Annotated in this window: 100 protein-coding genes, 1 tRNA gene and 1 pseudogene (1 of these 102 only partly in view); 42 read left to right on the top strand and 60 right to left on the bottom strand. The window is 65.0% G+C overall.

What is annotated here, in order from left to right; genetic code table 11:
- Positions 1-10 precede the first annotated feature (10 nt).
- From SAMIE_RS19275 to SAMIE_RS19265, 3 genes are read left to right on the top strand one after another with little or no spacing between them, the layout of a single operon-like run.
- Entirely contained in the window at positions 11-433 is a 423-nt protein-coding gene (locus tag SAMIE_RS19275) for a DUF350 domain-containing protein (RefSeq protein ID WP_066696265.1), read from the top strand.
- Positions 434-437: 4 nt separating this feature from the next.
- Positions 438-1268 carry a S1 family peptidase gene (locus SAMIE_RS19270; protein WP_066696263.1) on the top strand — a complete coding sequence of 277 codons (831 nt, stop codon included), beginning with the start codon at positions 438-440 and terminating at the stop codon, positions 1266-1268.
- Positions 1269-1302: 34 nt separating this feature from the next.
- Positions 1303-1578 (top strand): DUF3297 family protein, encoded by a 276-nt coding sequence (locus SAMIE_RS19265; protein ID WP_066696260.1) that lies wholly within the window; start codon positions 1303-1305, stop codon positions 1576-1578.
- Positions 1579-1590: 12 nt separating this feature from the next.
- Here the strand turns inward: SAMIE_RS19265 and SAMIE_RS19260 are convergent, their stop codons facing one another.
- The 4 genes from SAMIE_RS19260 to SAMIE_RS19245 all read right to left on the bottom strand — a co-directional run bounded on the left by SAMIE_RS19260 (position 1591) and on the right by SAMIE_RS19245 (position 4610).
- Positions 1591-2304 carry a CHAP domain-containing protein gene (locus SAMIE_RS19260; RefSeq protein WP_066696799.1) on the bottom strand — a complete coding sequence of 238 codons (714 nt, stop codon included), beginning with the start codon at positions 2302-2304 and terminating at the stop codon, positions 1591-1593.
- A gap of 80 nt (positions 2305-2384) precedes the next feature.
- Positions 2385-2906 (bottom strand): CHAP domain-containing protein, encoded by a 522-nt coding sequence (locus SAMIE_RS19255; protein WP_066696257.1) that lies wholly within the window; start codon positions 2904-2906, stop codon positions 2385-2387.
- Between the two features lie 110 nt (positions 2907-3016).
- Positions 3017-4087 (bottom strand): DNA replication/repair protein RecF, encoded by a 1071-nt coding sequence (recF, locus tag SAMIE_RS19250; RefSeq protein ID WP_066696798.1) that lies wholly within the window; start codon positions 4085-4087, stop codon positions 3017-3019.
- Between the two features lie 52 nt (positions 4088-4139).
- The gene (locus SAMIE_RS19245; RefSeq protein ID WP_066696797.1) at positions 4140-4610 is read right to left on the bottom strand and encodes a hypothetical protein; all 471 of its coding nucleotides are present in this window, start codon (positions 4608-4610) and stop codon (positions 4140-4142) included.
- Positions 4611-4718: 108 nt separating this feature from the next.
- Here SAMIE_RS19245 and SAMIE_RS19240 point away from each other — a divergent pair, with 108 nt between their 5' ends.
- Positions 4719-5255: a peroxiredoxin gene (locus tag SAMIE_RS19240; RefSeq protein WP_066696254.1), complete on the top strand. Its 537-nt coding sequence runs from the start codon at positions 4719-4721 to the stop codon at positions 5253-5255.
- 6 nt (positions 5256-5261) lie between these two features.
- On the opposite strand, the gene SAMIE_RS19235 is transcribed toward SAMIE_RS19240, so the two are convergent.
- Positions 5262-6146: a dienelactone hydrolase family protein gene (locus SAMIE_RS19235; protein WP_066696251.1), complete on the bottom strand. Its 885-nt coding sequence runs from the start codon at positions 6144-6146 to the stop codon at positions 5262-5264.
- Positions 6147-6184: 38 nt separating this feature from the next.
- Positions 6185-6586: a gamma-glutamylcyclotransferase family protein gene (locus tag SAMIE_RS19230; RefSeq protein WP_066696248.1), complete on the bottom strand. Its 402-nt coding sequence runs from the start codon at positions 6584-6586 to the stop codon at positions 6185-6187.
- A gap of 327 nt (positions 6587-6913) precedes the next feature.
- Here SAMIE_RS19230 and SAMIE_RS19225 point away from each other — a divergent pair, with 327 nt between their 5' ends.
- Complete coding sequence (locus tag SAMIE_RS19225; protein WP_066696237.1) at positions 6914-7099, top strand: PspC domain-containing protein; 186 nt, start codon at positions 6914-6916, stop codon at positions 7097-7099.
- Positions 7100-7431: 332 nt separating this feature from the next.
- Here the strand turns inward: SAMIE_RS19225 and SAMIE_RS19220 are convergent, their stop codons facing one another.
- Positions 7432-8172, bottom strand: a complete 741-nt coding sequence (locus SAMIE_RS19220) for a DUF72 domain-containing protein (RefSeq protein ID WP_066696235.1) — start codon at positions 8170-8172, stop codon at positions 7432-7434.
- A 111-nt stretch (positions 8173-8283) separates the two neighbouring features.
- Here SAMIE_RS19220 and SAMIE_RS19215 point away from each other — a divergent pair, with 111 nt between their 5' ends.
- Positions 8284-8517, top strand: coding sequence for a DUF2061 domain-containing protein (locus SAMIE_RS19215; protein ID WP_066696233.1), 234 nt, complete (start codon positions 8284-8286; stop codon positions 8515-8517).
- Positions 8518-8532: 15 nt separating this feature from the next.
- Here SAMIE_RS19215 and SAMIE_RS19210 read toward each other — a convergent pair whose 3' ends face one another.
- The 9 genes from SAMIE_RS19210 to SAMIE_RS19170 form a co-directional block, all read right to left on the bottom strand.
- Entirely contained in the window at positions 8533-9195 is a 663-nt protein-coding gene (locus SAMIE_RS19210; RefSeq protein ID WP_066696231.1) for a peptidylprolyl isomerase, read from the bottom strand.
- 79 nt (positions 9196-9274) lie between these two features.
- Positions 9275-9550: an HU family DNA-binding protein gene (locus tag SAMIE_RS19205; RefSeq protein ID WP_066696228.1), complete on the bottom strand. Its 276-nt coding sequence runs from the start codon at positions 9548-9550 to the stop codon at positions 9275-9277.
- Positions 9551-9667: 117 nt separating this feature from the next.
- Positions 9668-10600: a diguanylate cyclase gene (locus tag SAMIE_RS19200; protein WP_232037310.1), complete on the bottom strand. Its 933-nt coding sequence runs from the start codon at positions 10598-10600 to the stop codon at positions 9668-9670.
- Positions 10597-13392: a hybrid sensor histidine kinase/response regulator gene (locus SAMIE_RS19195; RefSeq protein WP_066696224.1), complete on the bottom strand. Its 2796-nt coding sequence runs from the start codon at positions 13390-13392 to the stop codon at positions 10597-10599. The genes SAMIE_RS19200 and SAMIE_RS19195 overlap by 4 nt, the downstream gene beginning before the upstream one ends.
- Positions 13389-13778 (bottom strand): hypothetical protein, encoded by a 390-nt coding sequence (locus SAMIE_RS19190; RefSeq protein ID WP_066696222.1) that lies wholly within the window; start codon positions 13776-13778, stop codon positions 13389-13391. The genes SAMIE_RS19195 and SAMIE_RS19190 overlap by 4 nt, the downstream gene beginning before the upstream one ends.
- A gap of 108 nt (positions 13779-13886) precedes the next feature.
- A complete protein-coding gene (locus SAMIE_RS19185; RefSeq protein ID WP_066696219.1) occupies positions 13887-15428 on the bottom strand; it encodes a right-handed parallel beta-helix repeat-containing protein in 1542 nt (513 codons plus the stop codon).
- Between the two features lie 8 nt (positions 15429-15436).
- Positions 15437-16003, bottom strand: a complete 567-nt coding sequence (locus tag SAMIE_RS19180; RefSeq protein ID WP_066696216.1) for an LptA/OstA family protein — start codon at positions 16001-16003, stop codon at positions 15437-15439.
- Complete coding sequence (gene lptC / locus SAMIE_RS19175; RefSeq protein WP_066696213.1) at positions 16003-16650, bottom strand: LPS export ABC transporter periplasmic protein LptC; 648 nt, start codon at positions 16648-16650, stop codon at positions 16003-16005. Before lptC ends, SAMIE_RS19180 begins: the two co-directional genes overlap by 1 nt.
- 18 nt (positions 16651-16668) lie before the next feature.
- Positions 16669-17286 carry a ribonuclease D gene (locus tag SAMIE_RS19170; RefSeq protein ID WP_066696210.1) on the bottom strand — a complete coding sequence of 206 codons (618 nt, stop codon included), beginning with the start codon at positions 17284-17286 and terminating at the stop codon, positions 16669-16671.
- 274 nt (positions 17287-17560) lie between these two features.
- Here SAMIE_RS19170 and SAMIE_RS24005 point away from each other — a divergent pair, with 274 nt between their 5' ends.
- Positions 17561-18397 (top strand): cold-shock protein, encoded by an 837-nt coding sequence (locus SAMIE_RS24005; protein ID WP_066696208.1) that lies wholly within the window; start codon positions 17561-17563, stop codon positions 18395-18397.
- A gap of 159 nt (positions 18398-18556) precedes the next feature.
- Here SAMIE_RS24005 and SAMIE_RS23835 read toward each other — a convergent pair whose 3' ends face one another.
- Complete coding sequence (locus tag SAMIE_RS23835; protein WP_232037309.1) at positions 18557-18856, bottom strand: hypothetical protein; 300 nt, start codon at positions 18854-18856, stop codon at positions 18557-18559.
- 20 nt (positions 18857-18876) lie between these two features.
- On the opposite strand from SAMIE_RS23835, the pseudogene SAMIE_RS23830 reads away from it, so the two are divergent.
- Positions 18877-19089, top strand: a pseudogene (locus SAMIE_RS23830) (GNAT family N-acetyltransferase); the annotation flags it as partial.
- Positions 19090-19159: 70 nt separating this feature from the next.
- Here SAMIE_RS23830 and SAMIE_RS19155 read toward each other — a convergent pair.
- Complete coding sequence (locus SAMIE_RS19155) at positions 19160-19882, bottom strand: DMP19 family protein (protein WP_066696206.1); 723 nt, start codon at positions 19880-19882, stop codon at positions 19160-19162.
- A 665-nt stretch (positions 19883-20547) separates the two neighbouring features.
- On the opposite strand from SAMIE_RS19155, the gene SAMIE_RS19150 reads away from it, so the two are divergent.
- Together SAMIE_RS19150 and SAMIE_RS19145 are read left to right on the top strand one after the other, a co-directional pair.
- Positions 20548-21789, top strand: coding sequence for an MFS transporter (locus SAMIE_RS19150; RefSeq protein ID WP_066696200.1), 1242 nt, complete (start codon positions 20548-20550; stop codon positions 21787-21789).
- Positions 21786-23417, top strand: a complete 1632-nt coding sequence (locus tag SAMIE_RS19145) for a glycoside hydrolase family 43 protein (protein WP_066696198.1) — start codon at positions 21786-21788, stop codon at positions 23415-23417. Before SAMIE_RS19150 ends, SAMIE_RS19145 begins: the two co-directional genes overlap by 4 nt.
- Here SAMIE_RS19145 and SAMIE_RS19140 read toward each other — a convergent pair.
- Both SAMIE_RS19140 and SAMIE_RS19135 read right to left on the bottom strand, forming a co-directional pair.
- Positions 23381-24424 carry a LacI family DNA-binding transcriptional regulator gene (locus SAMIE_RS19140; RefSeq protein ID WP_066696195.1) on the bottom strand — a complete coding sequence of 348 codons (1044 nt, stop codon included), beginning with the start codon at positions 24422-24424 and terminating at the stop codon, positions 23381-23383. The genes SAMIE_RS19145 and SAMIE_RS19140 overlap by 37 nt on opposite strands.
- Before the next feature lie 75 nt (positions 24425-24499).
- A complete protein-coding gene (locus SAMIE_RS19135; RefSeq protein WP_066696192.1) occupies positions 24500-25384 on the bottom strand; it encodes an alpha/beta hydrolase in 885 nt (294 codons plus the stop codon).
- 234 nt (positions 25385-25618) lie between these two features.
- Here SAMIE_RS19135 and SAMIE_RS19130 point away from each other — a divergent pair, with 234 nt between their 5' ends.
- The 6 genes from SAMIE_RS19130 to SAMIE_RS19105 all read left to right on the top strand — a co-directional run bounded on the left by SAMIE_RS19130 (position 25619) and on the right by SAMIE_RS19105 (position 36498).
- Positions 25619-26632 carry a glycoside hydrolase family 43 protein gene (locus SAMIE_RS19130; RefSeq protein ID WP_066696794.1) on the top strand — a complete coding sequence of 338 codons (1014 nt, stop codon included), beginning with the start codon at positions 25619-25621 and terminating at the stop codon, positions 26630-26632.
- A gap of 93 nt (positions 26633-26725) precedes the next feature.
- Positions 26726-28378 carry a glycoside hydrolase family 43 protein gene (locus SAMIE_RS19125; protein WP_066696190.1) on the top strand — a complete coding sequence of 551 codons (1653 nt, stop codon included), beginning with the start codon at positions 26726-26728 and terminating at the stop codon, positions 28376-28378.
- Positions 28378-29937 (top strand): glycoside hydrolase family 43 protein, encoded by a 1560-nt coding sequence (locus tag SAMIE_RS19120; protein WP_066696188.1) that lies wholly within the window; start codon positions 28378-28380, stop codon positions 29935-29937. The genes SAMIE_RS19125 and SAMIE_RS19120 overlap by 1 nt, the downstream gene beginning before the upstream one ends.
- Positions 29934-32267: a glycoside hydrolase family 95 protein gene (locus SAMIE_RS19115; protein ID WP_066696186.1), complete on the top strand. Its 2334-nt coding sequence runs from the start codon at positions 29934-29936 to the stop codon at positions 32265-32267. The genes SAMIE_RS19120 and SAMIE_RS19115 overlap by 4 nt, the downstream gene beginning before the upstream one ends.
- A complete protein-coding gene (locus tag SAMIE_RS19110; RefSeq protein WP_066696183.1) occupies positions 32264-34171 on the top strand; it encodes an NPCBM/NEW2 domain-containing protein in 1908 nt (635 codons plus the stop codon). The genes SAMIE_RS19115 and SAMIE_RS19110 overlap by 4 nt, the downstream gene beginning before the upstream one ends.
- Positions 34172-34179: 8 nt before the next feature.
- Positions 34180-36498 carry a glycoside hydrolase family 127 protein gene (locus tag SAMIE_RS19105; protein WP_083952353.1) on the top strand — a complete coding sequence of 773 codons (2319 nt, stop codon included), beginning with the start codon at positions 34180-34182 and terminating at the stop codon, positions 36496-36498.
- Between the two features lie 26 nt (positions 36499-36524).
- On the opposite strand, the gene SAMIE_RS19100 is transcribed toward SAMIE_RS19105, so the two are convergent.
- The 5 genes from SAMIE_RS19100 to SAMIE_RS19080 all read right to left on the bottom strand — a co-directional run bounded on the left by SAMIE_RS19100 (position 36525) and on the right by SAMIE_RS19080 (position 43626).
- A complete protein-coding gene (locus tag SAMIE_RS19100) occupies positions 36525-38624 on the bottom strand; it encodes an alpha-L-arabinofuranosidase C-terminal domain-containing protein (protein ID WP_232037307.1) in 2100 nt (699 codons plus the stop codon).
- A 106-nt stretch (positions 38625-38730) separates the two neighbouring features.
- Positions 38731-40692 carry a sialate O-acetylesterase gene (locus SAMIE_RS19095; RefSeq protein WP_066696174.1) on the bottom strand — a complete coding sequence of 654 codons (1962 nt, stop codon included), beginning with the start codon at positions 40690-40692 and terminating at the stop codon, positions 38731-38733.
- Between the two features lie 139 nt (positions 40693-40831).
- Positions 40832-41902: an alpha/beta hydrolase gene (locus SAMIE_RS19090; RefSeq protein ID WP_332003615.1), complete on the bottom strand. Its 1071-nt coding sequence runs from the start codon at positions 41900-41902 to the stop codon at positions 40832-40834.
- A gap of 22 nt (positions 41903-41924) precedes the next feature.
- Positions 41925-42971 (bottom strand): cupin-like domain-containing protein, encoded by a 1047-nt coding sequence (locus SAMIE_RS19085; protein ID WP_232037306.1) that lies wholly within the window; start codon positions 42969-42971, stop codon positions 41925-41927.
- Positions 42946-43626: a SapC family protein gene (locus tag SAMIE_RS19080; RefSeq protein WP_066696169.1), complete on the bottom strand. Its 681-nt coding sequence runs from the start codon at positions 43624-43626 to the stop codon at positions 42946-42948. Before SAMIE_RS19080 ends, SAMIE_RS19085 begins: the two co-directional genes overlap by 26 nt.
- A gap of 255 nt (positions 43627-43881) precedes the next feature.
- Between SAMIE_RS19080 and SAMIE_RS19075 the strand changes: the two genes are divergently transcribed.
- Both SAMIE_RS19075 and SAMIE_RS19070 read left to right on the top strand, forming a co-directional pair.
- Positions 43882-46788, top strand: coding sequence for a TonB-dependent receptor (locus tag SAMIE_RS19075; protein WP_066696167.1), 2907 nt, complete (start codon positions 43882-43884; stop codon positions 46786-46788).
- Positions 46789-46851: 63 nt separating this feature from the next.
- Entirely contained in the window at positions 46852-48390 is a 1539-nt protein-coding gene (locus SAMIE_RS19070; RefSeq protein WP_066696164.1) for a tryptophan halogenase family protein, read from the top strand.
- Positions 48391-48409: 19 nt separating this feature from the next.
- Here the strand turns inward: SAMIE_RS19070 and SAMIE_RS19065 are convergent, their stop codons facing one another.
- Positions 48410-50926, bottom strand: coding sequence for a glycoside hydrolase family 9 protein (locus SAMIE_RS19065; RefSeq protein WP_232037305.1), 2517 nt, complete (start codon positions 50924-50926; stop codon positions 48410-48412).
- Positions 50927-51076: 150 nt separating this feature from the next.
- On the opposite strand from SAMIE_RS19065, the gene SAMIE_RS19060 reads away from it, so the two are divergent.
- The 3 genes from SAMIE_RS19060 to SAMIE_RS19050 all read left to right on the top strand — a co-directional run bounded on the left by SAMIE_RS19060 (position 51077) and on the right by SAMIE_RS19050 (position 55950).
- Positions 51077-52213, top strand: a complete 1137-nt coding sequence (locus SAMIE_RS19060) for a glycoside hydrolase family 43 protein (RefSeq protein ID WP_066696161.1) — start codon at positions 51077-51079, stop codon at positions 52211-52213.
- A gap of 156 nt (positions 52214-52369) precedes the next feature.
- Complete coding sequence (locus tag SAMIE_RS19055) at positions 52370-54973, top strand: glycoside hydrolase family 3 C-terminal domain-containing protein (RefSeq protein ID WP_066696783.1); 2604 nt, start codon at positions 52370-52372, stop codon at positions 54971-54973.
- A gap of 17 nt (positions 54974-54990) precedes the next feature.
- A complete protein-coding gene (locus SAMIE_RS19050; protein ID WP_066696158.1) occupies positions 54991-55950 on the top strand; it encodes an alpha/beta hydrolase in 960 nt (319 codons plus the stop codon).
- 65 nt (positions 55951-56015) lie between these two features.
- On the opposite strand, the gene SAMIE_RS19045 is transcribed toward SAMIE_RS19050, so the two are convergent.
- The 3 genes from SAMIE_RS19045 to SAMIE_RS19035 all read right to left on the bottom strand — a co-directional run bounded on the left by SAMIE_RS19045 (position 56016) and on the right by SAMIE_RS19035 (position 57289).
- On the bottom strand, positions 56016-56564 hold the full coding sequence (locus SAMIE_RS19045) for a hypothetical protein (protein ID WP_066696155.1): 549 nt from the start codon (positions 56562-56564) through the stop codon (positions 56016-56018).
- Between the two features lie 200 nt (positions 56565-56764).
- A complete protein-coding gene (locus SAMIE_RS19040) occupies positions 56765-57019 on the bottom strand; it encodes a hypothetical protein (RefSeq protein ID WP_066696152.1) in 255 nt (84 codons plus the stop codon).
- A gap of 72 nt (positions 57020-57091) precedes the next feature.
- Entirely contained in the window at positions 57092-57289 is a 198-nt protein-coding gene (locus tag SAMIE_RS19035; RefSeq protein ID WP_126516905.1) for a hypothetical protein, read from the bottom strand.
- A 150-nt stretch (positions 57290-57439) separates the two neighbouring features.
- On the opposite strand from SAMIE_RS19035, the gene SAMIE_RS19030 reads away from it, so the two are divergent.
- Both SAMIE_RS19030 and SAMIE_RS19025 read left to right on the top strand, forming a co-directional pair.
- Entirely contained in the window at positions 57440-58549 is a 1110-nt protein-coding gene (locus SAMIE_RS19030; protein WP_066696150.1) for a sensor histidine kinase, read from the top strand.
- A gap of 6 nt (positions 58550-58555) precedes the next feature.
- A complete protein-coding gene (locus SAMIE_RS19025; RefSeq protein WP_066696143.1) occupies positions 58556-59302 on the top strand; it encodes a LytR/AlgR family response regulator transcription factor in 747 nt (248 codons plus the stop codon).
- A gap of 53 nt (positions 59303-59355) precedes the next feature.
- Here SAMIE_RS19025 and SAMIE_RS19020 read toward each other — a convergent pair whose 3' ends face one another.
- From SAMIE_RS19020 to SAMIE_RS18995, 6 genes are all read right to left on the bottom strand, one after another.
- Positions 59356-60723, bottom strand: a complete 1368-nt coding sequence (locus SAMIE_RS19020; RefSeq protein WP_083952335.1) for a sensor histidine kinase — start codon at positions 60721-60723, stop codon at positions 59356-59358.
- A complete protein-coding gene (locus SAMIE_RS19015) occupies positions 60720-61439 on the bottom strand; it encodes a response regulator (protein WP_066696778.1) in 720 nt (239 codons plus the stop codon). The genes SAMIE_RS19020 and SAMIE_RS19015 overlap by 4 nt, the downstream gene beginning before the upstream one ends.
- Positions 61440-61551: 112 nt before the next feature.
- Positions 61552-62163, bottom strand: a complete 612-nt coding sequence (locus SAMIE_RS19010; RefSeq protein ID WP_066696137.1) for an EF-hand domain-containing protein — start codon at positions 62161-62163, stop codon at positions 61552-61554.
- Positions 62164-62287: 124 nt separating this feature from the next.
- Positions 62288-63505 carry an argininosuccinate synthase gene (locus SAMIE_RS19005; RefSeq protein ID WP_066696775.1) on the bottom strand — a complete coding sequence of 406 codons (1218 nt, stop codon included), beginning with the start codon at positions 63503-63505 and terminating at the stop codon, positions 62288-62290.
- A 135-nt stretch (positions 63506-63640) separates the two neighbouring features.
- On the bottom strand, positions 63641-64579 hold the full coding sequence (locus SAMIE_RS19000; protein WP_232037304.1) for a hypothetical protein: 939 nt from the start codon (positions 64577-64579) through the stop codon (positions 63641-63643).
- Between the two features lie 146 nt (positions 64580-64725).
- Complete coding sequence (locus SAMIE_RS18995) at positions 64726-64926, bottom strand: DUF4169 family protein (RefSeq protein WP_066696132.1); 201 nt, start codon at positions 64924-64926, stop codon at positions 64726-64728.
- A gap of 87 nt (positions 64927-65013) precedes the next feature.
- Between SAMIE_RS18995 and SAMIE_RS18990 the strand changes: the two genes are divergently transcribed.
- A complete protein-coding gene (locus SAMIE_RS18990) occupies positions 65014-66003 on the top strand; it encodes a LacI family DNA-binding transcriptional regulator (RefSeq protein ID WP_066696130.1) in 990 nt (329 codons plus the stop codon).
- Here the strand turns inward: SAMIE_RS18990 and SAMIE_RS18985 are convergent.
- From SAMIE_RS18985 to SAMIE_RS18940, 10 genes are all read right to left on the bottom strand, one after another.
- Positions 66000-66917, bottom strand: a complete 918-nt coding sequence (locus SAMIE_RS18985) for a LysR family transcriptional regulator (protein WP_066696128.1) — start codon at positions 66915-66917, stop codon at positions 66000-66002. The two genes, SAMIE_RS18990 and SAMIE_RS18985, sit on opposite strands and share 4 nt — an antisense overlap.
- A gap of 129 nt (positions 66918-67046) precedes the next feature.
- Entirely contained in the window at positions 67047-67640 is a 594-nt protein-coding gene (locus SAMIE_RS18980; RefSeq protein WP_066696772.1) for a malonic semialdehyde reductase, read from the bottom strand.
- A 20-nt stretch (positions 67641-67660) separates the two neighbouring features.
- A complete protein-coding gene (locus tag SAMIE_RS18975; RefSeq protein WP_066696126.1) occupies positions 67661-68821 on the bottom strand; it encodes an acyl-CoA dehydrogenase family protein in 1161 nt (386 codons plus the stop codon).
- Positions 68818-69618, bottom strand: a complete 801-nt coding sequence (locus tag SAMIE_RS18970) for a citryl-CoA lyase (RefSeq protein ID WP_066696125.1) — start codon at positions 69616-69618, stop codon at positions 68818-68820. Before SAMIE_RS18970 ends, SAMIE_RS18975 begins: the two co-directional genes overlap by 4 nt.
- Positions 69611-70753, bottom strand: a complete 1143-nt coding sequence (locus SAMIE_RS18965) for an acyl-CoA dehydrogenase family protein (protein ID WP_066696122.1) — start codon at positions 70751-70753, stop codon at positions 69611-69613. The genes SAMIE_RS18970 and SAMIE_RS18965 overlap by 8 nt, the downstream gene beginning before the upstream one ends.
- Positions 70754-70764: 11 nt before the next feature.
- The gene (locus tag SAMIE_RS18960; RefSeq protein ID WP_066696119.1) at positions 70765-71190 is read right to left on the bottom strand and encodes a PaaI family thioesterase; all 426 of its coding nucleotides are present in this window, start codon (positions 71188-71190) and stop codon (positions 70765-70767) included.
- Positions 71187-71654: a MaoC/PaaZ C-terminal domain-containing protein gene (locus tag SAMIE_RS18955; protein ID WP_066696115.1), complete on the bottom strand. Its 468-nt coding sequence runs from the start codon at positions 71652-71654 to the stop codon at positions 71187-71189. Before SAMIE_RS18955 ends, SAMIE_RS18960 begins: the two co-directional genes overlap by 4 nt.
- Entirely contained in the window at positions 71641-73389 is a 1749-nt protein-coding gene (locus tag SAMIE_RS18950; protein WP_066696112.1) for an AMP-binding protein, read from the bottom strand. Before SAMIE_RS18950 ends, SAMIE_RS18955 begins: the two co-directional genes overlap by 14 nt.
- Positions 73370-74830: an aldehyde dehydrogenase family protein gene (locus SAMIE_RS18945; RefSeq protein ID WP_083952333.1), complete on the bottom strand. Its 1461-nt coding sequence runs from the start codon at positions 74828-74830 to the stop codon at positions 73370-73372. Before SAMIE_RS18945 ends, SAMIE_RS18950 begins: the two co-directional genes overlap by 20 nt.
- A 4-nt stretch (positions 74831-74834) precedes the next feature.
- The gene (locus SAMIE_RS18940; RefSeq protein WP_066696110.1) at positions 74835-75956 is read right to left on the bottom strand and encodes an iron-containing alcohol dehydrogenase; all 1122 of its coding nucleotides are present in this window, start codon (positions 75954-75956) and stop codon (positions 74835-74837) included.
- 166 nt (positions 75957-76122) lie between these two features.
- Between SAMIE_RS18940 and SAMIE_RS18935 the strand changes: the two genes are divergently transcribed.
- Positions 76123-76824: a dienelactone hydrolase family protein gene (locus SAMIE_RS18935; RefSeq protein WP_162849098.1), complete on the top strand. Its 702-nt coding sequence runs from the start codon at positions 76123-76125 to the stop codon at positions 76822-76824.
- On the opposite strand, the gene SAMIE_RS18930 is transcribed toward SAMIE_RS18935, so the two are convergent.
- The 6 genes from SAMIE_RS18930 to SAMIE_RS18905 all read right to left on the bottom strand — a co-directional run bounded on the left by SAMIE_RS18930 (position 76821) and on the right by SAMIE_RS18905 (position 85579).
- Positions 76821-78065 (bottom strand): MFS transporter, encoded by a 1245-nt coding sequence (locus tag SAMIE_RS18930; RefSeq protein ID WP_066696104.1) that lies wholly within the window; start codon positions 78063-78065, stop codon positions 76821-76823. The two genes, SAMIE_RS18935 and SAMIE_RS18930, sit on opposite strands and share 4 nt — an antisense overlap.
- A gap of 95 nt (positions 78066-78160) precedes the next feature.
- The gene (locus tag SAMIE_RS18925) at positions 78161-80392 is read right to left on the bottom strand and encodes a TonB-dependent receptor (protein WP_083952330.1); all 2232 of its coding nucleotides are present in this window, start codon (positions 80390-80392) and stop codon (positions 78161-78163) included.
- 63 nt (positions 80393-80455) lie between these two features.
- On the bottom strand, positions 80456-81592 hold the full coding sequence (locus SAMIE_RS18920) for a CaiB/BaiF CoA transferase family protein (protein WP_197724648.1): 1137 nt from the start codon (positions 81590-81592) through the stop codon (positions 80456-80458).
- A 347-nt stretch (positions 81593-81939) separates the two neighbouring features.
- Positions 81940-83499, bottom strand: coding sequence for a long-chain-fatty-acid--CoA ligase (locus SAMIE_RS18915; RefSeq protein ID WP_066696097.1), 1560 nt, complete (start codon positions 83497-83499; stop codon positions 81940-81942).
- A gap of 9 nt (positions 83500-83508) precedes the next feature.
- The gene (locus SAMIE_RS18910) at positions 83509-84777 is read right to left on the bottom strand and encodes an MFS transporter (RefSeq protein WP_066696095.1); all 1269 of its coding nucleotides are present in this window, start codon (positions 84775-84777) and stop codon (positions 83509-83511) included.
- Between the two features lie 37 nt (positions 84778-84814).
- Entirely contained in the window at positions 84815-85579 is a 765-nt protein-coding gene (locus SAMIE_RS18905) for an SDR family NAD(P)-dependent oxidoreductase (protein ID WP_066696093.1), read from the bottom strand.
- Positions 85580-85739: 160 nt separating this feature from the next.
- On the opposite strand from SAMIE_RS18905, the gene SAMIE_RS18900 reads away from it, so the two are divergent.
- On the top strand, positions 85740-86729 hold the full coding sequence (locus SAMIE_RS18900) for a LysR family transcriptional regulator (protein WP_066696091.1): 990 nt from the start codon (positions 85740-85742) through the stop codon (positions 86727-86729).
- Here SAMIE_RS18900 and SAMIE_RS18895 read toward each other — a convergent pair.
- The gene (locus tag SAMIE_RS18895; protein ID WP_066696089.1) at positions 86726-87640 is read right to left on the bottom strand and encodes a LysR substrate-binding domain-containing protein; all 915 of its coding nucleotides are present in this window, start codon (positions 87638-87640) and stop codon (positions 86726-86728) included. The two genes, SAMIE_RS18900 and SAMIE_RS18895, sit on opposite strands and share 4 nt — an antisense overlap.
- 91 nt (positions 87641-87731) lie before the next feature.
- Between SAMIE_RS18895 and SAMIE_RS18890 the strand changes: the two genes are divergently transcribed.
- The 9 genes from SAMIE_RS18890 (at position 87732) to SAMIE_RS18850 (ending at position 96942) form a co-directional block, all read left to right on the top strand.
- Positions 87732-88292 (top strand): carboxymuconolactone decarboxylase family protein, encoded by a 561-nt coding sequence (locus SAMIE_RS18890; RefSeq protein WP_066696083.1) that lies wholly within the window; start codon positions 87732-87734, stop codon positions 88290-88292.
- Positions 88289-89281 (top strand): ornithine cyclodeaminase family protein, encoded by a 993-nt coding sequence (locus SAMIE_RS18885; RefSeq protein ID WP_066696080.1) that lies wholly within the window; start codon positions 88289-88291, stop codon positions 89279-89281. The genes SAMIE_RS18890 and SAMIE_RS18885 overlap by 4 nt, the downstream gene beginning before the upstream one ends.
- A 16-nt stretch (positions 89282-89297) precedes the next feature.
- Positions 89298-90392, top strand: a complete 1095-nt coding sequence (locus SAMIE_RS18880; RefSeq protein WP_066696767.1) for a cupin domain-containing protein — start codon at positions 89298-89300, stop codon at positions 90390-90392.
- A gap of 11 nt (positions 90393-90403) precedes the next feature.
- A complete protein-coding gene (gene hpaH / locus SAMIE_RS18875; RefSeq protein WP_066696078.1) occupies positions 90404-91207 on the top strand; it encodes a 2-oxo-hept-4-ene-1,7-dioate hydratase in 804 nt (267 codons plus the stop codon).
- 19 nt (positions 91208-91226) lie between these two features.
- On the top strand, positions 91227-92027 hold the full coding sequence (hpaI, locus tag SAMIE_RS18870) for a 4-hydroxy-2-oxoheptanedioate aldolase (RefSeq protein WP_066696075.1): 801 nt from the start codon (positions 91227-91229) through the stop codon (positions 92025-92027).
- Position 92028: 1 nt separating this feature from the next.
- A complete protein-coding gene (locus SAMIE_RS18865) occupies positions 92029-93441 on the top strand; it encodes an aldehyde dehydrogenase family protein (RefSeq protein ID WP_066696072.1) in 1413 nt (470 codons plus the stop codon).
- A 49-nt stretch (positions 93442-93490) separates the two neighbouring features.
- Positions 93491-95128: a long-chain-fatty-acid--CoA ligase gene (locus SAMIE_RS18860; RefSeq protein WP_066696069.1), complete on the top strand. Its 1638-nt coding sequence runs from the start codon at positions 93491-93493 to the stop codon at positions 95126-95128.
- A 147-nt stretch (positions 95129-95275) separates the two neighbouring features.
- Positions 95276-95656 (top strand): nuclear transport factor 2 family protein, encoded by a 381-nt coding sequence (locus tag SAMIE_RS18855; protein WP_066696066.1) that lies wholly within the window; start codon positions 95276-95278, stop codon positions 95654-95656.
- Positions 95657-95709: 53 nt separating this feature from the next.
- Positions 95710-96942, top strand: a complete 1233-nt coding sequence (locus tag SAMIE_RS18850; RefSeq protein WP_162849097.1) for an LLM class flavin-dependent oxidoreductase — start codon at positions 95710-95712, stop codon at positions 96940-96942.
- 39 nt (positions 96943-96981) lie between these two features.
- Here the strand turns inward: SAMIE_RS18850 and SAMIE_RS18845 are convergent, their stop codons facing one another.
- From SAMIE_RS18845 to SAMIE_RS18830, 4 genes are all read right to left on the bottom strand, one after another.
- Positions 96982-97974 carry a metal-dependent hydrolase gene (locus tag SAMIE_RS18845; RefSeq protein ID WP_066696062.1) on the bottom strand — a complete coding sequence of 331 codons (993 nt, stop codon included), beginning with the start codon at positions 97972-97974 and terminating at the stop codon, positions 96982-96984.
- A 105-nt stretch (positions 97975-98079) separates the two neighbouring features.
- Entirely contained in the window at positions 98080-100350 is a 2271-nt protein-coding gene (locus SAMIE_RS18840; RefSeq protein ID WP_066696060.1) for a TonB-dependent receptor, read from the bottom strand.
- 80 nt (positions 100351-100430) lie between these two features.
- Positions 100431-102218: an N-acyl-D-amino-acid deacylase family protein gene (locus SAMIE_RS18835; RefSeq protein WP_066696058.1), complete on the bottom strand. Its 1788-nt coding sequence runs from the start codon at positions 102216-102218 to the stop codon at positions 100431-100433.
- A 2-nt stretch (positions 102219-102220) separates the two neighbouring features.
- A complete protein-coding gene (locus SAMIE_RS18830) occupies positions 102221-103093 on the bottom strand; it encodes an SDR family NAD(P)-dependent oxidoreductase (RefSeq protein WP_066696056.1) in 873 nt (290 codons plus the stop codon).
- A 115-nt stretch (positions 103094-103208) separates the two neighbouring features.
- Between SAMIE_RS18830 and SAMIE_RS18825 the strand changes: the two genes are divergently transcribed.
- Positions 103209-103724: a MarR family winged helix-turn-helix transcriptional regulator gene (locus SAMIE_RS18825; protein ID WP_066696054.1), complete on the top strand. Its 516-nt coding sequence runs from the start codon at positions 103209-103211 to the stop codon at positions 103722-103724.
- 67 nt (positions 103725-103791) lie between these two features.
- On the opposite strand, the gene SAMIE_RS18820 is transcribed toward SAMIE_RS18825, so the two are convergent.
- The 3 genes from SAMIE_RS18820 to SAMIE_RS18810 all read right to left on the bottom strand — a co-directional run bounded on the left by SAMIE_RS18820 (position 103792) and on the right by SAMIE_RS18810 (position 107270).
- Positions 103792-105309 (bottom strand): aldehyde dehydrogenase family protein, encoded by a 1518-nt coding sequence (locus SAMIE_RS18820; protein ID WP_269472496.1) that lies wholly within the window; start codon positions 105307-105309, stop codon positions 103792-103794.
- 322 nt (positions 105310-105631) lie between these two features.
- Entirely contained in the window at positions 105632-106615 is a 984-nt protein-coding gene (locus SAMIE_RS18815) for an MBL fold metallo-hydrolase (RefSeq protein WP_066696049.1), read from the bottom strand.
- A 1-nt stretch (position 106616) separates the two neighbouring features.
- Complete coding sequence (locus SAMIE_RS18810; protein ID WP_066696766.1) at positions 106617-107270, bottom strand: TetR family transcriptional regulator; 654 nt, start codon at positions 107268-107270, stop codon at positions 106617-106619.
- A gap of 114 nt (positions 107271-107384) precedes the next feature.
- Between SAMIE_RS18810 and SAMIE_RS18805 the strand changes: the two genes are divergently transcribed.
- From SAMIE_RS18805 to SAMIE_RS18785, 5 genes are all read left to right on the top strand, one after another.
- Positions 107385-108362, top strand: coding sequence for an NAD-dependent epimerase/dehydratase family protein (locus tag SAMIE_RS18805; RefSeq protein WP_197724647.1), 978 nt, complete (start codon positions 107385-107387; stop codon positions 108360-108362).
- 139 nt (positions 108363-108501) lie between these two features.
- A tRNA-Gly gene (locus SAMIE_RS18800) sits at positions 108502-108575 on the top strand.
- A gap of 299 nt (positions 108576-108874) precedes the next feature.
- Complete coding sequence (locus tag SAMIE_RS18795; protein WP_066696040.1) at positions 108875-110998, top strand: TonB-dependent receptor; 2124 nt, start codon at positions 108875-108877, stop codon at positions 110996-110998.
- 84 nt (positions 110999-111082) lie between these two features.
- Positions 111083-112198 (top strand): DUF47 family protein, encoded by a 1116-nt coding sequence (locus tag SAMIE_RS18790; protein WP_066696038.1) that lies wholly within the window; start codon positions 111083-111085, stop codon positions 112196-112198.
- Positions 112199-112210: 12 nt separating this feature from the next.
- Positions 112211-113209: an inorganic phosphate transporter gene (locus SAMIE_RS18785; RefSeq protein WP_066696036.1), complete on the top strand. Its 999-nt coding sequence runs from the start codon at positions 112211-112213 to the stop codon at positions 113207-113209.
- Positions 113210-113254: 45 nt separating this feature from the next.
- Here SAMIE_RS18785 and SAMIE_RS23485 read toward each other — a convergent pair whose 3' ends face one another.
- Positions 113255-113428 carry a hypothetical protein gene (locus SAMIE_RS23485; RefSeq protein WP_162849096.1) on the bottom strand — a complete coding sequence of 58 codons (174 nt, stop codon included), beginning with the start codon at positions 113426-113428 and terminating at the stop codon, positions 113255-113257.
- Between the two features lie 136 nt (positions 113429-113564).
- Between SAMIE_RS23485 and SAMIE_RS18780 the strand changes: the two genes are divergently transcribed.
- Positions 113565-113566, top strand: a 2-nt sliver of a protein-coding gene (locus SAMIE_RS18780; protein WP_066696034.1) for a helix-turn-helix domain-containing protein. Its footprint extends 1408 nt past the window's final position; only 2 of the gene's 1410 nt are visible here; the start codon is cut by the window's right edge — 2 of its three bases fall inside, at positions 113565-113566; the stop codon falls past the right edge of the window.

Raw genomic sequence — 113566 nt, 5'->3', positions numbered from 1 at the left:
TGGACGGCGCATGACCGATCCCATGCCTGTCATCCACAGCCTGTTGTCGGGCCTCCCAATCCTCCTGCTGCATCTGGGCAGCGCGACTGTCGTGTGGCTCGCGGCGCTCGCCATCTATCTGTGGATCACGCCGCATGACGAGTTTCGGCTGATCCGCGCGGGCAACGAAGCCGCCGCCATCTCGCTCGGCGGCGCCGCCATCGGCCTTGCCCTGCCGCTTGCCTTCTGCCTCGCCGGGTCGATCAACGTCTGGGACATCGTCATCTGGGGCAGCGTCACGCTGGTGTTGCAGCTCATCGCCTTCCGCATGGTCGATTTCGTGCTCGGCACACTGTCCGCCCGGATCGAGGCGGACGAGCGGTCGGCGGCGATCTTTCTGGCGATGATGAAGGGGGCGATCGCCTGCCTCACCGCCGCCGCCATCGCGGGCTGAGTCCATGGCGCGCGGCGGATGCGGCTGCCTCCCCTTTGCGCTCGGCGGCCTGCTGCTTCTGGCATGGTTCGGGCAGGAAGCTGCGCCCCCGCCGCCCAGGGTGGAGGATTACGACCCCCGCTCCCCCCGCCGCCCGATGCCGCAAACGGGTGACGAGCAGTTCGTGATCGACGATCCCGGCGCGCCCGCCGACTCGATGGGCACCGCCTTCGCAATCGACCGCGACGGCGCATGGCTGACGGCGGAGCATGTGACCCATGGATGCAGCCGCGTCGGTCTGGAGGAAGGACGCTTCGCCCGCCCCGTCGCCCGCATCATCGAAAGCCGGGAGGCCGACGCCTCCTTGCTGCCCGCCGCACTCCCCAGCCCGCAGGCGCTTCCCTTCTCGCCCACCGCGCCGCAGCCCGGCACACCCGGCTTCCACATGGGCTTCCCGGCAGGCGAACCGACGCTGGTCATGTCCGAACTCATCGGGTCGGCCAACGCCCGGCGCGGGCGCAGCGACGTCACGCAGCCGGTGCTCGCCTGGGCCGAACAGGGCCGCCTGCCGGAAGGCGACGGCCCCCTCTCGGGCATCAGCGGCGGCCCCGTTCTGGCGGAGGACGGCCATGTCGTCGGCATCAACAGCGCCTCGACCGAACGGCGCGGGCGCATCCTCACCGTTGCGCCCGACGCCATCGCCCGCATGACCGCCGCGTCGAAAGCCGTGGACGACCGTCCAGTCGCCTACCCCTTCACCGGCCTTGCCGATGCGCAGAGCCGGTTCGAAGGCTGGCTTTCGTCCGGCGCGATCCGCCGCATCTTTTGCGATGTCGATGAAGGGCGCGGCGGTTGACGCCTGCACCTGCGGGACGCTAGGGGCGTTCCCCATGAGCGACACGCCCCCCGACCATCTTTCGACCAACCCCAAAAGCCCCCATTTCGATATGGATGTGCTTCAGCGCGGCATCGGCATCCGCTTCAAGGGGCGGGAGCGCAAGGATGTGGAGGAATATTGCATTTCGGAAGGCTGGATTCGCGTCGCCGCGGGCAAGACCCGCGACCGCCACGGCAATCCGCTGACGATCAAGCTGACCGGCGAGGTCGAGGCCTGGTATGAAAACCCGGCAGAGGGCAGCGAAGACAAGCCCGCCGACGCGGAGTGAGACGAAGGGGCGCTACGAAGCGCCCCTTTTCATTTCCCGCGCCGCCTCGCGCTTCACTTCCGCGATGATGACGGACAGCGTGCGCTGCACTGGCGCTGCTTCGGCGAAGGTCATGACCGACATGTCGGTATTCAGCCTCGGCGCGACCTTTCGTTTCGGTTTTGTCGCCTGCTCGTCGCGCATCACGGCGGGCGTGACCTTCCACGCGGCGTCGTCGGCCTTCGCCATCCGCACATAATCGCCCAGCGCCGGATCGGGCGTGAAGTCGTGCAGCTTCGGCTTGGCCGGATAGATGAAGCCGAAGGTCGGGTTGGTCCGCGCGCCCATCTGCCCGGTCGGGCTGTGCCACACGCGCACCGCGCTCCAGTCGCCCTCGTCCGACACGTCGAGCGCCAGCACATCCTCCTCGATCGCGCCGGGCGCGGACCAGTTCGCATGGCGGATCAGCACGCGGCGCTCGTCCAGCACCCGGCTCACCACCGCGACATGGCCCAGCGCCATCGGCCCATAGGGCTTGAACGCCAGCACCGCGCCCTTACGGGGCGTGTGCCCACGTTTGTAGAGGCCGTCCGCCTGATCCCACCATGTCAGCGCGTCGCCGCGTATCGCGACGCCCGACACCGCGCGCGCGTAAGGCACGCACTGGAGCGCGGCGGCGAACGCCGGCACCGTCATGAAGCCCGACAGCAGCACCCCCGCCGCCATCGTGCGCAATTTCCCCATCATCATGCGATCCCGCGAAAGTCCAAGAATCGCCCCACCGGGAGCGACCCTAGACCGCGGACGGTTTGGGAATGGTTAAATGCTCAGAAAGCAGCGCGAAGCGCAGGACCGCTGGTGTCGGCGGCGGCGATCAGCACCGGCGCGGCCTTGGGCGCATGGGCGTAAATGAAGCCGTTGGCGCGGTTGGACCGCAGGCCAAGGTCACCGGTCGGGCCATACCACACCCGCACATCGGTCCAGTCATTGTTCGGCGACACGTCGACGGCGCGGACATTGCGCTCGATACCGCCGCGATAGGACCAGTTGGCGTGGGTCAGCAGCACTTCGCGCGCATTGACGACCTTGCTCACCATGGCGACATGGCCGACCGGCATGGAGCGGCTGGAAGCGAAGGAAAGCACCGCGCCGACCTGCGGCTCATGACCCCGGTCGTAACGCCCTTCGGCCTGACCCCACCAGCTATTCGCATTACCATGCAGGTCGATGCCCGACTGCTGGCGGGCGAAGGGCGCGCACTGGAGCGTGCCGGCGACGGCGGGAACGGATGCCAATGTCGAGAGCGCAACAAGGACCGCCGCGAAAAACGCGCGAAAACCGACTGACATGAGCGAATGCGACCCCGACTTATCTTTGGATGTTCAACCCCGATGCCGGTCTTAGGGCAGATGGCTGGCGGATGAACAAGCGCCGGGCGACGAATCGTTTCGTCGATGCGTTATGCTGCGGAACGGAAAATCTTCCCTGCCGTTACCGACAGCCGCGTCGCGTCCTTCAAATCGCTAAAAAGGCCGGGTTCCGTGCCCGTCATCCACACCTGCCCGCCGCTCGCCCGCAGCCGGTCGAACAGCGCAGCGCGGCGCGACGGGTCGAGATGCGCCGCCACTTCGTCGAGCAGCAGGACGGGCGGCTGCCCCCGCTCTCCCGCCACCAGCGCCGCGTGCGCCAGCAGGATCGACAGCAGCAGCGCCTTCTGTTCTCCGGTCGAACAGAGCGCGGCGGACTGGTCCTTCGCCACATGCGTGACGGCCAGATCGTCGCGATGCGGACCGCTCAGCGTCCGCCCCGCCGCCGCATCGCGCCGTCGCTCCCGCGCCAGCTTCGCCCCCAGCGGCTCACCGCTCTCCCCGTCCCCGCCCAGCGCGATCAGCGGCCGGGCGAAGGGCGCATCGGGCTGACGCGCCAGTTCGGCATTCAGCCGCGCGACGAGGTCCGCGCGCGCCGCCGCCAGCGCCGCGCCATGCTCTCCCATCTGCGCCTCCAGCGCATCGAGCCACAAGGGATCGGCGCTCCGCAGGTCCGCGATCAGCCGGTTGCGCGCCCGCATCGCCGCTTCATAGCGCGCACTATGCACCGCATGGGCCGGATGCAGCGCCAGCGTCAGCCGGTCGAGGAACCGCCGCCGACCGCCCGGACTGTCGAGGAACAGCCGGTCCATCGCGGGCGTCAGCCACACGATCGACAGATGATCCGCCAGCGCATTGGCCGAAGACGCGACACCGCCGATCCGCACCTGCCGCCGCTCGGGCGCGGCGGGCGTGACGCCGGTGCCCAGCACCACCCCGTCGACCTCCGCCGCGATCCCGAACCCGCCCGGCCCGTCCTGCCGCGCCATTGCCGACAGCGCCGCGCCGCGCAGTCCCCGCCCCGGCGCCAGCAGCGACACCGCTTCCAATATGTTGGTCTTGCCCGCGCCATTGTCGCCGGTCAGCAGCACGAACGCCGCGTCGGGCACGATCAGCGCATCCGCATGGTTGCGAAAATCGCTTAAGGTCAGGCGGCCGATCATCGCGCGGCTGTAGCGGCCCGCGCGCACGTAAGGAAGGGGAGCCGCGCCGCGCTCAACAGCGTTTGCGCACCGTCGCTGTTCCGTCATTGACGATGGTCAGCGTCGCGCCATCGGCGGCGGGCCTCAGCGTCAGTGTCCGGGTCCAGCTTTCGCCCTCGCCCGTGAACGCCGCCGTCACCCGCATATCGCCGTCCTCGCCGCGCTTGACCGCTTCCACCTGCCCGACGCTTTCGTGGAAGATCAGGCTGTCCGGCCCGATATTCAGTTCCAGCGCCGCCGCCCGGTCGCCACACGCATCCGGAAGGCCGGTCCAGCGCCCCTGCAACGCCGCCGGGATGCTGTCGGCGGCAGGCTGCGCTTGCGCCTCCGCCCGATTCTCCGGCTGCCTTGCTTCACCGGCCTCGGGCACGGCGTCCTCGACGATGTTGGAGACGATCTCAGGCTGGCCATCGTCCTTCCCGGCCGGTTCTCGCCCGCACGCCGCCAGAGCCGCAAGAGCGCAGAGAGCGAACGCGCGCATCATGCCGGGCCAACCCCTGCGCCTCGTTTCCGGTTCCCTTTCTGACCGCTTGCGCGCCGCGTCATTAAGGATCATCACAGCCCCCTGTTGCTTTCTCCATGGAGACGCCCGATGCCGATCAAGCGCCTGTCCCTCACCCTTGCCGCCGCCGCCCTGCTCGCCGCGCCCAACGCCATGGCGGCGCTGGCGGTGGGAGCGAAAGCGCCCGACTTCACCACGCGCGGCGCGCAGGCGGGCAAGACCTTCACCCTCACCCTCTCGCACCAGTTGAAGCGCGGGCCGGTCGTCCTCTATTTCTTCCCCAAGGCCTTCACCCCCGGCTGCTCCGCCGAAGCGCGCGAGTTCGCCGAGAATATCGACAAGTTCAAGGCAGCGGGCGCGACCGTCATCGGCATGTCGGCCGATCCGGTCGACGATCTCGTCGCCTTTTCGACCAAGGAATGCGCGGGCAAGTTCGCCGTCGCCTCCGCCGGTCCCAACATCGTCTCCGGCTATGACGTCGCGCTCAAGATGCGGCCGGGCATGACCGACCGCACCTCCTACGTCATCGCGCCTTCGGGCCGCATCGCCTTCGTCCTCAGCGAGATGAGCTATGCCGGCCATGTGAAGAGCACGCTCGCCGCGGTCGAGGCGATGAAGAGCAGATAAGCCACTTCACCGCTTCACATAGGTGCCGAACCAGGCGAGCGTTGCGGCCCACGCCTGTTTCGCCGCCGCTTCGTTATAGCTTGGGCGGTAATCGGCCATGAAGCCATGGTCCGCGCCCTCATAAACCGTGATCGCGTCGGGCGGCGACTTGCCCGCTTTGTTGAGCGCCGCCCGCATCGCCTCCACGTCGGACAGGGGAATCCCCTTGTCGAGCGCGCCATATTGGCCGAGCACCGGGACTTTCAGCTTGCCCACTTCCTCGATGGCGCTCAGCGGCTGGAGCGCCGTCTTCTCGCTCACCAGCCTACCGTAGAAGGCGACCCCGGCTTTCAGCGCGGCGCTGTGCGCGGCATAGAGCCACACGACGCGCCCGCCCCAGCAAAATCCGGCGATGCCGCGCTTCTTCGCGTCGCCGCCATGGCTCCCCGCCCACGCATAGGTCGTGTCGATGTCGCCCAGCACCTGCGCGTCGGGCGCCTTGGACACGATGGTGCCGACAAGCTGCTTGAAATCGGCGATCTTCGTCGCGTCGCCATGGCGGGCGAAGAGATCGGGCGCGATGGCATAATAGCCCGCCTGCGCGAAGCGGCGGCACATGTCGCGAATCCATTCATGCACGCCGAAAATCTCGTGCACCACGACGATCACCGGCGCGGGCTTGCCCGATGCCGGACGCGCGACGAAGGCAGGCATGGCAAAGCCGTCGCTCGCCCGGATCGACACCGTTTCTTCCTTGAGGCCATCGCCCGGCGTCTGCACCGCGCTGCTGGCGATGGGGCGGCAGGCGGCGGCAAATCCGGCGGCGAACGCGCCTCCGGTCAGCACATGGCGGCGGGCCAGTCCCGTGCTGCCGATCCAGTTCTCATCATCGGGCAATCGGTCGGTCGTCATCGCGGCGCTCCTTGTTCCAACGCCCCCTTCGCTGCACACTAGCCCCCGCCGGGCCGCGCGCAAGCCAGGAAGTCGCCGCCAGCGACCCGCTCCAGCCCGTCCGTGGGAAAGGCGTAGACATAGGTCCACGCCATCGCCGGACCGTCCTTCCCCACTATCTGCACCGCCTCGCGCCGATATTCGTGCGGCAACGGATCATGCGCCGCGCATTCCTCATAAGCATCGAGCCAGTCGAGCGTGGCGGCGTCGCGCAGCGCGAACAGGTCGCCGACGACATCCTCCGCGCCGCCCGGCACGAAGCCGGGATAGTCGGCCACCATGATCAAAGTGCCTGCCGTCCGGGCCATTCCCAGATGCTCCGCTTCCGCCTTCAACCGCCGCGCCATCGGCCCGTCGAACGCCGGCCTCAGCGTGCCATAGACGAAAAGCGTCATCGCCATGCGAAACAATCCCCAACCTTCGGCACAATTTCCCAACCACATGGAAGATTCACAAGGCGACTTCCGCCCGTCCTGCGCAAAAATGGCCCATTTCCGCAGAAAACCGCAATTGGCACAGCCTCTGCAATATCGCCTTGCATCAGGGCCGGACGATCCGGCCCGCACATCAGGGAGTATCCATCATGTCCATCGTCAAGATCCACAACGCCGCCTTCGCTCTGCTGGGCGCGGTCATTTTCGCCGGCCTGTTCGTCAGCGCAGCCGTCCCCGTGGTGCCGATCGCCTGATCGGTTCCCCGTCATTCCTCCATCGAAAGGCCAGATTTCCATGAACAACAGTTTCACCCTCGACCGCCGCCAGGGCAAGATCATGGGCGTGTGCGCCGGGCTTGCCAACCGCACCCATATCGACGTGACGCTGATCCGCATCGCGGTCGTCCTGCTGACGCTCTGCGCGCTGGGTCCGGTCGGGGTTGTGGCCTATCTTCTGGCAGGCTGGCTGGCGGAGGGATGATCGCGCCCGCCGCGCGAAGCTGTCGGGTCAATAGTTACCAATAAGTAAAAAGGCCGCTCTGGTTAATCCAGAAGCGGCCTTTTCGCATCCCGTTGCTGCGGGATCATGATCGTGGGCAATCCACGATCAGGCATAGAGCACCGAATAGAAGGTCAGCAACTGCGTGCCGACAGCGGCGGCGAGAACCGCACCCTGAAACATCTGACGCATGGATGGTCTCCATCATGACGAATATGCCGCTCCACTTGAGCGGTAGCGCGCCCCTACGCCCGTCATACTGATGTAACAATCGCAAAGTCCGCCGGACCGATTGCATTAAATGCAACAGGGCGTCACTTTAAATGTGTCATCAGCATCTGCGCCGCGGCCGGATTGCGCTCCTTGGCGCCGCTGATGAAAAAGCCGTAGACATCGCCCCGTTCCGCCAGCACCCGCGCCCGATCCGCCCAGCGCGCGATGGCATCGGGCGCGTAGCCGGTCGGCTCGTCGGCCTGCCCCCGCATCAGCCGCATGTAGGAAAAACCGACATCCTCGCCCTCGATGGCCGGATATGCCTCATGATCGGCATAGACGATCGCCGCGCCCGCCTGCTTCGCCATGGTGATGAAGGCCGGGTCGGCGAAACTCTCATGCCGCACCTCCAGCGCATGACGCAGCGGCACCCCCGCGACGCTTGCCGGCAGCAACGCCAGAAACGCCTCGAAATCATCGGGATCGAACCGCTTGGTCGGCATGAACTGCCACAGGATCGGCCCCAGCCGGTCGCCCAGCTCCGCTATTCCCTGTCCGGTGAACTTCGCGACCGATTCGCCCGCTTCGGCCAGCAGCCTGCGGTTGGTGCAGTATCGCGATGCCTTGACCGCGAACTGGAAGCCGTCCGGCACCGCCTTCGCCCAGCCTGCGAAGGTCGCGGGCTTCTGGCTGCTATAATAGGTCGCGTTGATCTCGGTCGCGGTCAGATGCGCGCCGACATAGGCCAGCTCATCCTTCTGGCGCAGCCCCTGCGGATAGAAGCTGCCCCGCCACGGCTCGTAGACCCATCCGCCAATGCCGATCCTGATCCGTCCCGCCATGCCGTCCTCCTTTTCCTCTTCTGTGATCGCCCGATCCGATCAGAGCCAGCGGAAAACTCATGTTGCGATTATTGAGAATGATTATTAATTACATGTCGAAGGAGACCCGCCATGCCCCTCGATCTCGTCAAGACGCTGACCTACCTCGCCATCCACCTGACCGTCGGCTTTTCGGTCGCCTATGTGCTGACCGGATCGGTCGCCGTCGCGGGCGGCATTGCGCTGGTCGAACCTGTCATCAACGCCGTCGCCTTCTTCTTCCACGAACAGGCGTGGAAACGCTTCCTCAACCGCCCGGCGGGCCGCACCCGGCGCGAGCGGCGGCACGAACCGGCCTTCGCGTAAAACCCGTGTAGCTGTCTACTTCGCTGTCTTCTTATGGAGGCCGATCAGCCAGGGCTTCACCCCCGGCGAAGGGTGCGGCGTCCCGTCCAGACGCCGCGCGCGGAGGATGCGGACGGGCCTGACGATCATCTGCCCCCGCATCGGTCCCGATCCGCAGCAGGTGGGCACCGCCAATATCCGGCGCACCACGTCCATCCCGCCGACTACATGGCCGAAGGCGGCATAGCCGATATAGCTGCCCCGCGCGTCCATATTGGGTGTCGCGCCGATCGTGATGAAGAAATTGCCCATCGCCGAATCGGGCCGGTTGGGCCGCGCCATCGACAGCGTGGCGTCGAGGTGGCGGATGCCCGTCCGGCTGGTCGGCTCGTGCGGAATGGGCGGCAGCGACCGGCGCGCATCGGTGTCGATGCCGCCCTGGATCAGGCCGTAATGCGGATCGCTCTTGCGCCGCGCCGCGCGATAGAAGGTCACGCCGTCGAACCGGCCATCGTCGACATAGGTCAGGAAGTTGGCGGACGTCCGCGGCGCGCGCCTGTTGTCGACCGCGACGGTGATGGTGCCGACCGATGTTTCGATGGCGACGCGGGTATATCCGGGCGTCGGGCGGTTGGCGGGCAGGGCCAGCGCCGCCACCGGCAGCAGGCCCAAAAGAAAAGGCAGCAGGCGAAGGATCATCGCCCGCTGCCTAAACCATATCCGGCGTCGCGCAAGCGGGCGGCATCGCGCCGCCGCGCCTCGCGCTCCGTCCGGGGGATCAGCCGTTCAGCCGATCCTTGACCGCCTTGGCGGGCGTGAAGGTCAGCTTCTTGGACGCGGCGATCTCGATGGTCGCGCCGGTCGAAGGATTGCGGCCCTGACGTGCGGGGCTGTCCTTCACCTTGAACTTGCCGAACCCGCTGAGCGACACTTCGTCGCCCTTGGCGGCTGCGTCGGCGATGGCGCCGATCACGGCATCGACCAGCTTGCGCGCGTCGGCCTTGCTGAGGTCATGCGCGGAGGCGACGGCTTCGGCGAGATCGCTGTTGTTCATAAGATGATTCACTCCTGGCTTATGGATGACCTGACCTAACCGCCAGACATGCCGCCGTCTATGCCTAGGTGAGGGCGAAATCGCATCAAAAGGTGGTAAATGGGCGGAAAAATCGCCTCAGGCGCGGCAACGCCGCTCCTCGACCGCGAATTCACCGCCCGAAATACGGTCCCGGCCCCGCTGCTTGCTGCGGTAAAGCTGCCGGTCCGCCTCCGCGATCCAGCGCTCGCCGGGCAGGTCGGGGCGGCAGCGGGCGGACGCGATGCCGATGCTGACGGTGATATAGGGGCTGACCTGCGATCCTTCGTGCGGGATGTTGAGCGACTGGATCTGAAGCCGGATTTCCTGCGCGACCAGTTCCGCGCCTGCCGCATCGGTGCCGGGCAGGATGCAGGCGAACTCCTCGCCGCCATAGCGGGCGGGCAGGTCCGTCGCCCGCTTCACCGCCCGCCCCAGCGCCGCCGCCACCATCATGATGCACCGGTCGCCCGCCGGATGGCCGTAGGTGTCGTTGAACTGCTTGAAGAAGTCGATGTCGAGCATGATGACCGACAGCCAGTCGCCGATGCGCCCCAGCCGCGCCGTTTCGCTTTCCAGCGACCGCTCCAGATGCCGCCGGTTGCTGAGGCCCGTCAGTGCATCGGTCACGGCCATCGTCGCCAGCCGGTCGCGCAGCCGCTTCAGCTCGACATGATTGCTCACCCGCGCGCGCAGGATGGCGGGCTGAACCGGCTTGGTCACATAGTCGATCGCGCCCAGCGCCAGCCCGCGCATCTCGTCCTCCGTGTCGCCGAGGCCCGTCGTGAAGATCACCGGCATGTCGGCCAGCAGCGGATCGGCCTTGAGCTGGCGGCACACCTCGAACCCGTCGATGCCCGGCATCAGCACGTCGAGCAGGATGAGATCGGGCTGCGCCGTGCGCGCCACGTCCAGCGCCTGCCACCCCGAAGTGGCGAAGCAGACTTCATAATCCTCCTCCAGCACGGCGTTCATGATCTCGATATTGGCGATGTCGTCATCGACGATCAGGATGGTGGCCTTGCCCATCATCGCACTCCCGCGCCCTGCGCCTGGGCGTCGATCCACGCCAGCGCGGCGTCATAGTCCAGCCGCTCCAGCGCCTGATGCAGGGGATGCGCCGCCCGCTGCACGGGGGTGAGTCCCGCCGCGTCGGCATAGCGGCGGAAGCCTGCCCGCGCGCCGAGGCTCCGCCGCGACAGCATATCGCGCAGCGCATCCCGCGCCGCCTCGACCCGCGCGGGATCGGCGGCGGAGGCCGACACAGGCGCCGCGCCGACCGGATCGCCTGTCAGCGTCCGCGCCGCCGCGATGGCGGGCGCGATGGCATCTTCCAGATCGACGATGGCGAGCCGCGCCTGCTCCATATCCTCCTGCGCCACCATGCGTTCGATGTCGGCGGCGATCCGCTGCACCGCCGCCAGCTCCAGCGATCCCGCAACGCCTTTCAGACTGTGCGCCAGCCGCCGTGCGTCAGGCAGCAATCCGGTCGACAGATAGACGCGCAGGTCGCGCGCCACCTCGCCATAGGTGGACCCGAAGCTCAGGATCAGCCTGCGCAGCAGCGCCGCCTTGCCGTTCACCCGGCGCAGCGCTGCGGAAATGTCGAACGGCGGCAGGCTGTCGGGCAACAGCGGCTCCAGTTCCTTACCCCCCTCTGCCGCATCGGGCGCGGTGGCCTCGCCGCGCGGCTTCAGCCAGCGGTTGAGCGTCGCCACCAGCGCGGCGGGATCGACGGGCTTGGCGACATGATCGTCCATCCCCGCCTCACGGCCGCGCTCCTTCTCCTCCTCATAGGCGTGCGCGGTCATGGCGATGATCGGCAGCCGCCCGGCGGGCCAGGTCCGGCGGATGATGCGCGTCGCGGCGATACCGTCCATCTCGGGCATCTGCACGTCCATCAGGATCGCCGCATAGTCGCCGCCCTGCGCCTCCATCTTCTCGCAGGCGATGCGGCCATTCTCCGCCACGTCGACCAGCAGTCCGGCATCGGCCAGCAGTTCGACCGCGATTTCCTGATTGATCTCATTATCCTCCACCAGCAGCAGTTTCAGCCCCCGCAGCCGCGCTTCGACCTGCGGCAGCGCGATTGCAGGCCGGAACGGCGCGCCTCCGGCGAACAGTTGCCCGACGGTGTCCATCAGCGTGCGCGGCGCAATCGGCTTGGTGAGGAACCCCGCCACATCGGCATCGTGCAGGTCGCCGCGCAGATCCTCCGCGCCATAGGCGGTGACGATCACCATGCGTGGCGGCTGGTGGCGCAGCGCCATGGCGCGGACTTCCCGGATCGCGCTCATCCCGTCCATGCCCGGCATCTTCCAGTCGAGCAGCAGCAGGTCATAGGGCCGCCCGCTCCGGTCCGCCGCTTCCACCGCCGCCACCGCCTCGTCCCCCGACGCGACCAGATCGACCGCCATGCCCCAGCCGGCGAACATGTCCTGCATGATCTGGCGCGAAGCGGGATTGTCGTCCGCCGCCAGCACGCGCAGCGAGCGCACATGATCGGGCGCGATCGCTTCGCGCGCGCCGCCATCCTCCTCGCGCGCCATCCGCATCCGGCAGGTGAAGCAGCTCCCTTCCCCCGGCGCGCTCTCGACGCGGATCTCGCCGTCCATCTGCCCGACGATCTGGCGGCAGATGGCAAGGCCAAGGCCGGTGCCGCCGAAGCGCCGCGTCGTCGAACTGTCCGCCTGCGTGAAGCTGCTGAACAGGCTTTCCTGCTGCTCCGCGCTCATGCCGATGCCGGTGTCGCGGACGGACAGTTGCACCAGCGGCGCGCCGTCCCCGTCCGGGGCCATCGAGAGGCGAACCGTCACCCTGCCCCGCTCGGAAAATTTGACCGCGTTGCTCAGCAGGTTGAGCGCCACCTGTCCGAACCGTATCTCGTCGCCGACCAGCCGTTCGGGCACGTCCTTGGCGATATGCGATTCGATCGTCACCTGCTTCGCCGCCGCCGCTTCCGCGACGAGGTTGATCTGGTTCTCGATCGCCCGGCGCAGGCTGAACGGATGCCGCTCCAGCGTCAGCTTGCCCGCCTCATTCTTCGAATAGTCGAGAATGTCGTTGATGAGCCGCAGCAGCGACGATCCCGCCTGCGCGATCTTGCCCAGATAATCCTGCTGCCGGGGGTCCGCCGCGCCACGCTGCGCCAGATGGCAGAAGCCCAGAATCGCATTCATCGGCGTGCGGATCTCGTGGCTCATATTGGCGAGGAACAGGCTCTTGGCGCGGCTCGCCTCCTCCGCCTCGCGCGTGCGTTCTTCCAGCGCGGCGTTCTTGGCCCATATCTCCTCGCCCATCTGCTGATTGCGCGCGAAGCTCTCGACCAGCTTGTCGCTCAGCCACATGAGGACGGTCGTCTGAAACGCGACGATCCCGGCATGGAGCAGCACACGCTCGACATTGCCCTCGCCCGGAAACACGGCAATCGGCAGCAGGTAGAGCAGCAGCAGGTGATGCAGCGCCGTCGCCGCCGCCGCCGCGAGGATCGCGCGCTTGTCGCACCATGCGATAGTCAGCGCCAGCATCGCGAAGAAATACATGTGCATGTCCATCTGCCACGCATGGCCGCGCAGCAGGAACAGCAGGATGGCAGGCTCCCCCATCAGGGCGATGGCCGACAGATATCGGGTCGCGGGCGCGCTCCCTTCCCGCCACCATGTCAGGTGATAGGCTCCGGCGAGCAGCGCGCCCGCCACCGCCGCGCCTGCGGGCGAATGGCCGGTCATCAGAGCCACCGCCGCCAGCAGCGGCACATGCCCCCAGAAGAGCGGCAGCAGAAACCGCCCGAACTGGCGGCGCAGCATATCGAGTTCGACGATCATGACGGCGTCCTCTCCAGAAGCGGCGCGAGGCATCCGCCCTGCCCCGTTGCGTCGATGACGGCCCAGGCGCCCGCGCGGCGCAACGCCTGCGCGAAGTCGGGCCGGGCGGAACGGGCGATGGCGATGTTGGCAAAGCGCCCCGGCCGCACCAGCCGCCCGTCGGCGGCGCGGATGATCTCCACGGCATCGGCCAGCCGCGATCCCGGCGGCGCGACCACGGCATAGGTGCCCGGCCCCCTCACACCCGTTAGCGACGCGGCGACCAGCGCGCAGAGACCCGCCAGCAGCAGCAGCGCGGCGGGAAGGACGGTGCGCAACCGCGCGCGCCTCGCCGCCGAACCGGCAGCGATGACGGATATGCAGGATGAAGCCAAAGCCTTGTTCATGCAGTAAATTTCACTGCATGGTGATTGCCTTTTCCTTAATCCGCACGCACCCGCGGGCCGCAATCCGGTCCGGATTGCGCGGCACTTCTTAACGCTTTGGCGACCCGTTCAGCGCGCCCGCCGCCGCGCCTCGAACATCGAAACGGCACGCGCCTGCTGCAATCGCACCGGGCGTCCCAGTTCGCGCTGCAGCATCCCCATCATCCAGCCGCGATGCCGCCCCAGAAATTCGGCGAAACCTTCGGGCTTGGCGGGATCGAAGACAGGCACCGCCCAGTCGGCGGGCGCCGCGACATAGGATGCCTGATATGTCCCGTCCTTGTCCTGCGGCACGTCGATATGCCGCCCGAGGAAGCTGTTGCCTTCGAAACGGATATAATCGGCGGGCGCGAGGCCCGGTCCGATCAGATAGTCCGGCCCGTTGCGCCCGACTTCATGGCCGTAGCGCGCCGTGCCCGCCACCCTGAAGACATTATCCTCGAACCGCACGTCCCGCGCCCATCCGTCCCACTGAGTCGCGGCGATCATCTGCACGTCGACGCCCGGACCCACATGCACGACATTGCCCTCGATCACCGCCCCGGTGACATTGCCCGCCAACTGGAAGATACGGCTCCGGTCGTTGCGGCTGACATTGAAGCGCGCGACGCTGTCACGGTTGCCCAGATTGTCCGGCTCGCTCAGCTTGGGGGAGCAGATCAGCAGGAACCCGCCCTGATTGTCGTGGCTGTAATTGTAGAGCAGGGTCGTGCGCCGCGAATTGAAGTCGCTGTCGAACCCCTGCCCGTCATAGCGCGTCGCGGTAAAGGCCGCCTCGTTGAGCTGGATGAGGCTGCTGTCCGTGCTCCATTGCCAGATGCCGGCATTGTAACCGGGCGCGCGCGACCCGGCATAACGCACGATGTTATGTTCGATCAGCGCGCCGTCCGTGCCGCGCGGCACGATCCCGTCGCCGCCCACATCCTCGACCAGATTGTCGCGGATCACGACTTCCTCGCTCGGAAACCAGTTCGTCCGGCTTACCTGATCGCTGATGCCCGCAATGCCCGAACGGTCGACACGCCAGACGATATTGCGTTCGATCGCGATGTCCTGAAACCGCGTCGCCCGCTTCGGCCCCAGCGCCTGAAACACGATGCCGCCATTATCCTTGCGCGCGTTGGTGCCGCGCACGTCATGCACATACATGTCGCTGACGCGGATGCCGCGCGTCACGCCCCGGTCCTGCGCCGACACGAGCACGCCGTAACGCGACTCCGCGCCGGGCGCGCGGTCGGCGCTGTCGTTGGTGACTTCCAGACCGCTGATCCGCACATATTCGGCGTTGAGCACCGCGACGCCATGCGGCGAAACCCCGCCCGCCTCGATCCGGGGCCGTGCGCCCTGCCCGGTCGCGCCCACCATGATCGGCGCGGACGCCCGGCCCGAACGGGTGATCGTCAGCGGCTCCTTCCACACCGATCCACCGGTCAGCAGCACGGTGTCGCCGGGTTGAAGGGGAAAGGCGTTGACCCGCGCCAGCGTCCGCCACGCCTGTTCGGGCGCAAGGCCGCTCGCCCGGTCATCGCCGGTCAGCGCGTTGACATGATAGGTTTCCGCCATCACCGGCATCGCCGACGCCAGCAGCAGGATCGCGGCGACTCTCAACAAGACAGGCGTCAGTTCGTCCGCTGCGGCACCGTGAAGGTGCCCGACACGCGCCCGCTCGGACTGGTCGCCGCGCCCGGCACGCCGCCGCCGGTCGACCGGCCGTCGACCGTGGTGCGTCCGCTGTTGAGATCCATCACCAGCCGCCCGCCGGTCAGGCGATTGACCCCCTGCGTCAGCGTGACGTTGCCCAGCATCGTGATGAGCTTGGCGTTGAGGTCATAGATGGCGACATTGCCGCGCGCGGTCTGGTCCGCCTTGTTGATGACGACATTGCCCGACGCGTCGATCCGGTCGATCTCGATCCCGCCCATGTTGCCCGTCGTGCTGCCGCCCGGCGGGTTGTGATAGGCGACCGTCATGCGCGCGGCATTGAGCGTCATGCCCGCCTGCGTCACTTCGACATTGCCCGTCACCACGACCCGGTCGGCGCGGTCCTGCACCTCGATCCGGTCGGCATTGAAGTTGACCGGCGCGTTGCTGTCGTGATTTCTGAAAACCTGCGCGTCCGCGCTGGCGAAAAGGGCCGCGCCCGTGCCGATGAAGCCGAGGGACATGAGGATCAGCGTGCGATTCATCACTTCCGCCCTTTGAGGCCATTTTGATCTATGCGCAAGCGGGCGCGGCCCTGCAAAGTCACCGTGCGCGCCACCATGTCCGCTTCCAGATGGTCGGCGCTGAACACGCCGATCGGCATCCGCCCGTCGACCCGCCCCGCGCTCTTCATCCGCCGCGTCTTGAGGTCGACGCCCACGTCGCGCGTGGTGAGCCGGTATCCGCCCGCCGCCTCGAACTGCACCGGCCCGTCGATCCCGACGCGCTCGGTCTCCATGTCGTATCGGCCCTTCTGCGCGGTGATGACCGCCGGACCGTCCTCCAGCAGGATGCGCGCCGACAGGCTGCTCAAGTCCACGATCGGCTCGCGCGAGCTTTTCTGCACCGCGCTGCCCGCCCGCAGGGAAAAAGGCTGCCCCTTGCTGTCCTCGCCGCGATAGAGCGCTTCGGTCAGGCGCATCCGGTCCTTCGCCACCTCGACCTTGTTCTTGTCCAGCACGAAGCTGACGCCGTCGCGCCCGGTGAAAGGCGCGGTCGCCAGCAGCGCGGCCAGCACGCCCACGGCGACAGGCAGCCAGTTCTTGAGCAGCCCGACCATCCGGTCATGGCTGCCGCCCGGCCGCGCCCACTGGCGGCGCACGTCGCGTTGCTGATCGGCCTGGACGGACACGAAGCGCTCGCAGCTCCCTTACATATGCGCGAAGATGTCGATCTCCGGCCATCCAGCCAGATCGAGCGCGGCGCGATGCGGCAGGAAATCGAAACAGGCCTGCGCCAGTTCCATCCGCCCTTCGCGCACCAGCCTCTTGTCCAGTTCGGCTCGGAGCTGGTGCAGGTAACGCACGTCGGACGCGGCATAATCCTTCTGCGCGTCGGACAGAACCGGCCCGCCCCAGTCGCTCGACTGCTGCTGCTTGCTGATGTCCTGCCCCAGCAGTTCGCGCACCAGTTCTTTGAGGCCATGGCGGTCGGTATAGGTGCGGATGAGGCGCGACGCGATCTTGGTGCAGTAAGCGGGTGCGGCGACGACGCCCAGATAATGCTGGATCGCCGCGATGTCGAACCGCCCGAAATGGTAGAGTTTGAGCCGCGCCGGGTCGGCCAGCACGGCTTTCAGGTTCGGCGCGGCATAGTCGCTGTTCGGGCCGAAGCGGATCAGATGCTCGTCGCCCTTCCCGTCGCTGATCTGGACCACGCACAGCCGGTCGCGCGGCGTGATGAGGCCCATCGTTTCGGTATCGACGGCGACCGGCCCTTGCGCCAGCACGCCTTCGGGCAGGTCTTCTTCATGGAAATAGACGGTCATGGCTTCCCCTTATGGTGAAACCGCCCGCGCCGCAATCGACCCGTTGCCGATGGACGCGCAGTCCCGATCTTCCGAAAGCGCGCAATTAACATGGATTGCCGGCAAGGACGCTGCGGAACGGAACAGGATCGCGCTACAGTGAAAATCATTCGCGCTCCCCTGAAAACTTGTTATAGTGATTCCCAAACCCGCCTTTGCGGTGGATTCTGCATGTCATTCGCCCGACATGTTTGTCCGATTGGTCTTGGGGCGAAGCGAAAGTGACTAACAGGGCATGAGTTTTGACAGAGGTCGCCGCGGCGGGCGCGGCAAGGACAAGCGCGACGGTTTCGGCGACGATAATTTTTACGGCGGTGGCGACCGCGGCGGTTTCGGTGGTGATCGCGGCGGCTTCGGTGGCGGTGGCTTCGGCGGCGACCGGGGCGGCTTCGGCGGCGGCGGTGGCGGCTTCGGTGGTGATCGCGGCGGCTTCGGCGGCGGTGGTGGCGGCTTTGGCGGCGGCAACCGGGGCGGCGGCTTCGGTGGCGGCGGCGGCGGTGGTCGCGGTATGCCCGCGCAGGTCGTTGGCGAAGGCAAAGGCGTCGTCAAATTCTTCAATGGGCAGAAGGGCTTCGGCTTCATCGTCCGTGACGATGGCGGCGAAGACGTGTTCGTCCACATCAGCGCTGTCGAGCAGGCGGGCCTCACCGGCCTCGCCGAAGGCCAGCCGCTCGGCTTCACCCTCGTCGATCGCGGCGGCAAGGTGTCGGCCACCGATCTGGTGATCGACGGCGAACCGCTCCCCGTCGAGGAACGCGCGCCGCGTGAACCGCGTGCGGGCGGCTTTGGCGATCGTCCCGATCGCGGCGGCTTCGGCGGCGGCGACCGCGGTGGCCCGCAGCGCCAGCTCACCGGCGAACGCGCCAGCGGCACGGTCAAGTTCTTCAACGCCATGAAGGGCTTCGGCTTCATCCAGCGCGACGACGGCCAACCGGACGCTTTCGTCCACATCAGCGCCGTCGAACGCGCGGGCATGGCCGCCCTCAACGAAGGCGACCGCCTCGACTTCGAACTCGAAGTCGACCGTCGCGGCAAATATGCGGCAGTAAACCTTCAGTCGAAGGCCGAATAAACTCGCTACATCCCTGTCAAAAGGGAGAGGATGCAAAGGGAGGCGCCCCACCGGGCCGCCTCCCTTTTTCTTTAGGGGTGGTGGGAATTGCGAGACCTGCTGGGGCGACGGTTCGGAGGGCAGATCTTCCAGATGCCCACAACCGGAGGAGCTTCAAGATCAATGAAGAGAGATTTCCGACCGTCCGCTGGCGACCAATTCTTGCCGTCGGCCGACATAAAGTGCATCGCAAATCCTGCCGTTCAAAAGTCTGGGTTTCGAAGCAATGCCATTCTCTGTCCGCGAGGCCGTAGTCTCGACGAGCAGCAGGTCGTTGACCTTTGGGAAACCTGCAATCTCACCGTGAGCTACAACGACCCTCGTACGGACTATCGCTTCGCCCTGAGTGGAAATACGTCCACGGTGCTCGTAGCGGAGAATGATGTTCGCAAAATCATTGGCAGTGTCATGGTCGGACATGATGGGCTCGAGGCTGGCTTTACTACCTCGCCGCTGCTCCCGAGGCACGCGGTACGGGCATCGGCCGATTAATGGTTACGGCGGGCGAGAATTGGCTGAAGCAACGACAGGTGCGCAAGGTGCAACTAATGGTTCGCCCAACAAACACCGCCGTCGTCTCGTTTTACGACCACCTCGGTTACGAGGATATGCCCCGTGTTTTGATGAGCAAGTGGTTGGATAAACCGGACTAGCGGCGATCGACCCACTACCGGATGCTCCACTCCAGTTTCGTGGGATCAACACCGGTCGTTTGGCTCTCAACTAGTTGGTCCGGTGAAGCTCATCACGATGCTGCCGGATATAGCTAAGGACGTAACGCGCTGAGTCCGCCTTGGTCTCCGTAGTATAAAACCAATTGTCGAAACTCTTGGCTTCAACGCTTGGCGGGTGCACGAACTCGAAATAGCGCTCGCCCCCGGCGGCAAGTTCTCCGTTGGAGACGGCCATTATATACTTCATTTGCAGCTGCCATTCGTTGTTAAAGGCTTCAATGACGGCCATGCGTCTAGCGCTTGTCGGCTGCCACCAACGTTTCCCGCGTCTGGCAAGAAGACGAATCACTCGCGTACGGCTTGCCGCCCACTCTTTGGGATCGGAGGCTAAGGGAACCGGCTGTTGCCTCACGGGCGCCGCTGCATCGCTCGCTTGTTCCGCCATTGCGGCACAGAAACGTTTATTCAACTCCGGCCATTGCAGTGCTCTTACTGCATCAACCGCTAAATGAAGGAAATCCGCATAGTTGTCGCAGAACTGAATGAAGCCGCCGTTTTGTACTTGGCCCACGATGTCCGACCACATCATGAGTGTACGCTGCGCCGGCGTCAGTAGCATATGACCAGAATGACCGTAAGAGTTCCAACCCTCGATGCTCATGACGGATGTCACATGGATCAAGGTTTCGCCCGTCATCCACCAGTTGGCGTGTGTCTCAGTAGAGGCTTGATTGAACTCAATGTCTGTCATGATTGGGCGGGTATCGATCATATTCACTCCGGTTGCCCGGCTCCCGCAAAGTATCGCAGCCGGTTTGTGAAGTCTGCGGCTGCTGCATTCAAATCAATGAGACTGCTCACTACATGCCAAGGGCCGTATGTTTTCCCTGAAGCCTGAGAAGCTGCCGCAGGCACACTCGCCAACAAAAGACCAAGGCTCAGCAATGTCCGCATCTGCGGAAGTTGCATCAAAAGCCGACGTTCCGCAATCACCCGTCCTCATCGTTTCGGCACCGGCAAAATTTGCGCCGCCCCTCCTGCTTTCCTACCTCCCCCTTCCCTGCTGCTCTGGCGCGATGCGCTTCCTGCCTCCGCCCCGCCCGTCCCGCTCACACCCCGCCCCGCGCCGCCCACCATAGCGGCGCGCCGCTGTCGCCTTGGTGTCGCGCGGGCGGCGCGTGGCTGTCGCTTCGGCGGGGCTTCGCGGGCGCGTGGACGGCGCGTCGCGGCGGTGCGCGTGGCGCAAATAGCGCGGAAATCCGCGGCTTCCGTTTCGCCTGCAACGGTGTGAACTTCGGCCCCCTTCCCCGCTGTCGCGTCACTGTCGCGTCACTGTCGCGTCGCCTCGCACCGGCGCGCCCTGTCCGGACGCCAGCCGGACCCGCCTACGACCATCCGCCTATCGACGCGCCCGACTGATAACGTTAACGACAGCCGATGCGTCTGATCGGCAAATTTCGCTGGACCATCATCGGCCTGTTCGTGGGCGCGATGGTCATCAACTATCTGGCGCGCTCGATCATGGGGGTCGCAGCGCCCGTCATCCTGACCGAACAGGCGATCAGCAACGTCGAATATGGCTGGATCACGGGCGCGTTCCAGTTGGGTGTCATGCTGCAACCCGCGGCGGGCTATTTCCTCGACAGCGTGGGGCTGCGCATCGGCTTCACCCTCGCCGTCGCGGCATGGTCGCTGGTGACGATGGCCCATGCCTTCGTGAACGGCTGGTTCGGCTTTGCCGCGCTCCGCGCCCTGCTCGGTCTTGCCGAAGGATCGGCGCAGCCCGCCGGGCAGAAGCTGGTCGCGGAATGGTTCCCGGCAAAGGAACGCGGCCTTGCCGGCGGCATCTACAATATCGGCGCGTCCTTCGGCGCGGTCTTCGCACCGCCGCTCGTCGCCTGGGCGGTGATAATGCATAGCTGGCGGCTGGCCTTCGTCATAGCTGGCGGCATCGGCCTTATCTGGGCGCTGCTCTGGTTCTTCACCTACGACACCCCCGCCCGCCACCGCAGGCTGGGCGCGGCGGAGCGCGAGCATATCCTGTCGGGTCAGGAGGCGCGCCTCGCCGCCCGCGCCTCCCGCCCCTCGATCCTCGCGCTCGCCCGCCGCCGCGACCTCTGGGGCATCGCCCTGCCGCGCCTGCTCGCCGATCCGGTGTGGGGCATGCTCTCCTTCTGGATGCCGCTCTACCTTGCAAGGGTGCGCGGGTTCGATCTGACGCAGATCGCCCTCTTCGCCTGGCTCCCCTTCCTCGCCGCCGATCTCGGCTGCCTCTTCGGCCCCGCGGTGGTCGCCTTTCTCCAGCGGCGCGGCATCGAACTCATCGACGCGCGCCGCGCCGCCTTCACGCTGGGCGCGGTGCTGATGACCGGCATGGCGTTCGTCGGCCTCGCGACCAATCCCTATGCCGCCATCGCCCTGCTGTGCCTCGGCGGTTTCGCCCACCAGACGCTGTCCGTCACCGTCATCACCATGGCGTCGGACCTGTTCAGCCGCAGCGAAGTCGCCACCGCCGCCGGGCTTGCGGGGCTTGCGGGCAACCTTGGCGTGCTCGTCTTCTCGCTGGTGCTCGGCCAGATGGTCGACCGGGTCGGCTACGAACCCTTCTTCATCCTCCTGGGCGTGCTCGACCTCGTCGGCGCGGCCCTCTTGTGGACATTGGTGCGCAAGCCTGCATGACACGCATAGCCAATCCGGTCCTTCCCGGCTTCAACCCCGATCCGTCGATCCTGCGCGTGGGCGACGATTTCTACATCGCCACCTCGACCTTCGAATGGTTTCCCGGCGTCCAGATCCACCATAGCCGAGATCTCGTCCACTGGCGGCTGGCGTCGCGCCCGCTCGTCCGCGCGGCCCAGCTCGACATGCGCGGCGATCCCGACGGTTGCGGCGTGTGGGCGCCGGACCTCAGCTATGCCGACGGGCGCTTCTGGCTGATCTACACCGATGTGAAGCGCTACGGCACCACCACCGTCAACGGGGCGAAGGGCGTGTCGCTGCGCGACTTCCCCAATTTCGTCGTGACCTGCGAAACAATCGACGGCGAATGGTCCGACGCCGTTCACCTCAACAGCAGCGGCTTCGACCCCGCCCTCTTCCACGACGATGACGGGCGAAGCTGGATGCTGAACATGCTGTGGGATCACCGCCCCGGCCGCGGGCGCTTCGCGGGCATTCAGGCGCAGGAGCTGGACGGCGCCGCGATGCGCCTGATCGGCGAACCGCATCTGATCTTCAGGGGCACGGACTTGGGCTTCACCGAAGGCCCGCACCTCTACAAACGCGATGGCTTCTATCACCTGCTCGTCGCCGAAGGCGGCACCGGCTGGAATCATGCCGTGGTCATGGCCCGCTCGCGCAGCCTGCTCGGCCCTTACGAAGTGCACCCCGACCGCGCCGTGCTGACAGCGGCGGGCAGCACCGACGCGCCGCTGACCCGCACCGGCCATGGCGACCTTGTCGAACTGGCGGACGGCACACCATGGCTCGCCTATCTCTGCGGCCGCCCCGTCCCTGGACGCGCCCGCTGCATCCGGGGCCGTGAAACCGCGATCCAGCCGATGCGCTGGGACGCCGATGGCTGGCTGCGCACGCTCGAGGGCGACGCACGCCCGATGCCGACGCCCTCCGCACCCGACCTGCCGCCCTGCCCCTGGCCCAATGCCGGATGGGACGGCAAGTTCGACAGCGCCACCCTGCCGCCCGAATTCCAGTGGCTGCGCTCCCCCGAGCCGGATCGGCTGTTCAGCCTCACCGCCCGGCCCGACGCCCTGCGCCTGCATGGCCGCGAAACGATCGGCAGCCTGTTCGAACAGAGCCTCGTCGCCCGCCGCGTCGAACATGCCCGCTTCACCGCCACGACCACGCTCGACTTCACGCCCCGCAGCTTTCAGCAGGCCGCCGGCCTCGTCCTCTATTATAACAGCACCAAATTCCACTATCTCGCCATCAGCACCGACGCAGGCGGCCGCGAGCTTCAGCTCATGACTGCCTCCCCCGAACGGGAGGAGTGCGTGACGCTCGAAACGCTTTGCCCCCTGCCCGAAGGCGTGATCGACCTGCGCGCGGAGGTGGATGGCGACGCCCTCCGCTTCGCATGGCGCAGCGCGGGTGCGGGGGCATGGACGCATGTCGGCGGCACGCTCGACGCCACCATCCTGTCGGACGAAGTGACCGTGCCCGGCCTGCCCAATTTCACCGGCACCTTCGTCGGCATGGCCTGTCAGGATGCGTCGGGCGCGGGCATGCCTGCCGACTTCCTCTCCTTCCGTTACGAAGGGTCGGCGGAAAGCGGCGCGGTCGACTGACGCTCGACGATGCCGTGGTCGAGGATGCTCTCGCGCGGCACCCGCGACTTCCCGCCCCGCACCGCGATCTCCGCGATCAGCAATCCCAGCGCCTCCGCCGCCAGCGCCCGCACCGGCTGATGCACGGTGGTGAGCGGCGGCCAGAGCGTGATCGCGGCGGTCGTATCGTCGAAACCCGCCACCGCCAGCTCGCCCGGCACGTCCAGGTGCCGCCGGTGGGCGACCGACACCACCGCCGCCGCCATATCGTCATTGCTGGCGAAGATCGCGGTCGGGCGACTGGCCGACGACAGCAGTTGCTCCGCCGCCGCGAGGCCCGACACATAGGTGAAGTCGCCCTGCGCCACCTGCACGTCGACCCCGCCCGTCTCCCGCACGGCGGCGTAGAATCCCGCCATGCGCTCCGCGCTCGCCGCCTGATCCGGGTTGCCGAGAACAAAGCCCAGCCGCCGGTGCCCCAGCTCCAGCAGGTGCCGCGTCATCTGATAAGCGGCGGCGCGGTCGTCGATCCGCACGCAGATCGTCTCGGGCGACTGGTAGGCACCCACCGCCGCGCGGATGCATCCTGCCTCCCGCAGCACGCGCTGCACCTCCGGCGCTTCGCCCAGCGGCGGGGCGAGCAGCACACCGCTGATGCCGGACGCCGCCATCTCCTCGATAGCAGCGGCGGGCGGCGGGCGCCCGCCCTCCCCCTTGAGCAGGCTGAGCCGCGCGCCGCGCGCCGACGCTTCCTCGAACACGCCGGTCAGGAACTCGCTCATGAAGGCGTTGCTGGCGTTGGAATAAATCACGCCGATGCGCAGTTCGGTCGAGGTGACGAGGCTGCGCGCCGCGACATTGGGCGTATAGGCCAGTTCCCTGATCGCTTCCTCGACCGCATCCCGCGTCGCCGCGCTGACGCCCGACCGCCCGTTGATGACGCGCGACACGGTCATGGACGACACGCCCGCGCGCGCCGCCACATCGACGATGGTCGCGCCCCGCGGCGGCTGGTTCGGTCTTGCCATCTACCCTTAGCCTTCCCCTGATCGCCCAGACCTAGGCCAAGGCACGCTCGCCGGAAAGCGCAAATCGGGGGGCCGTCACCGCAACTTCCGGCTTTCAATCGTCAGACGCGGGTCGCGGCAATAGCCACAGTCCGGGCCAACGAAGCGGGCCGCCGCGCGCCTGTCGCCCTTGAGTTGCCAGTCGAGCCACGCCGTCACGACCTCCGCCCCCAGCCCGCCATGCGGCTGCATATAGGTGCCGCCGTGGCCCACCGGGATGTTGACGAGAGCGGAAGGGATATGGCCGATGCGCGCATAATCGTCCGTGCCGTTGGCCCAGGCAATGTCCTCCTTGCCACCCAGCACATAGAGCGTCGGGCCGTGCAGGCCGCCAAGCAGTTTCTTGTCGGACACCACCCCCGCAATCGGATTGCCGCCATCGTTGAAAAAGCCGCTATTCATGATAATGGCGGTCCGCACACGCGGCTGCTGCGCCACCGACAGCGCCTGCAGCCCGCCGCAACTCCATCCGGAAACCGCGATAGCGGCGGGGTCGACGCGATGGAAAAAGGGGCTGCCACGCCGTTCCGCCTCACGCTGCGCCCAGTCGATAGCCGCGCTCAGCGCCTCGGTGCGGGTCTGCGCGGCGAGCGGCCCGCCCGGCGCTTCCCTGCCGCCTTCCTCCCCCGCCGGAATATGTCCCGGCGCTATCACCAGATAGCCGTGGGAGGCGATTTCGAGCAGATGGTTGCGCGACGATGTGCCATCGGCGCTGCATCCCCCATTGCCAAAGACATATATGCCCATCTTCGCGCCATGCAGACCGGCGAGATCGCGCGGCCGATAGACGACATGATCGGGCAGGTCGCCAAGCGCTTCGAAAATGGCGGGATAAGGACCGCTGCCCCGTTCGACGGCAGGCGGCGCCTTCGCCCCCGCCGACACCGCAAGCGCCACCATGATCGTCACCCATCCGCGCATCGGCCTCTCCTATTTTGTCAGCGTTATATCCCGGCCAGCCGGATCGAGAAGGCGATAAGCACGGCGGTCTTATAGGCAATTTTGGCGCAATCGCAGCCATGATGCAAATTTATTTGTGGGAGTTATTGACCCAATCTCCATATTCCCTACCATGCCCGCATCACCATGAAGCCGGCCAGACCGCTCATGGTGCCACAATGGACAAAGCAAGGATGCAGGATGCCCGGACCGGCCATGTTCCCTTCACGCGCACGCCCTCTTCCGCGATGGGTCGGCAGCATCGCGGCCGGCATCCTTATCGCGACCGCCTTTGCCCCGGCAGCGGCACAGGACGCAGCGCCCGGCGCCAATCCCATCATCCGCGACAAATTCACCGCCGATCCCGCCCCTATGGTCGATGGCGACCGCCTCTACCTCTATGTCGGCCATGACGAGGCGCAGCGGGACGAGATGTTCAACATGAAGGAATGGCTGGTCTATTCCACCACCGACATGCGCCACTGGACCGACCACGGCCCGATCATGAACGTCAGCGACTTCAAATGGGCGAAGAAGGACGCATGGGCGTCCCAGACCATCAGGAAGAACGGCAGATACTGGTTCTACGCCGCCGTCGAGCATGACAATACGCATCCGGGCAAGGCGATCGCCGTCGCGGTTTCCGACACCCCGACCGGCCCCTTCAAGGATGCGAAGGGTTCCGCCCTCATCACCAACCAGATGACGCCCAAGGGCCCGCATAGCTGGGAGGATATCGACCCCACCGTCTTTACTGACGACGATGGCACGACCTGGATCGCCTGGGGCAATCGCCAGGCCTATATCGCGAAATTGAATCCCAACATGATCGAACTGGACGGTCCGATCCGCGAAATCACCCCGCCCCATTTTGAGGAAGGGCCGTGGCTGCACAAGCGCGGCAAGCTCTATTATCTGACCTACGCCTCGCTGGACCGCGCCACCCATCGCGACGAGCGCGTGTCCTACGCCACCGCCACGTCGCTCGACGGCCCCTGGACCTATCGCGGCGAACTCACCGGCTCGGGCAAATACAGCTTCACCATCCATCCCGGCATCGCGCAGTTCAAAGGCCAGTGGTATATCTTCCTGCACAATGCCGCCCTCACCATCGGCGATCTGAACGGCGCGATCGGCCGACGCGCCGTTACCGTGGAGCGGCTGGACTATAATCCCGATGGCACGATGAAGCCCGTCATCCAGACCGACGCAGGCGTCACCGCCCCCTGAAGAGGCGCGGCGGGGATACTCGACAGCGGAATATGTTAGCGTTATCAGATTTCACCGGCAGGCAAGCCGGATGTGCGACAGGGAGAGACGATCATGCGCTACGGGACTGTTCTTTTCACCATTGCGCTGCTGTCCACATCGCTGTCCGCCAACGCCGCCCCCGCGCGCTTCGACGATTTCCGCTATCAGGGTCAGTCGATTGAGAAAGTGACGGTAAAGCCCGGCGAATATCGCAACCCGATCCTGACGGGCTATTATCCCGACCCCTCCGTCCTGCGCGTGGGCGACGACTATTATCTCGTCAATTCCTCCTTCGCCCATTATCCCGGCCTGCCGATCTTCAGGTCCAAGGATCTGGTCAACTGGACCCAGATCGGCAACGCCATCGACCGGCCCGAACAGCTCGATTTCACCGGCCGCCGCATCTCGCAGGCGGTGTTCGCCCCGGCGATCAGCTATCACGACGGCACCTTCTACATCGTCAACACCTGCGTGGAGTGTAAGGGCAACTTCATCATCACGGCGAAGAACCCTGCCGGCCCCTGGTCCAACCCCATCTGGCTTCCCTTCGAAGGGATCGACCCTTCCATCTACTGGGAAGGGGACAAGGCCTATATCGTCAACAACCGCGCCCCCGACGAACCGCCCCGCTATGACGGCCACCGCGCCATCTGGATTCAGGAATATGACTGGCGCGCGGGCAAGATGGTGGGCGAAAGCACCCAGCTCATCAACGGCGGCGTCGACATCAGCAAAAAGCCCGTCTGGATCGAAGGGCCGCATATTTTCAAAAAGGACGGTTATTATTATCTGACCGCGGCCGAAGGCGGCACCAGCGTCAACCATTCGCAGGTCGTCTTCCGCTCGAAGGAACTGCGCGGCCCCTTCATCCCTTATGAAGGCAACCCCATCCTCACCCAACGCGATCTCGACCCCGCGCGGCCCGACTTCATCGGATCGGCGGGCCACGCCCAGTTGGTTAAAACGCAGAAGGGCGACTGGTGGGCGACCTTCCTCGCCGTCCGCCCCTATGACCGCGACGACCATTATAATATCGGCCGCGAAACCTTCCTGCTGCCCGTCACATGGAAAGACGGCTGGCCCGTCATCCTGCCGCGCGGGCAGGCGATTCCCCATGCGCTCAAGGTGCCCGACCTCCCCGCCCAGCCGAAGCCTCCCATTCCCACTAGCGGCGACTTCTCCTATGTCGAGACTTTCGACGGCAAGGCGCTGCCGATGCAATGGATCGGCATCCGCACGCCCAAAACGCCCTTCTACAGCCTGAAGGGCGGCGCGCTGGAGCTGGAGAGCGGCGCGCCCATCGGCGACCTGAACGGCGTCCCGGCCTTCATCGGCCGCCGCCAGCAGCACGCCAACGCCACCTTCTCGACCACCCTGCGCTACACGCCGGAAAAGAATGGCGACCGCGCCGGCCTCGCCGCCGTGCAGAGCGACCGCAGCAACCTCTTCTTCGGCCTCACCCGCATCGCCGGAAAGCCCGTGGTCGCGCTCTACACCCGCGACGCCGCCGATACCGACACGCTGGTCGCATCCGCCCACGTCGCGACCAAAGGCCCGATCATCCTCACCATCCGCGCGACTGGCGGCACGATGGCGTTCGACTATGCCACGGGTGGCAAGACCCGCACGCTCAAGGCCAATCTCGACGCTACGCTGCTCAGCACGAAAAAAGCCGGCGGCTTCGTCGGCACCGTCGTCGGCCCCTATCACTACACGCCATCGTGATGATCCGGACCCTCGCCGTTGCCCTCGCCGCCACCTTCGCCATGGCTGCCCCCGCGCAGGTGTGGCGCAGCGATCAGGGCGACGGCACCTACCGCAACCCCGTCCTCTTCGCGGACTATCCCGATCCGGACATCATCCGGGTAGGCGAGGATTTCTATTTCGTCTCGACCACCTTCGCCAATTCGCCCGGCGTCACGATCCTCCATTCGAAGGATCTGGTGAACTGGCGCATCGTCTCCCATGTCGTCGACCGGCTGGACGGCGACCCGCGCTATGACCTCAAAAATGGCGGCGACTATCGCCACGGCTTCTACGCCGCCAGCCTGCGCCGGCATAAGGGCATGTTCTACCTCGCGGTTACCCCGGTCGGGCACAAGACGCGCATCTATCGCTCGGCCAGCATCACCGGCCCCTGGACCTACAGAGAACTCGACCGCGAAGCCTTCGACCCCGCCCTCTTCATCGACGCGGACGGCACCGCCTATCTCGGCACCTCCATCGGCACCGACGGCACGGTTACGCTGCTGACCCTCAACGACGATCTGTCCGCCGTCACCGGCGCGAAGGTCACCTATTACAACAAGGGCGCGGAAGGATCGAAGATCGTCCGCCACAACGGCTGGTACTATCTCTTCAATTCCATTCCCGGCAAGCTGGCGATGACAGTCTCGCGCTCGCGCAGCCTCTGGGGACCGTGGGAAACCAAGCCGTCCATCGACGACAGGACCGGCGGTCATCAGGGTGCCATCGTCGATATGCCCGATGGAAGCTGGTATGGCTTCGTCATGGTGGACGCGGGCGCCATCGGCCGTATGACCAACATCAGCCCGATCTTCTGGAAGGATGGCTGGCCCTGGTGGGGCACGCCCGACCGGCCCGATGTCGTCCCCGACCGCTCGCCCAAGCCGATCCTGGGCCATCCCTTCGCCGAACCCCCGGCCTCGGACGATTTCTCCTTGCCTAAACTCGGCCTGCAATGGCAGTGGAACCATAATCCCGACGACAGCCGCTGGTCGCTCAAGGAACGCCCCGGCTTTCTCCGTCTCCACTCCACGCAGGCCGACGGCATCTGGAGCGCGCGCAACACGCTGACGCAGAAGGCGCAGGGGCCGAAGATGCGGGCCGTCGCCAAACTCGATACGGCAGGGATCAAGTCCGGCGACATCTGCGGCCTCGGCAGTTTCGGAAAATATAATGCCCAGCTTTCGGTCGTCGGCGGCGCAAGGGGCGCGAAATCATTACGCATGCTCTTCACCGAAAGCACTGAGGGCGGCCCCAAGACGGACGTGCGCGTTCCCTCCGTCCCGATCAAGGGCCGCACGCTCTGGCTGCGCACAGACATGGATTTCGACAGCAAGCTTGGCCGCGTCGCCTACAGCCTCGACAACCGCAAATGGACCGAGGTCGGCGGCAGCTTCCCGCTCGCCTTCGACTGGCGCACCGGCACTTTCCAGGGGCAGCAGATCGCCCTTTCCTGCTACAATCCCGCCCCCACCGGCGGCTATCTGGACGTCGACAGCTTCACGCTCCAACCCCTCCCCGCAGGAGTGCAGCCATGACCCTCAGCCGCCGCGAGAGCCTTGCCGCGATGGCGGCCGGCACCGCCGCCCTCGCCACCGTCCGCCCGGCCGACGCAGCCCCCGCCGCGCCGCATCCGCTGACCCTCTGGTATCGCCAGCCCGCCGCGAAGTGGACGGAAGCGCTGCCCATCGGCAACGGCCGTCTCGGGGCGATGGTCTTCGGCGGCACGGCGCAGGAGAAACTGCAGCTCAACGAAAGCACGCTCTGGGCCGGGCAGCCCTACGATCCCGTGAACCCGGAGGCGAAGGCGAACCTTCCCAGGGTGCGCGAACTCATCTTCGCCGGACGGATCGCGGAAGCCGAAGCGCTCGCCAACAGAACGCTGATGGCAAAGCCGTTGACGCAGATGCCCTATCAGAAGCTGGGCGACCTCATTCTCGACTTTCCCGGCCTGGGGGAAAGCAGCGGCTACCACCGCGAACTCGATCTCGACAGCGCGATGGCGACCACCCGCTTTACCGCGAAAGGCGCATCTCACCTGCGGCAGGTCGTCGCCTCCCCCGCCGACAACATCATCGCCGTGCGCCTTTCTTCCAGCCGGGCGTTCGATGTCGACATCGCTCTCCGCTCATCCCAGCGCGAAGTTCAGGTCGCGGCGGACGGGCCGACCGGCCTGCTCCTCACGGGCCGCAACGGCGCATCAGCCGGGATCGAGGGCGGCCTCCGCTTCGCCGCGCGCCTCTCGGCACAGGTGGAGGGTGGCAGCACCGCGCATGATCCAGACGGCGGCCTGCAAATTCGCGGCGCGAGAAGCATCACCCTGTTCCTTGCCATGGCAACCAGCTTCAGGGCGTTCGACGATGTGAGCGGCGATCCTGTCGCTGCCACCGCCGCGACACTTGGCCGTGTGAAAGGCCGCGCCTTCGCTACGATCGCCGCCGATACCGCCGCCGCGCACCGCCGCCTCTTCCGCCGCGTCGCGCTCGACCTCGGCACCACGCCCGCTGCTGCACTCCCTACCGACCAGCGTATCGCCGCGTCGCAGACCAGCGACGATCCCGCGCTCGCCGCGCTTTATTTCCACTATGCCCGCTATCTGCTGATCTGCTCGTCCCGCCCGAGCGGCCAGCCCGCCAATCTTCAGGGTCTCTGGAACGACAGCCTCAATCCCCCCTGGGGCAGCAAATATACGATCAACATCAATACCGAGATGAACTACTGGCCCGCCGAGCCGGTGGCGCTGGGCGAATGTGTCGAGCCGCTGGTGCAGATGGTGCGCGAACTCGCGGTCACCGGGGAAGGCACCGCCCGCACCATGTACGGCGCGCCCGGCTGGGTGGCGCATCATAACACCGATTTCTGGCGCGCAACCGCCCCCATCGACGGCGCGCAGTTCGGCCTCTGGCCCACCGGCGGCGCATGGCTCTGCACGCATCTGTGGGACCATTATGATTACAGCCGCGACCGCGCCTGGCTCGCCTCCATCTACCCGCTGCTGGCAGGCTCCGCGCGCTTCTTCCTCGACACGCTCCAGCGCGATCCGGCGACCGGCTTCCTCGTCACCAATCCGTCGATGAGTCCCGAAAATCCCCACGGCCATGGCGGCACCATCTGCGCCGGGCCGACGATGGACATGGGGATATTGCGCGACCTTTTCACCCAGACAATGCAAGCCGCCACGATCCTGGGCACCGACGCGCCGCTCGTCGCGGAAATGCGCGCCGCCCGCGAGCGGCTCGCCCCCTACAAGGTCGGGCGTCAGGGCCAGCTTCAGGAATGGCAGCAGGATTGGGACGCCGACGCGCCCGAGCAGAATCACCGCCATGTCTCCCACCTCTACGGCCTCCACCCGTCGCGCCAGATCACGCCGGACGGCACCCCCGCGCTCGCCGCCGCTGCCCGCCGCACGCTGGAGATACGGGGCGACCGCGCGACCGGCTGGGCGACGGCATGGCGCATCAACCTCTGGGCGCGGCTGCGCGAGGGCGACCATGCGCATGACATATTGCGCTTCCTGCTCGGCCCGGAACGCACCTATCCCAACATGTTCGACGCGCACCCGCCCTTCCAGATCGACGGCAATTTCGGCGGCGCGGCGGGCATCGTCGAAATGCTGATGGACAGCCATGGCGATAGGATCGACCTGCTCCCGGCACTGCCGAAGGCATGGCCGACCGGCAGCGTGACGGGCCTGTGCGCGCGTGGCCGCTGCGCCGTCGATCTGCACTGGCGGAACGGCCACCTCGACCGCGCGATCCTGCGCCCGGACCTGAGCGGCCCCCGCACCGTCCGCCTTGGACGAAAAAGCCGCTCCCTCACCCTCAAGGCGGGGACGCCCGTCACCCTGACAGCCAAGGATTTCGCATGACCCTGCGCCGCTTCCTCCTGCCGCTCGCGGCGCTCTGCGCCAGCACGACATTGTCCGCCCAGACGCCGGCGGCGTCCCCTGACCCGCTGGCCCCGACCGGCAGATGGAGCGCCTATCAGGCAGGCAACGCACAACTGCCGCCGATGGGGTGGAATAGCTGGAACGCCTTCTTCACCCATATCGACGAGGAAAAGCTGATGGGCGCGGCGCAGCGTATCCGCGACACCGGCCTCGCTCAAAAGGGCTATCGCTTCATCAACATCGACGATGGCTGGTGGCTGAAACGCCGCACCGGTGACGGCAGGCTGATGATCCGCACCGACCAGTTTCCCTCGGCAAAGGGCAAGGGCGACCCCAGCTTCCGCCCGTTGACGGACCGGCTGCACGCCATGGGTTTCAAGGCCGGCATCTATTCCGACCTTGGCCGCAACATCTGTTCGCAGGCCTATGCCGACGGCAGCGAACAACTCCCACAAGGCAGCGTGGCAGAGCGCGAAGTGGGTCTTTACGGCCATACCGATCAGGACATTCGCCTGTTCTTCGCCGAATGGGGCTTTGACGCGATCAAGGTCGATGGCTGCGGCATCCGCGCCTATGCCGCCGACGCCGACCGCGTGAAGAGCGGCCAGTATCGCGCGCTTACTCCCATCATCGACCCGCTCAGCCTCAGCCGCTCGGACATCCCTGCGGTCAAGGCGCTGTTTGCCGACATCAACCGGTCGCTCGCCCGCCATAATCCGGACGGCGACTATATGCTCTCGCTCTGCATCTGGGGCAGCGCCAATGTGCGGAGCTGGGGCAAGGACGTGGGCAACATATCCCGCACCAGCGACGACATCGCGCCCGAATGGGGACGGATGCTGACCACCTACGACAGTTCCGCCCGCCGCGCGCTCTATGCGCATCCGGGAAGCTGGAACGATCCCGACATGCTCTTCATCGGCAAGGGGGATTTCGACGCCAGCCACCTCACCGAAGCGAAATCGCATTTCTCGCTCTGGGCGATGATGAACGCGCCGCTCCTGATCGGCGCGGACCTGCGCACCACGCCCCAGCCGCTCATCGACATTTTCGGCAACGCCGACATCATCGCGCTCAATCAGGACGCGGCGGGCAATCAGGCGGTGATGGCGTTCGATGCGGACGGCTTTCAGATATTGGTCAAAACGCTGGCCAACGGCGACAAGGCCGTTGCGCTCTTCAATCGCGGCCTCGCACCCGTGGATGCGACGCTCACCGCAGACCATCTCAAGTTCCGGGACGACAGCCCCATCGCGCTGGCGAACCTCTGGTCCGGTGAGAAAAGCAGCTTCACCAAGGAGATGAAACTGCGCGTCGCGCCGCGCGAGACGGTCGTATTCCGCGCCAAGGGAGACCGCAGCCTTGCAGATGGCCTCTACCTCTCCGAGCAGCCCGGCATGGTGAACCCGGCGGTGGACGGCGTGGTCCAGCCCGAACCCGACCCCACCATCTACCGCTCCATCCCCGGCTGGCGCGGCACGAAGGGGATCGGTGAGCGGCCCATGTATGCGGGCTGGGGCGGCGCGATGGCGGACTTCACCCCCTATAACCAGCCGCTCGTAATCGCGGGCAAGGCCTTCGCGTCCGGCATCGGTATCCTCGCCAACAGCCGCATGGAAGTGCACAACAACGGCTTTGCCCGCTTCGCCGCACAGGTGGGCGTCGATGACAGCGCTCTGACCGCCGACCAGCCGGTCCGCTTCTTCCTCTATGGCGACGGCACGCCGCTCGCCAGCACGCCGCCGCTGCGCCGGGGTCAGCCCGCTCAGCCGCTGGCCGCCGATATAAAGGGCGTCAAGCTCCTCGAACTCGTCGCCCGCGCCGATGGCGTCACCACCAACGCCGTCCCGGTCACATGGGGCGACGCGGCGCTGCTGCGCTGAAAGGACTGATGATGCATCTCCTTTTGAGCCGCCGCCACATGCTCGCGACCGCCAGCATCCTGCCCTTGATGCCCGCTCTGGCGCATGCGGCCCGCGCCACCGATACGGCAAGGCCTATTCCCGCCCGCTATGTGACGCTCAAACCATCGCCCTTCGCCGACGCGATGGCGGCCAACCGTCGCTATCTTCTTTCGCTCAATCCAGAGCGGCTGCTGCACAATTTCTACCTCGCCGCCGGTCTCGCGGCGCCAGCTCCCATCTATGGCGGCTGGGAAAGCGAGAGCATCGCCGGGCATAGCATGGGGCACTGGATGTCCGCCGTATCGCTGATGATCGCGAACGGCGGCGACGCGGAACTCGGCGTGGCGCTCGACCGTGCGCTCACGTCGATGCAGCGTATCCAGCAGGCGGGCGGCGACGGCTATCTCGGCGGCATGACGGTGATGCGCGACGGCAAGTCGGTGCCCGGCAAGATCGTCTTCGAGGAACTGCGGCGCGGCGACATCCGCACGACATGGGAGCTGAACGGGGCATGGGTGCCGATCTACGCTCTGCACAAGATCATGGCCGGCCTTGCCGACGCGCACGCGCTGGCCGGACGAAAGGCGGCAATGCCGATCCTCCTTGGAATAGCCACATATTTCGCAGGCGTGATAGAGCCGCTGTCCGATGCGCAGGTGCAGCAGATCCTTTCGGTTGAACATGGCGGCATCCTTGAAACCTATGCCGGTCTTTACGCCACCACCGGCGATCCGCGCTGGCTTAAGGTCGCGCGGCGGCTGCGCCATCATGCCGTGGTCGATCCGCTGGTGCGGGGTGAGGACCGGCTCGCCGGGCTGCATGCCAACACCCAGATTCCCAAGATCATCGGCCTCGCCCGCCTCTACGAAGTCGGCGGCGAAGGGCAGGACGCCAGCGCCGCCCGCTTTTTCCACGCAGCCGTGACCCGGCATCACAGCTATGCCGTCGGCGGCAATTCCGAACGCGAACATTTCGGCCAGCCCGACCGGCAGGGGGAACAGCTCACCACTGCCACCTGCGAAGCGTGCAACAGCTATAATATGCTCAAGCTCACCCGCCATCTTTACGGCTGGTCGCCCCATGGAGACTGGTTCGACTATTATGAGCGCACGCAGCTCAACCATATGCTCGCGCACCAGCGGCCCGACACCGGCCAGTTCGTCTATTTCATGCCGATGGAAGCAGGAGCCAAGCGGGATTATTCGACGGCGGAGAACAGCTTCTGGTGCTGCGTCGGTTCGGGCATGGAAAGCCATGCCAAACATGCGGACTCGATCTACTGGCAGAGCGGCACGACAGTGTTCGTCAACCTCTTCATCCCTTCCACGCTCAACCTGCCGGACGGTCCCCGGATCGAGATGGACACCCGCTATCCGCAGGACGGACAGGTCACGCTGACGCTCGCCCGGCCGGCGCGCGGAACCTCCACGCTCGCCATCCGCCGCCCCGGCTGGGCCAGCGGCGCGAGCCTCATGCTCAACGGCGCGCCCTTCGCGGCCCCGGTCGAGGACGGCTACTGGCGCATCGCCCGCAAATGGCAGGCGGGCGACCGCATTGCGCTCACCATCCCGATGACGCTGCGCGCCGAACCGCTCGCCGGAGCGCCCGACACCTTCGCCTATATGAGCGGTCCGCTGGTCCTCGCCGCCGACCTCGCGCCAGCCGACCAGCGGTTCGACGGTCCGGCTCCCGCGCTTCTGGTGCAGGCCGAACCGCGCGCCGCGCTGGTCGCGCTTGCCGACCGGCCGCATCATTATCGCGCAACCGATGTGCTGGGTCAGAGCCACGACATCGTGCCCTTCTTCCCCCTCTACGACCGGCGCGCCGCAGTCTATTTCCGCACCTTCACCCCCGCCCAGTGGCAGAGCGGCCGCAGCGCCTATATGGCCGCCGAAGCCGCGCGCGCGGATCTTGCCCGCCGCACAATCGACATCTTTCATATCGGTGAGATGCAGCCGGAACGCGACCATGGCTTCGCGTCCACGGGCGGCCAGAGCGGCGAATTCTACGGCAAGAAAAACCGCTCTCTGCCGGAAGGCGCGGAAATGCGCTTCACCATCGCCCGCCGCCCCGGACCGGCAACGCTCCAGATCACCTATTGGGGCAACGATACCGGGCGCGAGTTGCGCATCGCCGTCGACGGCAAGGTCATAGCCGTCGAACGCCGCGAACGCCGGGTCGAGAATGAATGGCTGGTCGTCGATTATCCGCTGCCGCCCACAACCGCCCGGCAATCGACCGTCACGCTCACGGCGCTCAAGGGCAAGAGCGCCATTTACGGCGTCCGCAGCCTGGAGGCGCGCTGAGCGGGCGCGCCTCGCGGGGCCGTCGTTCACTCCGCCAGCGGATATTCGAAGATCGAGGTGGAAAGCGGCGGCACGCTCAGCCGCCCGTTCATCGCGGCAGCCTTCGCCTGCGTGATCGTCACGCCGAGCTTTGCTCCCACCTTGTTTGCAGCCGCGAGCGATTTGGCGGCGATGCGCCAGACCGTGCCAGCACCCCGCACCTGCCGCCCCGGCACCGCCACGGCAACGCTCTGGACCTTATAGGTGGCGTTTACCACCCCGATCCGCAGCCGCTTGCCATCGGGGCTGAGACCCGCGATCATGTCCAGCGGAAAGGTGGCGCTGCCCGCCTTCACCTGCGGGTGGGACGATCCGACGACATGTTTGGGATCGGGCTGGGGCACATTGCCGTCAAGCGCGACAGGCACCGTCCCCGCGCCGAAATGCTCGCCATAAAGTTTGAAGACGAGACCTGTCGTGTTCATGACCGCGCCGGTCGGCGTGATGTCCATCGTCGAAACGCCGGTGGTAAAGGCCGCCATCGTCAGAAAATCGCTGTGGCGCAGCATTTCCTGCATCACCATCGAATAGGCGAGCGCGGATTTCAGCGTCGCGCCGTCCTTCGCCATATAGGCATATTCGTCCATGGACAGGAAAATGCCCTGGCCGCCATTGGCCGTTTTGATCGCCGGATAGCGCTGCTGGTAGATGTTCCATTCCTCCGCCTTCATTCGCACATGGTTGGAGGGCGAACGCGCGAACTCGATCAGTTCCTCGTCCGCAGGCGCGCCGGGCCGCTCCTCGCCCCGGTCATAATAATGTTCGGTGATGCCGTCGAAGCTGCCCATCGCCTTGGCGAAGAAGCCGCCGGTCCAGTCTTCCTCCGTGCCGAACTTGTGCTGGATGCTTTCGAGCGATGGGTTCTCCTTCACGTCGCGCGGATGCAACTGGTCGGGCATCGCGCCGGAGGCGATGAGCGTGATGCCAGGGTCTCTGGCCTTCATCGCAGCGGCGAAATCGCGGTGCTTCATCAGATAATAGTCGAGGCTGGTCTTGCCGATCTGCCACCAGCCATAAGGTTCGTTGCCGATATTCCACCATTTGACGCCATAGGGGGCCGGGTGGCCGTTGGCGGCGCGCTTCGCGCCCCACTCGCTGGTCGCGGGGCCGTTCAGATATTCCACCTCCTCCGCAGCCGAATTGGCGTCGCCCAGACCCGCATTGACGGTCACATAAGGCTCCACGCCAAGGATGCGCGTCAGCTCCATCCATTCGTCCATGCCGATATCGTTGGTCTGCATCGCGCTCCATGCGTGATCGAACATGGGCTGACGCCTGTCACGCGGGCCGAGCGCCTGATGCCAGTCCCAGTTGGACAGGAAATTGCCGCCCGGCAGCCGCCAGAAACCGGAGTTCAGCGTTTTGGCGATAGCCGTGACATCCGCGCGCCAGCCATTGATATTGTCCGCAGGCATCAGCGAAACCGCACCCACCCTGAAACTGCCGCTACCCGTCCCCGTCACTTCCAGCCGCGCGTCGGAGGAAGCCTTTCCGGCCGTAAAGCGGAACGGCAGTTCGGCCCACGCCGTTCCCGGCGCAGGCAGCGCCACGACCTGCCGGTCCCGCAGACCTTCGCCCCAGACCAGCGCGACTTCCACCTTCGCGCCGGGATCGCCGCTCAACTGGATGCGCCCGACATAGTCCTTGCCCGCGACAAGGCTCATGCCGCCCTGCCCGAAGCCGCGCGGGCCTGTCCCCGCCAGCGTCACCACGGGACTGAAGCGGCCGACGAAGGGCGCGGCGCTATCCATCGCCACTGCATCCCCGCCGCCGATCGGCCGCCATTTGCGGAAGCTGGGGGCGGGGCGGCCCTCCACCGTGTCGGGGACTTTCTCGTCCTTCCCCTCGACGCGGATCGGATAGTAGAATTTGCGGTCGTCCAGCATCTCCGCCCACAGCGTCCGGTTCACCAGCCCGCCAATGGGTTCGATGAACATGCCATATTCATAAGGCGTCACCGCCGCGCTGGTCCGGCTCACATCAATCGTCGCGCGAATCGCCTGCGCCTGCGCCCCGCTCGCTCCGCCGCCTGCCAGTCCAAGGGCCAGCCAGCCCACCGCTCTCATCGTTCGCGCCCGTCCGGTCATATCTCTTCTCTCCTGCCAAGGGCGCACGCCGACATCACGCCGAAGCGCGCCCTATTGTCTGCCATATGCTGTCTCGCCTTGCCGCCTCTTGCGGACGGCCCCTGTTTTAGCGCGCTGCCGTCACCGGCAGTTCGAACGATCCCACCGGAAGCGGCGCATCGTCGTAAAGGTTGATGACCGGGGAATTGGCCCACGCATAACGCACCCGCGTCACCGGCTGGCCGTCGCCCGCCAGCACGACCCGCGCGCCATCCACCCGCCCCGGCGCGAAGCGACAGCTATTCTGGCTCTCGCCACACAGCTCGAACCCGATTGCCTGCGCGGAACTGCGCGTGTGGAGCGCGCCGGTAAGGCCGGTAAACTCGACGATCACGCCTCCGTCCCCGCTCGCCACCGCGCGTTCGCCCTGCGGCCCGGTGCGGGAAACCGCCTCACCATAGGCGACCGCACGCATGGCCCGCGCCAGCCGGCGGCCCACTTCCTGCTTTTCGCCCGGATGGATGTCGAACGGATCGCCAATGTCGATCGCGGTCGCAAGGCCGCCATGCGGATCGCGCGCCATCGCCTGATACTGCACCTGCCGCATCGCGGCCCAGCCGCTGGTCCACGGCTGGGTGACGGGCGTGCCATAGGCCGCAAGCTGCACCGCGACGAAGGCGAGGTCGGGCGATCCGAACTGCCGCCGCCAGTCGTTCATCATCGCCTGCATCCGCGCATCATAGCCCGGCAGGTCGACGTCCGATTCGCCCTGATACCAGGCCACGCCTTTCAGGCCGATGGACCCCAGCGGCGCGATCATCCCGTTATAAAGCGTGCCTGATCCTGTCGTGTCGCCCCACGGAACGCGCGGCGCGCCGTCAGGCGTCTTCGCCGGGATCGAATAGCGCCAGCCATCGGCCAGCGGAATGCTGTCCGCCCCGACCGCCAGCTTCATCACGCCCGCCGGACCCGACAGGCCGCCATTGCCATAGCTGTCGAGGATGTTGACGATCACGACATTGCGTCCCGCCTTCAGCACGCCGGGCGGCACATCGAAACTGCTGGGCACCCAACTGCGCGCACTCATGCCCACCGGCTTGCCGTTGATCCACACACGCCCGACATCGTCCAGCAGGCCGGTGGACAGCTTCGCCGCCGCCTTCGCCTGCTCGGCCGTCAGATCAATGTCTCGGCGGAACCAGCCCATGCCGTTATAGGCCGCCATTTGCGGGATGCCCCAATCCTCCCAGGCGCCGATGCGCGGCACGGGCGTCCATGCGATCCTGGCGGAAGGCTGCCAGGGTTCGGAACCGGGCCTGTCGCCGGTTTCCTTGCGCCACCATGCCTCCCACTCTGCGCTCGCCTGACGTTCGGCGGCGAAGGGATCGCGGCCATGAAGGGAGACAAGCGCCGACTGCGCTGCCTGTCCCACCTCCGCCTGCGCCTTCGGCCCCATCCACGGGCTGATCCGGGAGCCGCCCCAACTGCTGGCAATCGCGCCGATGGGGACTTTGGCCGTCTTACGCAATTCACGCGCCATGTAGAAACAGGCGGCGGAAAAATCGGCCACGCTTTCGGGTCCGGCGACCTGCCAAGAGGACGCTTTGGGAAAATCGCGCAGCGGGTCGTCCGCCACGGCGCGCGGCACCAGCATCAGGCGCAACTGGTCGTCGGCCGACCCGCGTATCTGCCCGACCGCGTCCTGCGCATTGCGCACTTCCAGTTCCATGTTCGACTGTCCCGAACACAGGAACACGTCGCCTACCGCCACGTCCCGCGCCGTCGCCGTGCCGGACGCCGCCTGAGCGACCAGTTGGACCTGCCCCGCTTCCCCAACCGGATCGAACCGCGCCTCGAACCGGCCCTCCGCCGCCGCTTTCACCTGCCGCGACTGCGAAGAAAATGTTACCGATACCATTTCTCCCGGTTCCGCACGGCCCGTGATTGTCACGGGATGGTCCCGCTGGATGACCGCGTGATCGGAAAACATGGGATCAAACCGGGGAGCCGCCCACGCCGGAGCAGCAGCCAGCGTCGCAAGGGCGCTCCCCAAAGTGAGCGCGACTCTCGCGTTCCCAACCGTTCTCATGGCAGCACTCTCCCTCTTGTCCCGGATTGCTTCGATCCAGCCTCTGCCACAGGGATAGCGGCATGCGCCGGGATGACAATGATATTGTTATCGCTAACTATCGACGTTCGTCGGTTGCGCGCAAAATCATTCTAGCTGTCTACTTCGCTGTCTCAAAATCGAGGTTCCGCGAAAAGAACGGCAGCAACTGATCCTGAAACCGCCACGCCACCCGGCTGGTGTGATCCCCCTCATAGATCTCAAAACTGTTGGCGATGCCATAGCGATCCAGCACTTCGTGCAAGGTCCGCGCATCGTCCTTCAATCCGTCGCGATCCCCCACGTCGATGGCGATCGCGCGATAGCGCCGCAGATCGCTCACATACTGATCCACAAACGCCAGCGGCGCGTTGGCCGCCCATCTGGCCAGCACATCGCTCCGCACCTCTCCATTCTTCACCGGCAGGTCGAGATAGAGCGGCGGGTTCTTCGGATTGGGCGACCATGCCGCCGCGGTCGCAAGTTGCGCGCGAAGGAAGAAGGGCAGTGCGGCAGAATCCGCCGGCGTCCTGACCGCCTCCAGTTGGGCCATCGCCGCCGCATCCATCTGACCGGCCGGGCGGGCCGACAGGCAGCAGGGACTCATCATGTAGAGCGCGCCGAACATATCGGCATGCTTCATGCCAATACGGCTGGTGCCATATCCGCCCATGCTGTGCCCGGCCAGACCTCTGCTTTCCCGTCTGGCGATGGTGCGATAATGGCCGTCGACATAGGCAACGAGATCGCGGGAAATGAAGGTCTCGAAATCGCCGGTCGTCTCGGACCGCGAATACATCGACCCGTTATGCACCGTTCTGGAATCGGGAAGGACAAGGATCATCTCCTTAACGCCTCGGGCAAAGCCGTTCTGTGCCGCCGTCTGCAGATGGATTTCCCCGGCCCACTGCTCCGCCCCGATGGAATAGCCGTGGAGCGCATACACGACCGGATAGCGACGCTTCCTCTCCTTGGCATAGCCCGGCGGCAGAACCACCAGCACATCCCGATCCGCTGCCTCTCCTTCCAGATTCCCCTCGATCGAAGGCGCATGCACCTTGATCCGTTCGATGGTCACGGCGGGCGCGCCTTCAATTGGCGCCGGTCCAGCCGTCGCCACCTGTGCGGTTGAAGGCGCGGCGGCCATCGCCATCACCATCGCCGCTGCCGCCCCGACTATTGCTCTCTTCACACCCTTCTCCCTTTATTCTGTCCTATCCCGCGCGGAGCATCCGCATCACCATGGTGCGGATGCGCCCGTAATTCTCCGAAAGCCGCCCAAGGACGCCATGCTGCGCCTCGGGCATGTGAGCGAGCGGATGTCCCCGCTCGCGAAAGACATAATGATCGTAAAAAGCCCTCCACGCCGCGCGCTCCTCGGCCGGACGCTCCGCAAGCGTTATCATCGCAAGCATCATTGCGGCGTAGGGCGAATCCGGTCCCGCCGAAAAGCCGTCCCACCAGTAGTTAGCGAGGATATTGAGCGGTTCGGTCGCCTCAACCTGATGCCACCACAATTTTGGCAGATAGAGCGCGTCGCCGGGGGCAAGCTCCACCGCCATCGCCCTTTCCTTCGCCAGCGCGAATCGCGGGTAGCGCGGGTCCGCTTCGCCTGCGCCGTCAGCAAGCGACACCGGCTGGCCCGACAATGTGTGGTCGATCGGCCCGATATAGAGATCGCCGATGGCATCGGGCGGATAAACCGTGAACCGCCGCCGGCCCGCCACGACGCAGGCCAGATTGTCATAGACGTCGTAATGGCACGCGACCGTCGACCGGTTACCTACCCAAAGCCGTGGGTGCACTCCCGAAGGCAGCAGATCGCATCCATTGGCCTGCGCGAAGCCGGGATAATGAATATCCGCCGGCAGCGAACCCAGATAGGCTGTTTCGGTGCCTTCGCCCAAGGCATTGTCCTCGATCCGGTCGAGTGCGTCTTTCACCGACGCTGTCTTGCGGGTGAAGTTGAAGCCCCCCGGCCCCTCGCCATAATGGTAGCGCCCGGCAAGGTCGGCATCCGCCGAGAAATATTCCGCCCGATGCCCGGCCGCAAACTGCCGGAGATAGGCAAGAGCGTCCGCCGCGCCCCGCCGTGCGGCATCGACCGCAGGCCAGTGCGCCAACACCCCGCGAATCACCACCGGGCGGCACTGAAGGGCAAGTCTCTGCATCGCCGCAGCGTCCGAGACCTGCGACGCGGCCATTTCCTCGATGGATTCGTGCGGGGGCGGCATGTCAAACGCCAGCGGCAAGCCGTTCATTACGCCGACGCGCCATCAACGCAATGTGCTGAAGCGACGCGACCATCATATAGGCATGTTGCAGATGTCCGGCCCGGAACAGCGTCAACGCCGTAGCGTCGTCGAGGTCGCCGAGCGCATCCAGACTGACCGTATATAGCCCGTCGAGATGCAGCCGCTCCCCGTCATCGAAGTTGAGCGTGATGTCGATCGGCTCGATCAGGCGATGATCGCGCATGGCCGTGATGAAAGCGTCAGTCGCCTCCGCCCCCGCAATCAATCGGCCCAGCGCCGCCTGCGCCGATTTCAGAACCAGGGTCGCGCCCCCACGGTCATCGAACAGGGGCTGACCGCTGCCCGAAAAGCGGGGGTGGGTGCGGTCGAGTGCGATATGCTCACCGGTCGCGAAAAATCCTTCCCTGTCCGCCTCGAGCGGACGGAAGGCCGCTTTGCCGTCGGGCCTGTCGATCAGCAATTCGCCTTCCTTGAAGCCCAACAACGCGCCCACATAGAAAGCGCCGGTCTCTGCATGTTTGGAAAAGAGCAGCGGACAGGACACGACCGCAGCGGCAAATTCGCTCGTCACGATACGGACGAAAGGGCTGCCGGTCTGGTCGCCGGACATCATCCGCACATCCGCATGCCGTTCGCTGTTCAAGACTTCCACGTCGTCCATATCCTCTCCTCCGCATTTTCCGGGGTTCGCCTGTGGCCGGACAGCCACATTATAGCGGATCGAACATTACCCCTACAATTTCGCTTGATCGCCGTTTTCGATAGCGCTACCATTTGATCCACAAAAAGAGAAGAGCCAGTTGAGAGGACATCCGCCGCCAAGGCGGAGAATATCTCAACGGATCGAAAAACAAATGGCTGGGGCGGCAATCGGGCCGGTTCGGCTGGGCGAGAAGTGTCGACCAAGGGGAGGATCATGACTCACAGATTCCGTAAAAACGATGCCGCGCGCGGTCGCGTGGCGCTGGCCGCGACGGCCAGCATGATGGCGCTGGCTGTCTCCGCACCAGCCTTTGCGCAAGGTGCAGCGCCGCAGGGCGTAGCCGCCGCCGACGCGAGCGATGCCGACATCGTCGTCACCGGCATCCGCGGTTCGCTTCAGCGCAACCTCGACATCAAACGGACATCTTCGGGCGTCGTCGATGTGATTTCGTCGGAAGACATCGGCAAATTCCCGGATTCGAACGTAGCCGCCTCGCTCCAGCGCCTGCCGGGCGTCTCGATCCAGCGCAACGGGTCGCGTGGTGAACCTCAGGGCATCTCCGTCCGCGGTTTCGGTGGCGACTTCAACGAAACACTGATCGACGGCCGTCGCATCTCGACCGCTTCGGGCGGCCGCTCGGTTGACTTTACCACCGTCGGCGCGGATTTCGTCGGTCAGCTCGCCGTTTACAAGACGCCGGAGCTCTCGCTGTCCAGCAGCTCAATCGGTGCCACGCTTAATATCTCCTACCCCAAGCCCTTCGACAAGCCGGGCACCCGCATGGCGTTCAGCGCATCGGGATCGGTTCAGGACGAAGCGGGCAAGATCGTGCCGACCGTTGGCGGGCTGTTCAGCACCACCTTTGCCGACGACACGATGGGCATCCTTGTTGACGCCATCTACACCCGCCGCGACACGCAGACCAATCGCGTGTTCGTTTCCGGCTGGCAGGGCGGCCGCTATGCGCCGTGCCAGATCGCAGGAAGCACAGCCGCCACCTGTTCGCCGACCTCCGATCCGAGCTCTGCGGCCTGGGCGACGCCGACGAACCGCCAGAATGTCGTGGGCTGGTATCAGCAGCAATATGGCGCGGACCAGCGTTACACGAAGGACGAGCGGATCGACGGACGCATCGCCTTCCAGTGGCAGCCTTCCGATGATGTGGTGCTGACGATTGACGACAATTACTCGCGTCAGAAAGTCACGACCGACATTGACGGCTTCGGCATCTGGTTCAATCAGGGCGACCTGCGCAACGTTACGCTGGACGGCAACGGAACGACGACCAACTTCATCCAGGCCGGTTCGCCGACCGACTTCGTTGCGGGGACGGACAAGAATATCCTCGAAACCAATCAGGTTGGGGTCAACCTGAAGTGGGACGCGACGGAGAATCTGACCATCGACGCAGATGCCAGCTACTCCAAAAGCCGGCTCAATCCCGACGGCCAGGTCAGCAGCGAGAACGCCGACATCGGTTATGGCGGACTGCTGGGGACGGCCCTCGGCGTCAAGGTAACCGGGGACAGCAAGAACTCCTTCCCCGAACTCACGACCTACGGACCCGCTGGCGACCAGTCCCGCTGGACGGATCAGGCGATCATCGGCTCGCACGTCACCGTGCGTCAGGCTCAGAAGAACAGCGACGAAATCAAGCAGTTCCGTCTGGGTGCCACTTGGAAGCAGGATGACCTGACGATCAAGGTCGGCGGACGGTATATGGAGGATGAATTCAATCTCCAGAACCGCAACACCTTCGCCAATAACTACTGGCAGGCCTATGCGGGCTACGGCGCGCCTTCGGGTCGCACCAGCGGCGTCCCCATCCCGGCAAGCCTGATCCAGGGCACTATTGGCACAAAGAGCTGGATTCCCGGCTTCTCGGGCGCCTTGCCGCCGGTGCTGCTCAACTATGACGCGCGCGCTTACCAGCAATATCTGGAAAGCCTGTGGGTCGGTCCGAATACGTCGGGATATAATGCCGGTTGCTGCACCGGCTTCAACGGGACGCTGGACCTTGCGCTCGATCCGGGCAGCGTCCAGAAAATTCTGGAAAAGAGCTGGTCGGCATGGATCAGCGTCAGCTTCAACACGGAAATCGCTGGCATGCCGTTCAAGGTGAATGCTGGCGGCCGCGAAGAAAGCACGAAGATCGTCTCAACCGGTATCGGACGCCTGCCGGTTTCGATCGTGGGCAGCACGGCCGACCCGACGCTTCTGACCGTGGGCTTCACGCCGGAACAGTCGGTTTCGACCAGCAGCAACTATTCCTACTTCCTGCCTGCCATCGACATGAAGCTGGAGTTGACCGACAGCTTCCACCTCCGTTTCGATGCATCGCGCACGCTGACGAGGCCGGGTCTCAACACGCTGACACCGGTGCTCAACGTCGGCAGCGGCCAGCGCGTCGGCGCGCTGACGGCCACGGGCGGCAACCCCGCTCTGAAGCCCTATCTCGCGGAGAATTTCGACTTCGCAGCGGAATGGTATTATCAGCGCAACTCCTATGCTTCGGTGAATTTCTTCATCAAGAATGTGTCGAACTTCATCGTGGCGGGCACCGAACGGGGCACGATCAACGGGGTGATCGACCCGTCGACCGGCCAGCCTGCTCAGTTCACCATTTCGCGGCGCGTCAATGGACCTGACGCCACCGTCCGCGGTGTGGAACTCGCCTGGCAGCATGTGTTTGGCGACAGCGGCTTCGGCTTTAATGCCAACGCCACCTTCGTCGAAACCAACAAGCCCTATGACCGGACGGATCTGTCGACCAGCGGCTTTGCCGTGACGGGTCTCGCCAACTCCGCCAACCTTGTCGCCTTCTATGACAAGAATGGCTTCGAGTTCCGGACGGCGGTCAACTGGCGCGACAAATATCTGCTCCAGTTCGGTCAGGCGCAGAACAATTCGGCCTTCGGTGCGGAACCGACCTTCGTCAATTCTGCGTTGCAGATCGACCTCAGCACCAACATCCGTCTGACCGACCAGTTCAGCGTCTTCGGTGAAGCGCTCAACATCACGAACGAGACATACAGCACCCATGGCCGGTTCTCGAACCAGTTGCTGGATGTCTACGGTTATGGCCGCCGCTTCACTGCGGGCGTCCGTTACCGCTTCTAACCTGTCTCGCCCTGGAGGGGGTGTCGGTTGACATCCCCTCCCTTTTCATGGGTTAATCCGCACATGGCCACACCTGTCCGCAACATCGTCATCGTCGGCGGCGGGACGGCCGGGTGGCTGACCGCAGGCGTGATCGCCGCGCGTCATCAGGGCCGCCGCGATTTCACCGTCACACTGGTTGAGTCTCCGAACACGCCGATCATCGGTGTTGGCGAAGGCACCTGGCCGACACTCCGCACGACGCTGTCGCGGATGGGCGTGTCGGAAACCGATTTTTTCCGCGAATGCGACGCCGCCTTCAAGCAGGGCGCCCGCTTCGCCCGCTGGACCACCGGCGCGCCGCATGACGGCTATTATCATCCACTGGTTCTCCCCCAGGCTTTCGGGCAGGTAAACCTCGCGCCTCACTGGCTGGCGGAGGATGGCGACGAGAGTTTCTGCGACCGCGTCTGCCCGCAGGGGCGCATCTGCGACGATGGTCTCGCGCCCAAGACGATCGCGACCGCAGAATATGATGCGCTCGCCAATTACGCCTACCATCTCGACGCGGGCAAGTTCGCGCCTTTCCTGCAACGCCATTGCTGCGAAAAGCTCGGCGTGCGCCACATCCTTGCCGATGTGGAGGATGTGCTGATGCGTGCGAATGGAGACATCCGCGCCATTCGCACCCAGCAGGCGGGCGAGATCGAGGGCGATCTGTTCGTCGACTGCACCGGATTTCGCGCATTGCTGATCGAAAAGGCGATGGGCGTGCCGTTCAGGGACTGCAACGACATCCTCTTTTGCGACACGGCGCTGGCGATGCAGGTGCCTTATGACGCACCCAACAGCCCGATCGCGTCGCACACCATATCGACGGCGCAGAGCGCGGGCTGGATCTGGGACATAGGCGTCCAGTCGCGGCGTGGCACGGGCCATGTCTATTCGAGCAGCCATATTTCCGACGAAGAGGCCGAACGCGAACTGCGCGCCTATATCGGCCCCGCCGCCGAAGGGCTGACCGCGCGCAAGATTAAAATTCGATCAGGCCATCGGGAGATATTCTGGAAGCGCAATTGTGTCGCCGTGGGCCTCGCTGCCGGATTCCTCGAACCGCTCGAAGCATCGGCCATCGTCCTTATCGAACTGTCCGCGCGCATCATCTCGGAGCAGATGCCGGCCGTGCGCGAAGTGATGGACATCGTATCGGCCCGCTTCAATGCGACGACCCATTATCGCTGGGGCCGGATCATCGACTTCCTCAAGCTTCATTATGTGCTGACGCAGCGCACCGACAGCGACTTCTGGCGCGACAATGTGCGGGAAGAGACGATCCCCGAACGCCTGCGCGAACTGCTGCTTCTGTGGCGCTACCAGCCGCCGGGTTTTCATGACGAGTTCGACCGGGTGGAGGAAGTCTTCCCGGCGGCGAGCTATCAATATGTGCTCTATGGCATGGGGTTCAAAACCGAAGTTGATCGTGGGGCACTGGCGCGCGATGCGTCAGCTGCGGGACGCGCAGTGCGGGAGAACGTGGCGCTGACGGCAAAACTGCGGGCCGGACTGCCGCGCCACCGTGACCTCATCAACAAGATTGTGGCGCATGGATTGCAGCCGGTCTGACCGGCTGCAATCCTTCCATTCAGCGAGCGCCGCCCAGCCGGTTCGCGGCGTTGGCGAGTTCGATCCAGGCCGCGCCTTCGGGAATCACATATTCATTCTCGCCCCAGAAAAAGGGCCAGTCTTCGTGGTTCTCGGGAAAGTCCGGCTTGATGACCAGCACACCGGGCACCACGCCGCCAGCGATGAAGGAAAAGTCCGCGCGGTTGTTGCCATAGGCGACTTCCTTCGAAACGGTGCCCACGCCTGACACGAAACTGATGTCAGAGCCGGGATGATGGCCGGTGAGGAAGGCGACACCGCGCAGGGTGGCGTCCGGTCCTACGATTTCCGGAAAGGCTTCATGCAGCGCCGCAGCCGTCAGCGCATAATTCATCACCGTGCCTGATCCGGCCCAGCCGCCGGTGGTAACAGGCACGCCGAACGGGTTGGCCTTCGTCAATTCCTCGCTCTGCATCTGCCATTTCCGAACCGCCGGCAGCATCGCCCGGCGATAGGCGGCAGGCATATAGGGGATCGCGGCGACCGCTGTCTGTGCATTAAAGCCGAAGCCTTTTTCCACCTTCGGCCAGAGCGCCATCACCGCCCTGGCATAAACCGGCTTGCGGGTGGTGCGCAGCAATTCCACCGCCGCACCGAACATTTCCGCGTCGAGCGGGCCGCCGGTGGTATTGCCGTGGCTGAACATATCGGGCGCATGGTTCTGCTCGTCCGCCCACACTTTTTCGGCGCGATCGAGCGCACGCCGGGCGAGCGCATCATCCTGCCCCCGGAGCACGCGGACCGCCGCCGCGAGGCCTGCCGCAGAGCCATAGTTCAGGGCCGAACTCTTGCTGGTGAATGCCCAGCGGTCGTCGGGAGTGCCGCTGCGCTCGTCCCTTGTCTCTCCCGGCTTGAGCGTAGGATCATAGGGCAATCCATCGGTCTTGTTCACCGCATCGCCCAGATGCGTATATTGGGCGACATCCGGCTCGACGATGCCATGGATGGCGTGCCCCACCCCATCGAACTGGGCGAGGAGCTGGATCGTCCCGTGCGCCACCTGCTGCACAAGATCGGGCTTTCCGTCCGGCACATGTATTTCGACATGGCGGCGTGCGTGGTCGACGCTGACTGTGTCGCGCGTCAGGCGGTAACGCTCCTGCGCATCGGCGAGCGAGCGGATGACCTGATATTGCGACTGGGTGCGGATGTCGAAATCGCCCGCGTCATACCAGCCGCCGACATTGAGGCCGGGAATATGCTCGCCGGGCTGGAACGGCGTGTCGGTGGTCGGCCCCTGACGATACAGGTCGATATGTTCGTGGTTGACCGGAGCCTGCCGCGCGTCGTCGCGATGAGAGTCCCCATGCCATGCGCGATAGGCTTCATTGACGGACATATGGTCCATCGCGACAGGGAAGTAGACATCATTGGTCGCGTGCCAGGCGTCGGCATAGACATCGGCCGCGATGCGGAAAGGCGCGGTTTTGACCTCTCCATAGTCGAGGCGATAGAGGCCCGGCTCTGTCACCGCACTGAAGTCCAGTTGCAGATAATGATAGCGCAGATAGTCGCCCCATTCTTGCGCGGCGGGCGTCGGCACCGCCTTCTCGCTTCCATCTGCCGCGATCCGGATCAGGCGCAGCGGAGGGCGACGCATGTCGTTGCGGTCCAGTTCGACGGTCGCCAGCTTGGGCGCAGCAGGCGTATATCCCAGTTGCGAATGCGCGATCACCGGCGTGCGGAGCCAGTTCGCTTCTGTCTGCGGCGTGACTTTCCATTCGACCACCGTGCCGCTTCGCCCGGCGGGCAGCATGGACCGCACCACGAACCAGCCATTTTGCGCCTGATTGCGTCCGTCATACAGCGTGAGCGGTGCATCGCTCTCGATCGTGACGCGCCTTGCCGCATCTTCGGGTGACAGGATGAAGCGCTTTCCGGTGGCGAAAGGCAGAGGTTCGGCGCCCGGCCCCTCGCTGCGACCGCTGGCGGCGTTGCGTTCGTCCGTTGGCTGCATCGCGTCGGCCGGGTAGAGCGGGAAAATTCCGGGACGGTCGTCCGCCATATAGGCGTGGTGGAAATAGGCCGATGGCAGGAATTCAAGGTTGAACCCGGCCTTCCCCGCGAGCGCAGCGGGAAGCGGCCTGTCCAGGATCACGCTGATCTTCGCGCCGCTTCCCTGCCGTTCGACCCGGACCACATATTGCCAGTCATATTGCGCATAGCGCAGGGTCGTGTCGATGATGCCAGCGGCGGCATCCACCTTGCGGCTGACAAGCGCGGCGGCGGGGTCCCACTGCCCCGGTGCCGCGGACAGGCGCACGTCGCCGTTGGTGGCGGTGCGCATGCCGCGCTGGATGATTTCGACGCCGCCGATCTTGGCATCGGCGAATAACCCGTCATACCAGTTCGAAAAGGCCAATATGTTGACAGCGGGAGCCTCAAAATACTCCTTGTCGTTGATGCGCAGTGACGGCTGAGCGGCTTCTTGCGCCGACAGGGCCGTGCTGCCCATCAGCAGCGCAAGGCCCAGCGCTGATGTCATCCCCGTTTTCATATCCTCTCCTTTGTTTGCGCTACCATACTGGAGAATCGAAGTTCGCGCCGCAATGACAAAAGGTAGATGTCGCCAGACAAATTTGCTGACGACGATTGCCATCCCCTTATGATAGCGCTATCCAAATCAGGCAAAAGAAGAGAGGATCTCATGCCCCAGATTTCGCGCGCCCTCTGCGCCCTGCCGCTCGCCGTCGCCCTTCTTGCCGGTTGCCAGCAATCCGATCAGCCGACCAACAACCAGACCGCCCCGCAGGCCGGTGCGAGCCGTCGTCCCGCATCGGACTATCTCTCCCAGCCGCTGGTGAAGGACATCTATACGGCAGATCCTTCCGCCCATGTCTGGAATGGGAAGATTTACGTCTATCCCAGCCACGACATCGACGGACCCACGCCGGAAGATGACCTCGGCGGGCATTTCGAGATGCGTGATTACCATGTGCTGAGCATGGACAAGATCGGCGGACCGGTCACGGTCGGTCCGGTCGCGCTCGACGTCAAGGATGTGCCCTGGGCCGACAAACAGATGTGGGCGCCCGACGCCGCGAAGAAGGGCGACACCTATTATCTCTACTTCCCGGCCAAGGACAAGGAAGGCGCTTTCCGCATCGGGGTCGCTACGTCGAAGAACCCGATGGGTCCGTTCAAGGCACAGCCGCAGCCGATCAAGGGCAGCTTTTCCATCGACCCCGCCGTCTTCACGGACGACGATGGGCAGAGCTACATGTATTTCGGCGGGATCTGGGGCGGCCAGCTCCAGCGTAACGTCAGCGGCAAATATGATCCCAACGGCTCGAAAACCGATCTGGGGCAGGACGACAAGCCCGCCCTTTCGCCCCGCGTCGCGAAGATGAGCGCCGACATGCTCGAATTTGACGAGACACCGCGTGAAATCCGGATCGTCGATGACAAGGGCAAGCCCCTGTTGGGCGGCGACCATGACCGCCGCTTCTTCGAGGCGTCATGGATGCACAAATATAAGGGCAAATATTATTTCAGCTATTCGACTGGCGACACACATTATCTGGCCTATGGCATAGGCGACAGCCCCTATGGCCCCTTTACTTACAAAGGCCGGATCCTTGAACCGGTGGAAGGCTGGACGACGCACCATTCCATTGTCGAATGGGGCGGCAAATGGTGGCTTTTCTATGCCGACAGCCAGCTTTCAGGCCAGACGCGCCTGCGCAACGTGAAAGTGACGGAGTTGCAATATAATCCGGATGGGACCATCAGGACCATCAATCCTTTCGTCGCCCATGGCACGAAGGACGGCGCGCCCAGGTGAGCGCGCCCGGCGCGGGGGAAGTGCCCTCCCCCGCGCCATTTTTTTTCGCAGCCACGGCGCCCATGCGGCTCGACAGGATGACGCCGGACAACGGCGCCTGACCAGAAGGGGAGACAGACTTTGAAAACCGCTTTCCTGTTGCGCGCGGCCGGCGCGATGCTGTGCCTGTCAACCTCCGCCCTTGCTCATGCGCAGGCAAGCGCGTCGCCTGCCGGCGACGTTTGGTCACAGGCGGACGCAAAGGCCCGTTCCATCGTCAGCCAGTTGACGCTCGACGAAAAGGTCGAACAGCTCCTCAACACCGCCCCCGCCATTCAGCGTCTCAATATCCCTGCCTACAACTGGTGGACGGAATCGCTCCATGGCGCGATCGGCGCGGTGCCGACCACGAATTTCCCGGAACCGATCGGCCTCGCCGCCACGTTCGACGCGCCGCTGGTGAAGCAGGTCGCCACCGTCATCAGCACCGAAGTTCAGGCGCTGCACACGCTGGGCCGCAGGACCGGACATCTCGGACGGATCGGCACGGGGCTCGACACATGGTCCCCCAACATCAATATCTTCCGCGACCCGCGCTGGGGTCGCGGGCAGGAAACCTACGGCGAAGACCCGTTCCTGACCGCCCGGATCGGCGTGGCCTTCATCACCGGCATGCAGGGCGACAATCCCGACCTTCCCGATGTCGTCGCCACCCCCAAACATTATGCTGTGCATTCCGGGCCAGAGCCGAGCCGCCACACCGACAACATCTTCCCTAGCCTGCACGATCTGGAGGACACCTACCTCCCCGCCTTCCGCGCCGCGATCGTCGAGGGCAAGGCCGGGTCTATCATGTGCGCCTATAACCGCGTCGATGGCGAACCGGCCTGCGGCAGTCCGATGCTGCTCAACGACTATTTGCGCGATGCGTGGGGCTTCAGAGGCTATGTCGTGTCCGACTGCGACGCCGTGGTGGACATATACGACCATCACAAATATGCGCCCGACGCCGCCACGGGCGTGGCCGTCGCGCTGCGGCGGGGCGTAGACAGCGAATGCAACAATGCAGCGACCGGCGGCAAACAGGGGCTGGGCGACCGATACAAGGAGTCGCTGTCCAAGGGACATATCAGCGTTGCCGACATCGACACCGCCCTCGTCCGGCTCTTTTCCGCGCGCCTTCGCAACGGCGACCTGCCCGGCCTTTCCGCACGCAAACCCAATACCACCCCCGTGGAAACGATCGGCACGCCGCAGCATCAGGCGCTGGCGCTGGAAACGGCCGAAAAAAGCCTCGTCCTGCTCAAGAATGACGGAATTTTGCCCCTCAAACCGGGAACCAGGATCGCGCTCGCTGGCCCGCTGGCCGACGCAACGCGCGTGCTGCGCGGCAATTACAGTTCCTCCCGGAGCGCGCCGCCCATTTCGGTTGCAGAGGGACTCCAGCAGGCGATGCCCGGCGCTGCGGTGACGCTGATCCCGTTCAGCCCCTCGATTACCGATGGCGATCCCGTGCCCGGCACGGCCCTGCGAACGCCGGAAGGCAAGCCGGGCCTGCGCGCCGAATATTATAATGCGACGGGGAAGGATCGGTATCAGGCCAAGCCAGCCCTCGTGCGGACGGAGGAAAGCCTTGTCTCGCGGGCCGCAGAATTCAGGCAGGTGGCCACCGATCACAAGGTCGTCTGGACCGGCTATCTCGTTGCACCTGAGGCCGGCCTTTACCGCCTCGCCCTGACCGGCGTGAAGGGCGAGGTGTCGCTGAATGGCAGGCCGGTGGTTTCGGCCGCCGACTATTCCCGCTGGGCAGAGCCGCTGAAGCTCACCGATGTGCGCATGACCAAGGGCGAGCGCTACGCGATCCGTCTTCAGGGCGAAAGCGGCGTATCGGCGGCCCCGGCGATTTTCTGGAAGCGCGTGACGGACGATCTGGACCGCGATCTGGCTGCGGGCGCAAGGGATGCCGATGTGATCGTCGCCGTGGTCGGCCTGACATCCGACCTCGAAGGCGAGGAAATGCCGGTCAAGATCGAAGGATTCGACGGTGGCGACAGGACCACGCTGGACCTTCCCGCCGATCAGCGCGCTTTCCTTGAGAAGGCGAAAGCGACCGGTAAACCGCTGGTCGTGGTGGCCATGAACGGCAGCGCCATCGACCTGAGCTGGGCGAAGGACAATGCTTCGGCCATATTGGAGGCGTGGTATCCGGGTCAGTCGGGCGGACGGGCTGTCGGCAATATACTGTCGGGCAAGACCGATCCGGGCGGACGACTGCCGCTGACCTTCTACAGGAGCGTCGCCGATCTGCCGCCCTTCGCCGACTATGGCATGAAGGGCCGCACCTATCGCTATTTTGCGGGCGCGCCCGTCTACCGGTTCGGCGATGGCCTCAGCTATACGCGCTTCACCTACTCCGCGCCGGTCGTCGAGCCTGTCGGCGGTTCTACGGAAAACGGCATCACCGTGCGCACCCGCATCACCAACAGCGGCGTGCGCGCGGGCGACGATGTGGCACAGCTCTATATTACGCCGCCGCGCTTCGACGGCGCGCCGAAGATCGCGCTGCGGGGGTTCCAGCGCGTGTCGCTGAAACCCGGCGAAAGCCGTGACCTGCTATTCACCCTGTCCCCCCGCGATCTCAGTTTTGTCACCATGGCCGGAGAGCGGGCGCTCCTTCCCGGCGCCTACACGCTCAGCGTCGGCAGCGGCCAGCCCGGCGGCGACGCGCCGGTGCAGCAGGCGCCGCTCATCATCAGCAAGAAAGTCACTCTGCCCCGATAACAGATGGAGATGGATAAATGATGGCTGCCGATCCCGCCCCGCAACGCTGGCCGCTCACCCGGCGCATGGCGTTCAGCCTCGCCGCCTGCGCGTTTCTCGTCCCTTCGCTGGGCCATGCGCAGGCCGACAATGACAGGATGACACCGATCGCCATTCCGGCGCAGCCCGACGCGATCGAACTGGGCACGGGACCGCTGCCCGGCGCGGCGGCAAAAGAAAGCTGGCACCGCCAATATGGCAGCCGCTTCGCGCGGAACGTGACCGTTGCGACACTCACGCCCTTCCTTCCCGATCCGGCTAAAGCGTCGGGCGCGGCGATCATCGTCGCGCCGGGCGGCGGCTTCCGCACGCTGTCGATGGACAATGAGGGCTATGACGTGGCGAAGGGGCTGGCGGCAAAAGGCATTGCGGCCTTCGTCATCAAATACCGGCTGCGCCAGACGCCCGCCGACATGCCGGCCTTTGAAAAGTCGATGCAGGAGATGTTTTCAGGCGCTGCGCGGTCGCCTCTGCCCGCAGCCAATGCCGCTGCCAACGACCTCGCTCCGCAACTCGCCGACGCGGCTGCCGCGTTCAGGCTTATCCGCAACCGGGCTGCACAATGGCATGTCGATCCTGACCGCATCGGCATGATCGGCTTTTCGGCCGGAGCGATGCTGACCATGGCGACGACGCTGTCGACCGATGCGAAGCCGGCATTCATCGGTAATATCTACGGCCCGCTCGGCAACATGACGATCCCGCAGGACGCTCCGCCGATGTTCGCCGCCATCGCGGCGGACGATCCGCTGTTCGGCAATCGGGATTTCAAGCTGATCGACGACTGGCGTGCGGCCAAGCGGCCTGTGGAGTTCCATCTCTACGAGCAAGGCGGCCACGGCTTCGGCATGTATCCCAAGACGACGACCAGCACAGGCTGGTTCGATGCCTTCGTCCGCTGGCTCGACATGCACGGCATGTTCAAGCCCAAGAGCTGAACAAAGGAAGGCCGCGCGAAGCCCCCACTTCGCGCGGCCTTCCTTTATCATCACTTCGCTGAAGGTCAGTTCGCCTTGCTCAGATCGACCTTCTCGACCCATTCGGGATAGAAGGTCGGTTCGCGGTTCGACCAACCCGCCGCCGTCGCGGCAGCTTCACTGATCGACTGGAGCAGCGCGCGCCGCTTGTCGGGATGCAGATGCGGCAGGCTCGCCGCCGCACAAAAGGCTCCGGGTAGCCATGGACGAGCGCCCGCGCCCAGCAGCCGTTCGTAAAGGAAGCGGTAGGCAGAAAAGCTCACCAGCCGGTCCTGCCCCAGATCGAAGGCAGAAACCGTCACCAGCGGTGCCATGAAGGGTTCGACCTGATCGAGGCCGCTGTCGTCGGGCACCCGCATCTTGATCTCGTCCAGCCGGCCGTAGATGCGGGCCTGTGCGCGGATCGAGGCGGCTTCGACCATGTCGCGCGACCACAGCTTCATCGCATCACGGCGGTGCAGGCCGATATCGAGCGATCGTCTGATGTAGCGTTGCGTCGCAGACGGGAAGCTGGCGAATTCACGCAACTCCGCCAGGGTGACTGCCCCGTCCGCCGGTCTTGCACTCGTGCCCATATTCATGCCCTCCGACTTCACGTCGATGGAAACATGCGCCCACCATGGTTACCGAAGGCTTAAGCGCCCGTTCCACCGCCGTTCAGCATCGGACCAGATTTATTTGTGCGGCGCAACATGTAAATTTCATGACTGCGACGAGGTGCTGGATGCGCTTCCGTGAAAGCTGGATCGAAAACGCCAGCGCCAGCAATCATGGGTCAGGCGCGCACGGGCCGTTCGAGCACTGCGCCGATCATCGCACGCCACACCGCCACATCGCCTGCCTGCGCCATCCGGGCATCCGGCTCGCGGAGCGTATGCAGGATGGCGTAGGCGTCGTCGATATGGTCGGGCCATGCAGCATCCACTGCGTCCGCCGCATGCGCTTCGTTGCCGCCGCCATTCTGGCTGATCTGCCGCCCCGCAAGAACCCTGGCGATCCGTTCCACGGCGGGGGTACACGAAGTCGGCATGATAGCTGCTCCTCTCTCGGATTTGCGAACGTTTTTTCTCAGAACGAGCCTAACACGGCATGGGCTGTGCCGTCATCCCTCCTCTTTGAAGCCGGAGGAGGGAACGGGGTCTCCATGGTCGTCCGGGTGGGTTGAAGATGGCGGGTCGGATGCGTCCATCGAATCCTCCAGTTCCTCCTCCAGTTTTTCTTCATGGGTGAGCGGGCGATCCTGCGCATCGCTCTTGCGGGGAGCCTCGGTTTCTTCATGGATGTCGGGTGTGTCGCTCATGATCCTTCTCCGCTCTGGCTGGTCACTTTCCGTATCAACGGCGACCGGGGAGGCTCGGTTCCTTTGCTGCTTCGACCAACGTGGCCCGCCCTTCGACCAGCAACGGTGAGACATGCAGACTTTACGGGCATGGAGCGGTAGAAGAGCAGGATGAACGATCTTCGCGAAGACAGCGATCGGGGCGTCGCGCCAGCGGTCGCGCTTTACTCCATTCTCGGCTTCTGGTTCTTCTATACCGTCATCGTCAGCCTGCGCGCGGCGGTGATCGGCTTCGACGCCCAATGGGAACTGGCGGCGCGCCGGATGGTGGTTGCGACCATCGGAATCATCGTGACATGGGTTCTTTATCTCACCCTGCGCCGCTTCGACGAGAAGCCGCTCGCCGTCCGGATCGTCGCTGCCTTTTCCCTCGCCGCCCCGTTCGCGCTCTGCATGGCGGTCGCCAACTATTATATCTTCAACGTCTATGATCCCGTGACGATCTTTCCCGGCGGCGAAGGCGAAAAGATGGAAGACGCCGCCTATTTCGTCATCGGCATCGTCGAAGATGCGATCAGCCGCTACTTCTTCCTTGCCGCATGGGCGGGCCTCTATCTCGCCCTGTCCTATGCCAGCGAGGCGCACCGCACCGAACGCCGCGCCGCAAGGCTGGAACGCGCCGCGCAGCAGGCCGAACTACGCTCGCTTCGTTATCAGGTGAACCCGCATTTCCTGTTCAACACGCTCAACTCGCTTTCGACGCTCGTCATGCGCAACAGGCCGGACGAAGCGGAAAAGATGATCATGTCGCTGTCCAACTTCTATCGCACCAGCCTGACCGGCGATCCGCTGGACGATGTGCCGCTGGAAGAGGAAGTGCATCTCCAGAAACTGTATCTGGATATCGAGGCGGTGCGTTTTCCCGACCGGCTCACCACGATCGTCGACATCCCCGACCCGCTGCTCAACGCCTGCGTGCCCGGCCTCATCCTTCAGCCGCTGGTCGAAAACGCCATCAAATATGGGGTGTCCCGAACAAGGGCGCCGGTCACGATCACCATCACTGCCCGGGAGGATGGAGACCTGATGCATATCGCAGTGTCCGACGATGGCGACAACCCGCCCGGCGAAGGGGATGCGGGAAGCGGCATCGGTCTTGCCAATGTCCGCGACCGGCTTGGCGCGCGCTTTGGCGATCAGGGGCGGATCGTCTATGGTCCGCGCGAGGGAAAGGGCTTTTCCGTGCTCCTGACCCTTCCCATCATCCGCCGGGGCTGCTGACCGCCTATGTCCATCCGCACCATGATCGTCGACGATGAGCCGCTTGCGGTCGAGCGGCTCCAGATGCTGTGCGCCCGTGAGCCGCGCATTACGCTGGCGGGCACAGCGACCGACGGTGAGGCGGCCCTGCGGCTGATCGAGGGGCTGCAACCCGACCTCGTGATGCTCGACATTGCGATGCCTCTACTCGACGGGATCGGCGTGGCGCGTGCGGTGGGGCGAATGGGCATTCGTCCGGCCATTATCTTCGTCACGGCATTTGAGGGGTTCGCGGTGGAGGCGTTCGACCTTGCCGCTGTCGACTATCTCCTGAAACCGGTGGCGCATGATCGGCTGACGCGCGCCATCGACCGGGTGGAAGTGGCCCTGCGCAATCCGCTGTCCATTGCGGAAAGCGCGCTCCCTGCGGAGCCGGTGCCGGAATGGGCGGAGGAATTCTGGGTGCCGCACCGGTCGGAACTCATCCGCATCGCCGCCGACCAGATCGACCGGATCGAGGCGGAACGCGACTATATGCGGCTGCATGTCGGCGGTCACAGCTACCTGCTGCACCAGACGATCAGCTCGCTGGAGGAAAGGCTCGACCCACAGATGTTCGTGCGCCTGCATCGCAGCCATATCGTGCGGCGCGACCAGATCGCGCGCCTGCGCCACGATGGCAGCGGGGTCTGGTTCGCCGCGCTCGCCGATGGCAATGAAATCCGCATCGGCCGCACTTTCCTTGCCAATGCGCGGGCGATGACGGGGCGATAGCCCAAGCAATGCTTACTGCGATTTGAGCGGGCCTTCATCGGCCCGAACCCCGATCAGGCCGGAATGATGAGGCAAGCCTCCAGCCCGCCTTCGGCGCGGTTGGACAGGCGCAGTTCGCCGCGATGCTCCGCCATGATCGCCCGCACCAGCGCCAGCCCCAGACCTGCGCCACCCGTTTCGCGATTGCGCGATCCTTCGAGGCGGGTGAACGGCTCCAGCATCTCCGCCATGCGATCCTCGGCGATGCCCGGACCTTCGTCGGCCACGGCGATGCGGATCGTCGATCCGTCGCGCGCGACGGACACATGCGCCCGCTCGCCATAGACGATGGCGTTTTCGATGAGGTTGCGCAGCGCCCGGCGAATCTGTTGCGGCCGGACGAAAGCGACCGCCCGCTCGCTCTCCGCCAGATCGACCGCCCCCCCCAGTTCGATGAAATCTTCCACCACGGCGTCGGCAAGGGAGGCGATGTCGACCTTCTGCGGCGCCTCGCTGCTGCGCCCGGCGCGCGCCAGCGAGAGGATGTCCTCAAGCATCCGGTTCATTTCTTCGATGGTCTGCGACATGCGCGCCCGCTCGCCTTCATCCTCGACCGATTCCGCGCGGACGCGCAGGGAGGCGAGCGGGGTGCGCAGGTCATGACCGATCGCGCCGAGCATCCGGTCCTTCTCGTCCAGCATCGCCATGATCCGCGCGCGCATGGCGTTGAACGCCATAGTGAGATCGCGCACGTCGCCCGGTCCCCGCTCCTCGACCGGGTCGGCAGCGCCGGTGCGGGCGAATTGCTGGGCCGCGCCCGTCAGTTGCTTCATCGGCAGGGCCATCCGCTTCCCGATCCACAGCAGGGGCGCGAGAACCACGCCATAGAGGATCAGCGTCTGCCAGATCAGCCAGCCGCCAAAGCGGGGAGGACGGTCGCCGCCCCGCGCCTGTGCCGTGATCCAGCGGCCCGGCGCATATTCGACCGCCAGCGTGAGGCGCGGCATGCGGCGGTCCGCGATGGGTTCGCCGGTAGCCCGCATCCGGATCATCTCCCACCGCCGGATCGGCATGCGCTGAACATCTTCCGCTGCCGCTACCGAATGCACCGAGAGGCCCACGTCAGACAGCATATCGGCCGCGCGCTTTTCGATGTCGGGGCGCGGACGTCCGGTCAGGATCGGGCGGATGTCGGAAAAGCGCACCGTGCGCCACTCGTTGCGCCCGCGTCCCGGACCGGCATCGTCCTCGCGGCGCCGTTCGGAACGCGCATCGAGCGCGTTGACGATGCGGTAGACGGCAGGCGCCGTCTGCCCCGTCAGCATCAGCCGGTTCCGCTCCCGAAGCAGCAGTGCGAAGTTGATCGCCTGCGCCACGAAGAGGCCCAGCGCGACGAGGATGATGATTTGCCCGACGAGGCTCTGCGGCCAGAGGCGTCTCACAATTTGCGCACCTCGGCGGACAGGGTGTAGCCGCCGCCCCAGACAGTCTTGATGAGCGTCGGGTTTTTGGGATCGGGTTCGATCTTCTTGCGCAGACGGCTGATCTGGTTGTCGATCGCGCGGTCGAAGGCATTTGCCTCCCGTCCCTGCGTGATGTCGAGCAACTGGTCACGGCTCAGCACCTGATTGGGACGCGTGGCGAAGGCCAGCATCAGATTATATTCGGCGGTCGAAAGCGGCAGCGACACCCCCTCGGCATCGACCAGCATGCGTTCCTGCGTTTTCAGCAGCCAGCCAGCAAAGGCATAGGTCGCCCCGTCGGGCGCGGTGACGCGTTGTCCACCGGTGGCAACGCGGCGAAAGATCACCTTGATGCGCGCAACCAGTTCGCGGGGCGAAAAGGGTTTCAGCACATAATCGTCCGCGCCCATTTCCAGTCCGACGATGCGATCCGTCTCTTCGGACTTTGCCGTCAGGAGAATGACCGGGATCTCGCTCGTCTCACGGATATGGCGGCAGAGCGACAGGCCATCCTCCCCCGGCATCATGATGTCGAGGATGACGAGGTCGATGGCGTTGGCGTTCAGACGGATTCGCGCTTCGGCCGCGCTTTCGACGGCGGTAACGCGAAAGCCGTTGCGCGTCAGATATTGCGCCAGCGGTTCGCGGATCGAACGCTCGTCATCGACGAGCAGGAGGTGAGGACGGTCGCTCATCATGCCTGTCTGTCATGGCTTTGGATGGGTTGGAAGGGCGAAGGCAAGGGGGCAGCCTTCGCCCCTCCCCGACGGGCGGCGGATCGGCAGAGCCGCGCCGCCGCCCGTCAGGTCAGTCCTGCGGCGGCGGAGGCGGACCCTTGCGGTCCTGCCATTGGGCGCGCATCGCCTGATGCGCCGCCTTCATCTCGTCTGCGGTGACAAAGCCGTCCTTGTTGGCGTCGGCACGGTCGAACATCGTCATGCCGCGCGCGATGAAGTCCGCCTTGGTCACGGCCCTATCCCTGCCCGCCGGCCCAGCCATGCCGGGATCGCGACGCGGGCCGCCGCGCCATTTATGGCCTTGCGTGCCGCCCGCTCCACGCTTTTCGGCGCGAGCCTCATGCGCTGCGGTGAATTCGGCCTTGCTGATCTGGCCATTGCCGTCGGTGTCCATTTGCGCGAAGCGCGCGCCCAGACGCTCCTGGCGCTTAAGATCGCGATCCTTCGGCGTCAGTTGACCGTCGCGGTCAATATCCATCCGGGCGAAGCGGGCTTCGAGCGCGGCGGTCATTTCCGCCTTGCTGATGCGGCCATCCTTATTGGCGTCCGCCTGCATCATCAGGCCGCCGCGTCCGCGCGGGCCGCCATCGGGGCCAGGCTGGGCAAAGGCAAGGTGGGTGGCAGCAAGGCCGCCGACGAACAGCGATCCCGCCGCGACGGTCGTGAAAAAAGAGCGGAGCATGGCAGTCTTCCTCTAAAAAGCGGTCATCCGGGCGGTCCTTCGCCGCCGTTGATGACGCTTATCGAGGAGACTTGTCCCGCAACTATGTCACGGGGCACGCTCATTTGTCGCAAACTGTATCGGTTCAGCCGTCGCGGCGACCCAGAAGCCGCAGCCGCAGCGCGTTCAGTTTGATGAAGCCCGCTGCGTCGCGCTGATCATAGGCGCCCGCGTCATCCTCGAACGTCACGACCTTTTCGCTGTAGAGCGAATAGGGCGATTTGCGGCCGACGACATAGACGCCGCCCTTGTAAAGCTTCAGACGAACCGTGCCCGTCACCTTCTGCTGGCTATGGTCGATCGCGGCCTGAAGCATCTCGCGCTCGGGGCTGAACCAGAAGCCGTTATAGATCAGCTCGGCATAGCGCGGCGCGAGTTCGTCTTTCAGGTGCGCCGCGCCGCGGTCCAGCGTCAGTTGCTCGATTCCCCGGTGGGCGAGGTGATAGATGGTGCCGCCCGGCGTCTCATACATGCCGCGCGACTTCATGCCCACGAACCGGTTTTCCACCAGATCGAGGCGGCCGATGCCATGTTTGCGGCCATACTCGTTGAGCGTTTCGAGCAGGGTCGCGGGCGACATGCCCACACCGTTGATCGCCACGCCGTCGCCGCGCTCGAAATCGACGGTGATATATTCAGGCGCGTCAGGCGCATCCTCCGGATTGACGGTGCGCGAATAGACGAAGTCCGGTGTTTCCTCCCACGGATCTTCCAGCACCTTCCCCTCCGAAGAGGTGTGAAGCATGTTCGCGTCGGTCGAAAACGGCGCTTCGCCGCGCTTGTCGCGGGGGATCGGTATCTGGTGCTGCTCGGCGAACTCGATCAGCCTCGTGCGGCTGGTGAGATCCCATTCGCGCCACGGGGCGATGACCTTGATGTCGGGAGCGAGGCCGTAATAGCCCAGCTCGAACCGCACCTGATCGTTGCCCTTGCCGGTCGCGCCATGGCTGACGGCGTCGGCGCCCACCTGCTTCGCGATCTCGATCTGGCGCTTGGCGATCAGGGGCCGCGCGATCGAGGTGCCGAGCAGATACAGTCCTTCATAGAGCGCGTTGCCGCGCATCATCGGGAAGACATAATCCTTTACGAACTCTTCGCGCAGGTCGTCGATGAAGATATGCTCTTCCCTGACGCCCATCAGCCGCGCCTTGGCGCGCGCAGGCTCCAGTTCCTCGCCCTGCCCCAGATCGGCGGTGAAGGTCACCACCTCGCACTCATAGGTCTGCTGCAGCCATTTGAGGATCACGCTCGTGTCGAGACCGCCCGAGAAGGCTAGGACGATGCGATTGATCTTGTCGGACATGGGCGCGGGACTCTTCTCAGCCTTCATGGGCGTTTCAGGTGCGCGCGCCCGGTATCAGGCACGCCGCCAAAGCGCAACCGCGCAAGAAGAAGCCGGCCTTTTCAGGGGCCGGCTTCCAACAGCTTCTAGAAGGAATTAGCGCGTGCGGGGCTTGAGAAAACCCGAACGACCCGTGTCGGCGCCGAAGCGATACACCGTCTGGCTCCGATCCGGCGCTGCAGCGAAGGCGGGTTCCGCATGCGTTGTCTGCGGGGCCATGTGAGGCTCTGCCGCGCGCGGAGCCGCCTGTTGCGCCAGAAGGAATTTGGCGCGGCGCATCCGCTTCGTGCGGGTGGCGAACGGGTTCTCCGCGCTCGGCGGCGCCGCAACCATTGATTCCAGCACGCTATTTTCATGAGCATCGACAGTGCGAACGGGCCGTGCGCTGACGTGAGCCGGGGAAGACGCTGGCGCAACAGGCGTCGGCTCCGTCACCATTTCATCGACGGCAAATTCCGCCTCATTATCGCTCGTCCGGCGGCGACGGGCGAGTGCTGCGCCGCCCAGCCCGACAAGAACGAGAACGCCGCCTCCCAACGCCCAGAGCAGCGACTGCTGAGTGCCGGGGTCTGACGCCACAGTGGCGGCCGGAGTGGCTTCAGCCGCCATCGTTGGCGCTGGTTCTGCGCGTGCGGGTGCTATCGTGGCGGGAGCCTCCTGCGGCGACGCGGCGGTGACAGGTGCGGGCGCAGGAGCTTCCGCGTTACGTGACGGGGCGACCGGCGCGGGTTTCGCAACCTGTGCCTGCCTCACCGGCGAGCGTGCGGGAGCGGCGCGTTCCGCCTCCGATGCGGCGGTCGCGGCAGCGATGCGCTCCTCGACCGGCGCGGTCTGCTGAACAACCGGAGCGGTAGGCGTGAACTGCACCTGAGGCGTAGCCGGAGTCGCGGCGCCCACAGGGTCAGCGACAGGCGCTGGAGCCGGCTCGACCGGCGGCGGCACGATAACCTGCGCGATCATCGGGGTGGAATGAAAAGCCAGAACAGCGGCAATCGCGGCTCCGGCGGGGCGGATTAGGCGAGTATGTCCAGTCATAGTGCAGGGCAAACGACCGACGCATCGATTCATCTCCTCAACACGGTCAAATCCACGTCGATCCGTGAGAAAGGAAAGATGAATAGTTCAAGATGAATATTCATTCATCCACGACATGCGGAATGCATATCTCGCATATTCTTTTTCTATTCCTTGGCCGGATCTTCGATCTTGGTCACACGATGCGCACCCTCAATCGCCTGATCCATTTTGACCTTGGATTTTTCATCGCGAGCCTTCTTGGTCTTCGTCCGGCCGAACAGGATGCGGTTCTGCCCTGCAACCTTTTCCCGGTCGCGTCGCGCCTTCGCCTTTCGAGCATGCCTGAGGTTGATGATGTCGCCCATCCTGTCCCTGTAGCGCGTCGTTTCAGTTCTTGCCAACCTGCGCTGCCGGTGGGCATGACGGCGTGGCAGCTTGCAGAACAGGAAACGATGACCAGTATCCATGACGTTGCCGCGCTGGCCCATGTGTCGATCAAGACGGTTTCGCGCGTCGTCAACAAGTCGCCCAACGTCAGCGCGGAATTGCGCGTCCGGGTCCAGCAGGCGATCGACCAGCTAGGCTACCGCCCCAACCAGTCGGCCCGGCGGCTTGCGGGCGGGCGATCGTTCATGATCGCCTTCCTCTACAACAATCCCGCGCCCGGCTATGTCAGCCGCATTCAGATGGGTGCGGCGTGGCGATGCCGCGACCTTGGCTATCATCTCGTCGTGGAGCCGATTTCGGCTGCGGCGGATGAGCGGTTCGACGTGCTCGACAGGCTGGTGGCGGCGCTGCGTCCCGATGGCGTGCTGCTGGTGCCGCCCCTGTCCGACGACGCGGAACTGCTGGCGCGGCTGGAGGCCATGCGGCTTCCCTGCGCCCGCATCGCCGGGTCGGCCAGCGGCGGCGGATTCAACATCCACACGCCCGAGCGCGCGGCGGGACGGATGGTGGCCGATCATATGGTGGCGCTTGGCCATCGGCGGTTCGGCGTCATCACCCCGCCAACGGGCCATCGCGCAGCCGCGCGCCGGGTGGATGGCTTTCGCGAAGGGCTGGCCGTCGCTGGCCTATCGCCCGACGCCGTCGCCTTCCATAGGGGGCGCTTCGACTATGCGTCAGGCGTCGAGGCAGGCGAAGCCCTATTGACGCGGGGCGAGCGGCCCACCGCCGTCTTCGCCACCAACGATGAAATGGCGCTGGGGGTGCTTGCCGTCGCGCATCGCGTCGGGCTTCGCATTCCGGAAGATCTGTCGGTGACGGGCTTCGACGACACGACGGCAAGCCATACCTCCTGGCCGCCGCTGACGACCGTTCGGCAGCCGCTGGAGGATATGGGCCGCGCCGTCATCGACGCACTCGCAGACGGGCTTGTCGATGTGCCGGAATTTATCTTCACGCTGATGGAAAGAGGGAGCACCGGACCAGCCCCCGATTAGAGAAACAGAAAGTCCGCGAGCGCCTGCGCCGCGGGCTTGTCGGCGGCCGCTGCGCTCACGGCCTGCCGGATTTCGATGGAAGGGAGCGGCACGTCCAGCGCGAGCCGCCGGACACCTGCCATCCGCCCCACATCGCGCGCCAGCGGACCAAAGGCGGCGAAGAGTCCTCGGCCAGCCCTGAGTGCCGCGAGAATGTCCGCCATATTGTCGCTTTCGACGACCGCCGGCCCCGGATCGGCACGCGCGCGGTAGAGCGCGGCATCGGTAATCGCGCGCACGCCGTTCCCTGCCTCCAGCGCGATCTGCGGAACGGAGGCGAGAGCATCGCGACCGACGCTGTCCCGCTGCGCCAGCACATGCGTATCCCCGGCATAGAGATTGAGCGGCTCCGACCAGCCGTAGCGTGATGCAGGCGCCTGCGGCTCTTCCAGCGCGTAGAAATAGGCAATGTCGGCCCGGCCGGACGCGAGCGCGGCGGCGGCCTGAGCCGCGTCGTGAACGTGAAGGTCGAGCGTGATCGCGATGTCGTCATTCGCCGCTTCGAACGCCGCGAGCGCTTCCTGGATATGCCCGAAGACCGGCGGCGGCGCGGCCAGCAGAATATCGCACCGTGATGAGACAATAGCGGGCGCGGCTGTCGTTCGCGCCTCCGGGGTGCCCTCGGGCAGCCCCGATGCATCCTCATCCTGAGAAAGCAGCGTCATCGCCCGCGCTGTCTTGTGCCCAGCTTCGGTCAGGCGGGCGCGACCGCCGGGATCGTCGAACAGGCGATAACCCAGCCGCAGCTCAAGCGACTCCAGTTCCTGCAGCAGAAGATCGACGTCGATGCCAAGATCGCTGGCGCACCGGGCGGCGTCACCCGCCGCCACCATCTGCGCGAATATGTCCAACTGGCGCAGGGGCGGACTGTGCATCGCGCAGTGATAATGGAAAGCGGGCCGATCGTTAAGCGATAAACTGCCGCCGAGGACGGGCGAAGATGGTCGGGACTCACGAGGGGCCACTTCCGGTCCTGCGCCCTGCCTTCTCCGCTTGAGAATGCCTCAGCCGATGCGATTGAACCGGTCGAATTCGGGCCGTGGAAGGCGCGGAAAAATCGTGGTCGGGTCGCCATGGCCGAGCGTGCAGATGAAGTTCGTCCGCACGCTCGGCTGATCGCTGAAGAAGGCCTTGTCCACTTTCTCTCCGTCGAAGCCGGACATCGGCCCCGTATCGAACCCGAGGGCGCGCGCCGCGATCAGCAGATAGGCGCCCTGAAGCGAGGAATTGCGAAATGCCTGTTCCAGCCGGACTTCCTCCGAACCGAACCACTCCCTTGCGGTCTGGTCGTGCGGAAAGAGCCATGGCAGATGCTCACGAAACTCCAGATCCATGCCGATGATGACGGTAGCGGGCGCTGCCCGGATCTTCGGGCCGTTGGTCCCCGTCGCGCAATCCGCAAGCCGGTCCTTCTGATCCTGACTGAGCAGCCAGACGAAGCGGGCCGACTGCTGGTTGGCGGAGGTCGGCCCCCATTTGAGCAGATCGTAGATACGACGGACGTCGCCTTCGGTGACGGGCGTGCCGTCATAGCCATTATAGCTGCGCGCCGTTCGAAAGATTCGGTCCAGCGCTGAGTCGTCCAGATGATTTGCCATGCCGCTCCCCTTGACGACGCTCATGCCCGGTAGGCACCGTCGACGATGGCCTTGCCGATATTGTTGCGGTGAATTTCGGTCGAGCCATAGCCGATCGCCATGCCGCGCACGTCGCGATAATGTCTTTCGAACGGATATTCCGCCGATAGGCCGTAGGCACCGGCAAGCTGCATTGCCGTCTGCGTGATGCGCAGGGCCGCTTCGTTCGTGAACGTCTTCGCTATCGACACATCAATATGTTCGATATTGCCCGCGTCGATGTTGCGGGCCGCGCGATAGACGAGCGCTCTTGCCGCCTCCAGATCAATCGCCATGTCGGCGAGTTTCCAGCGCAGCCCCTGAAAATCGCCCAGCGCCTGACCGAACTGGCGGCGGGACGCGACATATTCCGCCGCCCCGTTCAGCGCGGCGGAGGCGACCCCGAGGCAGATGGTCGGGTTGCCTGCGATGCGGTCCGCGTTGAAGACGTTGAGGAGGTCGCGCATGCCACCGGCCGGGAAGAGAAGATTCTCCGCGGGCACATGGCAATCGTCGAAGAAGAGCGGGGCCATGCCGGTCGCGCGAAGCCCGATAAGGTCAAGATGTTCGCCGATGGTGAAGCCGGGCGTCCCGCGTTCGACCAGCAGGCCGCCGATCCCGGCAATGCCTTTCGCGTCGCTCATCCGCACGAGAATGAGGAAAAGATCGGCGACCTGCGCGCAGGAACACCACATTTTCGATCCGTTCAGGCGGAAGCCGTCGCCATCCTGAACGGCGCGGGTTTTCATGGCGCCAAGGTCCGATCCCGCTTCCGCTTCCGACATGCTCCAGGCGGAATAAAGCTCGCCCGAAACGAAGCGCGGCAGATAGCGGCGCTTCTGCTCCTCCGTCCCCAGATGCAGGATGGCGCGCGGCGTCGCACCATCGGTTACGCTCATGAGGATCGCGGTATTGGCGCAGGAGCGGGCGATTTCTTCATACATGAGCGCGTTTTCGAGCACGCCCAGACCAAGACCGCCATAGGCTTCCGGCACGAACGTCCCGGTAAATCCGTGCTCCGCCAATATCCTGATATTCTCGATGGGCGGCTCGAACTTGCGGTCGGCGTCCGCGGCGAGTTCGTGGAAGTTATTTTCCGCGATCTGCCTCACCGTATCGCGCAGCATGAGCTGGTCGTCGGTCAGCATCTCCGAACCGTTCATGCGTCCTGTTCCTGCTTTGCATCGGCGATGGCGATCGACCGGGCGATTTCTTCTTCGGTGCGCATCCAGATCTGCTTGGCGATGGGGTTGCGCAGTTCCTCCGCGATATGGCCGACAAGACCCACCGACCGGCCGATGACGGCCAAGCCACGGCAGAGCCGCCAGTCGAGGCCGAGTTCGCAGCACAGCGCCCCCAGAGCGCCGGTGGCGTTCACCGGCATGGATTTTCCGGTCCGGGCTTCGGCGGCTGCGGCGACCGCTTCGATCAGGGCGACATAGCGGCCGCGATAGCCCTGCTGTTCGGCAATCGCGAACAGCACGGGCGTGCGCGGGTCGATGGGCTTGTGCAGATTATGGCCGATGCCGAAAATCGGCCGTTTCGCGTCCAGTTCCCGGTCGACAATGGCCTTGGCGAGCGCCGAAATATCCGCGTCCGCCGGCGCATCCTTGAGGCCAGCGTAGAGCATCCTGGCCGCGCCCTCGGCCGTTCCGGCAAAGGTCGTCCCCATGCCGAGCAGCCCTGCGGCAACCGCGCCCTGCAACGCCTCCGGCGCGCCCATATAGGTCAGCCGGGTCGCAATCGCCATCGGTGTCGCGCCATGTTCCACGAGAGTCAGCAGCATCGCCTCCAGCAGCGTCGTCTGCGCCTTCGACGGCAGTTCCCCGGTCAGTTCCAGCCAGGTCATTTCGGCAAAGCCGATCTTGCCCAGCAGTTCGGTGCACAGATCCCGCCCCTGCACCCAGATCGTATCCGGAACGCTCGCGCCCATGCGCGAGATCATCAGCTTCTCACTCATAAAGATCATACACTTTCTTGGAAATCGAGGCGCGCATCACTTCCGCCGCGCCTTCGGTGATGATGAAAGAGCGTTGTTCCCGCCACATGCGTTCGATCGGCATTTCGGTGGTCAGCCCCATGCCGCCATGCATCTGCATGCAGCGGTCCGCCGCCCGGAAACCCATTTCCGTCGCCTGCGATTTCGCGATCCAGGATTTCAGCCGCACATCGCGCCCGCGCTCCAGATCCAGCGCGGCGTCGCGCACCAGCAGCCGCGCCTGCTGCAACTCCGCATAGGTGTCGGCGATCATGAACTGGATCGCCTGCCGCGTGGCGAGCGGCGCGCCGAATGTCTTCCGCTGCCGCGAATAGGATATGCCAAGTTCAAGGCAGCGCTCCGCAACGCCCAGAGACCGCGCGCCGTGGCGCAGAATGCGGCCTTCGGTGATCCATTGCTGCGCAAGGGCCATGCCGTCGCCTTCCGCGCCGACCAGATTGGTCGCAGGGATGCGGACATTGTCGAACGTCACTTCGCAGGGCCGGTCGCCCATCATCGTGTCGTAGTCGGCCGTGACGGACACGCCGGGCGTGCGCATTTCGACGAGGAAGCAGCTCAGGCCGCGCAGCCCTTTCGCCTTGTCGGTATAGGCGATCAGTTGCGCGACATCGGCATGGCGGGCATCGGTGATGAAGCGCTTGACGCCGTTGATGACATAATGATCGCCGTCGCGGACAGCCACGGTGCGCATCGCCGCGGGATCGGACCCGGCGTCCGCCTCGGTTATGGCGAAGCAGGGGGTCCAGTCGCCGCGCAGGACCGGCATAAGGAACCGCTCTTTCTGCTCCCCCTTCAGCCCCAGCAGGACCGGGCCGACCAGCGAGCGGAAGACGCGCGTGTCGCGCGGCGATATGGCCACGGTGCGGGACAGTTCTTCCCAGAAAATGCTCATGCCAAGCGGACCCAAACCCTGTCCGCCCAGCTCGACCGGAACGTCGAGCATCCAAAGACCCGCCGCCTTCGCCTTCTCGCGCAGCATGTCGAGGGTCGCCGCGTCCAGTTCCCCGCGCGGTTCGAGAGGGATGAGTTCGCGGTCCACGAACCGTCGCATCAGCGTCTGGAAGAGCTGAAGATCCTCGGGAAGATCAAAATCCATCGTCGTGCCGTTCACGCCGGGGTCGGCAAGGGAGGATTGCGGAACACGGCGGTGCCGGTCATGAGCACGCGCCCCCCGGCGACAAGTTTGCCGCTTACCCAGGTCATCGTCTTGCTGGACCCATCGACCTGCGCCTGACCGATCACCAGAGCGCCCTTCGGTGCGGCCAGCATCATGTTGCAGTTGAGCTGAACGGTGATCGGGTGGCGGCCGCTCGCTTCGCTCTTGAGAAAAGCCTCCACGTTCATGCCGAGCGTGATGTCCAGCATCGTCATCAATACGCCGCCATGGGTGGTGCCATTGGGGTTTAGATGCTGAGGCGCCACCAGCAGCGAGGTTTCCACGCCCTCCGCTGTCCGCCGCCGCTTCAGGCCGCCGACATGGCCGATGAAGCTGCCTTCCTGCCCGACATCGACGAAATCGCTCTGGTCGCTCATGCGGCGTCCTCCTCATAAGCTATGCAGATCCATTCGCAGACGGCGGCGGGCCGCTCACTGCCTTCGAGTTCGAGCGTGCAGCCAAAGCGCAGGCGGGTTCCCGCCTTCTGCGGTTCCAGTTCGAGCAGCTTGAGGCGAAGCCGCAGCCGCGCGCCCGCGACGACGACCGCTGTGAAGCGCACCTTGTCGAGGCCATAGTTCATCCAGCGGTTCGCACACCGCACCGCGTAGCATTCTTTCGAAAGACCGGTGACGAGCGCCAGTATGAGAAATCCGTGCGCGATGGTGCCGCCGAAGGGCGTCTCCGCCTTTGCGCGGTCGCCGTCCATATGGACCCAGTGGGTATCGCCCGTGAGGGTTCCGAACGCAGCGATCGTCTGTTCGTCGAGCCGGACCCATTCGCTCACGCCCAGTTCCTGCCCGACCTGCGGCGACAGTTCGGCTACATGGTCAACGGCTATCATGCTGAAATTCCTCTTCATACAGTGCTGCCACGGCATCTGCGCGACGTTGCAAGAGCACTTTCCTGTTGATCTCGCCCTTGGGCGTGAGTTCGCCGGTCCCGGCGTCCGGCGGCGTGGGCAGCGCCGCAAAGCGCACGATCCGCATCGTCTGGCCCCTGTTCTCGCGGTTGTGCGACGCGAACAGTTCCTCAAGAATGTCGGGCTGCTCCACCCAGCAGAGCGCGGCGACATAGGGCCGGTCTGCGCCGACGATGGCCACGTCGCGCAACGCCCCGCCCGCGCGTTGCAGCAGGCTCATCCGCAGCGCGCTCGCGTTGACCCAGCTACCGTTGGCGAGCTTGAAATCGTCGAGCAGCCGGCCGTCGAACATCAGGCCGAGTTCAGGCCGCTCCGGATCGACCAGCCGTCCGGCGTCGCCGGTGCGGAAAAAGCCTTCTTCGTCAAAAGCATTGGCAGACAGGTCGGGACGCCCCCAGTAGCCCGCCATGACGCTTTTGCCGCGCACGCGCAGTTCATGCTTGTCGCCATGGCGCGTGAGGCGGATTTCGACGCCCGGCATCGGCGTGCCGATCCCGCCCGGCTGAACCGGCAGATCGTGCACCATCGTTGCGCCCGGCCCTGTTTCGGTCGAACCCCAGCCGGTCACGATCGGAACGGGCTGCCCGCGCACCAGGGCGGACGCCCGCGAAAGGCGATTGAACAGATCGGCGGACATCGCCGCTCCGGCCGAGAACATCACGTCGAGGCGGCTGAAAAAGGCCTGCCGGAATGCGACATCCTCTTCGATCGTCGGCAGCAGCGCGGCCCATCCTGCGGGAACGGCGCCGTGGAAAGTCGGTCGGAATGTCTTCAGCGCATCAATGCTGGTCGCGAGCAGGTCAGCGCGCCCGCCCGATGGGTCGATATGCAGCGTGCCGCCCTGCGAGAGAACGAGGTGGACATTGTTGCTGCCGCCGAAGGCGTGATTCCAGGGAAGCCAGTCGACCAGCACAGGCTTGTGGCGCGTGACGAAGGGCCAGACGTCGATCGTCGCCTGCGTGTTATGCGTCATCAGCACATGGCTGTAGGGCACCGCCTTGGGCGTGCCGGTGGACCCCGAAGTCAGGAGGAGCTTGGCAGGCGCTTCCGGATCGAGGGATGCAATATCCGGGTCGGCTCTATCGGCACCTTTTTGCACGAGCGCCGCGAGACCCGCTTCTCCTTCGAACAGTCGCGGAATGTCGGCCAGAAGCGGGGATGTCGCAGCGCTAACGCAAAAAGCGGCGGCGGGCCGGATCACATCGAGCACCGCCGCCAGCTTCGACGGATCGGCGCCTTGCGCAGCATATTGCACCGCGACCGGCACATAGACGATCCCGGCGCGCAGGGCGCCGAGCGCCACCTGCATATGGGCGATGCCGTTCGGCGCCACGACGAGAAGACGATCCCCCGGCGCAAGGCCCGAAGCAAGCAGCCCCGCACCGATCCGCCCGGAATCGCGCCATGCGTCCCCATAGGTCAGCGTCTGCCGCCCCTTTCCTTCGCCACGATGCTCCGTAACGAAGGCGGTGTCCGGTGTTTCCGCCGACCAGCGCACAAGCCAGTCCAGCACGGTCCGCGCGGCAGGCGAGGGCAAGGCCCGCGATGCGAGCCGAATTTCGCCGTCCGGCAGGAAGCGTGCCGCGATATCAGGCGCGGCGAACATGCCGGTCCGCCAATCGTCGAACGCCGTCGGGTCAGTGATGGCTGGAGACATTATGTTCCGCCAGCGACTCCATGTCCAATACCGGCCCGGATCGCCGGATCAGCGCCTTTTTGCGGAAGAAGCGGAGCATCGCGTTCGGCCCCATGCGGGAGCCGCCCAGACCCGAAATTCCGAAGGACGTCTTTTCGACGTCGCCCATGATGTAGAGGGTCAGGGACGTGTCCTGGATGCTGATCGCGCCCGCATTCAGCCGCTCTGCAATGCGCTCCGCTTCGTCGGCGTCCCCGGCGATGACCGCGCCGGACAGCCCGAACTCGCTGTCATTGGCGAGCGCGACGGCTTCATCCTCATCGTCATAGGGCATGACCGGGATCACCGGGCCGAACGTCTCGTCCCGCATGATCCGCATGCCGTGATCGACGCCCGTGACCACCGTCGCGGGCATGAAGCGGCCGCCGCCCAGCGTCTGGCTCGGCCCGCCGACCTCGATCCTCGCGCCCGCCTCGACGGCTTCTTCCAGTTGCGCGTCGACGATGTCGGCCTGACGGGCGTGGATATAGGGTCCGATATGGCCCTGACCCATGTCGGGATAGGATAGCGCGACCTTGCTGGCCTGATGCGTCAGTTCCTCAACGAAGGGCTGATAAATCTCGCGAGCGACATAGGCGCGCTCGGTCGCGAAACACATCTGGCCCGTATTGGATACCGCGCCCTTCAGCACGGCTGCCGCGGCCTGTGGAATGTCGGCGGAGCCGGTCACGATCACCGCATCCTTGCCGCCCAGCTCCAGAAAGGAAGGGATAAAGCGGCGCGCGCAGGCTTCCGCTACCTTGCGACCTGTCGGCACGCTGCCGGTGAAGCAGAGCGCGTCCACTTCTTCGATCAGCGCCTGACCCGTCCCGCCATCACCGACGATATAGCGCAGGACGGCGGCGAGTTCTGGGACTTTGGCGATGGTTTCGGTGACAGGTTCAATGAAGCGCGGCGTCACCTCGCTGGGCTTCACCAGCAGAGCGCAGCCGGCGATCAGGGCCGGGACGGCATCCAGCATCGACAGGAGGAACGGGTGGTTCCACGGGCTGATGATACCGACCAGTGGATAGGGAACGAGCTGCGTGCGGTAGCTGACCGCGGGCATGACCGTGGAGGTGCCCTGAAAATGCGCACGCTCGATCACCTTGGGGGCGCGTGCGCACCATCCCCGTATAGATCCGGCGACGATGAAGGGCACTTCATGCGCGACGCGCTTGCGGCCTGTGTCCCGCATTTCGGCCGCGCTGATCTGCGCGGCATTGGCTTCTATCGCATCCGCCCAGCGCCGCATCGCCGCGATCCGACCGTCAAGCCCGAGCGCGTCCCACGCCACCTGCCCTGCGCGCAGATCCTGCGCGATCTGCGTGATTTCCGCAGCGGAGGGCGGCACGATCTCCCCATCGCGCTCGCCGGTGCGGGGATTGAAGATCGGAATGGCGTTGGACAGCGTCGACATCATGGCCTCAATGGAAAGCGGCGCGCGCGATCGCCGTATAGTCTTCGGCGGTTCCGCTGCGCGCGGCGGTGTGGTTGAAAGGGGTGCCGGCAGCGACGGCGCCAGCCCGTTCGAGAAGGTCTTCGGTCACGCCCATCGCCGAAAGGCCCGCAGGCAGCCCGATCTGCGCGTTGAGATCGGCCAGCATGTCGGGGATAGCCGCCGGATCGCACCCCAAAGCCTGCGCCAGCTTTGCGCGGCGCTCTTCGGATATGGCAGGCAAGACGAAGCGCAGCGCTTCGGGCATCAGCACTCCGACCAGCGTTCCGTGATGCAGGCCGAGATCGTCGAAAGGCATAGAGAGAGCGTGCGCCGTCCCGAGGCCTTTCCACATCGCCATCGCCGCTTCGAGCGTCCCCATCATCAGTTCGAACCGGGCGACATCGTCGTCTGCATCGGCGATCGCGCGCGGCAGATAGCGGACGAGCCGTTCGATAGCGTCGAGCGCGATGGCGTCGGCGGGCGGATTGAAGGCGGGCGAAAGATAGGCCTCGATCGCGTGGCCGAGCGCGTCGATACCGGACCCGACCTTGAGGCGGGCGGGCGCGCTTCTGGTGAGATCGGGATCGCAGATCGCGACGCGCGGGATCAGATGATGGCTGAGGAAGACGCCCTTTTCGCCGTCCGCGAATGTCAGGCCCGCGCCTCTCCCGACTTCGGTTCCCGTGCCGGAAATGGTGGATACGGCCATCACGGGGGCGACAGGACCGATCCTGTCCATCCCGCCGCGCCGCGCGAGCAGCGTTTCCAGCGGATCCTTGTGGGTGAGCAGCAGGGCCGCGCCCTTCGCGCAATCTATGACGGAACCGCCGCCGACCGCGATGAAGCCGTCGCAGCCTTCGCTCCGATAGGCTGCGAGCGCCGCTTCCGACGACGCGACGGTCGGATTGGCCGGCACGTCCAGAAAGCGCGGCCAGGAAGCCGCCTCTGGCGTTTCCGACAATGCAAGATCGAGCACGCCTGCGGCGGCCACGCCCCTGTCGGATACGATCAGCGGACGCTTCACACCCATACGGGTGAGTTCCGCGGCGATGAGTTTGCGGGAACCGGCCTCAATCTGAATGCGGGCGAAATACTGGATGAAGGCCATTCGCGTTAATCATCCTCAACCATGTTTATTGCAGGCCATCTGGCATGTTCAGGCAAGACTAGTCCAAGCCCCGACCATGATCCAATCGACCATGCAGATGAGGATAATAGATGGGACGAATGGGGAAGTCATTGGCATCATTGGCAGCGGGTGGCATGCGGGCGGCATGAGCAACGATGACCCCATGCTCGCCTGCGAGCCAATCACCCTGAGCGACGGATTCGTCATGGATGCGTTCGTCGACCGCCCGCAGGCGGCGCCAAAGGCGACGGTCCTGCTGCTCTCCCCCATCTTCGGCGTCGACACATCCTTCGCGCGGACGGCCAGAGCATGGTCGGACGCGGGATATACTGCGGTCGCGCCGGACTATTTCGCACGGGTGTTTCCCGGCGTCATCGCCCATAGCGAAGAAGGTTTTCGCCTGGCCATCGGCCGGGTGAAAGCCGTCGACCGCGACCGCCAGCTCTCCGACCTGCGGGAGATCGGCATGCATTTCGGGAACGGGGCTCCGCTGTTTCTCGCGGGCTATTGCGCCGGGGGAGAGCCTGCGCTCAAGCTGATGCTGGAGGGGTTCGGGGACGGCTGCGTGATTTTCCACGCTGCCCGGCTGGGGCTTTACGCCGATCGGCTGGCGTCGATTTCAGATCCCCTCGACATCCATTTCGGGGGAGAGGACACGATGGTGCCGCCCGAAGAGGTCGAGCGGGTGCGCGAGGGTTCCATTCACAACGGCAATATTCGGATCACCGTCCACCCCGGCGCGGTGCATGGCTTCACCCAGAGCGCGAGCCGGAATTATCAGGAGGCAGCGGCCACAGCGTCCTTCGCTGCGGCACGGTCTTTTCTGGATGCCGCGCTGACCGGCTAAGCCCCGGCGAGCGCGCGCTGGGACGTTTCCGGGTGGAGCGTGGCGAACGACACCGCGCCGCCGATGGCGAGGATGGCGGCCACCAGAAGCAGCGCATGATTATAGCCCGCCGCTCCCGGATGCGCGTTGATGAACAGCCCGGATACATAGGGCGAGATAGCCCCCGCGACACTCACGGTAGCCAATATGATGCCGATGTCGCGGTTGCGCCGCGCGGGTGGCAGCACCTCGCTCAGGATTGACGGCCCGAGGGTGAAGGTGACGCCGGGCAGGCTCGCGGCAAGGAGGATCAGCCCGACCTTGACCGGCGGCGCCGTCATCAGCGCCGCCGCCACGAAGGCGGCTGCCGACGCCAGTTGCATCGTCGCGATGAACAGACCCCGCGCCTGTCGCGATGGTGCGCCCCGCTTGGTCATCGCATGCGACAGACCGCTCAGCACCAGCCCGATGACACCCTGACCTGCAAATATGAGGGCAATCAGCCACCCCGTCGTGATGCCGTCATAGCCAAGCCCCGTGGTCAGCAGCGGCGCCAGCCACGCTATGCCAAAGCCAACCCCCCAGTAGGCGCAGAATCCTCCGATCAGGCTGCCGACGATTGTCCGGTCCGCCCAGACCTTCGTCCATCGGGCGGGCGGGCCGCTGCTCTTCGGGCGCGCCTCCGCCGGACGGACCGTCGCGCCGGGACCGTCCGCGCCGAAGCGGAACCAGAGAGCCAGCGCCGCGAAACTGAGCACCGCGCATGCGGCAAAGGCCGCCCGCCACCCGTAGGCGACGATGAGATAGGAAAGGATGGGCGCGCCCAGCAACGGCCCCACGGTCGTGCCGAACATGACCAGAGCCGTCGGCAGGCTGCGGTCCTCCGGCGCGAACCATTCGTGCGTCGCATTGATGATGGTCGGCGTGCCCGGCCCTTCGGCCACGCCCAGAGCGGTGCGGCAGACGACCAGCACGGCGAACGATGCCGCGAAAAGAATGGGGAGCTGCACCGTCGACCAGGCCGCGAGGAGGACGATCAGGATGATGCGGGGCGGAACGCGGTTCGCGAAAAGCAGCGCGACGACGAGGGTGGAGAGCGCATAGAGGCTGTAGAAGCTGCTGGCGATGATGCCATATTGCTGCGGCGTCAGATGCAGTTCCCGCATGATCGGGACCGCGGCCAGCCCCATGACCGCCTTGTCCAGCGAATTGACGATCTGCATGAAGAACAGGAGCAACAGGATCGTCCAGCGCAACTGCATTGCCATTCCTTCGACAGCGTCAGGATATGTTGGGGCCGACAGGCGCCGAAAAGGGCGTGACGCCGATCTGGCCGACCGGCGTCACGCGTCTTTTATCAGAAGCGATAATTGAGCGAACCGCCCCACACGCGTCCCTTGTCGATGACATAATAATAGGCGACGCCGGGCACCACGGGGGTCGAAGCAGAGTTCTGCTCACGATTGTTGAGGTTGGTCACATATCCCGAGATGGAAAGGCTTCCATCCGGCACCGTGTAGGTGATGTCGGCATTCCAGCGCCGATATTTGACCATGGGGACGAGGTTCGCTTCATCCAGGAAAGACCGGCTGCGATAGCCATAGTCGGTGTGGAAGGCGATCTTTCCGGCGTCCCCCAGTCCCAGCGTGTAGGTTCCGCCGAGATTATAGGACCATGGCGCGACGCGCGGAATATCGCGGTTCTTGTCAGCGGCGTTGATGATGCCGTCCTTGTTCAGGTCGGTCAGAACCTTGATATATTCGCCTTTGGTCCGGCCGACATTGGCGATGAGTTCAAGACCGTCGACCGGCGCTACGACCAGTTCCGCTTCCAGACCGTAGATTTTGGCGTCCGCGGCGTTGAACAGCGTGCTGACAACGCCGGTCGGGCAGGTCGTCGGGTTGATCGTGCAGTTGAAGTTGCCGTTCAGGATCATGCCCTTGAGCTTGGTGTAGAAGCCCGACAGGTTCAGGCGCGCCCTCCGGTCGAAGAATTTGCTTTTGACGCCCGCCTCGAAGGAATCCAGATCCTCCTGATCGAAGACGCCGGGGTCCGCCGCGCTGGCCCGGCGGACGTTATAGCCGCCGCTCCGCACGCCCTTGCTGTAAGATGCATAGGCCATGACATCGGGCGTCGCCTGCCATTGCAGGCCGAAATGCGGCGTCAGGGCGTTCCAGCTCTTCTTGGCGTTCAGCGCGTCTGCGCCGTTAAAATTGCATATCTGCGTCACGAGATTACAGGGGCGGGCGCCCGACGATCTGGCGACATGCGCTTCCTTTTCCTCCCAGGAATAGCGCAGACCGGCGGTCGCGGTCAGGGTCGGGGTGACATGCACGTCGGCCTGCCCGAACACGCCCCAGCCCTTCTGGTCGATGGAACCGCCACCTTCTGTGATCGCGCCGCCCGCCAGATCGCGACGGTCGGTTGCGAACAGATGCTGCTTGAACAGGAACAGGCCGGTGGTGAGATCGAGCAGGCTGCCGAAGCTGCCGGCATAGCGAAGTTCGTTGCTATACTGGTCCTGATTGAGATTATCCTGCGCATGGTTGATGAGCGTAGGCCCGGAATCGAAGTCCCGGCCCGACGCCTGATGCAGCTTCCTGTAGCCGAAGAGGTTGGTGATGCGGCCATTGCCGAAGCCCACGTCGATGTTGGTTTCGGACGTGAAGTCGGTCGCCGATATGTCGGTATAACCGGCATAATCCTGCGTGATCTGGAACTTCCGGGGATTGAGGTAGATATTGCGCGACACGATGCCGTCGCCCTTCTGTTCCAGATGCTGGAAGATGAAGGTCTGTTCGACGCCGGGCGCGATGTTGATCTGGATGGTCGGACGGACGAACCATGTATTGTCGCCGCCGGTGTGACGCCGGAGAGTCTGATTGTAGAACCAGCCGCCGTCATGCTTGCGATAGACGGTGAGCTTGGCGAGCACGGCGTCGCCGACGATCGGACCGCTGACCGTCGCGGCGGCCTTGACCGTGTCGCCGGTGCTGTAATCGACCTGGAAGCGCCCCGAAAGTTCCTTGGTGGGACGGGCGGTGCGGACGACGACAGCGCCGCCCGTGACGTTGCGCCCGAACAATGTGCCCTGCGGACCGCGCAGGATTTCGACGCTTTCGATGTCGAAATTATCGAGCACCTGTCCGCCATTGACGCCCTGATAGATGCCGTTGACGAACAGGCCGACGCTGGGTTCGACCGATGCCGTCGCGGTATTCGCGCCGAGGCCGCGGACCGTGAAGTTGGCAAGCCCCTTGATGGTGCCATTGGGTTCCAGCGCGACGTTGGGCGCATAGGTGCCCATGTCGCGCAGGGTCGTCACATGCATCGTTTCGATCTGGGCGCCGGAAAAGGCGGTCAGCGCAATCGGAACGCGCTGGGCTTCCTCCGCCTTGCTCTTCTTCTGCGCGGTGACGATGATGTCGTCGAGCAGGCTTCCCTCGCTCCGGCGGGGGGCGGACTGGGCATTCTCGGCGGTCGTGGAGGACGGTGGAGCGCCGTCCGCATCCTGCGCGAGGGCGGGGTTTGCCGCCCCGGCGAGCGCGGTTGCCGCCAGCAATATCGCCATTTGGCTATGTCGTGTCATGATTTTATCCCCTCATGAATATACGGCCGATTTTCCCGGTCCGCTGTTGTAAATGCGTGTCGTTCAGCCTGCTGGTTGCGGCTCCTCAATTCCGAATTCCGCGAAGACTTCGCTGGTGTGTTCGCCCAGCATCGGCGGCGGGCGGAAGTCGATGTCCCGGCTGCCGTCGACCCGGTAGGGCCGGTGGAGACTGGCGATCGGCCCCATTTCCGGATGGTCGATCGTGTAGAAGGGCGCGAGATGCGCGACCTGCGGATCGTCCGCCAGTTCATCGACCGTATGTTCGGGCGCGAAGGGCACATCGGCGCCTTCGAGCTTGCCGAGCCAGTGGTCTCTGGGATGTTCGCCGAACACCATGTTGAGGGCTTCGGCCAGAGCCTCATAATTGCGGATGCGATCCATGCGGCCCGGATAGCGGGTGATGAGGTCCGGGCGCTCGATGGCGTTGCACAGGGCTTCCCAGAATTTGTCCGGCGAGGAAATGTGAAGGCCGATGCGCTTTCCATCGCCGCAGGTGACGGAATAGGCCTGCGACATGGCGCCGCGCTGGAGCACTGCGGGCGGCTTTCCGGTCGCGAGAAACTGCCCGATCGGCTCCAGCCCGAAGGCCATGGTCGCTTCGAGCATCGTGATGTCGATGGAACGCGCCACGCCGGTGCGTTCACGTTCCAGCAGCGCGCCCAGGATGGCGCTGGCCGCATACATGCCGGTCGCCGCGTCCGACACCGCCGGACCCAGAACGCGCGGATCGTCATTGACCTTGAAGCGCGACATCCAGCCGGACAGCGCCTGCCCCACATTGTCGAAGGCGGGCCGCAGCGCATAGGGACCGGTCTGGCCAAAGCCGCTGATCGCGCATGTCACGAGCCGGGGGTAATCGGCGCGCAGGCGCTCCTGCGAAAGGCCGAGCTTTTCCATCACGCCCGGCCGCATGTTGAACAGCAGAACGTCCGCGCGCTCGATCAGCGCGAGGAGCGCCGACCGGCCCGGAGATTTGCCATAGTCGATGACGGCGGAACGCTTGTTGCGATTGTGCGCCTGAAAGTGCGGGCTGTATTTGCCGCCGTCGAACTGACGAAAAGGATCGCCTTCGGGCCGTTCGACCTTGATGACGTTGGCACCCATTTCCGCGAGCATCAATCCCGCGAGCGGACCGGTGATAAAACTGCCAAGTTCTATTACGACAATTCCATCAAGCATCCGCACGAACGGTTCCCCTCATTATCTTCTAGATTGATGGAGCCGATGTTATAGGGGGAAGAAGGACGCCGCATCCCGCCCAGAGCGAATGCCCTTTATTCATGCCGTCTATCGCGGCGGGCCGGGCGGGCGCGCGCAAGTCCCTATAGCGGCAAAAAAATCTGCGCGGGGGTTCGCCGCGGTCATCGGCGAGGGGCCGCCGCCCCCTTAGCTTCGCATATTTCCCGCAAGTTTTGACATAAAGTTGCGCGGACATCGCTCGGGCCGGACGGGTCCGGTCCAAGGCTGGCAGATGGGGCGGCCGTAGGAAAGAAGCGGGCAGCCCTGACTGCCCCTGACCTCTCTCCCTACGACACCGCCCGGTCGCGGTTACTCCAGTGCGGCGCCCGCAGCGCGACCTTGTTGACCTTTCCCTGCGGCAGGCGCGGCAGATCGTCGACGATATAGACGCGCTGGGGGCGCTTATATCCCGCGATCTGGGTCCGGCAGTGCGCGATCAGCGCGGCTTCGTCGACAGGCGCGTCCAGCACGACATAGGCAACCACCGCTTCGCCCCAGCGCGCGTCGGGCACGCCGATCACGGCAGCTTCGGTAACGGACGGATGGCTGAGCAGTGCGTCCTCGACCTCGCGGCTGTAGACATTCTCTCCGCCGGAAATGATCATGTCCTTCTTGCGGTCGACGATGAACAGGAAGCCGTCCTCGTCCAGCCGGCCCACGTCGCCGGTGCGCAGCCAGCCGTCGTTGAACGCGGCCTGCGTCAGATCGGGCATGTTCCAGTAGCCGCTCATCAGGCCGGGAGACTTCACCTCGATCTCGCCGACGCCGCCCATCGGCTGGGGATTGCCCGCTTCGTCCATGATCCGCAGGCTCGTCCCCGGAAATGGCTGACCGGCGGAACTCAGACGCTCCCGCTCCTTCTCATTGCCCGAAAGGCTGGCCTGGAAGGGCAGCAGGATCGTGTTCGTGATATTTTCGGTCATGCCGTAGACCTGGGCGAAGATGGAGCCGAACCGGTCGGTCGCCTGCACCATGTCTTCGGCGGGCACAGGCGCCGAGCCATAGTTGATCTGCCGGATCGAAGAGACGTCCCGTCGCGCGGAATTCGGATGTTCGACGAGGCGCTTGACCATGACGGGGGCGAAATGGGCGACGGTGGGCCGTTCGCGCTCCATCAGGTCCAATATGGCCGCTTCGTCGAACTGCTGGAGAAGGATGCATGCGCCGCCGAGATATTGGGTGGCGCTCCATTCGATCTTTGCACCCGAATGGAACAGCGGCATGACCACGATCATGCAGTCGGTGGGCCGCAGCCCCGCCGTGCCGCTGATGACCCCGGCGGCGCGGGCGAGCGCGCCCTGGCTGACCATCACGCCCTTGGCCCGGCCGGTCGAGCCGGACGTGTAGATGATGTGTGCAATGTCTTCGGGCCGGATCGCGATGTCCGGAGGTGTGGGCTTTCCGGAGGCGAGCAGCCGCTCATAGGGGCTGGCGAAATCGTCGGACGCGCCGATGAGCACCACGCGCTCCACCGGCGTGTTGACGAGCGCGCGCGTTTCTTCCCACAGGCCGAGCATCTGCTGGTCCACGAACAGGACGTCGGGCGCGCTGTCGTCGACGATGGCGGCGAGTTCGGCCGGAGCCAGACGCCAGTTCAGCGTCACCGCGACGAAACCGCCGCTTTCGGCCGCGCCGAAGATTTCGAGATATTCCGAACGGTTTCTGGACAGGATGGCGAGGCGGCTGCCGCGCGACAGGCCGAACTCCCCGCCAATCGCATTGGCCAGCGACCAGATGCGGTGCGCATGCTGGCGATGCGTATAGGCGCGGCCTTCGTTCCTGACCGCGGGGCGGTCGCCGTGGAGCGTCGCGTTGCGGCGGATGATGCCCGCCATCGTATCAAGCATAAGCAATCCTCAGTTATTGGCGGGATGAACAGCCATCGGCGAAGCGGTATCGGGCCGGGGGCCGCGCGTCCTGAGATGCGGAGGCGCCAGAAGGCAGATGAGCGCGATGGCGACGACCGCCGCCACGGCGAAACCGAGCAGGACCGTCGAATAGCCGCCGGTCCAGTCCGCGCTGAAACCCACCGCCGTCGGCCCGATGGTCGATCCCATGGCCAGCGCCGAAAAGCTGAAGGAATTGACGCGGCCGAACGCCCGCATGCCGAATTTCCGGCGCAGCACATAGGGCATGATGTCGGATTCCGCGCCGAGGCCGCCGCCGATCAGCATCACGCCAAGGATGGCGGTCGCGCTGCCGAAATTCAGACCCAGCAGCACGCAGCCGAGCGCCTGTCCGCCGAGGAACAGGATGGCGGGAAAGCGGACGCCGAACCAGTCGATGAGCACGCCGCTCGCCAGCCGGGCGGTGATCGAACCGATGCCGATGGCCGACAGGGCGATGACCGTCTGCTGCGGGCTGAGGCCTCTGGTTTCGAGGACGCCGACCAGATGCACCGCAGTGCCGTTCGTCACCATCGCGATGAGAAAGAAGGCCAGCGCCAGCATCCAGTATCCCGGCGTCCGCAGCACCTCACCGAAGAGCATGCCGTCGAGCGGCGCAGCCTCCGCGCCTGCCGACACGGGCGCGGCATTCCGGCGCGGCACCAGCAGGGCGGCATTGGCGACGCCGGCGAGCAGGATGATGCCGCCCATGACGATCCATGCGCCGCGCCAGCCATAGCTTCCCACAACGGCGGCGCTCAGTTGCGGCATGACGATCTGGCCCACGCCCAGCCCGATGACGCCCAGCGAAATGGCAAGGCCGAGCCGCCGGTCGAAGAATTTGGGGAGGCTGTAGAGATAGACGGACGGCAACGTGGCCGCGCCGAAAATGCCGACCAGCACCGCGACAAGGATGAAGATGCGGAAATCCGCCGGGATCAGGCCGAACGACATGATCGCCAGCGGCATGGCGATGCTGCCTGTCAGGGCGACGATGCGCGCGCCCCGGCGGTCGATCCACCATCCCACGAACGGCGCGAGCAGGGCCACGGTGAGCGACGCGAGCGCCGGGGCCATGGCGAACTGGCCGTGGCTCCAGCCGAATTCGCGGGCCATCGGCGCGAGGATGACGCCGGAGGAATATTGGAAAAAGGGCGAGATGCAGAACAGCAGGCCCAGAAAGCAGCTCAGGACCACGGACCATGGGTTTCTGATCGGCGCTGGCGGAGAGGCGTTCATGGCCGGGTATTCCTCATTCTGGACAGGGTCTGGTCGGTCATCGCATCAGCGCGCCGCCGTTGACGTCGATTGTGGCGCCCGCGATGTAGGAGCAGTCCTCCGACAGCAGGAAGCAGGCGACGTTCGCAATGTCTTCGGGCGACGCGATGCGGTGCAGCGGGGCGCGCGCCTCCAGCGCCTTCATCATGTCGGCATTTACGAAGCGCCTGAACTCTTCGGTCGCGACGCTGCCGGGCGCGATGGTGTTGACGATGATGTCATGGGGCGCGAGATCGAGCGCCGCCTGCCGCGCGAGGCCGACGATCGCGGCCTTCGACGCCGGATAGGCCGGGCCGGTCATCGACCCGCCGAGCTGTCCCGTAATCGAGGAAAAGAGCAGGATGCGCGTCGCGGGGAGCGGATTGGCCACGCGCAGGCGGGCGAACTTGCGCAGACACAGGAAGGTGCCGGTGGCATTGAGGTCGAGCGTGCGGGTCCATTCGTCGAGGCTGACGGTCACGATGCTGGAAGGGGCCGCGGGGGTGCCGAGCGGCCCGCCCGTCGCGACGACCAGCTTCGACGGCCGGCCACGCGCCTCGACAGCCTCGAAGACGGCATCGACCGATGCTTCGCTCGTGACGTCCGTCCGCAGGAAAAAATGCCCCTGTCCGGGCAGCGTAGCCAGAATTTCGGTGGCGCGGGCTTCGTTCATGTCGAGGATGGCGACCGGATGGCCGGTTTCGGCCAGCTTCCGGCAAATCGCGCTGCCGATGCCGCCCGCGCCGCCCACGACGATGGCCATGTCGCCCGCGCATGAGACCATTCCCCTGCTTCCTCTCCGTTTCGCGTCTTTCGGGCGATCCTAATCGGGCGGCCCTTTGTCCGCACTGCCCCGTCCGCCAATAATAACTATTCATAATATGGATGGTGCGACAGGCCAAAGGCGGATAGGCTTGCCGAGAGAGGGTGGTGACATTGGCAGTATGAATATACGCGACATCGACCTGAATCTGCTCGTCGTGTTCGACGCGATCATGCAGACGCGCAGCGTGACCGCGGCGGCAAGGCAGCTCAATCGCGCGCAGCCCACGATCAGCCACTCGCTCAACCGGCTGCGGCAGCTTTGCGGAGACACGCTGTTCGTGCGGACGCGGGCGGGTCTGGAACCCACGCCGCTGGCCCGGTCGATCGCGATTCCGGTCGGCGAAGCGCTGGCGCTGGTCCAGCGCAGCCTGTCCGCGTCCGCCCGCTTCGACCCGGCGACCGCGCAGGCGACCTTCACCCTGCTGATGTCCGACATCGGGCAGGTGGGACTGCTGCCGGTGCTCGTCAAACATGTCCGCGCGGTGGCTCCGGGCATTTCGCTGATCGCGACCCAGTTGCCGCGCGAACTTTATGGCGAAGCGCTGGAAAGCGGACGGGCGGACCTGGCCATCGGCGCGCTTCGGCATCTGAGCAACGGCTTCTACCAGCAGCGCCTGTTCGACGACGAATATGTCTGCGTGGCGTGGAAGGACCATCCCACCATCGGCGATCAGGTGACGCTGGAACAATATATTCACGCCGATCATGTCGGCATCATCTCACCGGGGCTTTCGGAGATCGAGATCGAGCGGCTGCTGCTGCCGCCCGGCCGGTCCCGCCGGATCGTCGTGCGCGTGCCGCATTATCTGGCGGCACCGGCCCTGCTGGCGGGGACGGAGCTGCTCGTCACCATCCCCAGCAAGGTGTTGCAGTCGTTCAACGGCCGCGAGCATCTGAAGCTCGTCAGGCTGCCGATCGAAGCGCCCAAGCTGCGCGTCCATCAATATTGGCACGAGCGCGCGCTGAACGACACCGCGAACAAATGGATGCGCAATGTGGTCGCGCACCTGTTCGTGGACTGGACCGGCGAACCGCGCGACCCCCGGCAGATCGCGCGCATCGGCCTGCCGCATCCCGAGGCGATACTCGCGCCCGAAAGCGAAGCCTAGGAAATGCCGGATCTTTCCGCCCACGCGCGGGCATGCGCCACAAATTCGAGCGCGACCGGCGAGGCCGACAGCCGGTTCCAGGCGAGGCCGAATGTGACCGATTCGAACGGCTGAGGCGGATCGGCTGCGCGCAGCGGCCGGAAGCAGACGCCGTGCATGCGCAGCCGCTCGGCCGACGCGGGCACGATGGCCACGCCCTCCCCGCAGGCAACGATGCCGACGACAGCCTCCGTCGAAGGGGCTTCATGCGCGATGACAGGTTCGAAACCCGCGATCCGGCATTGTGCGTGAAGGTCGGCATGATAGCTGAAGCCGCGTCGCGGTTCGTAGGTCACGAACGGACTGGACGCGAGCTGCTGGATGGCGATGGCACCCTCCGTCGCGGCGAGCGGATGCGTGGCCGGCAGTGCCACGGCCAGCGTTTCCCGATAGACCGTCAGGGTCGCGAGCAGTTCGTCGAGGATGGGCTCGCGGATCAGGCCGACGTCGATCCGGGCTTCGCGCAGCGCCTCGATCTGTTCGATCACCGGCATGGAGATGAACCGTATCGTGACATCGGGCGAAGCGGCGCGAAAGCCCTGAACCAGACTGGGCCAGAGCGAATAGAGGGTCGATCCGCCGAAGCCGAGTTTGAGGGTGCCTCTTCGCCCGGCGGCGATGCTCTGCGCCTTTTCGCCAGCTTCGCTGACATCGGCCAGTATCCGGCGCGCATCTTCGACGAGGCTCATTCCCGCCGAGGTCAGCGATACGCGGTGCGTATCGCGCACGAACAATGTCGCCTGAAGCTCCTCCTCCAGTTGCGCGATGGCGCGGCTGAGCGGCGGCTGGGACACGTTGCATCGCGCCGCGGCGCGCGTGAAATTGAGTTCCTCGCTAAGGACGAGGAAATAGCGAAGCTGACGCAGATCCATGGCTATACGAATAAGGTATAGCTGCGCGTCCTACAATATATTTCCCCCGCTCCCCTCCCTCTCCCATCACAGGGGCGTGTGAGGGAGCATCATGACCGACCGCATTGAACGCCTGACTTTCGACCAACTCGCCCCGGCCGCGCAATCCGTTCTGGAAGCGCGCGTCAAGCGCCTGGGCTATCTCGGGGAATTTTTCCGCTGCACCGGGCATCAGCCCGCCATTCTCGTGCCGTTCATGGAAATGACCGAGGCGTTGAAAAAGGCGCTGCCCGACCGGCTGACGGAACTGGGCGCGCTGACCGTCGCGTCGGTCATGGGCAACGACTATGAGCGCCACCAGCATGAGCGGCTGTCGCGCAAGCTGGGCTTCGGGGAGGATTGGGTCGCCGCCGTCGAGCAACTGGCCCCGGACACCGCGCCCGGCCTGTCCGACGCCGAGCGCGCGGTCCAGCGGCTCGTCATCGCGGCCATCGAACAGCGCGGTCACGATGTCGGCCCGCTGCTGGAAACCGCCATAGACCATATTGGACCGGATCAGGCCATTGCGGTCCTGTTTCTAGTGGGACGCTATCTGACGCACGCGATCATCGTGAACGCCCTGTCGCTCGCGCCCCCGGTCCCGTCGATATTCGAAGAGGAAACACAAGGATGAGCGATCCGATCTGGATCACCGAACAGGACGTCGTCGACCTCATGTCGCTGCCGCAGGCCATCGGCGCGCTTCAGGACGGGCTTCGGCAGGAAGCCGCCGGCAAGGCGATCAACATGGTCAAGACCCATGCTGTATGGGACGGGCATTCGACCCTCCATGCGATCGGCGCGGTGATCGAGGGGCGCGGCGTGGTCGGCACGAAGACATGGGCGCACACCGCGCGCGGCGCGATGCCGCTGCTGATCCTGATCGACGCGAACGACGGCGCGGTGCTCGCCATCGTCGAGGCGTTCGCGCTGGGCCAGATGCGCACCGGGGGCATCAGCGGCGTCGCCACCGGCGCGATGGCGAAGGCCGACGCGAAGACCATGGCGATGATCGGCGCGGGCAAGCAGAGCATCACCCAGATCGCGGCGGTGAATGCGGTTCGTCCGCTCACCCGCCTTGCCGTCTGGAGTCCCACCCCCGCCAATCGCGAAGCGCTGGCGCAGGCGGCGGGCGAAGCGCTCGGCATCGACGCCGTGGCGGCCGCCACGCTGGAAGAGGCGCTGGACGGCGCCGACATCGTGACTCTCGCCACGCGCGCGACCGCACCGTTTCTGGAGCGCGACATGCTCGCGCCGGGCACGCATCTGAACGCAGTAGGCGCGATCCTGCCCGACCGGGTGGAGTTCGCGACCGACCTGCTGGAGCGCGCGACCGTCATCGCCGCCGACAGCGTGCCGCAGATCCGCAAGCATAGCCGCGAGTTCATGGACGCGTTCGGATCGGACGAAGAGGCGTGGAAGCGGGTGCGTCCGGTGTCGGAACTGGTCGCGGCGAACGCCAGCCGTCCCGCCGATGCCGATCTGACCGTGTTCAAGGCGATGGGGATGGGCATTTCCGACCTCTCGCTCGGCGTCGTTCTGCTGGAGAGCGCGCGCAAGGCCGGTGTCGGCCGTCCCGTCCCCCGTCCCGGCCGCGCCAAGCCGCGCCTGACGAACCGCTGAAACAGGAGCCATGTCGATGACCCAACCTCTTTTCATTGATGCAAGCGGCGCTCTTCCCGAAAAGGATGCGCCCTGGGATCCGATCGTCATCACCAAGGAGCAGATCGACGCCGAGGTCGAACGCCTCGCCGCGCTGCCGCGTCCGGAAAATGGCCGCCGCCGCTCCTTCTTCCAGCATCCGCGCAACCAGCGCTCCATCGGCCTTGCCCCCGGCATCCAGGTGTCGCTGGACGTGCTGCTGCCCGGCGAGGAGACCAGCACGTTCCGCCAGAATTCGACGCAGGTGAATTTTGTCATCCGCGGGCGCGGCGAAACCGAGATCAGCGGCAAGCGTCGCCAGACGGCGCTGCACGATGTGTGGAACACGCCGTCGATGCGCATCTATCGCCACAAGAATATCGGCGATGATCTTTATGTGCGGCTGACCTACAGCAACGGATCGCTGCTGGAGATGATGAACATCCACGTCGTCGAGGAAAATCCGCAGCCGCTGCTGAAGAGCATCGATCAGGATGTGGAGCAGCCGGAACCGGATGCGCGCCGTCAAAGCCCCTATGGCACCTTCCAGCTCAATGAAGAGGGCGCATGGATGATGCCCTATGAGACGGTCATCAACCCGCCGTCCGTCACCAGCCCCGCCCTATACTGGCCATGGGAAGATGTCCGTCATCACCTCGACAAGCTGGAGGCGCTGGGCAAGGACTATATCGGCCGCCGTCTCTACCTGCTCTACAATCCGATGACGGGTCGCACCAACGGCACCACGCCCAATTTCTTCGCGACGATGACGGTCCGTCCGCCCAAGATCGTCGACCGCCCGCATCGCCATTCGTCGGCGGCGGTGAACTATTATTTCTCGGGATCGGGCCGCTCGACCGTCGAGGGCAAGACCTATGAGTGGAAGGCGGGCGACCTCATGCTGTCCGCGCCCGGCTGGTCCGTGCACAATCATGCCAGCTATGACGAGCCGGTCTATGAACTGACGATCCAGGATCAGCCGCTCAACATCGCCATGGAGTCCCTTCTGTGGCAGGAGAGCCTGAAGGAGCCGCCCGCGCTGCTCGGCGCCGAGGAAGGCTTCATTACGAACCGGGCCGCGGCGACGGCCTGACGGGGGATGGCATGAGTCTGGACCAACAAACGATAGAAGCGGCAGCCGCTGAGCTCGACGCGGCGGAACGCGATCGGGTCCAGATCCCGCTGCTGAGCGACGACCATCCGGACATGACGATGGACGACGCCTACGCCATCCAGGCGGAATGGGTGCGGCGCAAGCGCGCGGCGGGCGACGATCTCGTCGGCTTCAAGATCGGCCTGACATCGAAGGCGATGCAGGCCGCCCTGTCCATCGACATCCCCGATTCGGGCGTATTGCTGCGAAGCATGGTCTTCGAAAATGGCGCGCGCATCCCGACGAACCGGTTCATCCAGCCGCGCGTCGAGGCGGAAATCGCTTTCGTCATGAAGGCGCCGCTTTCCGGCCGGAAGCTGACCGGCGCGGATATTCTGGCGGCCACCGACTATATCGCGCCCGCGCTCGAAATCCTCGACACGCGCATCACGCGGAAAGACCCGCGGTCGGGCAGGCTCCGCACCGTGCTGGACACGATTTCCGACAATGCCGCCAATGCGGGCATCGTGATGGGGACGCCATGGCATGATTTCGGGTCGGTCGATCTTCGCTGGATCGGCGCGATCGTTGCGCGCGACGGCGAGGTCGAGGAAACCGGGCTTGGCGCGGGCGTGCTGAACGATCCGCTGCTGTCGGTTTCATGGCTCGCGGACCGGCTCGCCACCTATGGCGACCGGATCGAGGCGGGGCAGATCATTCTGTCGGGTTCGTTCATACGTCCCGTCGAAGCGCCGCCGGGGTCGGCGATCACGGCGGACTTCGGTCTATTGGGGACGGTCGAATGTCAGTTCTGAAAACGGGGAAGCCAGCGGCATGAGCGCCAATATGTTCAAGGCCGCCATCGCCGAAGGGCGCCCGCAGATCGGATTGTGGCAGGCGCTCGCGTCGCCCTATACAGCGGAAATCTGCGCGGGTGCGGGCTTCGACTGGCTGCTGATCGACGGGGAGCATGCGCCCAACGACCTGCCCCTGATCCTGTCGCAATTGCAGGCGGTCGCCCCTTATGACGCGGAAGCGGTCGTTCGTCCGCCGGTCGGCGACCCGGTGCTCATCAAGCAGCTTCTCGACATCGGCGTCCGCAACCTCCTCGTCCCCATGGTCGAAAGCGCGGCGCAGGCCGAACTGCTGGTGCGCGCGACCCGCTATCCCCCGGCGGGCATTCGCGGCGTCGGCTCCGCCATCGGCCGCGCGAGCCAGTGGAACCGGACGCGGAACTATCTTCACAGGGCGGAGGAAGAAATCTGCCTGCTGTTGCAGGTGGAGAGCGTGGCCGGACTGGCCGCGATTACCGAAATTGCCGCGAAAGATGGCGTCGACGGCGTGTTCATCGGACCGTCCGATCTGGCCGCCGCTCTGGGGCATCTGGGCGATCCGGGCCATGCGGAAGTGCAGAAAGCAATCGAAGACGGCATCGCGAAGATCCGCGAGGCGGGCAAGGCGGCGGGCATATTGATCGCCGACGAAGCGCTGGCGCGCCGCTACCTCGACCTTGGCGCGAGCTTCGTGGCGGTGGGAACGGACGTGACGATCCTCGCGCGCGGAGCGGAGGCGCTCGCCCGGCGTTTCAGGTCGACCGACGCCGCACCGGCGGCTGGCCCAAAACAGGTATATTGACATGCTCCAGACAGACCTCGCTCCGCCGCCCCCCGGCAACGCGCCCTTCACCATCTCGGTCAATCCGGCCACCGGCGAGGAAGTGGGGCGCTACCCGTGCCATGACGTCGCAGCGCAGGACGCTGTTCTGGATGCCGCGCGCGATGCGCAGCGGAACTGGGGCGGTATCGACGCGCAGGAACGCGAGCGTTTCTTCGTCCGGCTGGGCGCGGTGCTGAGAGACCGGATCGACCTGCTGGCAGGCCTGATTACGGCAGAAATGGGCAAGCCTGTCACGGCGGCCAAAGCCGAGATCGAGAAATGCGCGTTTCTGTGTGACTGGTATGCGGAGAATGCCGCGACGCTGCTGCGCGACGAAGAGCCGGACGTCGGCGGCAACGGCGCGGCGCGGGTCGTCTATCAGCCGCTCGGCACGATATTGGGCGTGATGCCGTGGAATTTCCCCTTCTGGCAGGTGCTGCGGGCTGCGGTTCCGATCATGGCCGCAGGCAATGCCTTCGTGCTGAAGCACGCCGACAATGTGCAGGGATCGGCGCGCGCCCTTGCCGATGCATTCGACGCGGCGGCTTTCCCGGCGGGCCTGTTCGGCGTCCTCAACGTCCGGCGGCACGACCTGTCCCGGCTGATCGCGGACAGCCGGATTGCAGCGGTGACGGTGACGGCAGGTGCCGCCGCCGGGGCGGCCATCGCCGCCGATGCGGGCCGCAACCTGAAAAAATCGCTCCTCGAACTGGGCGGCACCGATCCCTTCATCGTTCTGGCCGATGCCGATCTGGATCGTGCCGTGGAAGCCGCCGTTACCGCACGGTTCCAGAATTGCGGTCAGGTCTGCATCGCCGCCAAGCGGCTGATCGTGGAGCGTCCGGTCTTAGCGGCCTTTACCGAACGGTTCGTGGCGGCGGTCCGCAAACTTGTGCAGGGCGACCCCGGCGACGCCGCGACCCAGCTCGGGCCGATGGCGCGGGACCGCGCGCGGCAGGAACTGCATGCGCAGGTTGCGGAAAGCGTCCGGCGTGGCGCGACCGTGCTGCTGGGCGGAGAGGTTCCGGAAGGGGCGGGCTATTATTATCCCGCGACGGTGCTGACCGATATTACACCCGACATGCCGGTATTCCGCGAAGAGACGTTCGGCCCGGTCGCCCCCATCATCGTCGCGGAAGATGCCGAGGATGCGATCCGCATCGCCAATGACAGCGATTTCGGCCTTGCAGGCGCGCTATGGAGTTCGGACGCCGCGAAAGCCCATGCGATAGCGAAGCGGCTTGAGACCGGCGGCGTGTTCATCAACGGCATCGCCGCATCCGATCCGCGCGTCCCGATCGGCGGCATCAAGGCGAGCGGTTTCGGCCGGGAACTGTCGCATTTCGGGCTTCGTGAATTCTGCAACGCCAAGCTCGTCTGGGCGCGCGACTAGGCTATAGGGTTCGGATCGAACTCAGAGAAAAACGACTTGGGAGGATGGCTTGCCGCTCAGATTCGCCGAACCCGCCGAAGGTGCCTATCACTTTCCCCTGACCATCCGGCATCTGCTCGACGGCGTCGTCACAAAGGCTGGCGACCAGCAGATCGTCTATCGGGACAGCGGCAGCTACGGATATCGCGATCTGGTGAACCGGATCGGGAAGCTCGCAAGCCTGCTGAATGGCCTTGGCGCCGAACAGGGGCAGACGGTCGCCGTTCTCGACTGGGACAGCAACCGCTATCTGGAGGCCTATTTCGCGGTCCCGATGATGGGCGCGGTGCTCCAGATGGTGAATATCCGCATGACCCCGGCGCAGATCGCCTACACGCTGGAAAAGGCGGATGCACAGATATTGCTGGTGCACCGGGATTTTTTCCCGGTCATCGAGGAAATTCTGCCGTCCCTGCCGCAGATAAAGGCGTGCGTCGCGATCATGGACGGCGGGGGCGACGACCTGCCGTCCTGGGCCGCGGGAGAATATGAGCAACTGGCCGCCGCGGCGTCCCCGGATTATCCCTTCGTCGATTTCGACGAAAATGCGCTGGCGACGATCTTCTTCACCACGGGAACGACCGGCAATCCCAAGGGCGTGTGCTTTTCGCACCGCCAGCTTGTCCTGCACACGCTGGCCGCCGCCGGATCTTTCGGCGCATCGTCCGCTTCTCCCGGCCTTGGCGTGGGCGACGTCTATATGCCGCTGACGCCGATGTTCCATGTGCATGCGTGGGGATTGCCCTATGTCGCCACCATGCTGGGCCTCAAGCAGGTCTATCCCGGCCGCTATGAGCCGGACATGATCTGCCACCTGCGCCGTCAGCATGGCGTGACCTATTCCCATTGCGTGCCGACCGTGTTGCGGATGGTCATCGACGGCGCCCGCGCGTCCGATGTCGATCTTGGCGGCTGGAAGATGACGATTGGCGGGTCCGCCCTGACCGCCGCGCTCTGCGCCGAAGCGCTCGCGCTGGGGATGGATGTCGGGACGGGCTATGGCATGTCCGAAACCTGCCCCTTCATCGCGAAGGCGGCGCGGCGCACGGACGAGCAATGGACCGACGATGACGCACAGGTGACGGCGCTGAGCGCGACGACGATCACCGTCCCGCTGGTCAGCATGCAGATCGTCGATGACGCCATGACCCCCCAGCCCCATGACGGCCTGTCGCGCGGCGAACTAGTGCTGCGCGCGCCATGGCTCACGCCCTGCTATCTGGGCGATGCGAAGGCTTCGGACGATCTCTGGCGGGGCGGCTGGCTGCATACGCAGGACATTGCGACGATTGACAGCGAGGGGCGGCTTTCGATCCGCGACAGGCTGAAAGACGTCATCAAGACGGGCGGCGAGTGGCTGGATTCCGTGCAACTGGAAGAGCTTGTGGCGATGGCTGCCGGGGTCGAGGAAGCCAGCGTGATCGCCGTGCCCGACGAAAAATGGGGCGAGCGTCCGCTGGCGGTGGTGGTGCCCAAGGCAGGCGCCAGCCTGTCGCTCGACATCATCAACGATCCGCTGGATCGCTCCATTTCGAAGGGCGAATTGCCCAGATATGCACGGCTTGACCGCATCGAAATCATCGACCGCCTGCCGCGCACCAGCGTAGGCAAGATCGACAAAAAGGCTCTTCGATCCAGATTTGCATGATCCGGCCGGACGACCGGCAGCTTTGACGGATCAGCTTCGTAAAAGGCACATCGCACGCGTCCATCAGTTACATTTTTCATTATATGTTTTTGGTAATATGTTAAAAGCGACAGCCTGCGTCCGTCGCGCCATCATCGGAGAAACGATATGCCGTTCGATCCAAAGTCCGTCGCGCGCGCCTTTGTCGAAGCGCTCGCCCATGAGCCTCTCGATAGAGCGGTTGCCCGCTTCGGCGACGAGAACACCATTTTCTGGATTTTGGGCATGGGCGTCCTTTCGCCGCAGCAACTCGCGGGCATCGGCGCGGCATTGGCCGAAGCGGCGGCCGGCCCGGCGACCATGATCGTTCACGACGTCATCGCAGACGGCAACAAGGTAGCGGTGGAAGCGGAATCCCGAATGCCGCTCAAAAATTCAACGATCTATAACAATAAATATCATTTCAAGATCATATTCGAAAACGAGAAAATCTCGCAGATCAGGGAATATGGCGACACAAAGCATGTTCACGATATTTTCGGATCATAATATTTCTGCAAAACATATTTAGGATCGGGATGAGTTATGATGGGAAATATGGCATGACGCGGTTACGATTTGGTGCGTTTCTTGCGCCACATCACCCGGTTGGGGAACATCCTCTTCATCTGTTCAGGCGCGATCTGGCGTTCGCGTCCCATCTCGACCGCATGGGGTTCGACGAACTGTGGGTGGGCGAACATCATTCGTCCGGCTGGGAAACCATCGGTTCGCCGGAGATGTTTCTCGCCGCCGCAAGCCAGATAACGAACCGGATCGGGCTGGGCACGGGCGTGGTGTCCCTCCCCTACCATCACCCCTTCACCGCCGCGCAGCGCATGGTTCAGCTCGACTATATGTCGGGCGGGCGCGCGATCTTCGGCACCGGTCCCGGCGCGCTCCAGTCCGATGCGCGCATGTTCGGCATCGACTCGCTGGTCCAGCGCGACCGGCAGGACGAGGCGCTGGGCGTCATCGTCAGGCTGCTGGAAGGCAAGGAACCTGTGACGCACGAGTGCGAGTGGTTCTCGCTTCAGGATGCAAGGCTCCAGCTCCTTCCGCTTCAGGAGAAGCTGCCGCTGGCGGCGGCATCCTCGATCAGCCCTTCCGGGATGAAGCTGGCTGGAAAATACGGCATCGGCGCGATCTCCATCGCATCCGCGTCATCGTCGGGCCTGCAGGCATTGCCGACGCAATGGAGCTTTGCCGAGGAAGCAGCGGCGGAACATGGCAAGACCGTCAGCCGCGCCGACTGGCGCATCACTATGTTCTGGCACATCGCCGAAACGCGCCAGCAGGCCCAGGATGAAGTGATCCAGGGCATGTATAAATGGAATAACGACTATAAGACGACGGTGCTCGCCTTCCCCGGCGCGCGACTTTACGACAATCCCGAAGAACTGATGGCCGACACGCTGGCCGAAGCGTCCGCGACGACAGTGATCGGCACGCCCGACGACGCGATCGCGGCCATCCGCAAACTGCAGGATATTTCGGGCGGGGTCGGGGCGGTTCTCGGCTTCGCGCACGACTGGGCCAATCGCGAAGCGACGCTGCGGTCGTGGGAGCTGTTCGCGCGCTATGTGGTTCCGGAATTCAGCGGCCATACCCGGTCGCTGCGGGAATCCGCTCTGGACGTGGCCGCCACAGCCAGTTGCACGCGAGCCGCCAGACAGCGGCGATCATGGCGAAGATTCAGGCCGATACACGCGCCGCCGCCGAGATGGAGATCACCGCGCGGCAGATGGCGGCGTCGTCCGGCGGCGAAAGCTTCCGCCCTGCCCCGCCCCGCCTGAGCGACTAGCAGCGCGGGAGGGCGGCTGTCCCTGCCGGTATCAGCCGCGCGGCCTGCACTTCGGTGTTGGGAGCGGAACGACAACGGGCGGCTCTGCAAAAGGCCTGATCGCGGGCAATGCGCCGGGCGCGCCGACGGCCATGAACCGCGCGTCTCCCAATTCGATGCTGGCCTCGCAGCGTGACTTCCGGACGATCGCCACGGGCATGGTCGACCAAAGGAGGAAGGGCTTCAGACGCGGCGCCCCCTTGATCGCGCGCAGCGTGAGGGGATCGCGCATCCGATCCGGAAAGAGCGGCTGGATGGCGTCCGGCGTGGACAGGCTCCGCAGCGGATCGAAGGTCGCCATGCCGATCCGTCCCCGGTCGCGCCAGACAAGCTCCCTTTCCCAGAAACGGAACGGCACGGACCGGGCGTAGAGAGCGTCGGGGTGGAATCCGAGATGGGCTGTCACACTGTGCCGGGCGGCGAGAGAGACAGCGCCATTGAGGCCGATATAGCCAGCCAGCGCGATCAGTCCCCATAGGGCAGGCCGCCGCCACTGCCCGCCGGACCGCTCGCCCCGGCGGGATAGCCACACAGCCGCGATCAGGATCGCGAGAATGACTCCGTCGATGATGAACAGCGTTTCGGTGTGGAACCAGCGGCTTGTCAGGGGCAGGAAGAGCTGCACCGCGTAGACGGTCTGAAGGTCCATGAGGGAATGGATGACCGCGCCCGCATAAGACAGAGCGAAGAGCCAGCGGACATCCATGCGTCCGGTGAGACGCTCAGCGCCTCTTCCGCTCTGCCATCGGTCCAGAAGCCAGAGCAGGGCGGCAAGAATGGCAGGCAAAATGACTGTCCCGCCCAGCAGGCTGTGGGAGAAACCCCTATGAGTGGCAAGCGACGCCCACGGCAGCCAGCCGAAAAATACGTCGATGTCGGGCAGATTGGAACCGAGGACGAGCGCCGCCGTCGCTTTCCGCGTCTTCGATTTCAGGCCCGCCCGGCCGAGCGTCCAGCCGACCATGCTATGCGTCAGATTGTCCATCGGCCCCCAACTGGCTCACAATATGTGACGGGCAAGGAGATCAGGACCGCCGGTGGCCGTCAGGCCCGTGCGGGGGCAGCGCCGCAACGCTGCCCCCTGCATCCATCAGAAACGAACCTTGCCCTCCAACCCGTAAAAGGCCGGCTGGCCGGGGTAGATATTTACCGCGGCGATGGACGCGATATTGCTGATGCCGGTGAAATATTTCGACTTGGTGAGGTTCGTGCCGAAGGCCGACAGCGATATGTTCCCGCCGGGCAGGGTGTAGGTGACCCGTGCATCCAGCAACGCGTAGCCATTCTGAACGATGGAATTGGCGTCGTCGAAATATTGCCTGGTCCGGTAGCTCAGCGTCCCGGTCAACTGCAGTTCGGAACGGTCGGCAAATTCCATCTTCCAGACAGGGCTGATCGACGCTGTGAATTTCGGCGACTGCTGCAGCATGTTGCCGTCATAGTTCACGCCCGGACTGGGCGTATAGGTGCCGTATTTCGCATCGGTATAGGCGAGCGTTCCGTCGACGTAGAACTGGTCCGCCACTCTGGTGGAGACGGACAGTTCGACGCCCCGTCCGTCGGCCTTCGCCGCATTGCGGATCAGGGCGACGGGGTCCTGCACCTGCACCTGCAGGTTGGAGTAGTTATAATAATAGGCGGCCAGTTCGTAGGAGACGCGATTGTCGAACAGCTTGCCTTTCGCTCCGACCTCGTAGGACCAGATGGATTCCGGATTATAGCTGCCGCCCTGCGGCGCCAGCGAGTTGAAGCCGCCCGCCGTGAAGCCCTTCGATACGCTGGCATAGAGATGGAGGGTGGAGACCGGCTCATAGCTGAGGACGAAGCGCGGCTGCAGCGAGTTCCATGCGTCCTGCTGGACGATCGGACCATTGGTCGCGAAGAACAGGAGGCCCGGAGGCTGAACACCGGGAACGATCGGCGGCCGTCCCAGCCCGAGCACGATGCCCAGCAGATTGCCGACCGGCGGAGTGTTCACCGTCAGATGCTTGGTGTCGCGGTTGAAGCGCAGGCCCGCGGCAATCGACCATTTGGGCGCGAACTTGTAGGTCAGGTCGAAAAAGCCCGAGATGCTCCTGTAGTTTCCGGTGGCCAGGCTCGTTTCGCTGATGCCCGGCGTTCCCGGAAAGCCCGGCACCGCGCCGCCGGTGATGATCGGGATCACGACCTGACAGGACGGAATGCGCACTCCGGCTGCGGCATAGGCGATGGCGCCGCAGACCGCATCCTCGTCATAATTGATGGAGCCGGGCGCGCGGGGCTTTTCCTTGAAATAATTGGCGCCCACGACGCCTTCGAGATCGCCGGTGGAAAAGGAGAGGCGCGTTTCCAGACTATAGGCCCGCTGCGATTCCTGCGTGCGATAATTGGCCACCCGAAACTCGGTGCCGTCGGTATTTTCGCTATAGTCGATGCTATATTCGCGATAGGCGGCGATGGTCGTCCACTTGCCCCAGTCGCCCACGCCGACTTCCGCCTTGAGGCTGCCCATATAGATGTCGCGGTTGGAATTCGCCTTGTCGGCGGTGATGTCGCTCGCCACCGTGTAGAATTTCGGCGACGGCAGGGCGCGGATGTTCCGGTAGGGGTTCGATGAATTGCGGTCCCGCTCCCAGTCGAAGGCCGCCGTCAGGTCGACGACTTCCCCGGCATAGCGCAGCGCGGCGTGCACATTGCCGGTCTTCACGAGGCCGAAGTCCGGCCCGCCGACGACATTCCTGATCCAGCCGTCCCGCTCGCGGTAAAAGCCCGAGGCGCGGAAGAACAGCGCGTCGGTCAGCGGCACGTTCAGCGCCGCTTCGCCTTCGCGCAGATTATAGTTGCCCAGCGCCACCCGCACATTGCCGCCGAGGTCCGGCCCCGGCTGGTTCCGCTTGATGCTGATCGCGCCCGCCGTCGTGTTGCGCCCGAACAGGGTGCCCTGAGGCCCACGGACGACTTCGATCTGCGCGATGTCGAAGAGGTTGCTGAGGCTGCCCGCCGAACGCCCGATGAACACATCGTCGAGATAGACGCCGATGGCGGAATCCCCGCCGATGCCGAAATTGCCCGTGCTGATGCCGCGAATGACGATGCGCGGCTGGACCGTCGAACCGGCCTGTCCCGACATGCCGGGCACGCGGGCGCTGAGCTGGTTGATGTCCTCGACACGGCTGTTTTCAATCGACGCCGCAGTGACCGCCGAAATCGAAACCGGCACGTCCTGCAGGCGTTGCGACCGCCGTTGCGCCGTGACGATGATGTCAGCGGCGCCCGCCCCCTGCTGGGCGTCCGGCGTGTCGGCGGACTGCGCCAGTGCCGGTCCCGCGACCGAAAGAAGCGCCACCGCTGCACAGCCGGTCGCAAGTCTTGCTTTCTTCATATAATCCTCCCCTACTTATAACCGCATGTTTCTGCGGCTTTCCGCATTCGATTGCCCGGCCGCGATTGCGGCCCGGCCGGTCAGCCGGCCGTCGCCGGCTCGCGAAGCTGCGCCTTGTTGTAATGAGACCCTGCCCGGATCAGGCGGCCGGGGCGTGCGCCCGTGTCCTTGCCGTCCTGACGGATGATCTCGCCCGCGACGATTGTCGCCACATAGCCTTCGGGCTTTTGCAGATAGCGCTTGGCGTCGGTCGGCAGGTCATAGTGCATTTCGGGATAGCCGATGGACAGATTGTCGAAGTCGATGATGTTGAGGTCCGCGCGCTTGCCCACGGCAAGGGTGCCACGGTCGTCCAGACCGTAGATGGACGCGGTAATTCCGCTCTGAAGCTCGACCGCGCGCTCCAGCGAGAGACGCCCGCCGCGCGTGCGGTCGCGGACCCAGTGGGTCAGCATGAAAGTGGGCTGGCTGCCGTCGCACATCACGCCGACATGCGCGCCGCCGTCGGACAGGCTGGCGACGACCGAGTTGCTGTCGAACATTTCGAGCACATGGTCGTAATTCGCGTAGGCATAGTTGCCGATCGGATAATAGATCGTCTGGCGGCCTTCGCGCGCCGACAGCATATCATAGATGACTTCGCGCGGGCTGCGGCCTTCGCGCTCCGCGATGGCGGCGATGCTCATCTCCCGCGACGGCTCGTAGTCGATGCCGCCCGGTCCTTCCATGCTGTACATGTTGGCATAGTTGAAGCACGCCCCCTCCATGATCTCGCGCCGCGAGAGGAGGTTATCGTCGCCGGCGAACTGCTCCAGAATGACGGGCTGTTCCGCGATAAGCTTTTCGCGGAAGGCCGGATCGGCGAGCGTGGCGTTGCGCTCTGCCCTCGACATGGCGGCAAGGGGCTGGAAGCTGGGGCAGAAGCTGAACGGGTGCAGATTGGCTTCCCAGCTAAACAGGACGCCCACGCCCCGCGACGATGCGGCGGCAAAGACGCGCGCGCCCGCTTCATTGGCGCGCTCGGTCACCGACACCATCTTGCGCCAGATTTCGGGGTCTTTGTGATATTGGCCGAATGAATAGACGACCGGCGCGTTGTTCTCCTTCGAGACCTGCGCCATCCATTCGAGTTCGGGTTCGGCGGGCGTCATGTCGGAAGACACTTCGAACACGCCATGTCCCGCTTCCCCGATGGCGTGAGCGATGCCGAGCAGCTCGTCTTCATTCGCGAAAGTGCCCGGAACAGGAACGCCGTCCTTCGACAGGTGCAGCATCATGCGCGAGGTGCTGAAGCCCACTGCGCCCGCCTTCAGCCCGTCGAGCACGACCTGCTTCATCTTGACGATATCGTCGGCCGTCGCCGCCTCATTGGCCGCGCCGCGTTCGCCCATGACATAGGCGCGCACCGCGCCGTGCGGCACCTGCGCGGCGATGTCGATCGCGTGCGGAACGCGGTCCAGCACGTCCATATATTCGGGGAACGTCTCCCAGCCCCAGGTGAGGCCTTCATAGAGGGCCGCGCCCGGAATATCCTCCACGCCTTCCATGATGTTGATCAACAGCGCGTGCTGATCCGCCTTCACCGGCGCAAAGCCGACGCCGCAATTGCCCATCACGACCGTCGTGACGCCGTGCCAAGAGGAAGGCGCCAGTTCTCCGTCCCACGTGGCCTGACCGTCATAATGGGTGTGGATATCGACGAAGCCGGGGGTGACCAGCAGTCCGGTGGCGTCGATTTCGCGACGCGCCTCGCCCTCCACCGTGCCTACCGCGCTGATGAGGCCGTCGCGGATGGCAATGTCGCCCTTGAAGCGGGCGCTGCCGGTTCCATCGACGATGGTGCCGTTGCGGATGATGATATCATGCATGTTCAGTTCCTCTCAGAAGATGGAAGATCGCTGGGCCGGAGGCCGTATTGCTTCGCCAGAAGGCGATCGACGGTGCGCTTTGGAAGCGAGAGCGGGATGGTCCAGTCCCGTATCCTGTTCTTGACCAGGGCGTATCGCGCCTTGGGCGCGGGAAGGGTCAGTGCATCCGCTATCGCGCGCCCGATGGTTTCGGGCTTGTGGCCCGCGCGGATCTTGCCGATCAGATCCCCGTCGGCGGCACGGATGGCCTTTCCGAAATCGGTGTCGTCATACGGCCCCATCTGCGCTTCGCCCTTGTGGGCGATGGCGGTGTCGACGCCGCCGGGACCGATCACGACGACATCGATGCCGTAGAGCATCAGTTCGCGGCGCATGCTGTCCGACACAGCCTCCAGCGCATGCTTCGATCCGCAATAGGCGCCGAGGAAGGGACCGGCCATACGGCCTGCGACCGACGTGATGTTGACGACCCGCCCCTTCGCGCCGCTGCGGCCGCGATCTGCGCCCAGCATGCCAGCGAACTGCCTGACCATAGCAATGGGCGCGAAGAGGTTGACGTCGAACGTCTTGCGGATCTCCGACATAGGTTGCAGCAGCATCGGGCCGGACACGCCGATGCCCGCATTGTTGACCAGCCCGGCGAGATAGTCGTTCCCGATTGCCGCCGAGACGATTTCCGCATTGGCGGCGATCGCCGCCTCATCGGTCACATCGAATATCAGCGGCCGGAAATGGTCGGGATAGGCCGCGACGAGGGAAGCGGCATCCTCTTCCCGCCGAACGGAGCCGAATACGAAAAAGCCCTTTTCGACGAGTGCGGCGGTCGCTGCCCGGCCGATGCCGCTCGACACTCCGGAAATCACAACCGTCCGCATTGCAGGCCTCTCGTTCCAAAGATTGCTATGTGGACTTGTCGTTCGGAATCACGTCCACTACGAGAAACACTGTCAGCTTATTTATTCACACTTGTCAATATCCGGAGTGTTACCAATGTTTCGCAAGTCCGTCCGGGCGAGCACCCCGCCTGCCGACCATCATCTCGAACTGGTCGATCTTTTCACCAAATTCGGCTCGGCCTATTCGCGATTCGTCCGGCTCTGCATCCCCAGCCGGCCGGGCGATGCCGTCACTGCGCCCCGGCTCTCGCTGCTGGGCCTGCTGATGACGCAGGGCGAGAAGATGATCATGAGCGACCTTGCCGACCGGCTCGGCGTTTCGTCACGGACCATCACCGTGCTGGTCGATGGCCTCGAAAAGGAAGCCATGGTGCGGCGGGCGAGCGATCCCAAGGATCGCCGTGCCACCGTGGTCGAGATCACCCCGGAAGGGACTGCAGTGGCGAAGCGCCTGATCGGTCCCCATCGTGCGAATGTGGCCACGCTGTTCGAGATATTCGACCCCGAGGAAACGGCGGCGCTGGCGGAAATGCTGCGGCGCATGAATGCGCGGCTGACTGACGCAGGCATTGATACGGCGGGAGTCAGCCTGACCGATACGCCGATCTGATCCCCCTGCCAGAACAGGCATGTGCCGCGGGGCGAAGCAGGTATCTGTCCGCGGCACATGCCCTGGATCAGCCCAGCTTCACGATGACGGTCTTTTCCTCGGTATAGGCGTCGAAGCCGGAGCGACCGCCTTCGCGGCCCAGCCCCGACTGTTTGAACCCGCCGAAGGGAAGGGCCGGGTCGATCACGCCATGGCAGTTGCCCCAGACGATCCCGGCTTTGACGCGGGCGGCGAGCCTGTGCATGGCGGACACATCCTTCGTCCAGATGCTCGCCGCCAGCCCGAGTTCGGTGTCGTTCGCCGCTGCGATGACCTGATCGAGATCGTCGAACCGCTGCGCCACGACAACCGGGCCGAAAATCTCTTCCCGTACCACCGACATATCGGGCGAAACGTCCGCCAGCACGGTCGGCTCGACAAAATATCCATTGCCGTGACCCGCGATATGGCCGCCCGCGACGACGGACGCGCCCGCCTTGCGACCCGCCTCGATATATCCGCCGACCCGCGCCTGCTGCTCGGCGGAAACGAGCGGTCCCATCTGCGTCCCCTCAGCGAGGGCCGCTCCGACATTCCACCCCTTTGCTTGCGCGGACAATCCTTCCAGCAGATCGTCGAACACGTCGCGATGCGCATATATCCGCGAACCCGCGACGCATACCTGACCGGCGTTGAAGAAGATGGCGCCTGCGGCATGACCGGCTGTGGTGGCGGGATCGACATCGGGCATGATGATGACGGGCGATTTGCCGCCCAGTTCCAGCGTCACCCGCTTGAGCGTATCGGTCGCCGCCCGGTTGATGATCTTGCCGACATTGGTCGAGCCGGTGAAGGCGATCTTGTCGACAAGCGGATGGCGCACCAGCGCGTCGCCCGCGGTCTCGCCGCGCCCGGTCACGATGTTGAGCACGCCATCGGGCAGGCCCGCTTCGGACAGGAAATCCGCCAGCCGCAGGGTGGTTAGCGGCGTCTGCTCGGCAGGCTTCAGCACGATGGTGCAGCCAGCCGCGAGCGCCGGAGCGACCTTCATCATGGCCATGATGAAGGGGAAGTTCCACGGCACGATCTGGCCGACCACCCCGATGGGTTCGCGGCGCACATAGGCGTGGAAAAGCCCGCCGGGATGCAGCGCCGGATTGATGCAGTCGCCGCCCGCGCGGGACGCCCAGCCCGCCATCTGCCGTAGATAGCCGAGGCCCGAAGGCAGATCCATGTTGCGGGAGAAGGTGAGCGGCTTACCGTTGTCGACCGACTCCAGCTCCGCCAGCTCCTCCGCATGCGCTTCGATAATGTCGGCGAGCCGCAGCAGAATGCGCTCGCGCGCTGCCGGAGCGAGGTTGCTCCAGCGGCCATCGTCGAATGCGGTGCGCGCCGCGCGAACAGCGCGATCTATATCCACCTGTGTGGCGTCGACCTGAGCGCCGATAATCTGTCCGGTCGAAGGGTCCCAGATGTCGATGGTCTGGTCGCCCGTGGACTCGATCCACCGTCCGTTGATGAAGATCCGGGGCGCGCGCGCAATCGCCGCCCGCGTTTCCGGCGAATAATCGGGCTGCGTCGCCAACTCTGCAAATGCCAGGTCCACCGCTATCTTCTCCTAGATTTTTAAAGAATATGAACCGGGTAGGCCGCTATCGTCTTTGTGGGAACGTGCCGCCCTGCGTTGCGCGAACGCTTCGGGATGCATGGCAGGCTGACAATTCCGGCCGCTACCGGGGCCGAAAACATAGTAGGATCAGCGCCCCATCAAGGCAGCACCATTATCGAGAATGTTGATTATCGACGGCGTGAATGACGCCGGGCATGGAAGCGGGCATCCCTCTGGCGACGTGCCGCGCCTTCGCCGGTCATGGCGCGCCAGCTCTATCTCGATAGCGGGATCGGGGAAGGATGGCGCAGACGGGCGGTCAGTCCGCGCGAAAGACGTCGCCCGGTAGCATCGCGGGGAAGCGGGACGGGTCGATGCCCTTTTCCGTCAGCCCGGCGGCCAATCGCGTGGCCGGATCGTCCCACGCTTCATCGGTCATCCTGAAGACGCCCCAGTGCATGCCGATCGCGGCCTTTGCGTCGAGGTCGCACATGATCTGGATGGCTTCTTCAGGATTCACATGCTGGGCCGCCATGAACCAGCGCGGGTCATAGGCTCCGATGGGCAATAGAGCGAGATCGGCCGGTCCGAACTTCCGGCGCATGTCGCGGAAGATGCGCCCGGTGCCATAACCGGTGTCGCCTGCGAAATAGATGAGCTTTCCGGCCGCGCGGATCATGAAACCGCCCCACAGCGCCATGCGGCGGTCGCCGGGGCCACGGGACGACCAGTGGTTTGCCGGAACGATATGAACATCGCAGGCCGGTCCCACAGGGATGACGTCCCCCCAGTCGCCGGTTCTGATGCGTTCGTCCGGCACATGCCGCCTTATGCTGGCGTCGTTCCCGAGCGGAGTGATGACCAGTGGCGCATGCCCTGCCTCCAGAGCGCGGAGCGTCGCCAGGTCGAGATGGTCATAATGATTGTGGGACAGAAGGATCGCGTCGACCGGCGGAAGATCGTGCAGAGCGACGCCCGGCCGGGCGATCCGCTTCGGCCCGGCGAAGGAGAGCGGACTGGCGCGATCCGACCAGACGGGATCGGTCAGCAGGTTCAGCCCGGCCACCTGAATGAGCAGCGTGGCATGGCCGACCATCGTGACGACAAGCCGTTCGCTGCGCTCTTCCGGCCGGACCTGTCGGACCGGGACGGCATCCGGCCAGGAGGATCGGGGCGAGCTCCATTGCCAGCGGAGGATGTCGAGCAGGCCTCTGTCGGTATCGGGTTCCCCCGGATTGAAGAAACGGACGCCGTCGAAATGATCGCTCGCCGGGCCTTGATAATAAGGGTTCGAACGCGGCACCTCAGCCCGGTTCCCGAGCGGGGGCGCCTTCGACCCTCTCGCCGTCGCCGTAGCGGATGCCCGCCTCGAACGCGCGCGCCAGCGTGGCCACGGTCGCGCGCAGCATCTCCTCGATCGGCGCTCCGGCAGCGACGAGCTGCGCCACGAACGCGGGATGGACATAGACCATCCCGGCATCGCGAACGACGCCCGCCGCGCGATCCACATCGTCGATCTTCCATTCCCCGCGCTGGACCGCCTTTTCAATGAGGCGCGCGATCAGCGCCGTGATGCGATCCGCATAGGCGGCGATCATGTCGGGCCGCTCCACGACGATGCGGCGGTAGAGATTGTGAATTTCCTGATCGCCTTCGAACCGCTCGCGCTTGCGGCGATGCAGGTCGAGCAGCATCGCCATCAGCTTTTCGGCGGCGGGACCGTCCGTCTCCACATGTCTGGCGGCAAGCCGCGCTTCGTCCTCCATCGCTTCCTGAACGATCGCGTCCATGATCGCGCTCTTGGAGGGGTAGAAGCGATAGAGCGCCGCATGGCTGACGCCCATGGCGCGGGCGATGTCCACGACGTTGGTCTTTCCCTCGCCGAAACGGCGCACCTGCCGCTTGGCGGTTTCCAGCACGGTGATGGCGGAAAGGGGCTGGTCGGATGGCGCGGGCATGAGGGCGATATGCACCGCAATCGGCAGGACAGCAACAAGGAAGTTACATATAACCGATATTGTAACTTGTAGGAACTAACGCTATCCCCGGCCGACTCACTGGAGATGGCAGATATGAAAACCGCATTCGTCACCGGGGCCACCGGCCTGCTGGGCCGCCACCTTGTCCGGAACCTGATCGACCGGGGCTGGACCGTGCGGGCGCTGCATCGTTCGGCGGGCGATGCGGAGGCACTGCGGCAGATCGGCGCGGAGCCGGTTCGCGGCGACCTCGACGATCCTGCGACCCTCCGGCAGGGAATGGCAGGCGTCGACGCCGTTTTCCATGCGGCCGCGCTGTTCACCATGTGGGCCGCGCCCGCCGACTTCGAGCGCGTCAATATCGCGGGAACGGCCAATATGCTGGCGGCCGCGCAGGCCGAAGGCGTGGCGCGTTTCGTCTATATCAGCGCGGCGGGTGTCGTCATGGGGGACGGAAAGCCGATGCGGGACGTCACCGAGGATGCGCCGCTCGCTTATCCGTCATGGGCGCCCTATCTTTCGACCAAGGCGCGCGCGCAGCAACTGGTGCTGGACGCGAACGGGACTGCGGGCGTTCGGACCGCCGTCATCATGCCGCCGATGATCTGGGGCCGGGGCATGCATATGCTGGACAATATCGTCGCGAATGTCGCGGAAGGCCGGTTCAGATGGCCGGCGGGCGGCGAGCAGATGATGTCGACGGCCCATGTCGACAATGTGTGCGCGTGCGCCATTCTGGCCGCTGAAAAGTCACCGGGCGGGCGCGCCTATTTCGTGTCGGACGGCAGGGACCAGTCGATGCGCGCGGTGCTCACCGGCCTCCTTGCCACGCGGGGCGTGACGATCGACGCCGCCAGCGCGCCGATCGGCATGGCGTGGCGGATGGCGACGGTGATGGAGTTTGTGTGGCGGACTTTCCGGCGAGCGGGCGAACCGCCGCTGACGCGGCAGATGCTGCGGCTGGTGGGATATGATTTCACGGTGTCGAACCGGAGGGCGAGCGAGGAACTGGGCTATCACCCGGTCACGAACTGGGCCGACGGGCTGGCGGACATGCGCGCGCCGGCATGATCGCGCCGCGCCGATAACAATTCGGCGGGCATGGGTTGACGATGCGACCTTTGCGGTGGCATTGGCGGACCGCATTGGAACGAGCGCCCGAAACAGCCTGTACCATCCGCCGGATGAACGGGCGAAGGCGCTCGGGTTAGCGGGTATAGCTCAATGGTAGAGCACTAGCCTTCCAAGCTTGTGATGCGGGTTCGATCCCCGCTACCCGCTCCAGCTTCACCCTATATCCAGCCGCCCCCCGGCAGTCCGCGAAAATAGGATTGCGGGCGCTTAACTTCGCATATTTCCCGCTCGTTCGCGCATTTTCTATCCTATTCGGGAAATATAATGTCCTTCAAGGGCGTCCGCCCTGGCGGTGCGATGTCCCCTGTTCGTTATCTGAAAGGCGGGAGGTAGGACAGGCGCGTCCTACAGGTTGCGCCGCAGCAGAAATGCGACGAACGCCTCTTGTAACAATATATCATCCTGATACAGGGTCTCATATCAAGAAACCAGAAGGGTGGTCGTCGTTCATGTCATTTCGCTTTCCCCTCCGCGCCGGTTGCGCACTCGCCGCTTTCTGTATCGCCCCCATCGTCGCCCACGCGGAAGAAGCCGCGTCCGATGCCGATCCGCAGGGCGCCTATCATGACCAGCCGCGCGCCGACATCGTCGTCACCGCGCTGATCCCGCGGCGGCAGGGCGACATATTGTCGGGCACGTCGGTGCTGGCGGGCGAGCAACTGACCCGCGACCTGCGCCCCAGTATCGGCGAAACGCTGGCGCGGCAGCCGGGCGTTTCGGCGACATCCTTCGGTCCCAACGCCTCCCGCCCGATCCTGCGCGGATTTCAGGGGGAGCGGGTGCGCATCCTGACCGATGGCATCGGCAGTTTCGACGTGTCGAACACCTCGGTCGATCATGCCGTCGCGATCAACCCGCTGACCGCCGACCGGATCGAAATCCTGCGCGGCCCCTCGGCGCTGCTCTACGGGTCGTCGGCCATCGGCGGGGTCGTCAACGTGATCGACAGCCGCATCCCGCGCCGCGTGCCCGACGAGGCGGTGCATATCGACGCGCTGGGCAATTACGGTTCGGCGGCCAACGAGCGCAGCGGCGCAGGCGAGATCGAGGTGCCGCTGGCGGAAAAATTCGTCGTCCATCTGGACGGCAGCTATGCCAAGAGCGGCAATCTCGACACGGGCAGCTATATCCTGACCCCCGCGCTCCGCGCGCAGGCCGCCGCCAGCGCCGATCCCGAGATCCGCGATCTGGCGACGCTGCGCGGCAAATTGCCCAACAGCGCGGGGCGCGTGTGGGAAGTCGCGGGCGGCGCGGCCTATATCGACGATGGCGGCAACCTTGGCATCTCCTTTGCGCATACCGACAATTTCTACGGCGTGCCGGTGCGCTATTCGCTGGACCCCGGGGTAGAGGCGGAACAGGTGCGGCTGCGCATGAAGCAGGACCGTGCCGACCTGCGCGGCGAAGTGGCGGTCAATGGCGGTTTCCTCGACAGCATCCGCCTGCGCGCCGGGTGGGCCGATTATCAGCATCAGGAAATCGAGGAGGACGGCGCGGTCGGCACCACATTCCTCAATCAGTCGATGGAAAGCCGGCTGGAATTCATCCAGTCGAAGCGCGGCGGCTGGGACGGCGCGTTCGGCGCGCAGTTCTTCACGCGGCGGTTCCAGGTGATCGGCGAGGAGAAATTCCTGCCGAAGAACCAGACCGACCAGATCGGCCTGTTCACGCTCCAGTCGCTCGACCTCGGCGCGACGCGGCTGGAGGCGGGCGCGCGCTATGAGCATACGGACCTCAAGGCCGATGCCGACGACAGCCTGTTCTTCGACGGCCGCAGCCGCAGCTTCGACGCGTTCTCCGGCTCTCTGGGCGTCAGCCAGACGATCGTGCCGGGCTGGCGCGTGGGTATCAACCTGTCACGGAGCGAGCGTGCGCCTTCTGCGGAGGAACTGTTCGCGCGCGGCAATCATGCCGGGACGCAGGCGTTCGAGCTGGGCAATCCCGACTTCGGCAAGGAAAAGAGCTGGGGCGTCGAGGGCACGCTGCGCGGATCGGGCGAGGGCTACAGCTTCAGCCTTGCCGCCTATCACAACTGGTTCAGCGGCTATATCTACGAAAGCATCGTCACCGACAGCGTGTGTCAGGGCGTAAACGGCGGCGCGGCGCTGGACTTCCCCTGCTACGCCTTCTCCCAGGCGGATGCGCGCTATTACGGATTCGAGGCGGAAGGGTCGGTCACGCTGGCAAAGGTCGGCGAGACGAAGATCAATGTCGACGGCGTCGCCGACTATGTCCGTGCAACCATCAAGGGCAACGGCCCTGCGCCGCGCATCCCGCCGCTGCGCCTGCTGGGCGGGCTGGAGGCGCAGGGAACGCGCCTCACCGCGCGAGCGGAGGTCGAGCATGTGTTCGATCAGGATCGCGTGACCGATTTCGAAACCCCGACCGACGGCTATACGATGGTCAACGCGTCGATCTCCTTCAAGCCGCTGCCGGGGAACGAGCGCACCACGCTGATGCTGTCGGCCAACAACATCTTCGATGTGGAAGCGCGCCGTCATGCAAGCTTCCTCAAGGATTATGCGCCGCTCGCCGGGCGCGACATCCGGGTGACGGCGCGCTTCTCGCTCTGACCCCTCCGGGCCGGGGCGGCGGCCATCGCCCCGGCGCGCCATGCGGGTCATTGCGAATTAAGACAGTCGCGTTACACGCAGGACATGCGCCAGATCGCTGCCCTGCCCTATACGACCGCCGCCGACGGGACGATGCAGATCCTGCTCATCACCTCGCGCGATACGCGGCGCTGGGTGATCCCCAAGGGCAACCGGATCAAGGGACTGCCGGGCCACCGCGCCGCCGAGCTGGAAGCCTATGAGGAAGCGGGCATCCACGGCATCGCCTGCCCGGCGGCAATCGGCCGCTACCGCTATGACAAGCGCCGCCGCCGGGGGGACACGCGCGAGGCGGTGGTCGATGTTTTTCCGCTTGCGGTAACGGGCCACCTGACGCAATGGCCCGAACAGGGCCAGCGGGAGCTGCGCTGGTTCCCGGTCGCCGACGCTGCAAAGGCGGTCGACGAGCCTGATTTGCAGACGATCATAGCGGCTTTTCGGGAGCCGCCCGCCCATCCGGGATGGTTCCTGCGATTGCTGCTGGCGATTCGCGAATGGCAGCATGGGAGGACGGGAATGTTACGCTGGTTCCACGCGCTGATGCCCAAGCAGGGCCGCTTCTTCGACCAGTTCGAGGAGCATGCGGCGACTCTGGTCGCGGGCGCCGACGCGCTCGCCCTCCTCTTGAAGGGCGGGCCGGACATGGCGACGCATGTGCGGACGATTTCCGATGAGGAACATCGCGCCGACGACATCATCCGCGACGTTCTGCTCGACGTGCGGCGCATTTTCGTGACCCCCTTCGACCGCAGCGCCATTACCGACCTTATCGGCGTGATGGACGACGCCATCGACCAGATGAACCAGACCGCCAAGGCCATCGCCCTGTTCGACGTCCGGGACTTTCCGTCCCAGATGCAGGACATGAGCGCGCTGATCGTCGAATGCGCGCGGATCACGGCGGAGGCGATCCCGCTGCTGCGCTCGCTCAACCTCAACGCCGCGCGCCTGCACGATCTGACCGAGAGGCTGGTGAAGCTGGAGGGCCATGCCGACGGGCTGCATGAATCGGGGCTCAAGGCGCTGTACGAACAGGCGCGGTCGGGCAACCCGATGGACTTCATCGTCGGCAACGAGATTTACAGCCATCTGGAAAAGGTCACGGATCGCTTCGAGGATGTGGCGAACGAGATTTCCGGCCTCGTCATAGATCACGCCTGATCGCGGCGCGTCATGGACCCCATCGCTTTTCCCCTGCTCGTCGCGCTGATCGCGGTCGCGCTGGCGTTCGATTTTCTGAACGGCCTGCACGACGCCGCCAACTCCATCGCGACGATCGTGTCGACCCGCGTGCTCAAGCCGCAATATGCGGTCGCATGGGCGGCTTTCTTCAACTTCATCGCCTTCCTCTTCTTCGGGCTGCATGTCGCGACCACGGTGGGCAAGGGGATCGTCGATGCCAGCATCATCGACCCGCAGGTGATCTTCGGCGCGCTGATGGGGGCGATTAGCTGGAACCTCATCACATGGGGGCTGGGCATTCCGTCATCGTCCAGTCATGCGCTGGTGGGCGGGCTGCTGGGCGCGGGCGTGTCGAAGGCGGGGCTTTCGGCGGTCGTGTGGAACGGCGTGTTCATGACCACCGCCGCCATCGTCGTATCGCCTGCGGTGGGCCTGTTCCTGGCGCTGATGCTGGTGCTGGTGATCAGCTGGATCTTCCGCCGCTTCACGCCGCAGGGGGCGGACCGGGTGTTCCGGCGGCTTCAGCTTGTGTCGGCGTCGCTCTATTCGCTGGGCCATGGCGGCAACGACGCGCAGAAGACGATGGGGATCATCGCGGTGCTGCTCTATTCGCAGGGGCTGCTGGGCGGCGAGTTCCATGTGCCCTTCTGGGTGGTGATTTCCTGTCAGGCGGCGATGGGCATGGGCACGCTGCTGGGCGGATGGAAGATCGTGCACACCATGGGATCGAAGATCACGCGGCTGACCCCGGCGCAGGGTTTCTGCGCAGAGACGGGCGGGGCGATCACCCTGTTCCTGGCGACGCATCTGGGCGTGCCGGTATCGACGACGCATACGATCACGGGCGCCATCGTCGGCGTGGGCGCATCGCGGCGGCTGTCCGCCGTCCGCTGGAACGTCGCGTCGAGCATCGTCGTGGCGTGGGTCGTCACCCTGCCCGCCGCAGCCGGGATCGGCGCGCTCTTCTACTGGCTGACGCGGCTGTTCTGAAACGAGGAGGGGCGCAGGCGGTTGTCCGCTGCGCCCCCCTTGCGATTACGCCACGCGGCCGAGCCGGTGGTAGAGATTGGCATATTTGACCGATTCCGGCTGGTCCTGAACCTCGCGCAGATAATGGGCGATGGCGGTGCGGATAAGGCCGAAATCCTCCTGGCTGAACACCGCACGCGAGCGCGCCGGCTCGGGCCTCTTGAGCGTATCTTCCGTCATCCTGTCATCCTTTCATCGCTGCTGTCGCGTGATGAATGGGGAGATAGAGGTTTGGCTGCATGCCGGTAAGGCCGATGAGTGGCTTCCAGTCACAATCATTAATTGTAATATTGTCATTATATGACATGATGACATTAT

The organism is Sphingobium amiense, from assembly GCF_003967075.1.
GTDB classification, from domain to species: Bacteria; Pseudomonadota; Alphaproteobacteria; order Sphingomonadales; family Sphingomonadaceae; genus Sphingobium; species Sphingobium amiense.
The sequence above is the reverse complement of the archived record's forward strand: the minus strand, read 5'-3'. Positions and strand labels throughout refer to the sequence as shown.

Bases quoted from the DNA above. Each gene is read 5' to 3' on its own strand.
- SAMIE_RS18975 (WP_066696126.1), bottom strand. From the start codon at position 68,821: ATGAACGGTTCGGAGATGCTGACCGACGACCAGCTCATGCTGCGCGAT.
- SAMIE_RS19150 (WP_066696200.1), top strand. From the start codon at position 20,548: ATGCGTCTGATCGGCAAATTTCGCTGGACCATCATCGGCCTGTTCGTG.
- SAMIE_RS18795 (WP_066696040.1), top strand. From the start codon at position 108,875: ATGTCATTTCGCTTTCCCCTCCGCGCCGGTTGCGCACTCGCCGCTTTC.
- SAMIE_RS24005 (WP_066696208.1), top strand. From the start codon at position 17,561: ATGAGTTTTGACAGAGGTCGCCGCGGCGGGCGCGGCAAGGACAAGCGC.
- SAMIE_RS18865 (WP_066696072.1), top strand. From the start codon at position 92,029: ATGCTCCAGACAGACCTCGCTCCGCCGCCCCCCGGCAACGCGCCCTTC.
- SAMIE_RS18910 (WP_066696095.1), bottom strand. From the start codon at position 84,777: ATGAACGCCTCTCCGCCAGCGCCGATCAGAAACCCATGGTCCGTGGTC.
- SAMIE_RS19170 (WP_066696210.1), bottom strand. From the start codon at position 17,286: ATGACCGTCTATTTCCATGAAGAAGACCTGCCCGAAGGCGTGCTGGCG.
- SAMIE_RS19035 (WP_126516905.1), bottom strand. From the start codon at position 57,289: ATGAGCGACACACCCGACATCCATGAAGAAACCGAGGCTCCCCGCAAG.
- SAMIE_RS18895 (WP_066696089.1), bottom strand. From the start codon at position 87,640: ATGGATCTGCGTCAGCTTCGCTATTTCCTCGTCCTTAGCGAGGAACTC.
- hpaH (WP_066696078.1), top strand. From the start codon at position 90,404: ATGAGTCTGGACCAACAAACGATAGAAGCGGCAGCCGCTGAGCTCGAC.
- SAMIE_RS18810 (WP_066696766.1), bottom strand. From the start codon at position 107,270: ATGCCCGCGCCATCCGACCAGCCCCTTTCCGCCATCACCGTGCTGGAA.
- SAMIE_RS19005 (WP_066696775.1), bottom strand. From the start codon at position 63,505: ATGTCCGACAAGATCAATCGCATCGTCCTAGCCTTCTCGGGCGGTCTC.
- SAMIE_RS18855 (WP_066696066.1), top strand. From the start codon at position 95,276: ATGCCGTTCGATCCAAAGTCCGTCGCGCGCGCCTTTGTCGAAGCGCTC.
- SAMIE_RS19140 (WP_066696195.1), bottom strand. From the start codon at position 24,424: ATGGCAAGACCGAACCAGCCGCCGCGGGGCGCGACCATCGTCGATGTG.
- SAMIE_RS19115 (WP_066696186.1), top strand. From the start codon at position 29,934: ATGACCCTCAGCCGCCGCGAGAGCCTTGCCGCGATGGCGGCCGGCACC.
- SAMIE_RS18840 (WP_066696060.1), bottom strand. From the start codon at position 100,350: ATGAAGAAAGCAAGACTTGCGACCGGCTGTGCAGCGGTGGCGCTTCTT.
- SAMIE_RS19180 (WP_066696216.1), bottom strand. From the start codon at position 16,003: ATGAATCGCACGCTGATCCTCATGTCCCTCGGCTTCATCGGCACGGGC.
- SAMIE_RS19190 (WP_066696222.1), bottom strand. From the start codon at position 13,778: ATGAACAAGGCTTTGGCTTCATCCTGCATATCCGTCATCGCTGCCGGT.
- SAMIE_RS18995 (WP_066696132.1), bottom strand. From the start codon at position 64,926: ATGGGCGACATCATCAACCTCAGGCATGCTCGAAAGGCGAAGGCGCGA.
- SAMIE_RS19275 (WP_066696265.1), top strand. From the start codon at position 11: ATGACCGATCCCATGCCTGTCATCCACAGCCTGTTGTCGGGCCTCCCA.
- SAMIE_RS18990 (WP_066696130.1), top strand. From the start codon at position 65,014: ATGACCAGTATCCATGACGTTGCCGCGCTGGCCCATGTGTCGATCAAG.
- SAMIE_RS18985 (WP_066696128.1), bottom strand. From the start codon at position 66,917: ATGCACAGTCCGCCCCTGCGCCAGTTGGACATATTCGCGCAGATGGTG.
- SAMIE_RS19135 (WP_066696192.1), bottom strand. From the start codon at position 25,384: ATGCGCGGATGGGTGACGATCATGGTGGCGCTTGCGGTGTCGGCGGGG.
- SAMIE_RS19120 (WP_066696188.1), top strand. From the start codon at position 28,378: ATGATCCGGACCCTCGCCGTTGCCCTCGCCGCCACCTTCGCCATGGCT.
- SAMIE_RS19060 (WP_066696161.1), top strand. From the start codon at position 51,077: ATGCCCCAGATTTCGCGCGCCCTCTGCGCCCTGCCGCTCGCCGTCGCC.
- SAMIE_RS19015 (WP_066696778.1), bottom strand. From the start codon at position 61,439: ATGAGCGACCGTCCTCACCTCCTGCTCGTCGATGACGAGCGTTCGATC.
- SAMIE_RS19230 (WP_066696248.1), bottom strand. From the start codon at position 6,586: ATGGCGATGACGCTTTTCGTCTATGGCACGCTGAGGCCGGCGTTCGAC.
- SAMIE_RS18980 (WP_066696772.1), bottom strand. From the start codon at position 67,640: ATGGCAAATCATCTGGACGACTCAGCGCTGGACCGAATCTTTCGAACG.
- SAMIE_RS18785 (WP_066696036.1), top strand. From the start codon at position 112,211: ATGGACCCCATCGCTTTTCCCCTGCTCGTCGCGCTGATCGCGGTCGCG.
- SAMIE_RS18950 (WP_066696112.1), bottom strand. From the start codon at position 73,389: ATGTCTCCAGCCATCACTGACCCGACGGCGTTCGACGATTGGCGGACC.
- SAMIE_RS18960 (WP_066696119.1), bottom strand. From the start codon at position 71,190: ATGAGCGACCAGAGCGATTTCGTCGATGTCGGGCAGGAAGGCAGCTTC.
- SAMIE_RS19220 (WP_066696235.1), bottom strand. From the start codon at position 8,172: ATGGCGGGACGGATCAGGATCGGCATTGGCGGATGGGTCTACGAGCCG.
- hpaI (WP_066696075.1), top strand. From the start codon at position 91,227: ATGAGCGCCAATATGTTCAAGGCCGCCATCGCCGAAGGGCGCCCGCAG.
- SAMIE_RS18945 (WP_083952333.1), bottom strand. From the start codon at position 74,830: ATGATGTCGACGCTGTCCAACGCCATTCCGATCTTCAATCCCCGCACC.
- SAMIE_RS19030 (WP_066696150.1), top strand. From the start codon at position 57,440: ATGAACGATCTTCGCGAAGACAGCGATCGGGGCGTCGCGCCAGCGGTC.
- SAMIE_RS18830 (WP_066696056.1), bottom strand. From the start codon at position 103,093: ATGCGGACGGTTGTGATTTCCGGAGTGTCGAGCGGCATCGGCCGGGCA.
- SAMIE_RS19010 (WP_066696137.1), bottom strand. From the start codon at position 62,163: ATGCTCCGCTCTTTTTTCACGACCGTCGCGGCGGGATCGCTGTTCGTC.
- SAMIE_RS23485 (WP_162849096.1), bottom strand. From the start codon at position 113,428: ATGACGGAAGATACGCTCAAGAGGCCCGAGCCGGCGCGCTCGCGTGCG.
- SAMIE_RS18905 (WP_066696093.1), bottom strand. From the start codon at position 85,579: ATGGTCTCATGCGCGGGCGACATGGCCATCGTCGTGGGCGGCGCGGGC.
- SAMIE_RS19205 (WP_066696228.1), bottom strand. From the start codon at position 9,550: ATGAACAACAGCGATCTCGCCGAAGCCGTCGCCTCCGCGCATGACCTC.
- SAMIE_RS19155 (WP_066696206.1), bottom strand. From the start codon at position 19,882: ATGATCGATACCCGCCCAATCATGACAGACATTGAGTTCAATCAAGCC.
- SAMIE_RS18900 (WP_066696091.1), top strand. From the start codon at position 85,740: ATGAATATACGCGACATCGACCTGAATCTGCTCGTCGTGTTCGACGCG.
- SAMIE_RS18890 (WP_066696083.1), top strand. From the start codon at position 87,732: ATGACCGACCGCATTGAACGCCTGACTTTCGACCAACTCGCCCCGGCC.
- SAMIE_RS19075 (WP_066696167.1), top strand. From the start codon at position 43,882: ATGACTCACAGATTCCGTAAAAACGATGCCGCGCGCGGTCGCGTGGCG.
- SAMIE_RS18825 (WP_066696054.1), top strand. From the start codon at position 103,209: ATGTTTCGCAAGTCCGTCCGGGCGAGCACCCCGCCTGCCGACCATCAT.
- SAMIE_RS18790 (WP_066696038.1), top strand. From the start codon at position 111,083: ATGCGCCAGATCGCTGCCCTGCCCTATACGACCGCCGCCGACGGGACG.
- SAMIE_RS19070 (WP_066696164.1), top strand. From the start codon at position 46,852: ATGGCCACACCTGTCCGCAACATCGTCATCGTCGGCGGCGGGACGGCC.
- SAMIE_RS19000 (WP_232037304.1), bottom strand. From the start codon at position 64,579: ATGACTGGACATACTCGCCTAATCCGCCCCGCCGGAGCCGCGATTGCC.
- SAMIE_RS19080 (WP_066696169.1), bottom strand. From the start codon at position 43,626: ATGGACGACGTGGAAGTCTTGAACAGCGAACGGCATGCGGATGTGCGG.
- SAMIE_RS18940 (WP_066696110.1), bottom strand. From the start codon at position 75,956: ATGGCCTTCATCCAGTATTTCGCCCGCATTCAGATTGAGGCCGGTTCC.
- SAMIE_RS18880 (WP_066696767.1), top strand. From the start codon at position 89,298: ATGACCCAACCTCTTTTCATTGATGCAAGCGGCGCTCTTCCCGAAAAG.
- SAMIE_RS18805 (WP_197724647.1), top strand. From the start codon at position 107,385: ATGAAAACCGCATTCGTCACCGGGGCCACCGGCCTGCTGGGCCGCCAC.
- SAMIE_RS18925 (WP_083952330.1), bottom strand. From the start codon at position 80,392: ATGACACGACATAGCCAAATGGCGATATTGCTGGCGGCAACCGCGCTC.
- SAMIE_RS19105 (WP_083952353.1), top strand. From the start codon at position 34,180: ATGATGCATCTCCTTTTGAGCCGCCGCCACATGCTCGCGACCGCCAGC.
- SAMIE_RS18835 (WP_066696058.1), bottom strand. From the start codon at position 102,218: ATGCATGATATCATCATCCGCAACGGCACCATCGTCGATGGAACCGGC.
- SAMIE_RS18885 (WP_066696080.1), top strand. From the start codon at position 88,289: ATGAGCGATCCGATCTGGATCACCGAACAGGACGTCGTCGACCTCATG.
- SAMIE_RS19265 (WP_066696260.1), top strand. From the start codon at position 1,303: ATGAGCGACACGCCCCCCGACCATCTTTCGACCAACCCCAAAAGCCCC.
- SAMIE_RS19130 (WP_066696794.1), top strand. From the start codon at position 25,619: ATGTTCCCTTCACGCGCACGCCCTCTTCCGCGATGGGTCGGCAGCATC.
- SAMIE_RS19195 (WP_066696224.1), bottom strand. From the start codon at position 13,392: ATGATCGTCGAACTCGATATGCTGCGCCGCCAGTTCGGGCGGTTTCTG.
- SAMIE_RS18920 (WP_197724648.1), bottom strand. From the start codon at position 81,592: ATGCTTGATGGAATTGTCGTAATAGAACTTGGCAGTTTTATCACCGGT.
- SAMIE_RS19235 (WP_066696251.1), bottom strand. From the start codon at position 6,146: ATGACGACCGACCGATTGCCCGATGATGAGAACTGGATCGGCAGCACG.
- SAMIE_RS19200 (WP_232037310.1), bottom strand. From the start codon at position 10,600: ATGATGGGCAAGGCCACCATCCTGATCGTCGATGACGACATCGCCAAT.
- SAMIE_RS19215 (WP_066696233.1), top strand. From the start codon at position 8,284: ATGCCCCTCGATCTCGTCAAGACGCTGACCTACCTCGCCATCCACCTG.
- SAMIE_RS19050 (WP_066696158.1), top strand. From the start codon at position 54,991: ATGATGGCTGCCGATCCCGCCCCGCAACGCTGGCCGCTCACCCGGCGC.
- SAMIE_RS18970 (WP_066696125.1), bottom strand. From the start codon at position 69,618: ATGAGTGAGAAGCTGATGATCTCGCGCATGGGCGCGAGCGTTCCGGAT.
- SAMIE_RS18955 (WP_066696115.1), bottom strand. From the start codon at position 71,654: ATGATAGCCGTTGACCATGTAGCCGAACTGTCGCCGCAGGTCGGGCAG.
- SAMIE_RS19255 (WP_066696257.1), bottom strand. From the start codon at position 2,906: ATGTCAGTCGGTTTTCGCGCGTTTTTCGCGGCGGTCCTTGTTGCGCTC.
- recF (WP_066696798.1), bottom strand. From the start codon at position 4,087: ATGATCGGCCGCCTGACCTTAAGCGATTTTCGCAACCATGCGGATGCG.
- SAMIE_RS19045 (WP_066696155.1), bottom strand. From the start codon at position 56,564: ATGGGCACGAGTGCAAGACCGGCGGACGGGGCAGTCACCCTGGCGGAG.
- SAMIE_RS18845 (WP_066696062.1), bottom strand. From the start codon at position 97,974: ATGGACAATCTGACGCATAGCATGGTCGGCTGGACGCTCGGCCGGGCG.
- SAMIE_RS19260 (WP_066696799.1), bottom strand. From the start codon at position 2,304: ATGATGGGGAAATTGCGCACGATGGCGGCGGGGGTGCTGCTGTCGGGC.
- SAMIE_RS19085 (WP_232037306.1), bottom strand. From the start codon at position 42,971: ATGAACGGCTTGCCGCTGGCGTTTGACATGCCGCCCCCGCACGAATCC.
- SAMIE_RS19145 (WP_066696198.1), top strand. From the start codon at position 21,786: ATGACACGCATAGCCAATCCGGTCCTTCCCGGCTTCAACCCCGATCCG.
- SAMIE_RS19065 (WP_232037305.1), bottom strand. From the start codon at position 50,926: ATGAAAACGGGGATGACATCAGCGCTGGGCCTTGCGCTGCTGATGGGC.
- SAMIE_RS18930 (WP_066696104.1), bottom strand. From the start codon at position 78,065: ATGCAGTTGCGCTGGACGATCCTGTTGCTCCTGTTCTTCATGCAGATC.
- SAMIE_RS18915 (WP_066696097.1), bottom strand. From the start codon at position 83,499: ATGCTTGATACGATGGCGGGCATCATCCGCCGCAACGCGACGCTCCAC.
- SAMIE_RS19240 (WP_066696254.1), top strand. From the start codon at position 4,719: ATGCCGATCAAGCGCCTGTCCCTCACCCTTGCCGCCGCCGCCCTGCTC.
- SAMIE_RS19110 (WP_066696183.1), top strand. From the start codon at position 32,264: ATGACCCTGCGCCGCTTCCTCCTGCCGCTCGCGGCGCTCTGCGCCAGC.
- SAMIE_RS18850 (WP_162849097.1), top strand. From the start codon at position 95,710: ATGACGCGGTTACGATTTGGTGCGTTTCTTGCGCCACATCACCCGGTT.
- SAMIE_RS19025 (WP_066696143.1), top strand. From the start codon at position 58,556: ATGTCCATCCGCACCATGATCGTCGACGATGAGCCGCTTGCGGTCGAG.
- SAMIE_RS19245 (WP_066696797.1), bottom strand. From the start codon at position 4,610: ATGATGCGCGCGTTCGCTCTCTGCGCTCTTGCGGCTCTGGCGGCGTGC.
- SAMIE_RS19225 (WP_066696237.1), top strand. From the start codon at position 6,914: ATGAACAACAGTTTCACCCTCGACCGCCGCCAGGGCAAGATCATGGGC.
- SAMIE_RS19100 (WP_232037307.1), bottom strand. From the start codon at position 38,624: ATGACCGGACGGGCGCGAACGATGAGAGCGGTGGGCTGGCTGGCCCTT.
- SAMIE_RS23835 (WP_232037309.1), bottom strand. From the start codon at position 18,856: ATGTCCGACCATGACACTGCCAATGATTTTGCGAACATCATTCTCCGC.
- SAMIE_RS19040 (WP_066696152.1), bottom strand. From the start codon at position 57,019: ATGCCGACTTCGTGTACCCCCGCCGTGGAACGGATCGCCAGGGTTCTT.
- SAMIE_RS19125 (WP_066696190.1), top strand. From the start codon at position 26,726: ATGCGCTACGGGACTGTTCTTTTCACCATTGCGCTGCTGTCCACATCG.
- SAMIE_RS19270 (WP_066696263.1), top strand. From the start codon at position 438: ATGGCGCGCGGCGGATGCGGCTGCCTCCCCTTTGCGCTCGGCGGCCTG.
- SAMIE_RS18965 (WP_066696122.1), bottom strand. From the start codon at position 70,753: ATGGATTTTGATCTTCCCGAGGATCTTCAGCTCTTCCAGACGCTGATG.
- SAMIE_RS19095 (WP_066696174.1), bottom strand. From the start codon at position 40,692: ATGAGAACGGTTGGGAACGCGAGAGTCGCGCTCACTTTGGGGAGCGCC.
- SAMIE_RS18935 (WP_162849098.1), top strand. From the start codon at position 76,123: ATGAGCAACGATGACCCCATGCTCGCCTGCGAGCCAATCACCCTGAGC.
- SAMIE_RS19055 (WP_066696783.1), top strand. From the start codon at position 52,370: ATGCTGTGCCTGTCAACCTCCGCCCTTGCTCATGCGCAGGCAAGCGCG.
- SAMIE_RS19210 (WP_066696231.1), bottom strand. From the start codon at position 9,195: ATGATCCTTCGCCTGCTGCCTTTTCTTTTGGGCCTGCTGCCGGTGGCG.